The sequence below is a fragment of the Streptomyces sp. NPDC014801 genome, from assembly GCF_043082085.1.
Lineage (GTDB): Bacteria > Actinomycetota > Actinomycetes > Streptomycetales > Streptomycetaceae > Streptomyces.
Window position 1 is genome coordinate 172,667 of sequence record NZ_JBIBXG010000013.1, and the last position, 113,165, is coordinate 285,831.

104 protein-coding genes, 5 tRNA genes, 1 pseudogene and 1 riboswitch (2 of these 111 running past the window's edge) are annotated in these 113,165 nt (G+C 72.0%); of the genes and pseudogenes, 77 read left to right on the forward strand and 33 right to left on the reverse strand.

Annotated elements, in window-relative coordinates:
* Nucleotides 1–444, forward strand: partial view of an acyl-CoA carboxylase subunit beta gene (locus ACF1AL_RS30250; protein ID WP_366837178.1) — the 3' end only. Its footprint begins 1,152 nt before the window's first position; the window shows 444 of its 1,596 coding nt (coding positions 1,153–1,596); its start codon lies off the left edge, out of view; it ends in the stop codon at nt 442–444.
* 57 nt (nt 445–501) lie between these two features.
* The gene (locus ACF1AL_RS30255; protein WP_366837179.1) at nt 502–696 is read left to right on the forward strand and encodes an acyl-CoA carboxylase subunit epsilon; all 195 of its coding nucleotides are present in this window, start codon (nt 502–504) and stop codon (nt 694–696) included.
* A gap of 172 nt (nt 697–868) precedes the next feature.
* Here the strand turns inward: ACF1AL_RS30255 and ACF1AL_RS30260 are convergent, their stop codons facing one another.
* From ACF1AL_RS30260 to ACF1AL_RS30295, 8 genes are all read right to left on the reverse strand, one after another.
* Entirely contained in the window at nt 869–1,450 is a 582-nt protein-coding gene (locus ACF1AL_RS30260) for an ATP/GTP-binding protein (RefSeq protein ID WP_110630992.1), read from the reverse strand.
* Nucleotides 1,431–2,003, reverse strand: coding sequence for a DUF742 domain-containing protein (locus ACF1AL_RS30265; protein WP_366837180.1), 573 nt, complete (start codon nt 2,001–2,003; stop codon nt 1,431–1,433). Before ACF1AL_RS30265 ends, ACF1AL_RS30260 begins: the two co-directional genes overlap by 20 nt.
* 97 nt (nt 2,004–2,100) lie before the next feature.
* Nucleotides 2,101–2,514 (reverse strand): roadblock/LC7 domain-containing protein, encoded by a 414-nt coding sequence (locus ACF1AL_RS30270; RefSeq protein ID WP_004983065.1) that lies wholly within the window; start codon nt 2,512–2,514, stop codon nt 2,101–2,103.
* 10 nt (nt 2,515–2,524) lie between these two features.
* Nucleotides 2,525–5,779: a nitrate- and nitrite sensing domain-containing protein gene (locus ACF1AL_RS30275; RefSeq protein WP_391828215.1), complete on the reverse strand. Its 3,255-nt coding sequence runs from the start codon at nt 5,777–5,779 to the stop codon at nt 2,525–2,527.
* Nucleotides 5,780–6,196: 417 nt separating this feature from the next.
* The gene (locus ACF1AL_RS30280) at nt 6,197–6,787 is read right to left on the reverse strand and encodes an ATP/GTP-binding protein (RefSeq protein ID WP_366837182.1); all 591 of its coding nucleotides are present in this window, start codon (nt 6,785–6,787) and stop codon (nt 6,197–6,199) included.
* Nucleotides 6,768–7,163 carry a DUF742 domain-containing protein gene (locus ACF1AL_RS30285; protein ID WP_366837183.1) on the reverse strand — a complete coding sequence of 132 codons (396 nt, stop codon included), beginning with the start codon at nt 7,161–7,163 and terminating at the stop codon, nt 6,768–6,770. The genes ACF1AL_RS30280 and ACF1AL_RS30285 overlap by 20 nt, the downstream gene beginning before the upstream one ends.
* A 111-nt stretch (nt 7,164–7,274) precedes the next feature.
* Nucleotides 7,275–7,688, reverse strand: coding sequence for a roadblock/LC7 domain-containing protein (locus ACF1AL_RS30290; RefSeq protein WP_037654657.1), 414 nt, complete (start codon nt 7,686–7,688; stop codon nt 7,275–7,277).
* Between the two features lie 9 nt (nt 7,689–7,697).
* Entirely contained in the window at nt 7,698–11,432 is a 3,735-nt protein-coding gene (locus tag ACF1AL_RS30295) for a nitrate- and nitrite sensing domain-containing protein (RefSeq protein ID WP_391828218.1), read from the reverse strand.
* 612 nt (nt 11,433–12,044) lie between these two features.
* On the opposite strand from ACF1AL_RS30295, the gene ACF1AL_RS30300 reads away from it, so the two are divergent.
* The 9 genes from ACF1AL_RS30300 (at nt 12,045) to ACF1AL_RS30340 (ending at nt 16,009) form a co-directional block, all read left to right on the forward strand.
* Entirely contained in the window at nt 12,045–12,230 is a 186-nt protein-coding gene (locus tag ACF1AL_RS30300; protein WP_366837185.1) for a hypothetical protein, read from the forward strand.
* A gap of 142 nt (nt 12,231–12,372) precedes the next feature.
* Nucleotides 12,373–13,158, forward strand: coding sequence for a fumarylacetoacetate hydrolase family protein (locus ACF1AL_RS30305; protein WP_366837186.1), 786 nt, complete (start codon nt 12,373–12,375; stop codon nt 13,156–13,158).
* Complete coding sequence (gltX, locus tag ACF1AL_RS30310; protein WP_391819687.1) at nt 13,151–14,635, forward strand: glutamate--tRNA ligase; 1,485 nt, start codon at nt 13,151–13,153, stop codon at nt 14,633–14,635. The genes ACF1AL_RS30305 and gltX overlap by 8 nt, the downstream gene beginning before the upstream one ends.
* 74 nt (nt 14,636–14,709) lie before the next feature.
* The gene (locus tag ACF1AL_RS30315) at nt 14,710–15,441 is read left to right on the forward strand and encodes an HAD family hydrolase (protein ID WP_391828220.1); all 732 of its coding nucleotides are present in this window, start codon (nt 14,710–14,712) and stop codon (nt 15,439–15,441) included.
* Between the two features lie 91 nt (nt 15,442–15,532).
* A tRNA-Gln gene (locus tag ACF1AL_RS30320) sits at nt 15,533–15,604 on the forward strand.
* Between the two features lie 21 nt (nt 15,605–15,625).
* Nucleotides 15,626–15,698: transfer RNA gene (locus tag ACF1AL_RS30325), tRNA-Glu, on the forward strand.
* 28 nt (nt 15,699–15,726) lie between these two features.
* Nucleotides 15,727–15,799 (forward strand) — tRNA-Glu (locus ACF1AL_RS30330).
* A gap of 21 nt (nt 15,800–15,820) precedes the next feature.
* Nucleotides 15,821–15,892: transfer RNA gene (locus ACF1AL_RS30335), tRNA-Gln, on the forward strand.
* Nucleotides 15,893–15,936: 44 nt separating this feature from the next.
* Nucleotides 15,937–16,009 (forward strand) — tRNA-Glu (locus tag ACF1AL_RS30340).
* Nucleotides 16,010–16,062: 53 nt separating this feature from the next.
* Here the strand turns inward: ACF1AL_RS30340 and ACF1AL_RS30345 are convergent.
* Nucleotides 16,063–16,707, reverse strand: a complete 645-nt coding sequence (locus ACF1AL_RS30345; RefSeq protein WP_384213366.1) for a MerR family transcriptional regulator — start codon at nt 16,705–16,707, stop codon at nt 16,063–16,065.
* Nucleotides 16,708–16,786: 79 nt separating this feature from the next.
* Between ACF1AL_RS30345 and ACF1AL_RS30350 the strand changes: the two genes are divergently transcribed.
* A complete protein-coding gene (locus ACF1AL_RS30350) occupies nt 16,787–17,311 on the forward strand; it encodes a DUF4188 domain-containing protein (RefSeq protein ID WP_391819691.1) in 525 nt (174 codons plus the stop codon).
* A 78-nt stretch (nt 17,312–17,389) separates the two neighbouring features.
* Here ACF1AL_RS30350 and ndgR read toward each other — a convergent pair whose 3' ends face one another.
* The gene (gene ndgR, locus ACF1AL_RS30355; RefSeq protein ID WP_028425251.1) at nt 17,390–18,106 is read right to left on the reverse strand and encodes an IclR family transcriptional regulator NdgR; all 717 of its coding nucleotides are present in this window, start codon (nt 18,104–18,106) and stop codon (nt 17,390–17,392) included.
* 197 nt (nt 18,107–18,303) lie between these two features.
* On the opposite strand from ndgR, the gene leuC reads away from it, so the two are divergent.
* From leuC to ACF1AL_RS30375, 4 genes are all read left to right on the forward strand, one after another.
* Nucleotides 18,304–19,737 carry a 3-isopropylmalate dehydratase large subunit gene (gene leuC, locus ACF1AL_RS30360; protein WP_366837193.1) on the forward strand — a complete coding sequence of 478 codons (1,434 nt, stop codon included), beginning with the start codon at nt 18,304–18,306 and terminating at the stop codon, nt 19,735–19,737.
* A 5-nt stretch (nt 19,738–19,742) separates the two neighbouring features.
* Nucleotides 19,743–20,336 (forward strand): 3-isopropylmalate dehydratase small subunit, encoded by a 594-nt coding sequence (gene leuD, locus ACF1AL_RS30365; RefSeq protein WP_366837194.1) that lies wholly within the window; start codon nt 19,743–19,745, stop codon nt 20,334–20,336.
* 274 nt (nt 20,337–20,610) lie between these two features.
* Nucleotides 20,611–20,841 carry a hypothetical protein gene (locus tag ACF1AL_RS30370; RefSeq protein ID WP_366837195.1) on the forward strand — a complete coding sequence of 77 codons (231 nt, stop codon included), beginning with the start codon at nt 20,611–20,613 and terminating at the stop codon, nt 20,839–20,841.
* Nucleotides 20,842–20,978: 137 nt separating this feature from the next.
* The gene (locus ACF1AL_RS30375; RefSeq protein WP_391828223.1) at nt 20,979–21,653 is read left to right on the forward strand and encodes an HU family DNA-binding protein; all 675 of its coding nucleotides are present in this window, start codon (nt 20,979–20,981) and stop codon (nt 21,651–21,653) included.
* 176 nt (nt 21,654–21,829) lie between these two features.
* Here ACF1AL_RS30375 and ACF1AL_RS30380 read toward each other — a convergent pair whose 3' ends face one another.
* On the reverse strand, nt 21,830–22,033 hold the full coding sequence (locus ACF1AL_RS30380) for a hypothetical protein (protein WP_366837197.1): 204 nt from the start codon (nt 22,031–22,033) through the stop codon (nt 21,830–21,832).
* Between the two features lie 10 nt (nt 22,034–22,043).
* Entirely contained in the window at nt 22,044–22,682 is a 639-nt protein-coding gene (gene cofC / locus ACF1AL_RS30385) for a 2-phospho-L-lactate guanylyltransferase (protein ID WP_391698255.1), read from the reverse strand.
* A gap of 158 nt (nt 22,683–22,840) precedes the next feature.
* On the opposite strand from cofC, the gene ACF1AL_RS30390 reads away from it, so the two are divergent.
* The 3 genes from ACF1AL_RS30390 (at nt 22,841) to ACF1AL_RS30400 (ending at nt 26,047) form a co-directional block, all read left to right on the forward strand.
* Nucleotides 22,841–23,665 (forward strand): lysophospholipid acyltransferase family protein, encoded by an 825-nt coding sequence (locus tag ACF1AL_RS30390; protein WP_391819692.1) that lies wholly within the window; start codon nt 22,841–22,843, stop codon nt 23,663–23,665.
* Nucleotides 23,662–24,681 carry an NAD(P)H-dependent glycerol-3-phosphate dehydrogenase gene (locus tag ACF1AL_RS30395; RefSeq protein ID WP_366837201.1) on the forward strand — a complete coding sequence of 340 codons (1,020 nt, stop codon included), beginning with the start codon at nt 23,662–23,664 and terminating at the stop codon, nt 24,679–24,681. The genes ACF1AL_RS30390 and ACF1AL_RS30395 overlap by 4 nt, the downstream gene beginning before the upstream one ends.
* A gap of 208 nt (nt 24,682–24,889) precedes the next feature.
* Entirely contained in the window at nt 24,890–26,047 is a 1,158-nt protein-coding gene (locus ACF1AL_RS30400; protein WP_391698261.1) for a D-alanine--D-alanine ligase family protein, read from the forward strand.
* A gap of 15 nt (nt 26,048–26,062) precedes the next feature.
* Here ACF1AL_RS30400 and ACF1AL_RS30405 read toward each other — a convergent pair whose 3' ends face one another.
* Both ACF1AL_RS30405 and ACF1AL_RS30410 read right to left on the reverse strand, forming a co-directional pair.
* Complete coding sequence (locus ACF1AL_RS30405; RefSeq protein WP_391828225.1) at nt 26,063–26,545, reverse strand: DUF3515 domain-containing protein; 483 nt, start codon at nt 26,543–26,545, stop codon at nt 26,063–26,065.
* A 20-nt stretch (nt 26,546–26,565) separates the two neighbouring features.
* The gene (locus tag ACF1AL_RS30410) at nt 26,566–26,799 is read right to left on the reverse strand and encodes an Lrp/AsnC family transcriptional regulator (protein WP_029384521.1); all 234 of its coding nucleotides are present in this window, start codon (nt 26,797–26,799) and stop codon (nt 26,566–26,568) included.
* Nucleotides 26,800–27,059: 260 nt separating this feature from the next.
* On the opposite strand from ACF1AL_RS30410, the gene ACF1AL_RS30415 reads away from it, so the two are divergent.
* Nucleotides 27,060–28,025 (forward strand): thiamine-phosphate kinase, encoded by a 966-nt coding sequence (locus tag ACF1AL_RS30415; protein WP_366837205.1) that lies wholly within the window; start codon nt 27,060–27,062, stop codon nt 28,023–28,025.
* Complete coding sequence (gene thiD, locus ACF1AL_RS30420; RefSeq protein ID WP_391828227.1) at nt 28,022–28,849, forward strand: bifunctional hydroxymethylpyrimidine kinase/phosphomethylpyrimidine kinase; 828 nt, start codon at nt 28,022–28,024, stop codon at nt 28,847–28,849. Before ACF1AL_RS30415 ends, thiD begins: the two co-directional genes overlap by 4 nt.
* A 245-nt stretch (nt 28,850–29,094) precedes the next feature.
* Here thiD and ACF1AL_RS30425 read toward each other — a convergent pair whose 3' ends face one another.
* The 3 genes from ACF1AL_RS30425 to rpmB form a co-directional block, all read right to left on the reverse strand.
* Complete coding sequence (locus ACF1AL_RS30425; RefSeq protein WP_391828229.1) at nt 29,095–30,339, reverse strand: FAD-dependent monooxygenase; 1,245 nt, start codon at nt 30,337–30,339, stop codon at nt 29,095–29,097.
* Between the two features lie 89 nt (nt 30,340–30,428).
* A complete protein-coding gene (locus tag ACF1AL_RS30430; protein WP_391828231.1) occupies nt 30,429–33,881 on the reverse strand; it encodes an ATP-binding protein in 3,453 nt (1,150 codons plus the stop codon).
* Nucleotides 33,882–33,995: 114 nt separating this feature from the next.
* Complete coding sequence (gene rpmB / locus ACF1AL_RS30435) at nt 33,996–34,181, reverse strand: 50S ribosomal protein L28 (protein WP_003993230.1); 186 nt, start codon at nt 34,179–34,181, stop codon at nt 33,996–33,998.
* A gap of 267 nt (nt 34,182–34,448) precedes the next feature.
* Here rpmB and ACF1AL_RS30440 point away from each other — a divergent pair, with 267 nt between their 5' ends.
* Nucleotides 34,449–36,140: a DAK2 domain-containing protein gene (locus ACF1AL_RS30440; RefSeq protein WP_391828233.1), complete on the forward strand. Its 1,692-nt coding sequence runs from the start codon at nt 34,449–34,451 to the stop codon at nt 36,138–36,140.
* Nucleotides 36,141–36,704: 564 nt separating this feature from the next.
* Here ACF1AL_RS30440 and ACF1AL_RS30445 read toward each other — a convergent pair.
* Nucleotides 36,705–39,710 carry a tetratricopeptide repeat protein gene (locus tag ACF1AL_RS30445; RefSeq protein ID WP_391828235.1) on the reverse strand — a complete coding sequence of 1,002 codons (3,006 nt, stop codon included), beginning with the start codon at nt 39,708–39,710 and terminating at the stop codon, nt 36,705–36,707.
* Nucleotides 39,707–41,554 (reverse strand): HSP90 family protein, encoded by a 1,848-nt coding sequence (locus tag ACF1AL_RS30450; RefSeq protein ID WP_391828316.1) that lies wholly within the window; start codon nt 41,552–41,554, stop codon nt 39,707–39,709. The genes ACF1AL_RS30445 and ACF1AL_RS30450 overlap by 4 nt, the downstream gene beginning before the upstream one ends.
* A gap of 200 nt (nt 41,555–41,754) precedes the next feature.
* Between ACF1AL_RS30450 and recG the strand changes: the two genes are divergently transcribed.
* The 8 genes from recG (at nt 41,755) to mutM (ending at nt 48,991) form a co-directional block, all read left to right on the forward strand.
* Entirely contained in the window at nt 41,755–43,956 is a 2,202-nt protein-coding gene (gene recG, locus ACF1AL_RS30455; protein WP_391828237.1) for an ATP-dependent DNA helicase RecG, read from the forward strand.
* A gap of 49 nt (nt 43,957–44,005) precedes the next feature.
* The gene (gene rsmD / locus ACF1AL_RS30460; RefSeq protein ID WP_366837215.1) at nt 44,006–44,593 is read left to right on the forward strand and encodes a 16S rRNA (guanine(966)-N(2))-methyltransferase RsmD; all 588 of its coding nucleotides are present in this window, start codon (nt 44,006–44,008) and stop codon (nt 44,591–44,593) included.
* A gap of 26 nt (nt 44,594–44,619) precedes the next feature.
* Nucleotides 44,620–45,099, forward strand: coding sequence for a pantetheine-phosphate adenylyltransferase (coaD, locus tag ACF1AL_RS30465; protein ID WP_366837334.1), 480 nt, complete (start codon nt 44,620–44,622; stop codon nt 45,097–45,099).
* Nucleotides 45,100–45,157: 58 nt separating this feature from the next.
* Nucleotides 45,158–46,231 (forward strand): ATP synthase F0 subunit B, encoded by a 1,074-nt coding sequence (locus tag ACF1AL_RS30470; protein WP_391698285.1) that lies wholly within the window; start codon nt 45,158–45,160, stop codon nt 46,229–46,231.
* A gap of 152 nt (nt 46,232–46,383) precedes the next feature.
* Nucleotides 46,384–47,031, forward strand: coding sequence for a YceD family protein (locus ACF1AL_RS30475; protein ID WP_366837217.1), 648 nt, complete (start codon nt 46,384–46,386; stop codon nt 47,029–47,031).
* 2 nt (nt 47,032–47,033) lie between these two features.
* Entirely contained in the window at nt 47,034–47,207 is a 174-nt protein-coding gene (gene rpmF, locus ACF1AL_RS30480) for a 50S ribosomal protein L32 (RefSeq protein WP_003951102.1), read from the forward strand.
* A 19-nt stretch (nt 47,208–47,226) separates the two neighbouring features.
* Nucleotides 47,227–48,024 (forward strand): ribonuclease III, encoded by a 798-nt coding sequence (rnc, locus tag ACF1AL_RS30485; RefSeq protein ID WP_391819822.1) that lies wholly within the window; start codon nt 47,227–47,229, stop codon nt 48,022–48,024.
* A gap of 106 nt (nt 48,025–48,130) precedes the next feature.
* Complete coding sequence (mutM, locus tag ACF1AL_RS30490) at nt 48,131–48,991, forward strand: bifunctional DNA-formamidopyrimidine glycosylase/DNA-(apurinic or apyrimidinic site) lyase (protein ID WP_391828239.1); 861 nt, start codon at nt 48,131–48,133, stop codon at nt 48,989–48,991.
* Between the two features lie 129 nt (nt 48,992–49,120).
* Here mutM and ACF1AL_RS30495 read toward each other — a convergent pair whose 3' ends face one another.
* Entirely contained in the window at nt 49,121–49,522 is a 402-nt protein-coding gene (locus ACF1AL_RS30495) for a helix-turn-helix domain-containing protein (RefSeq protein ID WP_366837220.1), read from the reverse strand.
* Nucleotides 49,523–49,628: 106 nt separating this feature from the next.
* Here ACF1AL_RS30495 and ACF1AL_RS30500 point away from each other — a divergent pair, with 106 nt between their 5' ends.
* Nucleotides 49,629–50,213 carry a flavodoxin family protein gene (locus ACF1AL_RS30500; RefSeq protein WP_366837221.1) on the forward strand — a complete coding sequence of 195 codons (585 nt, stop codon included), beginning with the start codon at nt 49,629–49,631 and terminating at the stop codon, nt 50,211–50,213.
* Between the two features lie 176 nt (nt 50,214–50,389).
* Here the strand turns inward: ACF1AL_RS30500 and ACF1AL_RS30505 are convergent, their stop codons facing one another.
* Nucleotides 50,390–51,637, reverse strand: a complete 1,248-nt coding sequence (locus tag ACF1AL_RS30505) for a CAP domain-containing protein (protein ID WP_391828241.1) — start codon at nt 51,635–51,637, stop codon at nt 50,390–50,392.
* A gap of 185 nt (nt 51,638–51,822) precedes the next feature.
* On the opposite strand from ACF1AL_RS30505, the gene ACF1AL_RS30510 reads away from it, so the two are divergent.
* From ACF1AL_RS30510 to ACF1AL_RS30525, 4 genes are all read left to right on the forward strand, one after another.
* Nucleotides 51,823–52,104, forward strand: coding sequence for an acylphosphatase (locus tag ACF1AL_RS30510; RefSeq protein ID WP_366837223.1), 282 nt, complete (start codon nt 51,823–51,825; stop codon nt 52,102–52,104).
* A 378-nt stretch (nt 52,105–52,482) separates the two neighbouring features.
* Entirely contained in the window at nt 52,483–52,686 is a 204-nt protein-coding gene (locus ACF1AL_RS30515; protein WP_361627640.1) for a hypothetical protein, read from the forward strand.
* 221 nt (nt 52,687–52,907) lie between these two features.
* Entirely contained in the window at nt 52,908–56,513 is a 3,606-nt protein-coding gene (gene smc / locus ACF1AL_RS30520) for a chromosome segregation protein SMC (protein ID WP_391828243.1), read from the forward strand.
* 216 nt (nt 56,514–56,729) lie between these two features.
* Complete coding sequence (locus tag ACF1AL_RS30525; protein ID WP_391698296.1) at nt 56,730–58,148, forward strand: sugar porter family MFS transporter; 1,419 nt, start codon at nt 56,730–56,732, stop codon at nt 58,146–58,148.
* Between the two features lie 510 nt (nt 58,149–58,658).
* Here ACF1AL_RS30525 and ACF1AL_RS30530 read toward each other — a convergent pair.
* Nucleotides 58,659–60,107, reverse strand: coding sequence for a cytosine permease (locus ACF1AL_RS30530; protein ID WP_391828245.1), 1,449 nt, complete (start codon nt 60,105–60,107; stop codon nt 58,659–58,661).
* Nucleotides 60,108–60,278: 171 nt separating this feature from the next.
* Between ACF1AL_RS30530 and ftsY the strand changes: the two genes are divergently transcribed.
* Nucleotides 60,279–61,487, forward strand: a complete 1,209-nt coding sequence (ftsY, locus tag ACF1AL_RS30535) for a signal recognition particle-docking protein FtsY (protein WP_391828247.1) — start codon at nt 60,279–60,281, stop codon at nt 61,485–61,487.
* A gap of 600 nt (nt 61,488–62,087) precedes the next feature.
* Here ftsY and ACF1AL_RS30540 read toward each other — a convergent pair.
* A complete protein-coding gene (locus ACF1AL_RS30540; protein ID WP_386418253.1) occupies nt 62,088–62,759 on the reverse strand; it encodes a bifunctional DNA primase/polymerase in 672 nt (223 codons plus the stop codon).
* Between the two features lie 436 nt (nt 62,760–63,195).
* On the opposite strand from ACF1AL_RS30540, the gene ACF1AL_RS30545 reads away from it, so the two are divergent.
* From ACF1AL_RS30545 to ftsH, 6 genes are all read left to right on the forward strand, one after another.
* Nucleotides 63,196–64,683: a hypothetical protein gene (locus ACF1AL_RS30545; RefSeq protein WP_391779486.1), complete on the forward strand. Its 1,488-nt coding sequence runs from the start codon at nt 63,196–63,198 to the stop codon at nt 64,681–64,683.
* Between the two features lie 417 nt (nt 64,684–65,100).
* On the forward strand, nt 65,101–66,465 hold the full coding sequence (locus ACF1AL_RS30550) for an ammonium transporter (protein ID WP_384214437.1): 1,365 nt from the start codon (nt 65,101–65,103) through the stop codon (nt 66,463–66,465).
* Nucleotides 66,462–66,800 (forward strand): P-II family nitrogen regulator, encoded by a 339-nt coding sequence (locus tag ACF1AL_RS30555; RefSeq protein ID WP_103781692.1) that lies wholly within the window; start codon nt 66,462–66,464, stop codon nt 66,798–66,800. The genes ACF1AL_RS30550 and ACF1AL_RS30555 overlap by 4 nt, the downstream gene beginning before the upstream one ends.
* A 25-nt stretch (nt 66,801–66,825) precedes the next feature.
* Entirely contained in the window at nt 66,826–69,294 is a 2,469-nt protein-coding gene (locus tag ACF1AL_RS30560) for a [protein-PII] uridylyltransferase (RefSeq protein WP_391657044.1), read from the forward strand.
* Nucleotides 69,295–69,511: 217 nt separating this feature from the next.
* Entirely contained in the window at nt 69,512–71,065 is a 1,554-nt protein-coding gene (ffh, locus tag ACF1AL_RS30565; RefSeq protein WP_391698471.1) for a signal recognition particle protein, read from the forward strand.
* A gap of 132 nt (nt 71,066–71,197) precedes the next feature.
* Nucleotides 71,198–73,132: an ATP-dependent zinc metalloprotease FtsH gene (ftsH, locus tag ACF1AL_RS30570; protein ID WP_391828249.1), complete on the forward strand. Its 1,935-nt coding sequence runs from the start codon at nt 71,198–71,200 to the stop codon at nt 73,130–73,132.
* Between the two features lie 36 nt (nt 73,133–73,168).
* On the opposite strand, the gene ACF1AL_RS30575 is transcribed toward ftsH, so the two are convergent.
* Nucleotides 73,169–74,014, reverse strand: coding sequence for an SAM-dependent methyltransferase (locus ACF1AL_RS30575; protein WP_391657043.1), 846 nt, complete (start codon nt 74,012–74,014; stop codon nt 73,169–73,171).
* 566 nt (nt 74,015–74,580) lie between these two features.
* On the opposite strand from ACF1AL_RS30575, the gene ACF1AL_RS30580 reads away from it, so the two are divergent.
* From ACF1AL_RS30580 to ACF1AL_RS30660, 17 genes are all read left to right on the forward strand, one after another.
* Nucleotides 74,581–75,177 (forward strand): hypothetical protein, encoded by a 597-nt coding sequence (locus tag ACF1AL_RS30580; protein ID WP_366837237.1) that lies wholly within the window; start codon nt 74,581–74,583, stop codon nt 75,175–75,177.
* Nucleotides 75,178–75,592: 415 nt separating this feature from the next.
* Complete coding sequence (gene rpsP / locus ACF1AL_RS30585; protein WP_391657042.1) at nt 75,593–76,012, forward strand: 30S ribosomal protein S16; 420 nt, start codon at nt 75,593–75,595, stop codon at nt 76,010–76,012.
* Between the two features lie 2 nt (nt 76,013–76,014).
* Entirely contained in the window at nt 76,015–76,254 is a 240-nt protein-coding gene (locus tag ACF1AL_RS30590) for an RNA-binding protein (protein WP_003973401.1), read from the forward strand.
* An 80-nt stretch (nt 76,255–76,334) separates the two neighbouring features.
* Complete coding sequence (gene rimM / locus ACF1AL_RS30595) at nt 76,335–76,922, forward strand: ribosome maturation factor RimM (RefSeq protein ID WP_391698302.1); 588 nt, start codon at nt 76,335–76,337, stop codon at nt 76,920–76,922.
* A complete protein-coding gene (gene trmD, locus ACF1AL_RS30600; RefSeq protein ID WP_391819714.1) occupies nt 76,919–77,752 on the forward strand; it encodes a tRNA (guanosine(37)-N1)-methyltransferase TrmD in 834 nt (277 codons plus the stop codon). Before rimM ends, trmD begins: the two co-directional genes overlap by 4 nt.
* A gap of 134 nt (nt 77,753–77,886) precedes the next feature.
* Nucleotides 77,887–78,237 (forward strand): 50S ribosomal protein L19, encoded by a 351-nt coding sequence (gene rplS / locus ACF1AL_RS30605; protein ID WP_030168262.1) that lies wholly within the window; start codon nt 77,887–77,889, stop codon nt 78,235–78,237.
* A 45-nt stretch (nt 78,238–78,282) separates the two neighbouring features.
* Nucleotides 78,283–79,029 carry a signal peptidase I gene (lepB, locus tag ACF1AL_RS30610; protein ID WP_391828251.1) on the forward strand — a complete coding sequence of 249 codons (747 nt, stop codon included), beginning with the start codon at nt 78,283–78,285 and terminating at the stop codon, nt 79,027–79,029.
* Nucleotides 79,022–80,137: a signal peptidase I gene (lepB, locus tag ACF1AL_RS30615; protein WP_391828253.1), complete on the forward strand. Its 1,116-nt coding sequence runs from the start codon at nt 79,022–79,024 to the stop codon at nt 80,135–80,137. Before lepB (ACF1AL_RS30610) ends, lepB (ACF1AL_RS30615) begins: the two co-directional genes overlap by 8 nt.
* On the forward strand, nt 80,025–81,008 hold the full coding sequence (lepB, locus tag ACF1AL_RS30620; protein ID WP_391779487.1) for a signal peptidase I: 984 nt from the start codon (nt 80,025–80,027) through the stop codon (nt 81,006–81,008). The genes lepB (ACF1AL_RS30615) and lepB (ACF1AL_RS30620) overlap by 113 nt, the downstream gene beginning before the upstream one ends.
* A gap of 189 nt (nt 81,009–81,197) precedes the next feature.
* Nucleotides 81,198–81,947: a signal peptidase I gene (gene lepB / locus ACF1AL_RS30625; protein ID WP_391828255.1), complete on the forward strand. Its 750-nt coding sequence runs from the start codon at nt 81,198–81,200 to the stop codon at nt 81,945–81,947.
* Nucleotides 81,937–82,440, forward strand: a complete 504-nt coding sequence (locus ACF1AL_RS30630; RefSeq protein WP_366837245.1) for an NUDIX hydrolase — start codon at nt 81,937–81,939, stop codon at nt 82,438–82,440. The genes lepB (ACF1AL_RS30625) and ACF1AL_RS30630 overlap by 11 nt, the downstream gene beginning before the upstream one ends.
* Nucleotides 82,441–82,496: 56 nt before the next feature.
* A complete protein-coding gene (locus tag ACF1AL_RS30635; protein ID WP_003965949.1) occupies nt 82,497–82,805 on the forward strand; it encodes a DUF2469 domain-containing protein in 309 nt (102 codons plus the stop codon).
* Nucleotides 82,806–82,954: 149 nt separating this feature from the next.
* A complete protein-coding gene (locus ACF1AL_RS30640) occupies nt 82,955–83,317 on the forward strand; it encodes a YraN family protein (RefSeq protein ID WP_384214428.1) in 363 nt (120 codons plus the stop codon).
* 1 nt (nt 83,318) lies between these two features.
* Entirely contained in the window at nt 83,319–84,944 is a 1,626-nt protein-coding gene (locus ACF1AL_RS30645) for a YifB family Mg chelatase-like AAA ATPase (protein WP_391828257.1), read from the forward strand.
* Entirely contained in the window at nt 84,941–86,101 is a 1,161-nt protein-coding gene (gene dprA, locus ACF1AL_RS30650) for a DNA-processing protein DprA (RefSeq protein WP_391819725.1), read from the forward strand. Before ACF1AL_RS30645 ends, dprA begins: the two co-directional genes overlap by 4 nt.
* A gap of 246 nt (nt 86,102–86,347) precedes the next feature.
* Nucleotides 86,348–87,190, forward strand: a complete 843-nt coding sequence (gene whiG, locus ACF1AL_RS30655) for an RNA polymerase sigma factor WhiG (RefSeq protein WP_366837256.1) — start codon at nt 86,348–86,350, stop codon at nt 87,188–87,190.
* A 132-nt stretch (nt 87,191–87,322) separates the two neighbouring features.
* Nucleotides 87,323–87,880 carry a TetR/AcrR family transcriptional regulator gene (locus tag ACF1AL_RS30660; RefSeq protein WP_391828318.1) on the forward strand — a complete coding sequence of 186 codons (558 nt, stop codon included), beginning with the start codon at nt 87,323–87,325 and terminating at the stop codon, nt 87,878–87,880.
* 126 nt (nt 87,881–88,006) lie between these two features.
* Here ACF1AL_RS30660 and ACF1AL_RS30665 read toward each other — a convergent pair whose 3' ends face one another.
* Nucleotides 88,007–88,594, reverse strand: coding sequence for a murein hydrolase activator EnvC family protein (locus tag ACF1AL_RS30665; RefSeq protein ID WP_391828259.1), 588 nt, complete (start codon nt 88,592–88,594; stop codon nt 88,007–88,009).
* 273 nt (nt 88,595–88,867) lie between these two features.
* Here ACF1AL_RS30665 and rpsB point away from each other — a divergent pair, with 273 nt between their 5' ends.
* The 8 genes from rpsB (at nt 88,868) to ACF1AL_RS30705 (ending at nt 96,724) form a co-directional block, all read left to right on the forward strand.
* Nucleotides 88,868–89,761, forward strand: a complete 894-nt coding sequence (gene rpsB / locus ACF1AL_RS30670; RefSeq protein WP_366837258.1) for a 30S ribosomal protein S2 — start codon at nt 88,868–88,870, stop codon at nt 89,759–89,761.
* Nucleotides 89,762–89,941: 180 nt separating this feature from the next.
* A complete protein-coding gene (tsf, locus tag ACF1AL_RS30675) occupies nt 89,942–90,778 on the forward strand; it encodes a translation elongation factor Ts (RefSeq protein ID WP_366837259.1) in 837 nt (278 codons plus the stop codon).
* A 199-nt stretch (nt 90,779–90,977) separates the two neighbouring features.
* Nucleotides 90,978–91,736 carry a UMP kinase gene (gene pyrH / locus ACF1AL_RS30680; RefSeq protein WP_391819729.1) on the forward strand — a complete coding sequence of 253 codons (759 nt, stop codon included), beginning with the start codon at nt 90,978–90,980 and terminating at the stop codon, nt 91,734–91,736.
* A 187-nt stretch (nt 91,737–91,923) separates the two neighbouring features.
* On the forward strand, nt 91,924–92,481 hold the full coding sequence (gene frr / locus ACF1AL_RS30685; RefSeq protein ID WP_366837262.1) for a ribosome recycling factor: 558 nt from the start codon (nt 91,924–91,926) through the stop codon (nt 92,479–92,481).
* Nucleotides 92,481–93,608, forward strand: coding sequence for a phosphatidate cytidylyltransferase (locus ACF1AL_RS30690; RefSeq protein ID WP_384214421.1), 1,128 nt, complete (start codon nt 92,481–92,483; stop codon nt 93,606–93,608). The genes frr and ACF1AL_RS30690 overlap by 1 nt, the downstream gene beginning before the upstream one ends.
* A 160-nt stretch (nt 93,609–93,768) precedes the next feature.
* Entirely contained in the window at nt 93,769–94,218 is a 450-nt protein-coding gene (locus tag ACF1AL_RS30695) for an SRPBCC family protein (RefSeq protein WP_391698323.1), read from the forward strand.
* Between the two features lie 175 nt (nt 94,219–94,393).
* Nucleotides 94,394–95,335, forward strand: a complete 942-nt coding sequence (locus tag ACF1AL_RS30700; protein WP_384214417.1) for an RNA polymerase sigma-70 factor — start codon at nt 94,394–94,396, stop codon at nt 95,333–95,335.
* 192 nt (nt 95,336–95,527) lie between these two features.
* The gene (locus tag ACF1AL_RS30705; protein WP_391828261.1) at nt 95,528–96,724 is read left to right on the forward strand and encodes an NAD(P)/FAD-dependent oxidoreductase; all 1,197 of its coding nucleotides are present in this window, start codon (nt 95,528–95,530) and stop codon (nt 96,722–96,724) included.
* 26 nt (nt 96,725–96,750) lie between these two features.
* On the opposite strand, the gene ACF1AL_RS30710 is transcribed toward ACF1AL_RS30705, so the two are convergent.
* Nucleotides 96,751–97,680 carry a helix-turn-helix transcriptional regulator gene (locus ACF1AL_RS30710; protein WP_391819733.1) on the reverse strand — a complete coding sequence of 310 codons (930 nt, stop codon included), beginning with the start codon at nt 97,678–97,680 and terminating at the stop codon, nt 96,751–96,753.
* Between the two features lie 138 nt (nt 97,681–97,818).
* Between ACF1AL_RS30710 and ACF1AL_RS30715 the strand changes: the two genes are divergently transcribed.
* The gene (locus ACF1AL_RS30715; protein ID WP_391819735.1) at nt 97,819–98,598 is read left to right on the forward strand and encodes an NAD(P)H-dependent oxidoreductase; all 780 of its coding nucleotides are present in this window, start codon (nt 97,819–97,821) and stop codon (nt 98,596–98,598) included.
* A 353-nt stretch (nt 98,599–98,951) separates the two neighbouring features.
* Here the strand turns inward: ACF1AL_RS30715 and ACF1AL_RS30720 are convergent, their stop codons facing one another.
* On the reverse strand, nt 98,952–100,166 hold the full coding sequence (locus ACF1AL_RS30720; RefSeq protein WP_391698334.1) for a PP2C family protein-serine/threonine phosphatase: 1,215 nt from the start codon (nt 100,164–100,166) through the stop codon (nt 98,952–98,954).
* Nucleotides 100,167–100,517: 351 nt separating this feature from the next.
* On the reverse strand, nt 100,518–100,826 hold the full coding sequence (locus tag ACF1AL_RS30725; RefSeq protein WP_391828263.1) for a hypothetical protein: 309 nt from the start codon (nt 100,824–100,826) through the stop codon (nt 100,518–100,520).
* Nucleotides 100,827–101,218: 392 nt separating this feature from the next.
* Here ACF1AL_RS30725 and ACF1AL_RS30730 point away from each other — a divergent pair, with 392 nt between their 5' ends.
* The gene (locus ACF1AL_RS30730) at nt 101,219–101,449 is read left to right on the forward strand and encodes a hypothetical protein (RefSeq protein ID WP_391828265.1); all 231 of its coding nucleotides are present in this window, start codon (nt 101,219–101,221) and stop codon (nt 101,447–101,449) included.
* A 99-nt stretch (nt 101,450–101,548) separates the two neighbouring features.
* Here the strand turns inward: ACF1AL_RS30730 and ACF1AL_RS30735 are convergent.
* Nucleotides 101,549–101,968 (reverse strand): annotated as a pseudogene (locus ACF1AL_RS30735) (tyrosine-type recombinase/integrase); the annotation flags it as partial.
* 62 nt (nt 101,969–102,030) lie between these two features.
* Here ACF1AL_RS30735 and ACF1AL_RS30740 point away from each other — a divergent pair.
* From ACF1AL_RS30740 to ACF1AL_RS30775, 8 genes are all read left to right on the forward strand, one after another.
* Nucleotides 102,031–102,375: a hypothetical protein gene (locus tag ACF1AL_RS30740; protein WP_391828267.1), complete on the forward strand. Its 345-nt coding sequence runs from the start codon at nt 102,031–102,033 to the stop codon at nt 102,373–102,375.
* A gap of 19 nt (nt 102,376–102,394) precedes the next feature.
* A complete protein-coding gene (locus ACF1AL_RS30745) occupies nt 102,395–102,880 on the forward strand; it encodes an NUDIX domain-containing protein (RefSeq protein ID WP_391828269.1) in 486 nt (161 codons plus the stop codon).
* Between the two features lie 576 nt (nt 102,881–103,456).
* Nucleotides 103,457–103,861: a hypothetical protein gene (locus tag ACF1AL_RS30750; RefSeq protein WP_391828271.1), complete on the forward strand. Its 405-nt coding sequence runs from the start codon at nt 103,457–103,459 to the stop codon at nt 103,859–103,861.
* A gap of 314 nt (nt 103,862–104,175) precedes the next feature.
* Nucleotides 104,176–105,282: a 23S rRNA (adenine(2503)-C(2))-methyltransferase RlmN gene (gene rlmN, locus ACF1AL_RS30755; protein WP_366837270.1), complete on the forward strand. Its 1,107-nt coding sequence runs from the start codon at nt 104,176–104,178 to the stop codon at nt 105,280–105,282.
* Nucleotides 105,283–105,306: 24 nt separating this feature from the next.
* Nucleotides 105,307–105,415, forward strand: a riboswitch (TPP riboswitch).
* Nucleotides 105,416–105,489: 74 nt separating this feature from the next.
* Nucleotides 105,490–106,581 (forward strand): thiamine ABC transporter substrate binding subunit, encoded by a 1,092-nt coding sequence (locus ACF1AL_RS30760; protein ID WP_391698338.1) that lies wholly within the window; start codon nt 105,490–105,492, stop codon nt 106,579–106,581.
* Nucleotides 106,582–106,625: 44 nt separating this feature from the next.
* Nucleotides 106,626–108,227: an ABC transporter permease gene (locus ACF1AL_RS30765; RefSeq protein ID WP_391828273.1), complete on the forward strand. Its 1,602-nt coding sequence runs from the start codon at nt 106,626–106,628 to the stop codon at nt 108,225–108,227.
* The gene (locus tag ACF1AL_RS30770; RefSeq protein ID WP_391819737.1) at nt 108,228–109,247 is read left to right on the forward strand and encodes an ABC transporter ATP-binding protein; all 1,020 of its coding nucleotides are present in this window, start codon (nt 108,228–108,230) and stop codon (nt 109,245–109,247) included.
* 24 nt (nt 109,248–109,271) lie between these two features.
* Nucleotides 109,272–110,069 carry a maleylpyruvate isomerase family mycothiol-dependent enzyme gene (locus tag ACF1AL_RS30775; RefSeq protein ID WP_386584706.1) on the forward strand — a complete coding sequence of 266 codons (798 nt, stop codon included), beginning with the start codon at nt 109,272–109,274 and terminating at the stop codon, nt 110,067–110,069.
* A gap of 165 nt (nt 110,070–110,234) precedes the next feature.
* Here ACF1AL_RS30775 and ACF1AL_RS30780 read toward each other — a convergent pair whose 3' ends face one another.
* The 4 genes from ACF1AL_RS30780 to ACF1AL_RS30795 all read right to left on the reverse strand — a co-directional run.
* Complete coding sequence (locus ACF1AL_RS30780; protein WP_391698349.1) at nt 110,235–110,933, reverse strand: LAETG motif-containing sortase-dependent surface protein; 699 nt, start codon at nt 110,931–110,933, stop codon at nt 110,235–110,237.
* A 172-nt stretch (nt 110,934–111,105) separates the two neighbouring features.
* Nucleotides 111,106–112,230 (reverse strand): LOG family protein, encoded by a 1,125-nt coding sequence (locus tag ACF1AL_RS30785; protein ID WP_391819739.1) that lies wholly within the window; start codon nt 112,228–112,230, stop codon nt 111,106–111,108.
* A gap of 35 nt (nt 112,231–112,265) precedes the next feature.
* Nucleotides 112,266–112,673: a VOC family protein gene (locus ACF1AL_RS30790; protein WP_366837279.1), complete on the reverse strand. Its 408-nt coding sequence runs from the start codon at nt 112,671–112,673 to the stop codon at nt 112,266–112,268.
* 207 nt (nt 112,674–112,880) lie between these two features.
* Nucleotides 112,881–113,165 carry the 3' end of a hypothetical protein gene (locus ACF1AL_RS30795; RefSeq protein WP_391828274.1) on the reverse strand. The gene runs 1,182 nt beyond the window's last position, so the window shows 285 of its 1,467 coding nt (coding positions 1,183–1,467); the start codon falls outside the window, past its right edge; it ends in the stop codon at nt 112,881–112,883.

The window sequence follows — 113,165 nt, forward strand, 5'->3', positions numbered from 1 at the left end:
GTCGACCAGGAGCACGGCGGCATCATCCGGCACGGCGCGAAGCTGCTGTACGCCTACTGCAACGCGACCGTCCCGCGGATCTCGCTCATCCTGCGCAAGGCGTACGGCGGTGCTTACATCGTCATGGACAGCCAGTCCATCGGCGCCGACCTGACCTACGCCTGGCCGACCAACGAGATCGCCGTGATGGGCGCCGAGGGCGCCGCCAACGTCATCTTCCGCCGTCAGATCGCCGACGCCGAGGACCCCGAGGCCATGCGGCAGAAGATGGTCAAGGAGTACAAGGCGGAGCTGATGCACCCCTACTACGCCGCCGAGCGCGGCCTGGTCGACGACGTCATCGACCCCGCCGAGACCCGCGAGGTGCTCGTCCGCTCGCTGGCGATGCTGCAGACCAAGCACGCCGACCTGCCCTCCCGCAAGCACGGCAACCCCCCGCAGTAACCCAGCGGACCCACCGCGGCAACCCCGCGGACCTCTGACTCACGGAGACTGAGACCCATGAGCACTGCCGACATCCGCGTCGAGAAGGGCCACGCCGAGCCCGAGGAGGTCGCCGCCATCACGGCCGTCCTCCTGGCCCGCGCGGCCGCCCGCCCCACCGACACCGCCCCGGCCCACCGCGGCCGCGCCCGCGCCGGCTGGCGCCGCCTGGAGCGCGAGAGCGGCTTCCGCGCCCCGCACAGCTGGCGCTGACGCACACACCGGCAAGAAGGGCCCCTCTCCCGAGAGAGGGGCCCTTCTGCGCGCCCGGAAGGGGCGCGGGCGGTGTGGAGGTGTGGCTCCGCCGCGGGGTGCGGGCAGCAAAAAAGGCTGCCCGCTCGCGGCGTACCACCGCGGGCGGGCAGCCCGGCAACCGAGGACCCGACTAGCGCAGGCGCGCCATGAGCGCGTGCTCCACCAGCGTGATCAGCGTCGACTTGGCGTCGGCGCGGTGGCGGGCGTCGGTGGTGATGATCGGGGTGTCGGGGCCGATCTGCAGTGCCTCGCGCACCTCCTCCGGCGCGTACGGCTGCTGGCCGTCGAAGCCGTTCAGCGCGATGACGAAGGGCAGGCCGCTGTTCTCGAAGTAGTCCACGGCGGGGAAGCAGTCGGCCAGGCGCCGGGTGTCCACGAGCACCACCGCGCCGATGGCGCCGCGCACCAGGTCGTCCCACATGAACCAGAAGCGGTCCTGTCCGGGGGTGCCGAACAGGTAGAGGATCAGGTCCTGGTCCAGGGTGATTCGGCCGAAGTCCATGGCCACCGTGGTGGTGGTCTTGTCTCCGGTGTGGGTGAGGTCGTCGATGCCCGCGGATGCGGACGTCATGACGGCCTCCGTGCGCAGCGGGTTGATCTCCGAGACGGCGCCGACGAACGTGGTCTTGCCCACGCCGAAGCCGCCCGCCACCACGATCTTCGCGGAGGTGGTGGAGCGGGAAGGACCGCCGCTAGAGCTTGCGAAGTCCACTGAGCACCCTTTCGAGCAGTGTCACGTCTGGCTGGCCGCCGGCGTTCTCGTCGCCGCCGGGCTGATGGATGGCGACCAGTCCCGCCTCCGCCAAGTCGGCGACGAGGATCCTGGCCACGCCGAGCGGGATCGTCAGCAGGGCCGAGATCTCGGCCACCGACTTGATCTCGCGGCACAGGTTGCAGATCCGCTGATGCTCGGGCAGCTGGCCCTGCATCTGATGCGGAGCAGCGGTGGTGTGCACCAGCGCCTCGATGGCGAGCTGGTAGCGGGGGCGCGTCCGGCCGCCGGTCATGGCGTACGGACGCACCAACGGATTGTTGGACGCCCCGGCGGGCGCCGGCTCGGGGGTGCGACGCTGCGGCTGCACGGGCTGGATGCGCGGGGCCGGCGGCTGGTCGTACGGCGACGGGCCGGGGCCCTGTGGCATGTACGGCTGCCGGTGGCTCGGGGCGGAGGGGTAGGCGTACGGGTTCGAGGAACCGTCGCCGGGGCCCTGGGCAGGGCCGTACGACCAGTTGCCCGAGGACGAACCGCCTGGGGGTGTTGCCACTTTCTCTCCTCCTCCGAGCGTGTCTGGCATCCCACACCGTGGAAGCCGCGTCCCGAAACCTTACGGCCCCGGGACGCCAAAACGCACCGCCCCCCTGTCAGTTGAGCAGGCTGCCCTGGAGCTCAGCCCGCAGATCCGGGGTCAGGACAGTACCGGCTCGGTCCACCAGAAGGGCCATTTCGTACCCGATGAGACCGATGTCCGCCTCCGGGTGCGCGAGCACCGCGAGCGAGGAACCGTCGGAAATGGACATGATGAAGAGGAATCCCCGCTCCATCTCCACAACCGTCTGGTTCACGCTGCCGCCCTCGAAGATCCGGGAGGCACCGGCGGTCAGCGAGGTCAGACCGGAGGCGACGGCCGCGAGCTGGTCGGCTCGGTCGCGGGGGAAGCCTTCGGACATCGCCAGAAGGAGTCCGTCGGCGGAGACCACCACCGTGTGGGACACCCCCGGGGTGTTGTCCACGAAGTTGGTGATCAACCAGTTCAGGTTCTGTGCCGCCTGGCTCATCGGGCTCACACTAACGCTCCTGGTTGTAGGTGCTGTCAGGACCGAAGCCCTGGCCGTTCGTTTCACTGCCTGCGCCCGCGTTGCGTCCACGCTGGACGCCCCGGCGCAGGTTGCTCAGCCTGCCCCGGACGTCCTCCGGGGCGCGGGAGACCTGTGGGCCCCCCTGGGGGGTGGTTTCGGCGGCGCCTTCGACCAGGTTGGCCTTGGGAATCCGCCGCGGCAGGCCGGAGGCTGTGACTCCGCCCGCCTTGGGCTTCCGGAGTTGCGCGGCCTGCTGCCAGCGCTCGTCGTTCGCCGATCGCCAGCCATTGTCGCCGTTGCCGTCCGGAGCGGGCGCCGGCGTCTCCTGCTGCACGCGCTGCGCGGCACCGTTCGAACCGCTCGCGTGGGATCCGCGGCGGGGCAGCCCGGCGTCGGTCAGCTCGTGGGCGGCGGAAGTGGCCGGTCCCGGACGGTCGAAGCCTACGCGGTCCCGCTCACTTGCGTCAGCGGCCCGCTCGGATTCCGCTTCCGGTGCGTCCGCAGCGTACTGGGACGCGTAGCCGTTCTGGTAGCCGCTGTGCTGGGGCCAGTCGTCCTGGTAGGACGTCTGGTCGAAGCCCGAGTGGTTTTCCGGCGCGACGGCGTGGGCCGGCGCGGACTCCTCCTGCTCGGGCTCCGCATACGAGGGCTCGGGGTAACCGCCGGAGGGCGCGTAACCGTTGCCCTGCGGCTGGTGGCCGTTCTGCCCGAAGTAGGGCTCCTCGTACGACGGCTGCTGCCGGGTGTCGTAGCCCCCGCCGTGCTCCTCGTACGCCGTGCGCTGGTCGTACCCGGTGCCCTGGTCGGGGTATCCGCCCTGGTGGCCGTCGTAGACGGGCTGTGTCCCCGTCCCGGGGCCGAAGTCGTCGGCGTACCCGGCCTGCTCGTGGCCCTGCTGCTGCGGCTGCGGGCCGTTCTGGGCCTCCAGGGCCGCCCGGCGCTCCTCGCGCATCAGCGAGCGGCCGACCGGGTCCAGGTCCCGTATGTCGTCGGGGACGTCGGAGTAGCGGCTGTCGTCGAAGCCCAGCTCGGCGGCCGTGCGCATCGGCTGCTGCTGGTTGAAGTCCTCGCCCCGGTAGTTCTGCTCCGGGATGATCTGCGAGACGGTGAACTCGTCGCGCTCGACGTGCGGTTCGCCGCCACCGCCGTGCGTGATGGCGTCCGGCAGCATGACCAGCGAGGTGGTGCCGGCCTGCTCGCCCGAGGGGCGCAGCTGGACCCGGATGCCGTGCCGGTCGGACAGCCGGCCGACCACGAACAGGCCCATGCGCTGCGAGATCGCGGCGTCCACGGTCGGCGGGTTGGCCAGCTTGTGGTTGATGTCGGCGAAGTCCTCGGCGGTCAGGCCGATGCCCTTGTCGTGGATCTCGATCATCACGCGGCCGTCGGGGAGACGGGTCGCGGTGACGCGGACCTTGGTCTGCGGGGAGGAGAACGTGGTGGCGTTCTCCAGCAGCTCGGCCAGCAGGTGCACGAGGTCGGTCACGGCACGGCCGTGGATCTCGGCCTCCGGGACGCCCTGCAGCTCGATGCGCTCGTACTGCTCCACCTCGGAGGAGGCGGCGCGCAGCACGTCGACCAGCGGCACCGGCTGGTCCCAGCGGCGGCCGGGCTCCTCGCCGGCGAGGACCAGGAGGTTCTCGCCGTTGCGGCGCATACGGGTGGCCAGGTGGTCCAGCTTGAAGAGGTTCTCCAGCTGGTCCGGGTCGGCCTCGTTGTTCTCCAGGTCGGTGATGAGGGTCAGCTGGCCCTCGATCAGCGACTGGTTGCGGCGCGACAGGTTGGTGAAGATCGCGTTGATGTTGCCCCGCAGCAGGGCCTGCTCGGAGGCGAGCCGGACCGCCTCGCGGTGGACCTGGTCGAAGGCGCGGGCGACCTCGCCGATCTCGTCGGTGGTGCTGATCGGGATCGGGGCGACCCGGGTGTCGACGCGGCCGGGGTCGGTGCGCGAGAGCTGGTCGACCAGCATCGGCAGGCGCTGCTCGGCGATGCCGAAGGCGGCGTTGCGCAGCTGGCGCATCGAGCGGCTCATCTGGCGGGCCACGGCACCGGCCAGGATGAAGGCGAGCAGCAGGGCGATCACCACGATGGCGCCGGTGACGATGGCGTCCTGCTTGGCGTTGTCGGCGATGTCCTGGGCGTCGGCCACGGCCTTGTCGACCAGTTCGGTCTCGACCTGGCGGTAGCCGTCGAACTTCGCGGTGTAGGCGCCCAGCCAGGTCTGCGGCGTCACGCCCTTGGCGGCCAGCTCCTGGGAGCTGAAGAGGCCGGAGGCGAGGCCCTTGAGCATGTCGTCGGCGACCGGCATGGCCGTGTAGGCGCCGCCCTGCGTGGAGCTGTTGTCGCCGGCGTTGACGGGGGTGCCCTTGTCGCCGACCTTCTGGCGCTGCTGCGCCATGACCTGGTCGAGGCGGTTGACGTCGGCCTGGGTGGCGCCGGAGACGAACTCGTTGACGGCGATGCCCTCGAGGTAGCGGTACGTGGACAGCGAGACGCGCTGCTGCGCCACCACGGTCTTCTTCTCGGCGGGCCGGACCAGCAGGTGCACGCCGATGGCGCGCTGCAGCGACGCGGCGGCCTTGGCGAGGGAGACGGCGTAGACGGTACGGCCGTAGGAGGTGACGTTGCCGCTGCCGAGGCTCAGCTCGTTCGCGAACTCCATCAGGGAGTGCTGGACGACGACGTAGCCCTCTTCGGTCCGGACCGGGTCCATGGGCGCGGTGTAGGCGGCCTGGCGCAGCGCGGGAAGCCGGGTCTCGTTGGAACGGAACAGCTGCATACGGCGGTCGAGGGCGGCCGTGTGCGGGAGGTCCTTGGCGGCTTCGTCGAACTTCTGCTTGGCGTCGTCGGTGGCCGCGCGCAGCTTCTTGACCTCGTCCGTCTCGCCCTTGCCCTGGAGCAGGTCGGGGGCGGTGAGGTCGCGCTCGTCGAGGAGGGCCTGGCCGTAGTCCTCGGCGGCGCGCACCAGCAGGGCGACGTGCTCGGCGTCCTCGGCGTTCTGCCAGGTGTCGATCGAGCTCTTGACCTGGAAGCCGCCCATGACGAGGCCGACCAGCACGGGTATGAGCAGGATCGCGTTCAGCCGGGTGGGCACCCGCCAGTTCTTGGGGGAGAAGCGGCTGCCGCTCGGGGCCGGCGGCGCCGACGGTTCCGAACCGGGCACAGGGGCGGGCGCCGCTGTGCGCGGCGGCGGGGTGAAGTTGCCCCGCGCCGCCGGCTCGGGACTGTTCTTGCTTCGCCTCACTCGACCAACAACCTCTCGGCGGTCGGCACCTACGTCGTGCCGCAGTGTCTCAGAGCCCGGTCGGCCAAACGACTCCCGGTACGCCTACCAGTACGTCTTTGACTATTGGGCAGTTCAGGCATTCCAGCACGACGACCAGCGCTCTTCCAAACAGTGGAATGAGTGGCCTGCGGGGGATGTAAGCACCAGATAAAACGGTCATAAAGAGCGAGCCCCGCCAAAAGACGGGGCGTTTGTGCGCACAGCGACACCGGTCGACCGCGACGCGTGGTGGTCCTCCACGATTCCTCTGCCGAACTGTTATGAACACCGGAGCCGGCCGTGTCAAAGGCCACAGCCGGCTCCGAAGGGCCCTACGGCAACTGCCGTATCGCCGTTCCGACTTGAGTACCAGCGCCGTTGTGCACGGCGCTCCCGCTAGCGCAGGCGGGCCATCAGCGCGTGCTCGACCAGGGTGATGAGCGCCGACTTGGCGTCGGCGCGGTGGCGGGCGTCGGTGGTGATGATCGGGGTGTCGGGGCCGATCTGCAGTGCCTCGCGCACCTCCTCCGGCTGGTACGGCTGCTGGCCGTCGAAGCCGTTGAGCGCGACCACGAAGGGCAGGCCGCTGTTCTCGAAGTAGTCGACCGCGGGGAAGCAGTCGGCCAGGCGCCGGGTGTCGACCAGCACGACCGCGCCGATGGCGCCGCGCACCAGGTCGTCCCACATGAACCAGAAGCGGTCCTGTCCGGGGGTGCCGAACAGGTAGAGGATCAGGTCCTGGTCCAGGGTGATTCGGCCGAAGTCCATGGCCACCGTGGTGGTGGTCTTGTCTCCGGTGTGGGTGAGGTCGTCGATGCCCGCGGATGCGGACGTCATGACGGCCTCCGTGCGCAGCGGGTTGATCTCCGAGACGGCGCCGACGAACGTGGTCTTGCCCACGCCGAAACCGCCCGCCACCACGATCTTGGCCGAGGTGGTCGAGCGGCCGGCGGCCGTCGCCCCGCCGCTAGAGCTTGCGAAGTCCACTGAGCACCCTTTCGAGCAGCGTCACGTCCGGAGCACCGGTGGCCTCGTCGCCGCCCGGCTGGTGAATCGCGACGAGACCGGCCTCGGCGAGGTCCGCGACGAGGATGCGGGCCACGCCCAGCGGCATGTTGAGCAGCGCGGAGACCTCCGCGACCGACTTCACCTCACGGCACAGATGGCAGATGCGCTGGTGCTCCGGGAGCAGCCCCATGAGCGCAGCCGGGTCGGCCGTGGTGCTGATCAGCGCCTCGATGGCGAGCTGGTAGCGCGGCCGGGTCCGGCCGCCGGTCATGGCGTACGGCCTGACCAGCGGCTGGTCGCCCTCTTCCTCGTACGACTCGGCGTACGGATCATGATGGGCGGTGGGCGGGGTCATGAATCCTCCGGGCGGGACAGCAAGTCGGTCAGGCTGGCCGTCTGACGGGGCCGGTGGGGGGATTGTGGCGGCCGGACGGTTTTTTGGTGACGCGTATGGATCACTAGCCGGTCAGTGGAGCAGACTTCCCTGGAGCTCGGCGCGCAGGTCGGGCGTGAGCACCGCACCCGCGCGGTCCACCAGGAGCGCCATCTCGTAGCCGACGAGGCCGATGTCGCACTCCGGGTGCGCGAGCACGGCCAGCGACGAGCCGTCCGAGATGGACATCAGGAACAGAAAGCCGCGCTCCATCTCCACGACCGTCTGTGCCACGGTGCCGCCCTCGAAGATCCGGGAGGCCCCGGCCGTCAGCGAGGTGAGCCCGGAGGCGACGGCCGCCAGCTGGTCGGCGCGGTCGCGCGGAAAGCCCTCCGACATCGCCAGCAGCAGGCCGTCCGCGGACACGACGACGGTGTGGGACACCCCGGGGGTGTTGTCCACGAAGTTGGTGATCAACCAGTTGAGATTCTGTGCCGCCTGGCTCATCTGGCTCAACTAACGCTCCTGCTGGTGAGTGGGGCTCGGGAAGCTGCCGGTCTGGCCGCTGCCGGCCTGACGGCCCTGAGCGATGCCCCGACGGAGATTGGTCAGCCGTCCGCGTACGTCCTGCGGCGCACGCGAGACCTGCGGACCGGACTGGTGCTGCTGTTGCTGAGCCGTGCCCGGCACGAGGTTCGCCCGGGGCACGCGGCGCGGCAGACCGGAGGTGGTGACACCACCCGAGGCGGGCTGGCGCACCCGCTCCGCCTGCCGGACGAGTTCGTCGTTCGGGGAGCTGCGCCAGCCGCTCTGGGCCGGGCGCTGCTGCGGGGCCGCCGGAGCGGGGGCCTGCTGCTGCGGTTGCTGCGGCTGCTGCTGCGGAGCCTGGGCACCGCCCTGCTGCTGCTCGTCCTCGCCACGACCGCCGCGGAACCAGTTGGTCTCCAGCGTGTCGTACAGCGGGGTACGGCCGTCACCGGGACCGCTGGCCGGCGGCAGCGCCTCCGGCTCGCGCCGCACCGGCCGCTGCCGCGGGGGCTGCTGGTCGGGGTGCGCGGGACGCTGCTGCGGGGCCTGCGGCTGCGGGTAGCCGTAACCGCCCGCCTGCGGCTGGTCGAACCCGCCGCCGGCCGCCGGCTCCTGGCGCGCCGGCAGCGCGTGCCGGCCCGTGGTGGAACCGTCCTGCTGCGGCGCCGGGAACTGCCCGGTGGACCCGTCGTGCTGCGGCGCCGGGAACTGACCCGTCGAGCCGTTGTCGTACGCCTGCGGGGCCGGGAAGCGGCCCGTGGCGGGACCGGAGTCGCGGCCGCCCGGCGTACCGAAGACGTCGGAGCGGACGAACTGGTCGCCCGACTGCGGGGCGTTCGGACGCGGCGCGCCGAACTCCGGGCGGCCGAAGTCGGAGGCACCGCCGGGGCCCTGCGCGTCGTCGCGGCCGACCACCGGCATCTCGGCGGTCGCACCGGGACCCTGCCGGTCGTCCACCCGCGGCAGGTGCGAGGTCTGCGCGCCCTCCGGCTCCTCGTGACCGCGCGGCGTGTCCAGCGAGGCACGCGGCACCGGCGGCTCGGCACCGCGGTCGCTCCAGCTGGGCGTGCGCGGCTGCTGCGCGGCACCGCCGGGCAGCTCGGCCCGGGGACCGCCGCGCGGCGGCAGCTGCGGCCGGCGACCGCGCCGCCCGCTCTGCTCGCCCGCCTCGTCGGCGGGGCGCTGCGACGGCACCGGGCCGCGCGGAGCGCCGAAGGCGTCCTGGTTCTGCGCGCCCGCGCCGGTGGACTGCAGGCCCTGCGGCGCGGCCGGCTGACCGAAGGGGGCACCCGTGCCGGACGGGGCCGGACGGCCCTGCTGCGGTCCGCGCGCGCCGGCCGGCGCACCCGGGCGGGAGCCGTCCCGGTCGGGCAGCGCGGCACGCGGGCCCGGACCGGCGCCCAGCGGACCGCCGTTGCCGGCGCCGGACGGGGAGGCGCCGAAGGCACCGCCGCCGAGCGCACCGCCGTTGCCGGCGGCGGCCTGACGGCGCGCGGCGGCCGCACCCGCGGCGGCGGCCGCGGCGGCCGGGCCACCGGTGCCGCCCTGGCCGGGCTTCGGCGGCTGCGGCTTCTTGCCGCCCTGCGCGACGTCGACCGGCAGCATGACCAGCGCGGTCGTACCGCCGGAATCGGACGGGCGCAGCTGGATGCGGATGCCGTGGCGCTGCGAGAGGCGGCCGACCACGAACAGACCCATGCGGCGGGAGACGGAGACGTCCACGGTGGGCGGCGAGGCGAGCCGCTCGTTGATCGCGGCGAGGTCCTCGGGGGAGAGGCCGATGCCGGTGTCGTGGATCTCGATCAGCACGCGGCCGTCGGGCAGCGCGTGACCGGTGACCTTGACCTTGGTCTGCGGCGAGGAGAACGAGGTCGCGTTCTCCAGCAGCTCGGCGAGCAGGTGCACGAGGTCGTTGACCACGCGGCCGGCCACTTCGGTGGTCGGCACGGCGGCCAGCTCGATGCGCTCGTACTGCTCCACCTCGGACGCGGCGGCGCGCAGCACGTCGACCAGCGGGACCGGGCGGGTCCAGCGCCGGCCGGGCTCCTCACCGGCGAGGACGAGGAGGTTCTCACCGTTACGGCGCATACGCGTCGCGAGGTGGTCGAGCTTGAACAGCGAGGACAGCTGGTCCGGGTCGGCCTCGCGGGACTCCAGCTCGGAGATGAGCGAGAGCTGACGCTGGATGAGGCCCTGGGAGCGACGCGAGAGGTTGGTGAACATCGCGTTGACGTTGCCCCGCAGCAGGGCCTGCTCGGCGGCGAGGCGGACCGCCTCGCGGTGCACGTCGTCGAAGGCCGCGGCCACCTGGCCGATCTCGTCCCGGGAGTGCACACCGACGGACTCGACGGAGGTGTCGACGTCCTGCGGGTCGGACTCGGAGAGCTGCTTGACCAGCTCGGGCAGGCGTTCCTGGGCGACCTTGGTCGCGGTCTCCTGCAGGCGGCGCAGCGAGCGGATCATGGAGCGGGCCACGACGAAGGCGCCGACCAGGGAGACACCGAGGACGAGCAGGATCAGCGCACCCGAGATGATCGCCTCGCGCTCGGAGTCGTTGCGCAGCTCGCGGGCCTTCTGCTCCATCTCGCTGAGCAGCGTCAGCTCGATGTTCGACATCTGCTGGATCTTGGTGCCGCTGTCGTCCAGCCAGTCCTTGTAGGACCGCTTGTCCAGCTTCTTCAGTCCGCCGATGTCCTGGACCGCGCGGTTGGCGTAGAGGTCGGCCTCCTGGATGATCGGGTTGCCCTCTTCGATGGGCTTGAGCAGTTCCTCGGCGTTCTTGTCGCCGTAGATGCTGCGGAAGGTGCTCAGTTCCGACTTCTGGCCGTCCAGCGCCGACTCGGCGTAGTTGCGGTCGTTCGGCGAGAGGTCGCCGTAGGTGGTGTTGCTGGCGGGCAGGGCGGCCGCGATGACCGCGCGCTGCATGGAGGCGTACTCCTTGGCGGAGGAGAACGCGGCCAGCGCGCGGGTGCGCTGGATCATCTCCGGGTTGCTGGTGGCCTCGGCCATGTCCTGGGAGAGGCCCAGCAGGTGGGTGATCAGACGGTGGTAGGCCTCGACCGTCTGCGAGGAGTTGTCGGTGGCCGTGTAGGCCTCCTGGCGGATCCTGCTCAGGGTGTTCAGGTCGCGGGCGATGGCGACGACGCTCTCGCGGACGCCCTGCAGGTCACCGTCCTCGACCTGCTCCGAGGCGTCGATGAAGTTCGCCTTGGCCCGGTCGGTCTTGTCCCGCAGCCCCTTGACGGTGGGGTCCTCGGCCTTGGAGCCGTGGGCCAGCGGGCCGGCGGACTCGTCGCGCTCCTCCTGGAGCGCCGCGGCCAGCTCGGTGGCCTGCTTGGTCATCTCGGTCAGCAGCTTCATGTTCTCGAGCTGCTGGATGCTGTCCATGGAGTCGCTGATGCGCAGGGCACCCAGGGTGGTCGCGGCGACCACGGGGAGCGCGAGCAGGGACACCAGACGCGTCGAGATGCGCCAGTTGCGCAGGGCTATTCGCGTGCCGGGGCCGGAGGGGCCCTGCGGCGGCTTGATCTTGGGGGTGGCCGGGGTGGGGGCGGACACGGTCACACCCGGACGCCCGGGGCGCTCGCCGCCGTCGCCGGACGGGGCGGCCTGGCCCTGGTTCTGGGCGTGCTGGGGCGAGGAGCTGACGGCCATGGGGCCAGTCCCGCCGTGCGGCTCCGGCTCCGCCGAAGCGCTGCCATCCCTCTTGAAACGTCCCTGCACTAGCGTCGCAACCTCTGGACCAGGCGCCCTCCGCAGTAACGGAAGGGCGGTGTCGGCGTCTTGGGAGGCGCCCTGAATACGTCTCCCGGGTGGTCGTGAGTGACCGGCGCTGGACTCCCCCTTCTCGCCGCTCACCTTGTCGGGAGCGACGCTGCTTCGCGCCCCCTGTGCGCCGGCTCGATCCTGCGGCGGTCCGTGGCATTCCAGCACAGTGCAGGATCTCCAACAAGGTTCGTGGGTCAGTGTGTGACCTCCGTGACAGCTTGTGAGGGCCGGGTTACCAGGCGTGGAAGGAGTTCCCGTACGAATCGGGCGTATCCGAGCGAGTCGCTGGAGCGGGGCTGGTGTCCCAGTCGCCATGATCAGGAGCGGAATGATGGCTTCAGGGGTCCAATGTCCGTTTCGCTGGGTTGAGGAGCGGGTCGGAATTGACCGATTTGAGCGTCAATTCGTGAGCAAACTCACACGGGACTCATGTGGTCTTCACGTCTTCGACGGGAATGCGCACGTTTGGCCTGGCGCTTGACAACAGGTGACGTTCTGACAATCCGCGCGTGCGTGGGGTAGGTTTGCCCCCGACCAGCGCCCCGAGACGAACAGGTCTTGTTAACCGTGAAGACGACGATGATGTTCCGCCCGCTCGCCAACCCGCGACGCACGACGCTGGCCCACCTGAAGGACACCGACGACCTCCAGGTCCCCCAGCAGCCGGACCACTCCGTCGAGCTCCCGGCGCAGACGGCGAACCCCCGGCGCACGGTCCTCATGGACGCCCCGGTGGCCTCCGCCGCCCAGTGAGTGCACCGCCGCACACGGTACGAAGGGCGCCCGCACCGAGCGGGCGCCCTTCGTCGTGCGCGGCCCGGGCCTGCCCACCGCGTTAGCCTGGAGCGTCAGACTCCAGCCAGCTCAGTGACAAGTTAAGGGGCGCAAGGATCCCGTGCGCATCGCCAGGTTCTCCATCGACGGGAACGTCGCCTTCGGCGCGGTCGAAGGCGACAAGCCGGACGAGCTCGTCCTCGACATCATCAAGGGCATCCCGTTCGCGGACTTCGAGCTCTCCGGCACCAAGGTGCCGCTGAGCAAGGTGCGGCTGCTGCCCCCCGTCCTGCCCAACAAGGTCGTCGCCTTCGGCCGCAACTACGCCGAGCACGCCCGCGAGCTGGGCAACGAGGTGCCGGACGCGCCGTTCGCCTTCTTCAAGCCGTCCACCTCGGTGATCGGCCCCGGCGACGCCATCCAGTACCCGCCCTTCACCGAGGACCTGCAGCACGAGGCCGAGCTGGCCGTCGTCATCGGCCGCATGTGCCGCGAGGTCCCCCGCGAGCGCGTGGCCGACGTGATCTTCGGCTACACCTGCGCGATCGACGTCACCGCCCGTGACGTGCAGAAGCGGGAGAAGCAGTGGGCCCGGGCCAAGGGCTTCGACACCGCCTGCCCGCTCGGCCCGTGGGTCGAGACGGACCTGGACCTCGCGACCGCGTCCGACCTGACGATCCAGCTCACGGTCAACGGCGAGCAGCGGCAGCTGGGCCGTACCAGCGAGATGATCCACTCGATCGCCGACCTGATCGTCAACATCTCCGAGGCCATGACGCTGCTGCCCGGCGACGTCATCCTCACCGGCACCCCGGCAGGGGTCGGCCCCCTGAACGTCGGCGACGAGGTCGCCGTCACCATCGAAGGCATCGGCACTCTCACCAACAAGGTTGTCAAGCGTGGCTAGCGCACCCGGCTCCCCCGTACGCGTCCGTTTCTGCCCCTCGCCCACCGGTAACCCCCACGTGGGCCTGGTCCGCACCGCCCTGTTCAACTGGGCGTTCGCCCGGCACCACCAGGGCACCCTGGTCTTCCGTATCGAGGACACCGACGCGGCCCGCGACTCCGAGGAGTCGTACCACCAGCTGCTCGACGCGATGCGCTGGCTGGGCTTCGACTGGGACGAGGGCCCCGAGGTCGGCGGCCCGCACGCGCCGTACCGCCAGTCGCAGCGCATGGACCTCTACAAGGACGTCGCGCGGAAGCTGCTGGACGCCGGCCACGCCTACCACTGCTACTGCTCCCAGGAGGAGCTGGACACCCGCCGCGAGGCGGCCCGCGCCGCCGGCAAGCCCTCCGGCTACGACGGCCACTGCCGCGACCTGAGCGCCGAGCAGGTGGAGCAGTACCAGGCGCAGGGCCGCGAGCCGATCGTGCGCTTCCGCATGCCGGACGAGACGATCACCTTCACCGACCTGGTCCGCGGCGAGCTGACCTTCACCCCGGAGAACGTGCCGGACTACGGCATCGTCCGCGCCAACGGCGCCCCGCTGTACACGCTGGTCAACCCGGTCGACGACGCCCTGATGGAGATCACCCACGTCCTGCGCGGCGAGGACCTGCTCTCCTCCACCCCGCGCCAGATCGCGCTGTACAAGGCGCTGATCGAGCTGGGCGTCGCCAAGGAGATCCCCTCCTTCGGGCACCTGCCGTACGTGATGGGCGAGGGCAACAAGAAGCTCTCCAAGCGCGACCCGCAGTCGAGCCTGAACCTCTACCGCGAGCAGGGCTTCCTGCCCGAGGGCCTGCTCAACTACCTGTCCCTGCTGGGCTGGTCGCTCTCCGCCGACCAGGACATCTTCTCCGTCGAGGAGATGGTCGCCGCCTTCGACATCGCCGACGTCAACCCCAACCCGGCGCGCTTCGACCTGAAGAAGTGCGAGGCGATCAACGCCGACCACATCCGCATGCTGGACGTGAAGGACTTCACCGAGCGCTGCCGCCCGTGGCTGAAGGCCCCGTTCGCCCCCTGGGCGCCGGAGGACTTCGACGAGGCCAAGTGGCAGGAGATCGCCCCGCACGCGCAGACCCGTGTGAAGGTCCTGTCCGAGATCACCGACAACGTCGACTTCCTGTTCCTGCCCGAACCGGTCTTCGACGAGGCGTCCTGGACCAAGGCGATGAAGGAGGGCTCGGACGCCCTGCTGCGCACGGCCCGCGAGAAGCTGGAAGGCGCGGACTGGACCTCCCCGGAGGCGCTGAAGGAGGCCGTCCTGGCCGCCGGTGAGGCCCACGGCCTCAAGCTCGGCAAGGCCCAGGCCCCGGTCCGTGTGGCGGTCACCGGCCGCACGGTCGGCCTGCCGCTGTTCGAGTCCCTTCAGGTGCTGGGCAAGGAGAAGTCCCTCGCCCGCGTCGACGCGGCCCTGGCCAAGCTCACGGCGTAAGCGCCGAGTGCCCCGAGGGGCGGCATCCGGGAAGTCCCGGATGCCGCCCCTTCGCGTTGGCTACCGTCGGTTCCATGAGGATCCGAGCCGTGGTCTGGGACGTCGACGACACGCTCTTCGACTACACGAGCGCCGACCGGGCGGGGATGCGGGCGCATCTGCTGGCCGAGGGGCTGCTCGGCGCCTTCGGCACGGCCGAGCGGGCGCTCGCCCGCTGGAAGGAGGCCACCGAGCTGCACTGGGGGCGGTTCGCGGCGGGGGAGACGACCTTCGAGGGCCAGCGCCGCGACCGCGTCCGCACGTTCCTGGCGGCCGAGCTGAGCGACGCCGAGGCCGACGAGTGGTTCCGGCGCTACGTCGGGCACTACGAGGCCGCCTGGGCCCTCTTCCCGGACGTCCTGCCCGCCCTGGACGCCCTTACCGCCGGCTACCGGCACGCGGTGCTGTCGAACTCCAGCCTCACCGTCCAGGACCGCAAGCTGCGCGTCCTCGGCGTGCACGACCGCTTCGAGACCATCCTGTGCGCGGCCGAGCTGGGCGTCTCCAAGCCCGAGGCGGCCGCGTTCCACGCCGCCTGCACGGCGCTCGGCCTGCCTCCGGGCGAGGTGGCCTACGTCGGCGACCACCCGGAGATCGACGGCCGGGGCGCCGCCGAGGCGGGCCTGCTGTCGGTGTGGATCGACCGTGCCGGGGTGTGCACCGTCCGTGACGCGCCCCGGGGCCCGCGCCGGATCGCGAGCCTCGCCGAACTCCCGGCGGTGCTCGGCGCGGATACCCGTTTTGGAGCCCGGTCGACCTTCAGGTAATGTTCTTCCTGCGCCGCCGGGGAGCGGGCCGAAAGGCCGGGACCCGGAGGAGCAGACTAGAACGAGATCCCCGCAGGGGCTTGAGTTCCAGTGGCCTATGGTGTAATTGGCAGCACGACTGATTCTGGTTCAGTTAGTCTTGGTTCGAGTCCAGGTAGGCCAGCTCGCAGAGCTTATCTGCAAAGCCCCCGTTGTGTAGCGGCCTAGCACGCTGCCCTCTCAAGGCAGTAGCGCCGGTTCGAATCCGGTCGGGGGTACTGATCCTGATCCGTCGGGATCGCTAGGGCCCCCGTTGTGTAGCGGCCTAGCACGCCGCCCTCTCAAGGCGGTAGCGCCGGTTCGAATCCGGTCGGGGGTACTGACTGGTCTAAACCATCATTGGTCTATGGTGTAATTGGCAGCACGACTGATTCTGGTTCAGTTAGTCTTGGTTCGAGTCCAGGTAGACCAGCTCGGACCTGCGGCGGTGCAGTATTGAACGCCTGCAGTGTCCACGCCCCCGTTGTGTAGCGGCCTAGCACGCCGCCCTCTCAAGGCGGTAGCGCCGGTTCGAATCCGGTCGGGGGTACGCACAGGGAAGGCCCTCCACCTCGGTGGGGGGGCCTTCGCCGTACCCGGGGGCTACTCGAAGCCGTAGCGGCGCCCCGACTCCTCCTCCTGGGCCAGCCGGCGCAGCGCCTGCAGCATCGGCTCGGTCAGCACCGAGCCCAGCACGGCCGTCTCCACCTTCTCCGCCTCCGAGGGGTGCGTCTCCACGAAGTCGAGGTCGAGCCGGGCCACCTCGTGCATCAACCGCGCGTACGACAGCAGCAGTTCGAACCCCCAGTCGTAGCCGAGCCGGCGGAACGCGGCCACCGCCACCACCAGGGAGCGGTACGCGGGGGAGATCGTGGTCAGCAGCTTCGCGTTCGTCCAGCCCAGCCGGTCCAGCAGCTCGTCCACCTCCCGGTGCGCCGCCTGCACGAACGCGTCGTCCTCGTCCGGCTCCGGCACCTGCGGCAGCGCCCACAGGGCCGCGCCCAGGCGGATCGTGCGGCCCAGGGCGTAGTCGTCGACGTGACCCAGCACCTCGCGGACCGTGGCCACCGGGATCTTGCCCACCTGGATCATCGCGCGCACCAGCCGCAGCCGGCGCAGGTGCTCCTCGCCGTACTCGGCCGTCGTGGCGTTGATCTGCCGGCCCGGCGGCAGCAGACCTTCCCGCAGGTAGTACTTGATCGTCGCGGTGGACACCCCGCTGCGCTCGCTCAGTTCCGCCAGCCGCATCCCTTGCGCCCTCCCTTGGACAACGGCACTATCCAAGCATGGCGCTCTTGGATAGCGCCGCTCACCGACAGGGGGATGCATGTTCGCAAAGCGGATCACCGCCGGTCGTACCACCGCGGGTGCCGAGGGGGACGTCGTCGTCCTGCTGATCGGCATGCGCATCAACCACTTCTGGGCGGTGCACCAGTGGCTGCCGGTGTTCCTGGCGATGCCGCGCATGCTGCGCGAGCTGGGCAAGGACCGTGAGAAGGGGCTGCTGGGGCACGTGCTGCTGACGGCGTCCCCGCGGTCGTACTACGTCGTCCAGTACTGGGAGTCCAAGGAGAAGCTCTACGCCTACGCGCACGACCCGGCGGCGCAGCACCAGCCGATGTGGGCCCTGATCAACCGCGCGGAGAAGGCCGGCAAGGTGCGCGGGCACGTGGGGCTGTGGCACGAGGCGTACATCGTGCCCGAGGGGTCGTACGAGTCCATCTACGCCGACATGCCCGCCTTCGGGCTCGCGGCCGCGCACGGGCAGCTGCCGCTCGAGCGGCGCGGACGGCGCGCGTCGGACCGGTTCGCGCACCGGTCGGGAAAGTCTCCGGCGGCCCGGGCCGACTGAGCGCCCGGGCGCGAGAAAAGGGACAGGGTCCGCCGCGGCGTTGAGGCGGTCCCTGTCCCGTCGGCGTTCGAGCGCCGCTCAGCCGGAGCGGCGCAGGGCCTCCGAGAGGCGGGCGGCGGCGTCGATGACCGCCTGGGCGTGCATACGGCCCGGGTGGCGCGTGAGGCGCTCGATGGGGCCGGAGACGGACACCGCGGCCACGACACGGTTGGAGGGGCCGCGCACGGGCGCGGAGACGGACGCGACGCCCGGCTCGCGCTCACCGATGGACTGGGCCCAGCCGCGGCGCCGTACGCCGGAGAGGGCCGTCGCCGTGAAGCGGGCGCCCTGCAGGCCGCGGTGCAGGCGCTCGGGCTCCTCCCAGGCCATCAGGACCTGTGCGGACGAGCCCGCCTTCATGGTGAGCGTGGAACCCACCGGGACCGTGTCCCGCAGTCCGGACAGGCGCTCCGCCGCGGCGACGCAGATGCGCATGTCGCCCTGGCGGCGGTAGAGCTGCGCGCTCTCGCCCGTGACGTCCCGCAGGTGCGTGAGCACCGGGCCGGCGGTGGCGAGGAGACGGTCCTCACCCGCGGCGGCGGCCAGTTCCGCCAGCCGAGGGCCGAGAATGAAACGTCCCTGCATGTCACGCGCCACCATGCGGTGGTGTTCCAGTGCCACGGCCAGGCGGTGAGCCGTGGGTCGAGCCAGTCCGGTGGCCGCGACCAGACCCGCGAGGGTGGCCGGACCGGACTCCAGAGCGCTCAGGACGAGGGCCGCCTTGTCCAGAACGCCGACGCCGCTACTGTTGTCCATGCAACGATACTCGCGTCTCACTCTGTGAAACGCAAGTTCAATTTTCTCCGGAACCCGCCACTCTGGATGTCACGAAGGCGAAAGCGGCCCGCGGATCAACGGGCCTGGTGGCCGTTGTCCGGACGCAGGGGCGCGGGCAACGCCTCCTCAAGATCTCTAGTTGGGCCGGTGGACGCTTGCCGGCCGGAGGGAAAGCGATGGGTAGGACACTCGCGGAGAAGGTCTGGGACGACCACGTCGTCCGGCGCGCCGAGGGCGAGCCCGACCTCCTCTTCATCGATCTGCACCTGCTGCACGAGGTGACCAGCCCGCAGGCCTTCGACGGCCTCCGCAAGAGCGGCCGCCAGGTGCGCCGGCTCGACCTGACCATCGCCACCGAGGACCACAACACCCCCACCCTCGACATCGACAAGCCCATCGCGGACCCGGTCTCCCGCGCCCAGCTGGAGACCCTGCGCAAGAACTGCGCCGAGTTCGGCGTGCGCCTGCACCCGCTGGGCGACGTCGAGCAGGGCGTCGTGCACGTCGTCGGCCCCCAGCTCGGCCTGACCCAGCCGGGCACCACCGTGGTCTGCGGTGACTCCCACACCTCCACGCACGGTGCCTTCGGCGCGCTGGCGTTCGGCATCGGCACCTCCCAGGTCGAGCACGTGCTGGCCACCCAGACGCTGCCCCTGGCCCGCCCCAAGACGATGGCGATCACCGTCGACGGCGAGCTGCCCGAGGGCGTCACCGCCAAGGACCTCATCCTGGCGATCATCGCGAAGATCGGCACCGGCGGCGGCCAGGGCTACATCCTGGAGTACCGCGGCTCCGCCATCGAGAAGCTCTCGATGGAGGCCCGGATGACCATCTGCAACATGTCGATCGAGGCCGGTGCCCGCGCGGGCATGATCGCCCCCGACGAGACCACCTTCGCCTACCTCAAGGGCCGTCCGCACGCCCCCGAGGGCGCCGACTGGGACGCCGCGGTGGAGTACTGGAAGACGCTCCGGACCGACGACGACGCCGTCTTCGACGCCGAGGTCGTCATCGACGCCGCCGAGCTGTCCCCGTTCGTCACCTGGGGCACCAACCCCGGCCAGGGTGCGCCGCTTTCGTCGTCCGTCCCCGACCCGGCTTCGTACGAAGACCCTTCGGAGCGCCTCGCCGCCGAAAAGGCCCTGGAGTACATGGGGTTGGAGGCCGGCCAGCCGCTGCGCTCCATCAAGGTGGACACCGTCTTCGTAGGCTCCTGCACCAACGGCCGCATCGAGGACCTGCGCGCCGCCGCCGACCTGCTGCGCGGCCGCAAAGTCGCCGACGGCGTACGGATGCTGGTCGTCCCGGGCTCGGCGCGGGTGGGTCTGCAGGCCGTCTCCGAGGGCCTGGACGTGGTCTTCAAGGAGGCCGGCGCCGAATGGCGGCACGCGGGCTGCTCCATGTGCCTCGGCATGAACCCGGACCAGCTGGCCCCGGGCGAGCGCTCCGCCTCCACCTCCAACCGCAACTTCGAGGGCCGGCAGGGCAAGGGCGGCCGTACCCACCTGGTGTCGCCGCAGGTCGCGGCCGCGACCGCCGTCCTGGGTCACCTGGCCTCGCCCGCCGACCTGACCGACGCCGCCGAGACCCGTACGCCCGCTGGAGTCTGAGGATCATGGAAGCTTTCACCACGCACACCGGCCGGGCCGTCCCGCTGCGCCGCAGCAACGTCGACACCGACCAGATCATCCCGGCCCACTGGCTGAAGAAGGTCACCCGCGACGGGTTCGAGGACGGGCTGTTCGAGGCCTGGCGCAAGGACCCCGAGTTCGTGCTCAACCGGCCCGAGCGGCAGGGCGCCACCGTCCTGGTCGCCGGCCCCGACTTCGGCACCGGCTCGTCCCGCGAGCACGCGGTGTGGGCGCTGCAGAACTACGGCTTCAAGACCGTGATCTCCTCCCGCTTCGCCGACATCTTCCGCGGCAACTCGCTGAAGAACGGCCTGCTCACGGTGGTCCTGGACCAGAAGGTCGTGGACGCGCTGTGGGAGCTGGTGGAGAAGGACCCCACCGCTGAGGTCACCGTGGACCTTGAGGCGCGTGAGGTGCGCGCCGAGGGCATCACCGCCTCCTTCGAGCTGGACGAGAACTCCCGCTGGCGGCTGCTGAACGGCCTGGACGACATCTCCATCACGCTGCAGAACGAGGCGGACATCGCCGCGTACGAGGCGAAGCGGCCGTCGTTCAAGCCGCGCACCCTCCAGGTCTGAACCAACGGACCGGCCCGGCCCGCCAGGGTCGGGTTTCGGCCACCGAACCACCCCTCCTGTACCCCCGATCAGCCCGATCGGGGGTACAGGCGTGTCCGGGCCCGTGCGACCCCTTCCGCCGGTACTGGACGGTTCAACTTCCCACGTTACGGGGGTGGTTGGCGGGGTACGCGAGAGGACGGGACGCGGCTTCGCGGTGCGCCGGAAGGGCCTTCGGAGGCGGCAGTTGCCCCCTGGGCGGGCGACAACTCGCCCCAGATGGCACAATCTGTGCATGGAACACGACGGCCAACTCGAGCTCTATGCGGCGGTCGCGGACCAACTCAAACAAGCGCACGCCAGGGTGCGCGCACTGCAAGTCCCGGAGGGCGTACGGATGGCGCTGACCCGGAAGCTGCTGGTCATTACGGCCGCGGCCAAGCACGATCTTGCCGGTGCGACAAGGCGTCTGGAGCGGTTCATGACGGACCTCGACGCGGGGCGCATCCCCGAAGAGGACCGCTGAACACATCCGCGATCGCCGAGTTCGTTGCGGCACAAGGGTGATAAGCCCGTTTCGTGTTTGATTTGCGGTATATATCTGCCTAACGTGCGAAAAAGCTTGAACACTTTCGTTCTGGCGATGTCTCCGAAGGGGAAGACGTGAACAAGGCGCAGCTCGTAGAAGCGATTGCCGACAAGATGGGTGGCCGCCAGCAGGCCGCCGATGCTGTCGACGCGGTCCTGGACGCCATCGTCCGCGCGGTCGTCGGGGGCGACCGGGTCTCGGTCACCGGGTTCGGTTCCTTCGAGAAGGTCGACCGGCCGGCCCGCTACGCCCGCAACCCCCAGACGGGCGAGCGGGTTCGGGTCAAGAAGACCTCCGTTCCGCGCTTCCGCGCGGGCCAGGGCTTCAAGGACCTGGTCAGCGGGTCGAAGAAGCTCCCGAAGAACGACATCGCGGTCAAGAAGGCGCCCAAGGGCAGCCTGTCCGGCCCGCCGCCCACCATCGCCAAGTCCGCGGGCAAGAAGGCCGCGGCCAAGAAGACGACGGCGGCGGCCGCGAAGAAGACGACCGCGGCGGCGAAGAAGGCGACCCCGGCGAAGAAGACCACCGCCGCCGCCGCCAAGAAGACCACGGCGAAGAAGGCGCCCGCCAAGAAGACCACCACGGCGGCCACCAAGAAGGCGACCCCGGCGAAGAAGACCACCACCGCCGCCGCCAAGAAGACCACGGCGAAGAAGGCCCCGGCGAAGAAGGCGACCGCCAAGAAGGCCCCCGCCAAGAAGTCGACCGCGCGCAAGACGGCCGCGAAGAAGACCACCTCCTCCCGCTAGGAGGCGAGGCGTACGGGTTACTCACGCGCCGGGCCGGACTCCCTCACGGAAGTCCGGCCCGCGGCGCGTTCCGGACCGGATCCGCTCACCGGGGTGGACCGCGTGTCCTGGTCGGGGGACCGATGTGGGACGCGGCGGCCTGTCCGGGCCCGCCCCGCCCGCGTGTTCGGCGCCTTTCAGAAGGTCTGCAGCGTGACCAGCGTGATCCGGCGGGCCTCGCCCTCGCCCTCCGTCTCGATGCGGACCCGCTGACCGGGGCGCAGCAGGCGCAGGCCGCCCGCGTCGAAGGCCGGGGCGTCGAAGGGCACGGGGGTGCCGTCGTCGAGGAGGACCTGACCGGAGCGGGTCTGCGGGTCGTACGTGTATGCGGTCGCCTGCATGGCCGCCAGCCTACTGCCCGGGGATCAGCAGGCGCGCGGCCGCGGCGGCCGTCCGGGGGCCCACGCCCAGCGCGAGCGCGGCGCGCAGATCGTCACCGGTGTCGACGTCCTGGCGTACCGAGTCGACCGACGTGAGCGGCAGCTCCACCGCGCCGGAGGCCCGGTGACGGGCGCGGGAGTCGGGGCCGAAGGCCGGACGCAGCGCCTGGCCCGGGGCGGCCGAAAGCAGCGTCGTGCCGATTCCCGCGGCATCCGGAAGAAATGCGCGCGGAAATGCCGAGGCCGTTTCCAGAGTGCGGGTCAATTCCACCGGACGCAGTGCGGGAAGATCGGCATTCAGCGCCGCCACCGGGCTTTTCGGGCGCATCGAGCGCACCACCGCCGCGGCATGGACCAGGGCCGCGTTCAGGCCGTCACCCGGTTCGTCCGGGACGATCCGCGCGCCGAGTGCCGCCAGCTCCCGCCCGGCCAGCGCGTCGTCCGTGACGACCGCCACATCGCGCACCGCGGGCGAGGCCAGCGCCGCGGCCACCGTGTCCTGGGCGAACGCCAGCGCGAGACCCGGACGCAGTCCGTCCCCGGCCGCGTCCGCGAGCCTGCTCTTGGCCAGCGCCAGGGGCTTCAGGGGGATGACCAAGGTCCACTGCACCGGCGTACCGTCCCTCTCTCGTCGCGGACATTGTCCCCCGGGCCATCTCGTGGCGCGGACGGCGGGGCGTACGGTGTTCTCGACAGACCGGCGGCCTGGGGCGACACTTGTGCGGCCCCCACGGACCCCCGGTGGCAGCCCTAGAGGAAGGTGTCCGCGTGCCCCGCCGCAGAATCGGCTTCTGGTACCGCTTCGCCGCGGTGATCTGCAAACCGCCGCTGGTGTTTCTGCTCAAGCGGGACTGGCGCGGAATGGAGCACATCCCGGCCGACGGCGGCTTTATCACCGTGGTGAACCACAATTCGCACGTCGACCCCTTCGCGTACGCCCACTACCAGTACAACACCGGCCGGGTCCCGCGATTCCTGGCCAAGAGCGGGCTGTTCAAGAAGGGCTTCGTCGGCGCCGCCATGCGCGGCACCGGGCAGATCCCCGTCTACCGCGAGTCCACCGACGCGCTGAGCGCCTTCCGCGCCGCGATCGACGCCGTGGAGCGCGGCGAGTGCGTCGCCTTCTACCCCGAGGGCACCCTCACCCGCGACCCCAACGGCTGGCCCATGACCGGCAAGACGGGCGCCGCGCGCGTGGCACTGCAGACCAAGTGCCCGGTGATCCCGATCGCCCAGTGGGGCTGCAACGAGCTGCTGCCCCCGTACGCGAAGAAGCCGAACCTCTTCCCGCGCAAGACGCACCACGTGCTGGCCGGCCCGCCCGTCGACCTCTCCCCGTACTACGGCAAGGAGATGACCGCGGACGTGCTGAAGGAGGCCACCGAGACCATCATGGCCGCCATCACCCGCCAGCTGGAGGAGATCCGCGGCGAGAAGGCGCCCGCCACGCCCTACGACCCGCGCCGGGAGCGCATCGAGCAGCGCCGCCGCACCCAGGCACAGGCACAGGCAAAGGCCCAGGCCCAGACACAGGCCCAGGCCCAGGCCGAGGCGGGGGCACAGGGGAAGCAGGCAGAAGGGCAGGGCAAGTGAGCAAGCCGGTCACGCCGGTCAAGGCGGCCGTCCTCAGCGCCGGTTCGTGGGGCACCGCCTTCGCGATGGTGCTCGCCGACGCCGGGTGCGAGGTCGTGCTGTGGGCGCGCCGGCCCGAGGTCGCCGAGGCGATCAACTCCACCCGCACCAACCCGGACTACCTGCCCGGCGTGGAGCTGCCCGCGAACGTCCGCGCCACCACCGACCCCGCCGAGGCCGCCGCCGGAGCCGACTTCACCGTCCTGTCGGTGCCCTCCCAGACGCTGCGCGCCAACCTCGCCGAGTGGACCCCGCTGCTCGCCCCGCACACCGTCCTGGTGTCCCTGATGAAGGGCGTCGAGCTCGGGACCACCATGCGGATGAGCGAAGTCATCGAGGACGTCGCCAAGGTGGGCCCCGAGCGGGTCGCCGTGGTCACCGGGCCCAACCTGGCCCGTGAGATCGCCGCCCGCATGCCGGCCGCGGCCGTCGTCGCCTGCACCGACGAGGGGGTCGCCCAGCGCCTCCAGGCCGTCTGCCACACGCCGTACTTCCGGCCGTACACCAACACCGACGTCGTCGGCTGCGAACTCGGCGGGGCGGTCAAGAACGTCATCGGGCTCGCCGTCGGCATCGCGGACGGCATGGGGCTGGGCGACAACGCCAAGGGCTCCCTCATCACGCGCGGCCTTGCCGAGACCACCCGGCTGGGCCTGGCGATGGGCGCCGACCCCATGACCTTCTCCGGACTCGCCGGGCTCGGCGACCTGGTGGCCACCTGCTCCTCGCCGCTGTCCCGCAACCACACCTTCGGCACCAACCTCGGCAAGGGCATGACCCTGCAGGAGACCATCGCGGTCACCAAGCAGACCGCCGAGGGCGTCAAGTCCTGCGAGTCGGTGCTCGATCTGGCCCGGCGGCACGGCGTCGACATGCCGATCACCGAGACGGTCGTCTCCATCGTGCACGAGGGCAAGTCGCCGGTGGTCGCCCTCAAGGAACTGATGTCCCGCAGCGCCAAGCCGGAGCGGCGCTGAGCCACCGGGCCGCCGGTGCCCTGAGCCGCCGGTGCCCTGAGCCGCCGGCGCCGTGAGCCGTCGAGCCGCCGAACGGTGGGGATGCCCGGCCGCCGGCCCCCGCGTGCCCCGCTCGGCACGACACTGAGCGACCGTCCGTGCGACGCTGAGCGACGCCGCGGCCCGGGCGCTGTCTCCCCGCTCTACCAACGGGTACTCTCATCGCGATATGAGCACCGAGAACCTCCCCCAGAGCCCTGAGCAGCCGCCTCGCAAGCCGCGCGTGGCCGTCGTGTTCGGCGGGCGCAGCTCCGAACACGGGATCTCCGTGGTCACCGCCGGCGCCGTCCTCAAGGCCGTCGACCGGACGAAGTACGACGTCCTGCCGATCGGCATCACCCAGGACGGACGGTGGGCGCTCACGGCCGACGAGCCGGAGCGCATGGCGATCACCGACCGCCGTACGCCCAGCGTCGAGGAGCTGGCCGAGTCCAACGAGGGCGGCGTGGTGCTCCCCGTCGACCCCGCCAGCCGCGAGGTCGTCTACAGCGAGCCCGGCTCGGTGCCCAAGGCGCTCGGCGAGGTCGACGTGGTCTTCCCGGTGCTGCACGGCCCGTACGGCGAGGACGGCACCCTGCAGGGTCTGCTGGAGCTGTCCGGGGTGCCGTACGTGGGCTCGGGCGTGCTCGCCTCGGCCGTCGGCCAGGACAAGGAGTACATGAAGCGGGTGTTCACCTCCTTCGGGCTCGCGGTCGGCCCGTACGTGGTGATCCGGCCCCGCGAGTGGGAGCGGGACACCTCCGCCGCCCGCAAGAAGATCGTCGACTTCGCCGGCGAGCACGGCTGGCCGCTGTTCGTGAAGCCGGCCCGCGCCGGTTCCTCGATCGGCATCACCAAGGTGGACGACCTGTCCGGCCTGGACGAGGCCATCGCCGAGGCCCAGCGCCACGACCCGAAGATCCTGGTCGAGGCGGCGGTGCGCGGCCGTGAGATCGAGTGCGGCGTACTGGAGTTCGAGGACGGGCCGCGCGCGTCGGTGCCGGCCGAGATCCCGCCGCCGGACGCGCACGCGTACTACGACTTCGAGGCCAAGTACATCGACTCCACGCCCGGCATCGTCCCGGCGCCGCTGACCGAGGAGCAGACCGCCGAGGTGCGCCGGCTCGCCGTGGACGCCTTCGAGGCGGCGTCCTGCGAGGGGCTGGTCCGCGCGGACTTCTTCCTCACCGAGGACGGCGAGTTCGTCATCAACGAGATCAACACGATGCCCGGCTTCACGCCCATCTCGATGTACCCGCAGATGTGGCAGGCGACCGGCATCTCCTACCCGGAGCTGGTGGACCGCCTCATCCAGGCGGCCCTGCGCCGGTCCACGGGCCTGCGCTGACCCACCGGTGCCCCGCTAGTCGGCGATCCCCTCGGGGATCGCCTTCTTGATGCCCGGGGCCAGGTCGACCAGGGGTGCCAGGCCGTCCCCGGTGCGCCCGGCGGGGATCATCACCTCGACGTACGCCCTGCGCAGGGTCGTGGTGAAGCGGAACGAGCCGTCCTGCTGCTTCTCCAGCAGCCAGCCCACCCCGTCCACGTCGACCCCGTCGGCCTCGTCGTCGTTCATCGCCGCGGGCCGCTCGACACCGCACCGCAGTATGATCGCCGGGTCCCCCCAGGCCGCGGTCAGCGGTGACGCGGGGCTGGGGTCCCGGCGGTCGAGGCCGTCGACCTCGGCCGGCAGCGCCCGGTCCAGCTCCCGGCACAGCGCCGCCGTCTTCGCCCCCGGCGAGGGAACCGCCACCGACGCGCTGTCGTCTGCGAAGGAGCAGCCGGCGACGGCGATCAGCAGGGCGAGGACGGGCAGGCCGAGGGGCCGGCGACGCAAGAAGTTCACCGGCCAAGGGTAGACGGGGGCTACAGATGCACGACCGGGCAGGTCAGGGTGCGGGTGATGCCGTCCACTTGCTGGACCTTGGCGACCACCATGCGGCCCAGGTCGTCGACAGTGTCGGCCTGCGCGCGGACGATGACGTCGTAGGGACCCGTCACGTCCTCGGCCTGGATCACTCCAGGGATCTTGCCGATCGTCTCGGCGACGGTCGACGCCTTGCCGACCTCCGTCTGGATCAGGATGTACGCCTGTACCACGGAACCTCCAGGGCGGCCACGAGGATCATGTGGGGAAAAGGAACGCCACGGTATCGCGTCGCGGCTCCCCGCGGGGAGACCTGCGGGAACCGGGCCGTGCGTGCCGGGGTGCGGACAGGGCGGAGCGGGGTGGCTGCGGGGACCGTTCACCGGGGGCCGGTCGCCTCGGCGGGGGACCTGCGGCCGGTCACTTCGACGGTATCGAGGACACTGGTGCCGCGCGACCGGGCACGCACAGAGACAGAAGGGGAGCAAGGGCAATGAAGGGCACTGTTGGTGAGCTCGGGGAGTTCGGGCTCATCAGGGAGCTCACCTCCCGTCTCACCACCACCCCGGCCGTCCGGGTCGGCCCCGGCGACGACGCCGCCGTGGTGGCCGCGCCGGACCGGCGGGTCGTGGCCAGCACCGACATCCTGCTGGAGGGCCGGCACTTCCGCCGCGACTGGTCCACGGCCTACGACGTGGGCCGCAAGGCCGCCGCGCAGAACCTGGCCGACATCGCCGCGATGGGCGCCGTCCCCACGGCGCTGCTGCTCGGCCTGGTCGTGCCCGCCGAACTGCCGGTGACCTGGCCGACCGAGCTGATGGACGGCCTGCGCGACGAGTGCCAGGTCGCGGGCGCCTCCGTGGTCGGCGGGGACGTGGTGCGCGGCGACACCATCATGGTGTCGATCACCGCGCTCGGCGACCTGCGCAACCAGGAGCCCGTCACCCGGGCCGGCGCCCAGCCCGGCGACCTCGTCGCCGTCACCGGCTGGCTCGGCTGGTCCGCCGCCGGCTACGCGGTGCTCTCCCGGGGCTTCCGCTCGCCGCGCGCCTTCGTCGAGGCCCACCGCCGCCCCGAGCCGCCGTACCACGCCGGTCCCGCGGCCGCCGCGCTCGGCGCCACCGCCATGTGCGACGTCAGCGACGGCCTGATCGCCGACCTCGGGCACATCGCCGAGGCCAGCAAGGTGCGCATCGACATCCGCTCCGGCGCCATCGACATCCCCACCCAGATGCACGACATCGGGCAGGCGGTCGGCGTCGACCCGCTGCAGTGGGTGCTCAGCGGGGGAGAGGACCACGCGATCGTGGCGACCTTCCCGCCGGACACCAAGCTGCCCGCCCGCTGGAAGGTGATCGGCGAGGTGCTCAACCCCTCCGCGCTGCCCCAGGTGACCGTCGACGGCGCCCCCTGGACCAGCAAGGGCGGCTGGGACCACTTCGGGGACATCGAGTCGTGACCGCCGCGCCCCCTCGTGTGCTCACCGTCGCCGGCTCCGACTCCGGCGGCGGCGCCGGGATCCAGGCCGACCTGAAGACGATGCTGGCGCTCGGCGTCCACGGCATGAGCGTGCTCACCGCCGTCACCGCGCAGAACTCCCTGGGCGTGCAGGGGGCTTGGGAACTGCCGGTGGAGGCGGTGCGGGCCCAGTACCGCAGCGTCGTCGACGACATCGGCGTGCAGGCCGTGAAGACCGGGATGCTGTCCTCCGCCGAACTCGTCGAGACCGTAGCCGAGTTGCTCACCGGCACCGACGCGCCCGCGGTCGTCGACCCGGTGGGCGTGTCCAAGCACGGCGACCCGCTGCTCGCCGCCTCCGCGCTGGACTCCGTGCGCACCAAGCTGCTGCCGGCGGCCACCCTCGCCACGCCCAACCTCGACGAGGTCGCCCAACTCACCGGCGTCCGCGTCGAGTCCGAGCAGGACATGCGGCGCGCCGCGGAGGCCGTCCTCGCGTACGGCCCGCGCTGGGTGCTGATCAAGGGCGGGCATCTGGCCGGGGGGACCGGGCGGGCGGGCGCGCACGAGGCGGTGGACTTTCTGACGGACGGTCAGGAGGAGCACTGGCTGCGCGCCCCGCGCCACGACAACCGGCACACCCACGGCACGGGCTGCACCCTCGCCTCGGCGATCGCCTGCGGCCTCGCCACGGGACGGTCCGTGCCGGAGGCCGTCGCAGCGGCCAAGGAGTACGTCACCGGGGCGATCGCCGCCGGGTTCGCGCTCGGCGGCGGCATCGGGCCCGTGGACCACGGGTGGGCGCTGCGGAGGACGACTCCCTGAGCCCGACCCCCTCGGGGTACGTGCGAGGCGGCGCCCGGGGGGGGCGGGCGGGTGCCGCCGGGCCGGGCGCGTTCGGACCGCGCGCTCACGCCGGGCCCGCTCACTTCGGGCGGCGCCCGGCGGCTTCGGGTGGGTGCCGCCGGGCCGGGCGCGTTCGGTCCGCGCGGTCACGCCGGGCGGGGTGCCGCCGGGCCGGGCGCGTTCGGACCGCGCGCTCACGCCGGACGCGGTCACGCCGGGCGCGCTCACGCCGGATAGTCCCGCAGCTCGATGGCCGTCGCCGCCTTCTCCGTCAGCCGCTTGAAGAAGCCGGCCAGCAGCCGTGAGCCGAGCAGCCGGTACATGCGGTCCCGGCTGCGGATGCGGCGCTCGGTGGCCGGGGCGAAGAACGGGCCCGCGTTGCCGGAGATCTTCTGGCAGCCCCGGGCGAAGTCCCGGATCCGCGTCTCGTACTCGGCGAACGCGGTGCGGTGGTCGCCGCCCGCCAGCGCCAGCTCCCCGGCGAGGACATGGGCGGCGACGATCGCCACGCCGGTGCCCATCCCGCCCATCGTCGCCCCGTACCCGGCGTCGCCGATCAGCGCCACCCGGCCCCGGGTGAGGCGGTCGATGTGGATCTGCGCGATGGCGTCGAAGTACAGGTCGTCGGTCTCCTCCAGTGCCTTCAGCACCGCCGGCGTCTCCCAGCCCATCCCGGCGAACCGCTCGGCGAGGATGCGCTTGTGCGCCGCCACGTCCCGGCGGTCGTACGCCAGCCGCTCCGAGCGGAACACCAGCAGGGCACCCGCCCGCTCCGGATCGCCGTCGGAGTTGCCGATGACCACGCAGCGGCCGGGCTCGCTGTAGAGCCGGCCGGTGCGGTCGAGGCCCAGGTGGTTGGGCATCGGGAAGCCGGCCACGTAGTGGTCGAAGAACCGCAGGTAGCGGGACTCGTCGCCGAACACCAGACGGCGGGTGTTCGAGTGCAGCCCGTCCGCGCCGAAGACGAGGTCGAAGCGGCGCGGCGCCCCCCGCTCGAAGGAGACCTCGACCCCGTCGGGGGTGTCGGTGAGCGCGGCGATCGAGTCGCCGAAGACGTACTCCACGCGGTCCTTCGTGCGCTCGTACATGATCCGCGCCAGGTCGCCGCGGGAGATCTCCACGTCGCCGCTCATCATCTCGGCGGGCAGGTCCACGCGCGGAGTGCCGTCGGCGTCGACGACACACTGCCGGCCCATGTGCGTCTGGTGCGCGTGCACGTCGTCCCAGATGCCCATCGCGGTGAGCACCCGGCGGTGGACGTGCCCGCGGAAGTCGACGGCGAAGCCGCCGTCGCGCAGCGCGGGCGCCTTCTCGACGACGGTGACCCGCGCGCCGTACCGGGCGAGGCCGAGGGCGAGGGCCGGTCCGGCGACGCTGGCGCCGGAGATCAGGACGGTCAGGTGGCTCAGGTGGCGCGAACGGCTCAGGTGGCGCGAACGGCTCGGGTGTGCGGTCGTGTTCTCGGTCATGGGAGGAGCTTCGCGGGGGGCGCTGACCGTTCCCCTACCGTTCGCTGACCGCCGCTGACCGTCGTGGACCGCCTGCGGTTGCCTGCCGCTCACGGTTCGCCGAGCGCCGTCGACCGCAGGGTCCTGCCCCGGGTGAAGGCCTCGTCGTACGCCTCGGGTGACAGGCCGGCACGCGTGCGTGCGGTCGTGCGGACGACGTCGGGGTCGCCGTCCAGCGGCATGCCGCGCAGGCCCACGGCCGCGCCCAGGAGTTCGGCCGCCTGCTCCGGCCGTGCGGCGAGGCCGGCCAGGGCGTCGGCGACATCGGCCTGCAGCAGCCTGTCGTGCGACTCCAGGACCTGGGCGCGGGCCTGGGCGAGCCAGTCACGGGCGGCGTCGGCGTCACCCCCGGCGGCGGCCGTACGGCCCAGGCCGATCAGGATGCGGACCGTCTCGCCGACGCTGAACCAGGTCGCCGCGCACGTGTGCAGGGCGCTCTCGTAGTGGGCGCGGGCGCCTGCCGGGTCGCCGCGGTGGCGGGCCACGTCGCCCAGGCCGCGCAGCGCGCCCGCCACCTTGTCGGCGGCGCCGGCGGTGCGGGCCAGGTCGCGGCAGCGGGCGAAGTGCGCGGCGGCCTCCTCGTGCGCGCCCTGGGCGAGCAGCACGTAGCCGCGCCGGTGCAGCAGGTCCGCGGTCTCCTCGGGCGCCTCCAGTTCCCGCACATGGGCCAGGCCCTCGTCGAGGAGGGCGAGGGCCCGCGGATACGCGCCGCGGGCGTAGGCGAAACCGCCGAGCGGGTCGAGGCAGTTGGCCATGCCCCAGCGGTCCCCGGTCGCCGAGAAGCCCTTCCACGCGCGCGTGAAGGCCTCCTCGGCCTGTGCCGAGCGCCCCGAGAACCACTCCTGGTAGGCGAGACCGAGCTCCAGCAGCGCCAGGCCCCACGGCTCGTCACCGACCTGCACGCGTACGTGCGCGTCGGTGCTGAGCCGGGGGCCGCCGGTGAGGGACCACAGGATCACCGTGAACGGCAGCCGCAGCGGCCGGTCGAGGCCGGCCATCACGACGGCCGCGCGCGCGACGAGACCGGCGTCGGCCGGGTCGTCGCCCTGCCCGGAGACCGCGTTCATCAGGCACAGGGCGTACTCCTCGGTCAGCCCCCGGGGCGGCTCGTCACCGACCGCCGCGAGCAGTGCCCTCGCCTGCGGCACGCGCTCGCCGTGCAGGCCGCGCAGCCGCCGGAACCAGGTCGAGACCGCCATCAGACGCAGGCCGTCGCGCGGGGCGGTGCGGGTCAGATGGCGCAGGGCGGCGTCCAGGTTGGCCTGCTCGGCGGCCAGCCGGTCCAGCCAGGGCAGCTGCCCGCCACCGCGCAGGTACGGCTCGGCCCGCTCCGCGAGCCGCAGGAAGTACGCGGCGTGCGCCTCTTGCAGGTCGCGTACGGCGGGGGACAGCGGGGCGTCGGGGAGCGATGGGGCGGCGGCGGGCGACAGGGTGCCGGCGGACCGGCCGGCTGCGGGCCGCCGTTCCACGGCCGGTGCCGCGGCTTCCGGCTGCGGAGACGGGGCGGCCGGCTGCGGGTACGAGGCGGCCGACGCCTCCTGGGCGGTCGGTCTCTCCCCGGCCTCCCGCTCCTGCCCAAGCGGCTGCGCCCGGCCGGTCCCCTTCTCCTGCCCGGGCGGCTGAGCCAGGCCGGTCGCCTTCTCCTGCCCGGGCGGCTGAGTCAGGCCGGTCGCCCGCTCCTTTCCGGTCCCCCGCTCCTGCCCGGGCGACCGCTCCTTGCCCGTCCGCTCCTCCCGTCCGGGCGGGGCGCCGCGGGTCAGTTCCCCGGCGGCGTACGCGCGGATCGTCTCCAGCATCCGGTAGCGGCCGCCGGACACCTCCAGGAACGACTTCTCCACCAGGGACGCCAGGACGTCCTCCGGGTGCGGCACCCCGCACACCGCCGCGACCGCGTCCAGGGTGGCGCCCCCGCGGAACACGGTCAGCCGGCTCGCCAGCTCGCGTTCCTCCTCGTCCAGCAACTCCCAACTCCACTCCACGACCGCGCGCAGCGTGCGGTGCCGGGGCGCCTTGGCGCGGTCCCCGCGGGCCAGCAGCCGGAACCGGTCGTGCAGCCGGTCGGCCAGTTCCCCCGGTGAGAGGGTGCGCAGCCGGGCCGCGGCCAGCTCGATCGCCAGCGGCAGGCCGTCCAGCGCCCGGCAGATCTCCGCCACGCGCGCGTCCCCGCCGTCGAGCTCGGGCCGTACGGCCCGCGCCCGGTCCAGCAGCAGCCGTACGGCGGGCTCCTCGGGCAGGGGCGGCACCGGGACCAGCACCTCGCCGGTGATGCCGAGCGACTCGCGGCTGGTGGCCAGGACGCGGACGCCGGGGCAGGCGGCCAGCAGTAGCGCCGTGGTCCGCGCGGCGGGTTCGACGAGGTGCTCGCAGTTGTCGAGCACCAGCAGCACCTCGCGGTCCTCCAGCGCGGCCAGCAGCCGGTCGGTGGCGTCCGTGGCGGGGGCGCGCAAGCCCTCGCGCACGCCGAGCGCGGCCAGCACGGCGTACGGGATGCGCTCGCCGTCGGTGAGGGCCGCGAGTTCCACCAGGCACACGTCGGCGCCGGCCCGCTGGCCAGCACGTGGCACGGACCCGGCCCCGGCCCCGGTCGGGGTGGCCGGCCCGGGCTCCTGGGCCTGCGCGGCGGCCTCCAGTGCGAGCCGGGTCTTGCCGACGCCGCCCGGGCCGGTGAGCGTCACGAGCCGGGACGCGGCCAGCGACGCGGCGATCCCGGCCAGCTCGGTCTCCCGGCCGACAAACCGGGTGAGCTGCGCGGGCAGCCGCCTCCGCGCCGGGGCGTCGGGCCGCGCCCGCAGCAGGTCCGCGTGCAGGGCGGCCAGCTCGGGGGAGGGGTCGGCGCCCAGCTCCTCGGCGAGCGTCCGGCGGGCCTCCTCGAACACGGTGAGCGCCTCGGCGGGCCGTCCGCCCGCGTGCAGGGCCCGCATCAGCTGCCCGTACAGCCGCTCGCTCAGCGGATGCTCCGCGAGCAGCGCCCGCAGCTCCGGCACCAGCTCCGCGCCGCCCCCGAGCGCCAGATCGGCCTCGATCCGGTCCTGTACGGCGGTCAGCCGCAGCTCCTGGAGCCGGGAGCGCTCGGCGTGCGCGCCGGGCAGGTCGGGCAGCGCGGGGCCGCGCCACAGGGCGAGGGCGTCCCGCAGCAGGGCGGCCGCCCGGGTGTGATCACCGGCGCCGAGGGCCGCGCGCCCCTCGGCGGCCAGGCGGGAGAAGCGGTGGGCGTCGACGGTGTCGGGGCCGGCGGTGAGCCGGTAGCCGGCTGGCGCGGCCTCGATCCCGGCGTGCGGGGCCAGGCGCCGGCGGAGCCGGGAGATCTGGGACTGGAGCGCGTTGGCGGCCTCGGCGGGCGGCTCGGCGCCGTACAGGCCGTCCAGGAGCAGGTCGGCGGGCACCGCGCGGCCGGCGTCGAGCAGCAGCAGCGTGAGAAGGGCGCGGGGGCGCGGACCGCCCGGGTCGAGGGGCGAGCCGTCGCCGGTGCGGATCTCCAGTGGGCCCAGGATGCCGAAGCGCATTCCCCGGATTCTGGCAGGTGGCAGCGGGCCGTGGGCATGGCAAAAAGCCGGCCCACCCGGAGGTGGACCGGCTCAGTGCAGCGAACCGACAGTGGCCGCGCGCTTAGCGTTGCGTCAGCGCGAGACCTTGCCGGCCTTGATGCACGAGGTGCAGGCGTTCACGCGCTTCGGCGTCCCGCCGACCACGGTACGCACACGCTGGATGTTCGGGTTCCAGCGGCGGGACGTACGGCGGTGCGAGTGCGAGATGTTGTTGCCGAAGCCCGGCCCCTTGCCGCAGACGTCGCAGTTGGCAGCCACGGGTCACTCCAAAGACTTCAGATGCACTTACGGTTGATCCCGGCATGCCGGGATCCAGATCCTATGATCTGTGAACGATCTGAGATCTGAGTGGCGTTGCCAGGGGAACAGCCCGATCGGATCGGGCAACCGGAGCAGCATACAACGGCTGCGTCGGTACAACGAAATTACCATGGCGTCCCGGCCCCTCGCCCACGGCCCTCTTCCGGTGGGCACCACCCCGGGGTCTACGCTGCGTCCCACGTCCAGCAGCTCAGGGAGGCGCAGGTGGCGCAGGTGCCGCAGACATTCTTCGATGCTCTCGCGGTACGCACCTGGTGCGGTCTCGCGCTGGACGCCCTCGGGCGCGCGCGCGAGGAGATCGACGCGATCAACGTGTACCCGGTGGCCGACGGGGACACCGGCACCAACCTGTATCTGACCCTGGAGTCCGCGGCCGGCGCCGTCGAGGCGGTCTTCGCCGGGTACGAGACCGGCGGCGGGCGGCCGTCCCTCGGCGACGCGGTGCACGCGATGGCGCACGGCGCGCTCATCGGGGCACGCGGGAACTCCGGGACCATCCTCGCCCAGCTGCTGCGCGGCATGGCGCAGGTGCTCGGTGCCGAAGGTGACCATGCTCACACCGACGGGCCGGGGCTGCGGCGCGCGCTGCGGTGCGCGGCCGACTCCGCCCGGCAGGCCGTCGCCCACCCCGTCGAGGGCACGGTGCTGACGGTCGCCGCGGCCGCCGCCGACGCCGCGGAGGGCGCGGACGGACCGCAGGGCGACGCGTCGGCCGACTGCGGGACCGTCGCCCGGGCCGCCTACGAGGGGGCGCGCGCCGCCCTCGCCGCGACCCCCGGCCAGCTGGCCGCCCTGGAACGCGCCGGGGTGGTGGACGCCGGCGGGCGCGGCCTGGTCGCCGTGCTCGGGGCGCTCGTGGCGACCTTCACGGGGGAGACCCCGGCGGCGCCGGACCACGTCCACGCGCGCGTGGACGTGATGGAAGCCCTCGGCGCTCTCGGCGCGTGCCCGGACGCGGCCGCCGAGGACGGCGGGCCGGCCTTCGAGGTCATCTATCTCCTGGAGGCCGACGACGACGCCGTCGCCCGGCTGCGCCGCCGCCTGGACACCCTCGGCGACTCCCTGGTCGTGGTCGGCGGCGACGGGCTGTGGAACGTCCATGTGCACGTCGACGACGCCGGCGCCGCCGTGGAGGCCGGCGTCGAGGCCGGGCGGCCGTACCGGATCCGGATCACCCACTTCGGCGCCGGTGACGCGCACACCGCGCGCGGGGAGCGCCCGCCCCGGGAGCGCGCCCAGCGCGCCGTCGTGGCCGTCGTCCCCGGCGAGGGCCTGGCCGGGCTGTACACGGAGGCCGGCGCCACCACGGTGCTCGCCCGCCCCGGGGAGCCGCCCGCCAGCGGGGAGCTGGTGGAGGCCGTACGCCGTGCCCACGCGCGCGAGGTCGTCCTGCTGCCCAACGACCCCGAGCTGCGCCACACCGCCGCGGCGGCCGCCGAACAGGCCCGCACGGAGGGCATCCGGGTGGCGCTCATCCCCACCCGGTCCGCGGTCCAGGGGATCGCCGCGCTCGCCGTGCACGAACCGGACCGCCGCTTCGACGAGGACGTGGTCTCCATGACCTCGGCGGCGGGCGCCACCCGCTACGCCGAGGTCACCGTCGCCGAGCGGGAGTCCTGGACCACCGCGGGCATCTGCCAGGCCGGCGACGTGCTCGGCCTCATCGACGGCGACGTGGCCGTGATCGGCGCGGACGTCGCCACGACCGCCGAGACCGTCCTCGACCGCATGCTCGCCGCCGGCGGCGAACTCGTCACCCTCGTCCTCGGCGACGACGCCCCCGAGGGGGTCACCGACCGCCTGGAGTCCCGGGTCCGGGAGACCTACCTGGCGGTCGACACGGTGATCTACCGAGGCGGCCGCCAGGGCACCCTGCTGCTCATCGGCGTGGAGTAGAAGCCGGACGGCCCCACCTCTGAGGAGCGCGCGCGTCCGCGGCCGCAACCGGCTCCCCACCGGCCCGCCGACTCTGCGCCGCCGCTTCTCATCCGTCGACCGAACTCGGGGGGGCGGGCCCGCCGCCGGGCTCCCGCCCCCTGTTCCGGTTCGCTGTCCGCGGGCCGCCGTGTCCCGGCCGCCGGGCCGTGCCCTGCCACCCGCCGCCGGTGTCCGGGTGGCCGGCTCTGCTGTGCGCGGGCTGTGAGCGCCTGGTGGTCTGGCCGCCGGCGGGGCGTCGGCGTACGGGCGGCGGACCGGCCCGCCGCTCCCGCCGGGCGCCCCTCTCCGGCGGCTGGGCGGCCGCCTGCGAGCCACTCGCGTGCCCCGCCTGCCGGCCTCAGCCCGTCGCCCTGCGAGCCACTGGCGTGCCCCTGGCCTCAGCCCGTCGCCCTGCGAGCCACTCGCGTGCCCCGCCTGCCGGCCTCTCAGCCCGCCGCCTCCCGCCGTACCCCGACGCCCCCGCCGTACCCCGACGCCCCCGCCGTACCCCGACGCCCCCGCCGTACCCCGACGCCTCCGCCGTTACCCCGTCGCCTCCCGTACGTCCCGGGCCAGCTGTTCCGCCTCCGCGCGGCGGGTGGTGGCCGGCTCGTCGGATTCCGGGGCGTGCTCGTAGGCCGACAGGACCGCACGCGCGCGTGCCCGGGCGGCGTCGGAGCGGCCCAGTTCGGCCTCCAGCCGGCCCGCGGCGAGTTCCGCGCCGGTGCGGGCGTGGACGGCGTCCGCGCCGAGCGTCGAGAAGACGGCGATCGCCTTCTCCAGCTCCACGAGTGCCTCCTCGAACCGGTCCGCGCCGGACCGCGCCAGCAGGTCGCCGAACTGGCGGTGGGTGTGGCCCAGTTCCGCGGTGAGCCGCTCCCGCGCCTCGTCGTCACCGGGCGCCGGGTCCCCGCCCGGCGCCGAGGCCGCACCGTGCGCCGAGTCCACGCCGGGCGCCGCCGGCTCTTCGTCCGCCGCCCCCGCCGTACCGCAAGCCCCGCCCGCCGCCGTCAGCGCCGTACCGCATTCCTCCACCGCTGCCGTCATCAGCTCGCGGGCCCGGGGCAGGTCATCGTCCGTGCGCAGGGCCAGCCAGGCGCGGGCGCGCAGGGAGCGGACCAGGCCGTGGACGTCGCCGACCGTGCGCCACAGCTCACCGGCGCGCGCGTAGGCCTGCGCGGCCTCCTGGGGCAGGTCGGCGAACTCCAGGCTCGTCGCCGCGAGGTGTGCCAGCGTGGCGTGGTCCTGCTGCTCCGGCCAGTGCCGGGCGATGTCGGCCGCCTGCAGCCGCCGTTCCGCCGCCGCGCGATGCTCGCCGAGCTCGCCCAGGCAGTCGCCGAGCCACCACAGGGTCTGGACGACCGCGCCGTCGCCGTGCGTCTCGGCGCTCAGGTCGGGCAGCGCGGACTCCAGGACTTCCGCGGCCTCGGCCCACCGGCCCTGCCGGACCAGCAGCCCGCCGAGCTGCTGCCGCGCCCAGGCGCCCAGCGCTGGCCCGTCACCGGCCTCGTCGGCCCAGTGCGCGGCCTCCGCGGCGTGCTCGGACGCCTCCGCGACGGCGCCGCGGCCGCCGACCAGCTCGGCGAGCTGCAGATGCAGCTGGGCCCGCCCGGCCGGCGCCAGCTGCGCCCCGCCGTGCTCCAGGGCGGCCCGCAGCGCCCGCTCGGCCTCGGCCGGGTCACCGAGGTGGTGGGCGAGCTGCGCCAGCCGCGCCTCGTACTCGACGGCGAACCAGGGCACCCCGGCGTCGGTGAACTCCCGCGCGGCCCGGGCGAACAGCTCGGCGGCCGCGCGCGGGTCCCCGCCGCGCCCGGCGAGTTCGCCGAGCATCGCCCAGGCCTCCGCCTGCCGCACCGCGAGCCGCACGTCCTCCCCGGTGCGGCCCTCCACGAGGGCCAGCACCTCCCGGACGGCCTCCTCGGCCCGCTCGGCGGCCTCGCCGTCCACCGGGCCGTCGGCCTCGTGCACGGGCCGCATCCAGATCCTCGCCCTGCTCATCAGCACCGACGCGGTCTGCCGCAGCCCGGTGCCGTCCTCGGCGTACAGGGCGAGGATCCGCTCGTACGGCTCGGCGACGGCCGCGCACGCGGCGTCCACGTCACCGGCGAGCGCCCGCACGTACGCCCCACGCGCGCGTGCCGCGAGCGCCTCGCCCTCGTCGCCCGCCTCCGCGTACAGCTCGGCGGCCCGCTCGAACAGCTCCGCGCCCTCCTCGCCCCGGGCCATGGCCTCGTGGTCGAGCAGCTCCGCCCGGTCGTACGGTGCCAGCTCCACACCCTGCGCGGCCCGGGCGACCGCCGCCCACGCCTGGAGGGCGTCCGGCTGGAGCGTCTCGGACATCCGCCGGGCCTCGGCGAGCAGCGCCGGCAGGTCGCGTTCCCCGGACGGCTCCGGCTCCGGCGAGGGCGCGGCCACCGGGACGGCCGGAGCGGTCCGCACCGAGCGCACGCCCAGCGGCAGCCGCTCCAGCACGGGCCGCTGGTCCATCCGTTCGCGGGTCCGGTCGCTGATGAACGACGTGCCGTTGCGCCGGTCGAAGGCGTCGGCCAGCGCCAGCGCCTCGGCACGCGCGTGTGCCGCGAGCGTGGCCGCCGTCCAGGACCGGCCCGCCGGGCCCGGCACCGTCCGCCCGCCCAGGCCCAGCTCCACCAGCCGGTCCATGAGCAGCGCGACCACGGCCATGAAGCTCAGCCTGCTGCGCGGCTGCCCGTCGTCGGTGAAGTACGCCGGCCGCTCGGCGAGCAGCTCCAGCGCGCGGGCCTCGTTGCCGGTGAGGGCGCAGAACTCCACGTGGTCCGCGTAGGCGCCGCGCATGCTCTCCATGGCCCGCACCAGCCGCAGCCCCCGCAGATGGTGGGCGCGCGCCTCGTCCACCCGGCCCAGCCGCAGCAGCGGCAGCAGCGAGGAGGCGAGCGCGGCGTGCGGCTCGTGCGCGCACGTGAACTCGCCGTCCAGGACCGGACGCCACAGCTCGACGGCCTCCGCGTCCCGGCCCTGCCGCGCCTGCCACGAGCCCTGCTGGTGCAGTTCGCACGCGTGGCAGTCGGCCATGTCGTCCCGGTCGGCGGCCAGCCACGCGGCGTACGCCCGCCCGGCCCGCGCCACGTCCCCCACATGGGCGGCGACGGAGAACTCCGCGCTGCGCACCGCCCGTTCGGAGTACCCGGCGAGCCGGTAGCGGTGCTCCATCTCGCCGAGCCACTTCTCTATGGACGCGAGCGGGATGTGCGGCTGGTCCAGCATGCCCGCGGACATCCACTTGAACACCCAGTGCAACGAGTGCGCCTCGTAGGCGTCGAAGTCCTCGGGCCGTTCGTCCCACATGCGCAGCAACCGCGCGAACGGGACGAACATCTTCGCTTTCTCGGAGCTGTAGTTGTAGACCTTCAGCTGGTGCCCGAGCGCCTCGATCACGGCGAGCGGGATGCCCAGCTTCTCCGCCTCGGCGAGCAGCTGCTCCGCGCGGGCGTTGCGGGCGGGTCCCTCGGGCTGCTCGGAGTTCTCCGCCATCGCACGGCGCAGGGAGTCGAAGTCGGTGATCTCGCTCATCGGCCCTCGTCCTCCCCGTGCGTCGCCCACTCCAGCAGGGTGATGAAGGCGCGGTTGAGCAGTGCCGAGTCGGCGGGCCGCAGCGGCCGCTGGGCCATCAGCAGCGCCTGCCCGTACAGCGATTCCGTGGCGGTGCCGATCAGCTCGGGATCGCTCAGCGCGCTGATCCGGCGCACCAGCGGATTGAGGTGGTTGAGCACCAGGCGCGCGCGGGGAGCGCTGCCGCGCAGCGAGCCCAGGATGCCCGCCCACAGCTCGTCCGCCTGTTCCTCGGCCTCGGCGCGGGCCTGCTCGTGCCGGGTGGTCCGGTCGTCCAGGTGCAGCGCCGGCACCGACAGCGGGTGGAAGGCGCGCAGCACCACGTCGCAGCCCAGCGGGTCCAGCTTGGCCCGCGCCGCCGCGAGGAAGCCCGACAGGGCCAGTTCCACGGACGCGTCCACGGAGTCCAGGTGCGCGGTCACGGTGTCCGCGTCCAGTTCGGCGACCACCGTGCCCGGCCGCACCGACGGCAGTGCCACGACCAGTTCGCTGTCGTAGGTGTAGCCGCCGTTGATCACCCCCACGCCCTGCGCGGATGCGATCGGCGCGACCTGCCGGTACTCCTCGACCGTGCGCGTGAAGTGCACCACCGGGTGCCGCTGCGCGAACTCCTCCAGCGACAGCCGGCCGTCCGTCGTCTCGAACGGCAGCCACGGCAGCATCGTGCGCAGCATCTCCCGGTCGTGCCGCGCGAGGGACTTCACGCCCAGGTGGTGCACCGACAGGAAGGCCGCGAGCCGCTCCGGGTCACCGGCGGCCAGCGAGGTCAGCCAGGACCGGATCCGCTCGCCCAGCGCCTCGCGCACGGCGGCCAGCGTCTCGTCCTCGTACAGCGCCTCGCGCGAGGCGGTGGGCCGCAGGCTGTCGGTGTCCAGCACGCAACGCACGAAGAACGCCCAGTCGGGCAGCAGCTGTTCGGCGCGCTCGGTGAGCAGCATGCCCTTCAGATGCACCCGGTGCCCGGCGCGCTGCGCGGGGCTCACCGCCGACGGCAGCACGTACGCCACGCCGCGGATGCCGGCCAGCGGCACGCTCAGGTCGATCGTGTCCAGCGGGGTGAAGCCGAACAGCTCGTGGCAGTGCCGGGCCAGCGCCACCCGGCGCGTGGCGGGGGAGGGGTAGGCGCGGTCCCAGGGCGCGGGCAGGTCGGTGACCTGCTCCTCGCCCACCCGCACGTCGTAGGGCAGCAGCGAGCCGAAGTCCCGTGCCAGCGTCAGGACCCGCTCGGGCGCGAGCCACTCGGCGGCCCCGGGGCGGGCGGTGAGGTACACCGTCGTCCCCGGATCGGGCCGCTCCGCCTGCGGCAGCGTCCGCACGGTGTACGAACCGTCGTCGCGCGCCGTCCACTCCACCGGCGGCGCGTCGGGGGTGCGGGCGCTGCGGCTGACGACCCGGATCCGCTCGGCGACGACGAAGCAGGCCAGCAGTCCGATGCCGAACTGCCCGAGGAACTGCGAGCGCGCCTCCCGCAGCCCGTCCGCCCGCTTGGAACTGCGGCCGATGGTCGCCAGCAGGGCGTGCACGTCCGCCTCGGTGAGCCCGATCCCGGAGTCCTCCACGCGCAGGGTGCCGTCCGCGGCGGACAGCAGCACCCGGGCGGGCGCGTCCGGTTCCCCGGCGCGGCGCGCGGTGATGGCGTCGACCGCGTTCTGCAGCAGCTCGCGCAGGTAGACCTTCGGGCTGGAGTACAGGTGGTGGGAGAGCAGGTCGACCAGTCCGCGCAGGTCGACCTGGAACGTATGCGGTGTCTGAGGTGTGTGAGGTGACTGGGATGCCTGGGATGACTGCGAGGTCTGGGAGTCCATCGTCACTGCGCCGCTGGTGGGGGAGGTCCGAGGGCGCGGGGTCGGGCGGTCCCGGTGGGGCGGGAATCCGCGGGATGGCCGGAGCGCGTCATCCTACGGCTCGAACGAACGTCCTGACCAGGGATTTCCCCAGACATGCCCGAGGCTTGAACGGCCCCGCCGTCCACAGGTCTACGGCATTGTCAGTGCCGTGGTGTGCAATGGATCTCGTGCCCGCACTGCAAGAACCCCTGAAGAAGGTGCTCGGCCCCGCCACCGCGAAGGTGATGGCCGAGCACCTCGGCCTGCACACCGTCGGCGACCTCCTCCACCACTACCCGCGCAGATACGAGGAGCGCGGCCAGCTCACCCACCTCGCCGACCTGCCCATGGACGAGCACATCACGGTGGTCGCCCAGGTCGCCGACGCCCGTCTGCACACCTTCGCCTCCTCCCGGGCCCCGCGCGGCAAGGGCCAGCGGCTGGAGGTGACCATCACCGACGGCAGCGGCCGGCTCCAGCTGGTGTTCTTCAACGCCGGCGTGCACAAGCCGCACAAGGAACTGCTGCCGGGCACCCGCGCGATGTTCGCCGGCAAGGTCTCCGTCTTCAACCGCCGCCTCCAGCTCAACCACCCCGCCTACGAGTTGCTGCGCGGCGACAGCGAGGAGACCGTCGAGGCCTGGGCGGGCGCGCTCATCCCCATCTACCCGGCCACCGCCAAACTGGAGTCCTGGAAGATCGGCAAGGCCGTCCAGACGGTCCTGCCCAGCGCCCAGGAGGCCGTCGACCCGCTCCCGGACAGCCTGCGCGAGGGCCGCGGCCTGGTCTCCCTCCCGGAGGCCCTGCTCAAGATCCACCGCCCGCAGACCAAGGCCGACATCGCCGACGCCCGCTCCCGCCTCAAGTGGGACGAGGCCTTCGTCCTCCAGGTCGCCCTCGCCCGCCGCCGCCACGCCGACGCCCAACTCCCGGCCGTGGCCCGCCGCCCGAGGCCCGACGGCATCCTCGCCGCCTTCGACGACCGGCTGCCCTTCACCCTCACCGAGGGCCAGCAGAAGGTCTCCAAGGAGATCTTCGCCGACCTGGCGACGGAACACCCCATGCACCGCCTCCTCCAGGGCGAGGTCGGCTCCGGCAAGACCCTGGTCGCCCTGCGCGCCATGCTCGCCGTCGTCGACGCCGGCGGGCAGGCCGCGATGCTCGCCCCCACCGAGGTGCTCGCCCAGCAGCACCACCGGTCGGTCACCGAGATGATGGGCGAGCTGGCCGAGGGAGGCATGCTGGGCGGCGCCGAGGACGCCACCAAGGTCGTCCTGCTCACCGGCTCCATGGGCGCCGCCGCCCGCCGCAAGGCGCTGCTCGACCTGGCCACCGGTGAGGCCGGCATCGTCATCGGCACCCATGCGCTCATCGAGGACAAGGTCCAGTTCCACGACCTCGGACTGGTCGTCGTCGACGAACAGCACCGCTTCGGCGTGGAGCAGCGCGACGCCCTGCGCGGCAAGGGCAAACAACCGCCCCACCTGCTCGTCATGACCGCCACCCCCATTCCGCGCACGGTCGCCATGACCGTCTTCGGCGACCTGGAGACCTCCGTCCTGGACCAGCTCCCGGCCGGCCGCTCGCCGATCGCCAGCCATGTCGTCCCCGCCGCCGACAAGCCGCACTTCCTGGCCCGCGCCTGGGAGCGGGTGCGCGAGGAGGTCGCGAACGGCCATCAGGCGTACGTCGTCTGCCCCCGGATCGGGGACGAGGAGCTGGACCCCAAGAAGGCCGGGAAGTCCGCCGAGGACGACGCCGAGAAGCGCCCGCCGCTCGCCGTCCTCGACGTCGCCGAGCAACTCGCCCGCGGCCCGCTCGAGGGCCTGAAGGTCGAGGTGCTGCACGGCCGGATGCACCCCGACGACAAGGACGCGGTCATGCGCCGCTTCGCCGCCGGGGAGACGGACGTCCTGGTCGCCACGACCGTCATCGAGGTCGGCGTCAACGTCCCCAACGCCACCGCGATGGTCATCATGGACGCCGACCGCTTCGGCGTCTCCCAGCTGCACCAGCTGCGCGGCCGGGTCGGCCGTGGCTCGGCCCCCGGACTGTGCCTGCTGGTCACCGAGATGCCCGAGGCGAGCGCCGCCCGCCAGCGGCTGAACGCGGTCGCCTCCACGCTCGACGGCTTCGAGCTGTCCCGGATCGACCTCGAACAGCGGCGCGAGGGCGACGTCCTCGGCCAGGCCCAGTCCGGCGCCCGGTCCTCGCTGCGCGTCCTCGCGGTCATCGAGGACGAGGAGATCATCGCCGAGGCCAGGGAGGAGGCGGCCAAGGTGGTCGCGGCCGACCCGGAGCTGGACCGGCTCCCGGGCCTGCGCACGGCTCTGGACGCCTTGCTGGACGAGGAGAGGGAGCAGTACCTGGAAAAGGGCTGACAGACTGGGAGCAGTCACCTTCTGCGTACACCAGCGACAAGGACCCGAGATGACCCGCGTGATCGCCGGCGCAGCCGGTGGCCGTCGCCTGGCCGTCCCCCCAGGCACCGGAACCCGCCCCACCTCCGACCGCGCACGCGAGGGTCTCTTCTCCACCTGGCAGTCCCTGCTCGGTGGCCCCCTGGACGGCGAGCGGGTCCTCGACCTGTACGCGGGGTCCGGCGCCGTGGGCCTGGAGGCCCTCTCCCGCGGGGCCGGCCACACCCTGCTGGTCGAGGCCGACGCGCGGGCGGCCCGCGTCGTGCGCGACAACGTGAAAAACCTAGGCCTGCCCGGCGCCGAGGTCAGACACGGCAAAGCGGAACAGATCATCCGCACCGCACCCCCGCAGGACCCCTACGACCTGGTCTTTCTCGACCCGCCCTACGCCGTCGCGGACGACGATCTTCGCGAGATTCTGCTCACACTCCGCTCGGAAGGCTGGCTCGCTGAGCAAGCGCTCGTCACCGTGGAGCGCAGCACCAGAGGCGGGGAGTTCCGGTGGCCCGACGGCTTCGAGGCCCTCCGGGCCCGTCGCTACGGCGAGGGAACGTTTTGGTACGGTCGCGCCGCCTCTACGTGCGAAGACGCACGATGACCGGACCGGAGAGCGAGGGATCACAAGTGCGCCGCGCCGTATGTCCCGGGTCGTTCGACCCGATCACCAACGGACATCTCGACATCATCGCCCGAGCCTCCCGTCTGTACGACGAGGTCTACGTCGCCGTGATGATCAACAAGGCCAAGAAGGGCCTGTTCGAGATCGAGGAGCGGATCGACCTGATCCACCAGGTCACCGCCGAGTACTCCAACGTCCGCGTCGAGGCCTTCCACGGCCTCCTCGTCGACTTCTGCAAGCAGCGTGACATCCCCGCCATCGTCAAGGGCCTGCGCGCCGTCAGCGACTTCGACTACGAGCTGCAGATGGCCCAGATGAACAACGGCCTCACCGGCGTCGAGACCCTCTTCGTGCCCACCAACCCCACCTACAGCTTCCTGTCGTCCTCCTTGGTCAAGGAGGTCGCGCAGTGGGGCGGCGACGTCTCCCACCTCGTCCCGCCCGCCGTCCTGGAGGCGCTCAACACGCGGCTGCGCCACAGCTGAACGGGCTACAGTCGTCCCGTCCGTCTCCATCACATCCGTAGAGAGTGGCGAGCACACGGTGGACGTGCAGAAAAAGCTCGACGAGATCGTCACCGCCGTCTCCGGCGCCCGGTCGATGCCCATGTCGGCCTCGTGCGTGATCAACCGCGCCGAACTGCTGTCGATGCTGGAGGACCTGCGCGCGGCCCTGCCCGACTCCCTCGCCCAGGCCCAGGAGCTGATCGGCGACCGGGAGCAGATGGTCGAGCAGGCCCGCCAGGAGGCCGAGCGGATCATCCAGAGCGCGCACGCCGAGCGCGGCTCGCTGATCTCCGACACCGAGGTCGCCCGCCGCTCCCAGGCCGAGGCCGACCGGATCCTCGCCGAGGCCCGCAAGGAGGCCGAGGAGATCCGCGCCGAGGCGGACGACTACGTCGACTCCAAGCTCGCCAACTTCGAGGTGGTCCTCACCAAGACCCTCGGCTCGGTCGGCCGCGGCCGCGAGAAGCTGCTCGGCACCGGACCCGGCCTCGACGAGGACGGCTACGAGGACGCGGACGCCCCCGAGCGCAGCCACGACCCGGAGACCCTGCGCCGCGACGCCGACGCCTACGTGGACGCCAAGCTCGGCGCCTTCGAGGCGGTCCTCGCCAAGACCCTGGAGGCGGTCGGCCGGGGCCGGCAGAAGCTGCACGGCCGGATCGCCACCGACGACCTCGGCGCGCTCGCCGGCGACACCACCACCGTCCAGCACTCCAGCGACGCCGACTACCTCGCCGACCTCGCCGCGCTCGCCGAACAGGACACCGCGGCCCAGGCCGCGCACCAGCCCCAGCAGCCGCCGGAGCCCCAGTACGCCGCGTACGCGCAGCAGCAGGGCGACCCCTACGCCGGCTATCCGCAGCAGTACGCCCAGCAGGACCAGCACTACGCCCAGCAGGACGCCTACGGCTACCAGCAGGCCGACCCGTACGCCTACCAGGGCTACGACACCGGCGCCCACCCCGCCTACGACCCGCAGCAGGCCGCCCCGCAGGCGCCGCAGCAGGCGGCGTCCCCGCAGTCGTACGCCCTCGACGAGACCAGTCTCTTCGACACGAGCATGATCAGCGCGGAGCAGCTGCGCGCCTACGAGCAGGGCCGCGGCCTGTAGGGCCTGGCTGACAGGCCCTGTCGTCCGGCCCGGATTGGGCCGAGAGCGAAAGGTCCAGTATCCTGGCTCTTCGGTCGCGAGTACGTCCGCGATCAGCGCTGCCCGGAGCTTCCGCGGCGGCGTCCCCCTGAGCTGGAAGACCGAAAGCAGGAATGGCTCACAACGCCCGCCTCGACCACCGCAACCCTCTCGTGTTCGACACGCACGAGCTGGGCCGGCGGCCAGGCGCGCTGCAGCGCCTGACCCGTACGGTCCCCACCCCCAAGGACTTCGGTCTGGTCGGGGTCGTCGGAGTGCCGGAAGGCGCCCCGATGGAGCTCGAACTCCGCCTGGAGTCGGTCATGGAAGGGGTGCTTGTCACAGGCACCGCCCGTGCCACGGCGAAGGGGGAGTGCGTAAGGTGTCTGGAGCCGCTTCAGCTCGACGTCGAAGCGGACTTCCAGGAGATGTTCTCGTACCCTGACGCCGACGACCGGGGCCGCGTCCAGCACGCGGAACCGGGCGACGACGCCGAGGACGACGAGGACAGGCTCTTCCTCGAGGACGGACTCTTCGACCTCGAACCTCTGCTGCGTGATGCGGTGGTGCTCGCACTGCCGATGCAGCCGGTGTGCCAGGAAGACTGCCCCGGCCTGTGCCCCGAGTGCGGGGTACGGCTCGCGGACGACCCGGACCACCACCACGACGCCGTCGACATCCGTTGGGCGGCTTTGCAGGGACTCGCCGGCTCACTTCGGGACGGCGACAAGGACGACACGAGCGGCGCCGAAGCGGGCGTCGACGAGAAGCAGGAGAAGTAGCCGTGGCTGTTCCGAAGCGGAAGATGTCGCGCAGCAACACGCGCCACCGCCGGTCGCAGTGGAAGGCTGCGGTCCCCACCCTGGTCGCGTGCGAGCGCTGCCACGAGCCCAAGCAGCAGCACATCGCGTGCCCGTCGTGCGGCACCTACAACAAGCGCCAGGTCCTCGAGGTCTGAGCGGCTGGTGAGAGGCACTGTGTCCACGCCCAAGAAGCAGTCGGCGGACAACCAGGCCTCGTCCCACACGCTTCTGGAAGGGCGGCTCGGCTACCGGCTCGAGTCCGCCCTTCTGGTGCGAGCACTGACGCACCGCTCCTACGCGTACGAGAACGGCGGACTGCCGACGAACGAGCGACTGGAGTTCCTCGGGGACTCCGTGCTCGGTCTCGTCGTCACCGACACGCTGTACCGCACCCACCCCGACCTGCCCGAAGGCCAGCTGGCCAAGCTGCGGGCCGCGGTGGTCAACTCGCGTGCGCTGGCGGAGGTGGGGCGCTCGCTCGACCTGGGTTCCTTCATCCGGCTCGGCCGCGGTGAAGAGGGCACGGGCGGCCGGGACAAGGCATCCATCCTCGCCGACACCCTGGAAGCGGTGATCGGCGCGGTCTATCTCGACCAGGGCCTCGACGCGGCCTCCGAACTGGTGCACCGCCTGTTCGACCCGCTGATCGAGAAGTCCTCCAACCTCGGAGCCGGCCTGGACTGGAAGACCTCCCTCCAGGAGCTCACCGCGACCGAGGGGCTCGGCGTCCCCGAGTACCTGGTCACGGAGACCGGCCCCGACCACGAGAAGACCTTCACTGCTGCCGCCCGCGTCGGAGGCGTCTCGTACGGCACCGGCACCGGCCGCAGCAAGAAGGAGGCGGAGCAGCAGGCCGCCGAGTCCGCGTGGCGCGCCATCCGCGCCGCCGCGGACGAGCGCGCCAAGGCGGCCGAGGCGGCACAGTCCGCCGAGACCGCCGAGAACGCCGACGAGGCGTCGGCCTCCGCCTGATCCGGCAGCCACCGGATCCGACGAGCGATCGAGCGTCCGTCCCGCTACCGGGGCGGGCGCTCGCTTGCGTACCGTGAACGCCGAACCCTGTGACGGGGGGAGCCCCATGCCCGAGTTGCCCGAGGTCGAGGTCGTACGGCGCGGTCTCGCGCGGTGGGTCGCCCATCGCACCGTCGCCGACGCCGAGGTGCTGCACCCGCGCGCCGTGCGCCGCCACACGGCCGGTGCCGACGACTTCGCGCACCGTCTCAAGGGGCACCGCATCGGCGTGCCCAGCCGGCGCGGCAAGTACCTGTGGCTGCCGCTGGAGGACACCGGGCAGGCGGTCCTCGCGCACCTCGGCATGAGCGGCCAGCTGCTGGTGCAGCAGCACTCCGCGCCCGACGAGAAGCACCTGCGGATCCGGGTGCGCTTCGCCGACGTCCAGGGCACCGAGCTGCGCTTCGTCGACCAGCGCACCTTCGGCGGGCTGTCGCTGCACGAGACCACCGAGGACGGGCTGCCGGACGTCATCGGGCACATCGCCCGCGACCCGCTGGACCCGCTCTTCGACGACGAGGCGTTCCACCGGGCGCTGCGCCGCAAGCGGACCACGATCAAGCGGGCGCTGCTCGACCAGTCGCTGATCAGCGGCGTCGGCAACATCTACGCCGACGAGGCGCTGTGGCGCTCCCGCGTCCACTACGAGCGCCCGACGGCCGGCTTCACCCGGCCCCGCACCGCCGAACTCCTCGGCCACATCCGGGACGTCATGAACGCGGCCCTCGAGGTCGGCGGCACCAGCTTCGACAGCCTGTACGTCAACGTCAACGGCGAGTCGGGCTACTTCGACCGGTCGCTGGACGCGTACGGTCGTGAGGGCCTGCCGTGCAAGCGCTGCGGCACGCCGATGCGCCGCCGCCCCTGGATGAACCGCTCCAGCTACTTCTGCCCGAAGTGCCAGCGCGCGCCGCGCGTCACGGCGTAGCGGCCCTCATGCCCTAGTGGCCCTCACGGTGTAGTGGCCCTCATGCCGTAGTGGCCCTCACGCCGTAGCGGTCTTCGCGCCGCAGCGCGCACCGCGCCCTCGGGCCGGTCCCGCCGCTGGGCGCGCTCGTCACGCCGTGGCGCGGCTCTCGTCGTAGCGCTCGCGGGCGGCGAGGACGTCGTCCATGCTGCCCTCGACGAAGTGGATGAGGCTCAGCAGTCGCTCGGCGACCTCGCGGCCGAGCGGGGTGAGCTCGTAGTCCACCCGGGGCGGGTTCGTCGGCTGTGCCTCGCGATGCACCAGACCGTCGCGTTCCAGCGCGTGCAGCGTCTGGGACAGCATCTTCTCGCTCACCCCGTCCACGCGGCGGCGCAGCTCGTTGAAGCGCAGCGAGCCCTCGTGCAGCGCGCCGAGCGTGAGTGCGCCCCAGCGCCCGGTGACGTGCTCCAGCGTGCCGCGTGAGGGGCAGGCCTTGGCGAACACGTTGTAGGGCAGGTCCTGGTCGGGAGTGCGCCGCTCAGTCGTGGTCATGACTCCAGCGTACTCCAGGGCAGCGCTGCGCATCAGTTTGCGCTTACGAAAAGTTAGTGCTTTCCTGTGGTCACTGTTTTCGAGCTGCCCTTTTCAAGGAGTACGCATGACCACGCCTGTCGTCGCCCTCGCCTACCACTCCGGCTTCGGCCACACCGCCGTCCTCGCGGAGGCCGTGCGCGCGGGCGCCGCCGACGCCGGCGCCGAGGTGCACCTGATCAAGGTCGACGAGATCACCGACGCGCAGTGGGAGCTGCTGGACCGCGCCGACGCGATCGTCTTCGGCTCCCCGACCTACATGGGCACCGCGTCCGGCGCCTTCCACGCCTTCGCCGAAGCCACCTCCAAGCGCTGGGCGACCCAGGCGTGGACGGACAAGCTGGCGGCGGGCTTCACCAACTCCGCTTCCAAGAGCGGCGACAAGCTGCACACCCTGCAGTTCTTCCAGACCCTCGCCGCACAGCTCGGCATGCACTGGGTCAACCTCGGCCTGCTGCCCGGCTGGAACAGCAGCACGGCCTCCGAGAACGACCTCAACCGCCTCGGCTTCTTCTCCGGCGCCGCCGCCCAGACCAACGCCGACGAGGGCCCGGAGGCCGTCCACAAGGCCGACATCGCGACGGCGGAACACCTCGGCCGCCGCGTCGCCGAAACCGCGGCCACCTTCCTCCGCGGCCGAGCGGCGGCCTGACCTCGAACTCGGCTACGCCGGTTGCCTGCCGGGTGCGCCCCCGGCAGGCCGGCGGGGTCACCGTGGGCGACTCCGCTGATGCCGACACAAGCACCCCCCGTGTTTGAACGCGTTCAACTGTAGCGGCGCGCTCGCCTCACGGGGGGTGTTGTCGTCGAACTCGTGCGGGGGTCGGGTCAGTAGCCGAAGTCCTGGGTCCACCAGGGGCCGCCGGGGCCGAAGTGGACGCCCACGCCGAGGGTCTTGAAGTCCGGGTTGAGGATGTTGGCGCGGTGGCCGGGGCTGTTCATCCAGGCCTCGACCACGGCCGCCGGATCGGCCTGGCCGCGCGCTATGTTCTCGCCGCCGAGACCCGTGACGCCCGCCTTCGCGGCCCGGTCCCAGGGGCTGAGCCCGTCGGGGTCGGTGTGGTCGAAGAAGCCCCGCGCGGCCATGTCGTCGCTGAACTTCTCGGCCAGCTCGGTCAGCGCGCTGTTCGCGGCCAGCGGGGACACGCCCGCCTTCGCCCGCTCCGCGTTGACCAGCGCCAGCACCTGCGCCTCGGCCTGCGCCTGCGCGGACACGGTCACCGGCGCCTCGGTGGGCGCCGCCTTCCGGGTGGGGGCCGCCTTGCGGGCCGGCGCGGTCGTGCGGTGCGTGCTCGGCGTCGCCGACGGCTCCTTCGACGCCGTCTTCGACGGCGTGGGGGAGGGCGACGCCGTGGACGGCGAGGCGGACGGCGACGGGGACGCGGACGCCGAGGCCGGCGCGGAGGCCGAGGCCGACGCCGAACGGCCGGTGTGTCCACCGGTCACCGGGCCCCGGCCGCGCGACTCCGCGCTGCCGGACGTACCGCCCTGCTCGCTGGCGGAGTTCGTCGGTGTGTCCGCGGCCTGCACCCCGCCCTCGGGACCGGAACTGCCGCCCAGCCGGTAGTTGTGCAGCCCCGGCACCACGCCGGAGGCGACGGCGACCGTACCGATGGCGACCGCGCCCGCGACCCCCAGCAGTCCGGTGCGCACCGGCGTCACGGCCCGCCTGCGGCGCCGGCGACCGTTGTCGCGCGGCGAGCCGGCGTCCGGGGTGAAGCCGCCCCCGGCCCGGCCGCCCGTGGATCCGCCGCCCGGGGTTCCGCGTCCCGGCGTGAAGCCGCCGCCCGCGGATCCGGCGCCTGCGGTGCGGGCGCTCGGCGTGAAGCCCGCCCCGGCGCCGCCGGCGGCCGGCGCGCGGCCGTCGTCCGTGGCGTAGAGGTAGGCCTGGCTCTTCGCCACGGCCTCCGCGTACGCCTCGGGGTTCAGGTACGGCGCGATGCCCAGCGAGGCGGTGTCGTATCCGGTCGAGTCACCCGGGGTGCGCTGCCGCGCGCGGGAGCCCTCCGGCTGCGCGGTCCCCGTGACGCGGCCCCTGGCGGCGCGGCCGGCGGCGGTGCGTCGGTGGCGTCCCATGTCCTGGCCTTCCTCGTCCTCGCGGCCGGCCCGCCGTGCGGATCACGGGGTCCCCTCGCCCCGGGCGGCCGACCGGACTCACTCGATCGAGTGAGTTTCATATGAGATGCATTGGGTCGGGACGGTACCCCATGGCGCAAGGGGAGGAAGTGTCCCGAGAGACATTGGCCGGTTAGGTTGCACCCATGAGCGAGGATGTACGACTGGTCGCCTGGGTGCGTGGACACGTGCAGGGCGTGGGTTTTCGCTGGTTCACGCGGGCCAAGGCGCTCGAGATCGGCGGCCTGAGTGGTTTTGCTCTCAATTTGGCCGACGGCCGCGTCCAGGTGGTCGCGGAAGGCTCCCGTCCGGGCTGCGAGGGCCTCCTCGACTGGCTCCGCGGCGGCGACACGCCCGGGCGCGTGGACGGCGTCACCGAGATCTGGGACACACCCCGCGGCGGCTACGACGGCTTCGCCATCCGCTGACCCCCGGCTCCCGGCCCGCCCCGGGGCGCGCCGGTGGGTGCCCTACGCCCCCTCGCTCCCCGGAAACCGGCAGGTCGTTGCGGAGAAGGGCTTGCGATGGCGGGCTCCGCACGCAAGGATGATCGCCACGCCCCGAGGGGCCCGCAGGAGCCGCAGCGCAGGCTTTTCAGCCGCGCGCCCCCGGGTCGCCCTCCCATACGGGGCGTGATCGTGTTGACCGTCAAACTTTTTGGTGAGACGCTGAAAGCCCGCGCACCTTAGCTGTTTGGCATGGCTGAACGGCAGCACAACTCCAGGCCCGCCAAGCAGCCGCGGGTGCGAATCCCTCACGACCCACCACCGCTTCGGTCGGTCACTCAGTGTGGAGGACCATCCATCATGGCAAAGGCGCTTCTCGGTTACGTCGGCGGCTCCGACCCTCGACTCCTCGCCGAGATGCGACGGCTCCAGCAGCGCGTCCAGGACCTCGAATCCGAGCTCGTGCGGATCCAGGCCGAGAAGGACGCCCTGCAGGCTGCCGCTTCTCACGACAGGATCATGGAGAGCGTTGACGCACACCAGGCGGAGCCTGCGCTCACCTGATCACTGCACGCTCCACAACAGCACAGCAGTGGTTGGGCTGTCCGTCACAACCGCTTCAGTGTCAGAAGTGCAAGGGACGCCTCGGCGTCCCTTCTTTCTTTCCCCCGCGCATCCTTTCACTCTCTTCAACGTCTGGTGTGCCCTCCGCGTTCACCGGTGAAACCGCGGGTAGCCCCGTGGTTCATAGAGTGAGACAACCCCGGAAGGTAGAGTCCGACGGCGTGCACCTCAAGGCCCTGACGCTCCGCGGGTTCAAGTCGTTCGCCTCGGCGACCACGCTCCGTTTCGAACCGGGCATCACCTGTGTCGTCGGCCCCAACGGCTCCGGCAAGTCCAACGTCGTGGACGCGCTCAGCTGGGTCATGGGCGAACAGGGCGCCAAGTCCCTGCGCGGCGGCAAGATGGAGGACGTCATCTTCGCCGGCACCACCGGCCGCCCGCCGCTCGGCCGCGCCGAGGTGTCGCTGACCATCGACAACTCCGACGGCGCGCTGCCCATCGAGTACGCCGAGGTCACCATCACGCGGATCATGTTCCGCAACGGCGGCAGCGAGTACCAGATCAACGGCGACACCTGCCGCCTGCTGGACATCCAGGAACTGCTCTCCGACTCCGGCATCGGCCGCGAGATGCACGTCATCGTCGGCCAGGGCCAGCTCGACTCCGTGCTGCACGCCGACCCGATGGGCCGCCGCGCCTTCATCGAGGAGGCCGCCGGCGTCCTCAAGCACCGCAAGCGCAAGGAGAAGGCGCTGCGCAAACTGGACGCGATGCAGGCCAACCTCGCCCGCGTCCAGGACCTCACCGACGAACTGCGCCGCCAGCTCAAACCCCTCGGCCGGCAGGCCGCGGTCGCCCGCCGGGCCGCCGTCATCCAGGCCGACCTGCGCGACGCCCGCCTGCGCCTCCTCGCCGACGACCTCGTACGGCTGCGGCAGGCACTGCAGGCCGAGATCGCCGACGAGGCCGCGCTCAAGGCCCGCAAGGACGCCGCCGAGCAGGAGCTGAAGAAGGCCCAGCAGCGCGAGGCCCTGCTGGAGGACGAGGTGCGCCGGCTCACCCCGCGCCTGCAGCGCGCCCAGCAGACCTGGGTCGACCTGTCCCGGCTCGCCGAACGCGTCCGCGGCACGATCTCCCTCGCCGACGCCCGCGTCAAGAGCGCCACCTCCGCCCCGCCCGAGGAGCGGCGCGGCCGCGACCCCGAGGACATGGAACGCGAGGCGGCCCGCATCCGCGAGCAGGAGGCCGAGCTGACGGCCGCCCTCGAAGCCGCCGAGCGGGCCCTGGAGGACACCGTCGCCCACCGCGCCGAGCTGGAACAGTCCCTCGCCGAGGAGGACCGGCGGCTCAGGGACGCCGCCCGCGCCCTCGCCGACCGCCGCGAGGGCCTCGCCCGGCTGCGCGCCCAAGTCGGCGCCGCCCGCTCCCGCGCCGCCTCCGCCCAGGCCGAGATCGACCGCCTGGCCGCCGCCCGCGACGAGGCCCAGGAACGCGCCGTCACCGCGCAGGAGGAGTACGAGGCGCTCAAGGCCGAGGTCGACGGCCTGGACGCCGGCGACGAGGAACTGGCCGAGCGCCACGAGACGGCCAGGCGGCAGCTCGCCGAGGCGGAAGCGGCGCTGAGCGCGGCCCGCGAGGCGCTCACCGCGGCCGAACGCAGCCGCGCCGCGACCCAGGCCCGCCACGAGGCGCTGGCGCTGGGCCTGCGCCGCAAGGACGGCACCGGCATACTGCTCGGCGCCCGCGACCGGCTGACCGGTCTCCTCGGTCCGGCGGCGGAACTGCTGACGGTGGAGCCGGGCCACGAGGTGGCTCTCGCGGCGGCCTTCGGAGCGGCCGCGGACGCGATCGCCGTCGAGACCCCGGCCGCGGCGGCCGAGGCGATCCGCCTGCTGCGCAAGCAGGACGGAGGACGGGCCGCACTGCTCCTGGCGGGGACACCGGAAGTGCCGTCCCCCACAGGCGCGGGGAACGGCGCTCGCGACCCCGGCGCAGCCGTGGAAGTGCAGATGCCCGCCCACCCCGCGGCGCGCCCGGCCGTGGACCTCGTCAGGGGCCCGGCCGAGCTCATGCCCGCCGTCCGCCGCCTGCTGCGGGGCATCGTGGTCGTCGGAACCCTGGAGGACGCCGAGGACGTGGTCTACGCCCACCCCGAGCTGACCGCCGTCACCGCCGACGGTGATCTCCTCGGCGCGCACTTCGCCCACGGCGGCTCCGCCGGCGCGCCCAGCCTGCTGGAGGTGCAGGCCTCCGTCGACGAGGCCGCGGCCGAGCTGGCCGAGCTGGCGGTGCGCTGCGAGGAGCTGGCCTCGGCGCAGCGGGCGGCCGCCGACCGCCGTAGCGAGGCCGCCGCCCTCGTCGAGGAACTCGCCGAGCGGCGCCGGGCCGCCGACCGCGAGAAGTCGGGGGTGGCGCAGCAGCTGGGCCGGCTCGCCGGCCAGGCCCGCGCGGCCGCCGGGGAGGCGGAGCGCTCCGTCGCGGCGGCGGCCCGCGCCCAGGAGGCACTGGAGACGGCCGTGCAGGAGGCCGAGGAACTTGCCGAACGGCTCGCGGTCGCCGAGGAGACGCCCCTCGACGACGAGCCCGACACCTCCGTGCGCGACCGCCTCGCCGCCGACGGCGCCAACGCCCGGCAGACCGAGATGGAGGCCCGCCTCCAGGTCCGTACGCACGAGGAACGCGTGAAGGGCCTGGCCGGCCGAGCGGACGGGCTGGACCGGGCCGCCCGCGCGGAACGCGAGGCACGCGCGCGTGCCGAGCAGCGCCGGGCCAGGCTGCGCCACGAGGCGTCGGTCGCCCAGGCCGTCGCCGCCGGCGCCCGCCAGCTGCTCGCGCACGTCGAGGTCTCCCTGACCCGCGCCGAGCAGGAACGCGCCGCCGCCGAGGCCGCGAAGGCCGCCCGCGAGCAGGAGCTGACCAACGCCCGGAACACCGGACGCGAACTGAAGTCCGAGCTGGACAAGCTGACGGATTCAGTCCACCGAGGCGAGGTACTCGGCGCCGAGAAGCGGCTGCGCATGGAGCAGCTGGAGACGAAGGCGCTGGAGGAACTGGGTGTCGAACCGGAGGCGCTGGTCGCCGAGTACGGGCCGGACCAGCCCGTGCCGCCCTCGCCCCCCGCCGAGGGCGAGGAATTGCCGGACGACCCCGCCCACCCGCGCAACCAGCCGCGTCCCTTCGTCCGCGCCGAGCAGGAGAAGCGCCTGAAGGCGGCCGAGCGCGCCTACCAGCAGCTCGGCAAGGTCAATCCGCTCGCGCTGGAGGAGTTCGCCGCGCTGGAGGCCCGCCACCAGTTCCTGAGCGAGCAGCTGGAGGACCTGAAGAAGACCCGCGCCGACCTGCTGCAGGTCGTCAGGGAAGTGGACGAGCGGGTCGAGCAGGTGTTCACGGAGGCCTACCGGGACACGGCCCGCGAGTTCGAGGGCGTCTTCAGCCGTCTCTTCCCGGGCGGTGAGGGCCGCCTCGTCCTGACGGACCCCGACAACATGCTCACCACGGGCGTGGACGTCGAGGCCCGCCCGCCGGGCAAGAAGGTCAAGCGGCTGTCCCTGCTGTCGGGCGGTGAGCGGTCGCTGACCGCGGTGGCGCTGCTGGTGTCGATCTTCAAGGCCCGCCCCAGCCCCTTCTACGTCATGGACGAGGTCGAGGCGGCGCTGGACGACACCAACCTGCAGCGGCTGATCCGGATCATGCAGGAGCTGCAGGAGACCTCGCAGCTGATCGTCATCACGCACCAGAAGCGGACGATGGAGGTCGCCGACGCGCTGTACGGCGTGTCGATGCAGGGCGACGGCGTCTCGAAGGTCATCTCGCAGCGTCTGCGCTGAGCGCGGCGGGTACGGCTTCCCCCGTTCAAGATCAACTAACGCATCGTTCATTTCTTGAACAAGAGACACGTCTGTCTATCGAGAAACTCACAGCCGCTGAACTATTGACTTCGAAACTTGAAGGCATAGTCTCTGCAACGTTGCTTTTACCTTCAGGTCTCACCTGCAAGGGCAGACCCCCACCCGGCAGCGTTGCCGGTGGCCCGAGGAGTACACGTGACCAGCACAGCGCAGGCACCCCAGTCAGGAGCCGGGACGGCTCACCCCGATCATCTCGGGCATGTCATCTTCATCGCGGCCGCGGCCGCGATGGGCGGTTTCCTCTTCGGCTACGACAGTTCCGTCATCAACGGCGCCGTCGAGGCCATCCGAGACCGCTACGACATCGGCTCCGCCGCGCTGGCCCAGGTCATCGCCATCGCCCTGATCGGCTGCGCCATCGGCGCCGCCACCGCCGGCCGGATCGCGGACCGCATCGGCCGCATCCGCTGCATGCAGATCGCCGCGGCCCTCTTCACGATCAGCGCCGTCGGCTCGGCGCTGCCCTTCGCGCTCTGGGACCTCGCCTTCTGGCGCATCGTCGGCGGTTTCGCCATCGGCATGGCCTCCGTGATCGGCCCGGCCTACATCGCCGAGGTCGCCCCGCCTGCCTACCGCGGCCGGCTCGGCTCCTTCCAGCAGGCCGCGATCGTCATCGGCATCGCCGTCTCCCAGCTGGTCAACTGGGGCCTGCTCAACGCCGCCGGCGGCGATCAGCGCGGCAAGCTGATGGGCCTGGAGGCCTGGCAGGTCATGCTCGGCGTCATGGTCGTCCCGGCCGCCCTCTACGGCCTGCTCTCCTTCGCGATCCCCGAGTCCCCCCGCTTCCTGCTCTCCGTCGGCAAGCGCGAGCGCGCCAAGACCATCCTCGCCGAGGTCGAGGGCAAGGACGTCGACCTCGACGCGCGCGTGGCCGAGATCGAGCACGCGATGAAGAGCGAGCACCGGTCCACGTTCAAGGACCTGCTCGGCGGTGGCTTCTTCTTCAAGCCGATCGTCTGGGTCGGTATCGGCCTGTCGGTCTTCCAGCAGTTCGTCGGCATCAACGTCGCGTTCTACTACTCGTCGACGCTGTGGCAGTCGGTCGGCGTCGACCCGACGGACTCGTTCTTCTACTCCTTCACGACGTCGATCATCAACATCATCGGCACCGTGATCGCGATGATCTTCGTGGACCGCGTCGGCCGCAAGCCGCTCGCGATCATCGGCTCGGTCGGCATGGTGATCGGCCTGGCCCTGGAGGCCTGGGCCTTCTCCTACGACCTGGTCGGCGGCAAGCTGCCCACCACGCAGGGCTGGGTCGCCCTGGTCGCCGCCCACATCTTCGTCCTCTTCTTCGCCCTGTCCTGGGGTGTCGTCGTCTGGGTCTTCCTCGGCGAGATGTTCCCGAACCGGATCCGCGCCGCCGCGCTGGGCGTCGCCGCCGCCGCGCAGTGGATCGCGAACTGGGCCATCACCGCGAGCTTCCCGTCGCTGGCCGACTGGAACCTGTCCGGGACGTACGTGATCTACACGGTCTTCGCCGCGCTCTCCATTCCGTTCGTGCTCAAGTTCGTCAAGGAGACGAAGGGCAAGACGTTGGAGGAGATGGGCTGACGGCTCCGCCGGAGAGCGCCCGAAAAGCGCCCCGAGGGCGCCCGAGAGCTCGAGGAGCAGGGCCAAGTCCCCGCTGCCCTCTCCTCGAATCTTCCGCCGCCTCCGCCCTGCCGGGCGGGGGCGGTGGTGTTTTCGGTGGCTGTGGGGGTGAGTGCGGATCGCCTGCGGCGGCTGTGCGGGTGGGTGCGGATCGTTGCCGGGTGCGGGTCTCGTCGTGGTTGCTCGCGCAGTTCCCCGCGCCCCTTGAATGCCTGCGGCGGCCCGTTCCTGTCCGGTGGGCGGTTGCGGTATCGCCTTCTGCCGGTGGGTGGGTCGGGGCCGTGGTGGGGGGTGTCCGTCCTCGGTACGGCCTTACGTCAGTTCAAGACGGCACCCGAAGGCAATGCCGTCCGCTGCGGGCGGACACCCCCCACCGCGGCCCCTTGCCGCCGTCGGCGGCTACAGGGCCGTCGTGGTGGGAGAAGAAAAGCCCCCTCCGGCGTGGTCGCTGGAGGGGGCTTCGAGGTGGGGTCAGACGGTCAGGGGTTCGCGGTCGTCCGTCGTCTTCTGAGCCGTCGGCTGGGTGACCGGGGGCTTGGGGAGGGCCAGGTAGAGGAGGCCGGAGATGACGATGGTGGCGACCCAGCCGAGACCGTATTCGCCGATGATGTTGTTCTTGGCCAGGGGGCCGGTGAACCAGTCGGACGTGGTGAACAGCAGGCCGCCGACGAGGCCGGCCGCCCAGGCGGTGACCGCCGCGGGGGAGAAGCCGGCCCGGTACCAGTAGGCGCTGGTGCGGGTCGTGTCGGCCATGGCCGCGCCGTCGTACTCCGTGCGGCGCAGCATGTCCGCGCCGAAGACGCCGACCCAGGCCGAGAAGGCGACGGCGAGCAGGGACAGGAAGGCGATGAAGGAGCCCATGAAGCTGGTCGCGACCAGCATCAGGACGCCGCCGAAGACCAGGGAGATGACGGCGTTCACGGACACCGCCCAGTGGCGCGGGACCTTGAAGCCGAGGGTCTGGGCGGTGAAGCCGGCCGAGTACATGGACATGGAGTTGATCAGCAGCATGCCGATCAGCGCGATGAGCAGGTACGGGACGGCGATCCAGGTGGGCAGGATCTCGCCGAGGAAGGACACCGGGTCGGAGGCGGAGGCCAGGTCCGGCGTGGACACCGCCATGACGGCACCCATCAGGACCATCGGCAGGACGACGATGCCGGCGCCGCCGACGGACGTCCCGACGATCGCCTTCGAGGACGCCGTACGGGGGAGGTAGCGGGTGAAGTCCGGGGCGGACGGGATCCAGCTGACGCCGCCGGCGGCGATCATGCCGATGCCGGTGATCACGGCGGCCGTCGAACCGGCCGAGTGCTCCATCACCTTCGACCAGTCGGTGTTGACGGCGAGATAGACGAGCACCAGCACGGAGAAGGCGCCGAAGAGGTAGGTCGCGTACTTGTTGCACTTCTGGACGGCGTTGATGCCGAGCCCGGAGATCGCGAACGTGGCGACGACGAACAGCAGCAGCATGACCATGTCGAGCACGCTGTTGGCGTGGACGCCGAGGACGATGTCCAGGATGGTGAGCATGGCGTAGGCGCCGGTCACCGCGTTGATCGTCTCCCAGCCCCAGCGGGCCACCCAGATCAAGGAACCGGGCAGCAGGTTGCCGCGCTGCCCGAACACCGCGCGCGACAGGGCCATGCCGGGCGCGCCGCCCCGCTTGCCGGCGATGCCGATGAGCCCGACCAGGCCGTACGACACGACGGGGGCGACGGCCGCGACGACCAGCGCCTGCCAGATGTTCAGGTGATACGCCGCGACGAGGCTCGCGCCCATGGTCAGCAGCAGCACGCTGATGTTCGCGCCCACCCAGGTGGGGAACAGTTCGCGTGGCTTCGCGGTGCGCTCGTCGTCCGGCACCTGCTCGATGCCGCGGGTTTCGAGAGCGCCTTCGGTCTCGGCGGTCTTGCTCATGAAAGAGGGAGCCTCGGAGTGGGGGACAGGGTGACGTCGGGACTCTACGCGCGTTGATGTAGGCACCACCATCGTACTTTGGTCCGACTCCTGCCTTCCAGTGGCGTTTGTCTCTCGGAGGAAGCCACAAGACGGCTTCGGCGGACCCCCATGGCTGATACTGGACGGGTTATGGAAACCGTCATCCTTGCTGTAGTCATCGCCGTGGTCGCGATCGTCGCGCTCGGCGGGCTCGTGGTCGGCAGCCGACGGAAGAAGTCGCTGCCCCCGCCGCCCCCCGCCGCGCCCGACATCACCGCCCCTCCGGCCGAGCCGCACGTCGGCGACGAGGCCGAGACGCCGCGGGAGGAACCGCGGCGCACCATCGAGGAGGTGGATCTTCCAGGCCCGGCTCCCGTCCTCGTAGAGGAGCCGCCCGCCGAGGCTCCCGTCGCGGCTCCGGAGATCGAGATCCCGGAGCCCACCGCAGGCCGCCTGGTGCGGCTGCGCGCCCGTCTGTCCCGCTCGCAGAACGCCCTGGGCAAGGGCCTGCTGAACCTCCTGTCCCGGGAGCACCTCGACGAGGACACCTGGGAGGAGATCGAGGACACCCTGCTCACCGCCGACGTCGGCGTGCAGCCCACGCAGGAACTGGTCGAACGGCTCCGGGAGCGCGTGAAGGTGCTCGGCACCCGCACTCCGGCCGAGCTGCGCGGCCTGCTGCGGGAGGAGCTGCTCACGCTGGTCGGCCCCGACATGGACCGCGAGGTCAAGACCGAGCCCGCCACCAGCAAGCCGGGCATCGTGATGGTCGTCGGCGTCAACGGCACCGGCAAGACCACCACGACCGGCAAGCTCGCGCGGGTCCTGGTGGCCGACGGCCGCTCCGTCGTCCTGGGCGCCGCGGACACGTTCCGCGCGGCCGCCGCCGACCAGCTCCAGACCTGGGGCGAGCGGGTCGGCGCCTACACCGTGCGCGGGCCCGAGGGCGGCGACCCGGCCTCCGTCGCGTTCGACGCGGTGAAGGAGGGCAAGGAGATGGGCGCGGACGTCGTGCTCATCGACACGGCCGGCCGTCTGCACACCAAGACCGGGCTCATGGACGAGCTGGGCAAGGTCAAGCGGGTCGTGGAGAAGCACGCGCCGCTGGACGAGGTGCTGCTCGTCCTCGACGCGACGACCGGGCAGAACGGGCTCGTGCAGGCCCGCGTCTTCGCGGAGGTCGTCGACATCACGGGCATCGTGCTGACGAAGCTCGACGGTACGGCGAAGGGGGGCATCGTGATCGCGGTCCAGCGGGAGCTGGGCGTGCCGGTCAAGCTGGTCGGGCTCGGTGAGGGGGCGGACGATCTGGCCCCCTTCGAACCGGGCGCCTTCGTCGACGCCCTCCTGGGCGACTAGCGGACTCCGTCCCGCACAGAAAACCCACCCTCGGCTCCAACGCCGGGGGTGGGTTTTTCACTGACGTCGGGTGCCTGCCGTGGGGCGAGTTGCCCGGCGGTGCGCTGACCGCCGTGGGGTGCGCGGCCCGGCGGTGCGGGGCGCCGCTGCGCCCACCCGTGCCGCCCCAGCGGCACGACTGCCCGCAGCTACGAAGGCAGGTAGCGGCGACGGCCTGCAGTCGCCGGCGGCGGGGAGGGGACGTGGTGGGGGGTGTCCGCCCGCAGCGGACGGCATTGCCTTTCGTCAGCTTCTGGAGAGACGTAGGGCCGTACCGAGGACGGACACCCCCCACCGCGGCCCCGACTCACCCACCCACAGAAGGCGCTACCGCAACCGGCCACCGGACAGAAACGGGCCGCCGCAGGCATTCAGGGGCGCGGGGAACTGCGCGACAAGCCACGACGGACCCGCACCCGGCAACACCACCGCACCCACCCGCACAGCCGCCGCAGGCACACCGCGGGGAACTGCGCGACCAGCCACGACGAACCCCGCACCCGGCAACGACCCGCACCCACCCGCACAGCCGCCGCGCCCGAAACGCAGCGCCCCGGACCACTACCCCCGCGACCGATGCGCCGCATAGGCCAACGTCCCCAGCAGCAACCGCGCCGCAGGCGGCCGCGTCGCCGCGTCCAGGGCCGGCGGCCGCAGCCACCGCACCGGCCCCAGCCCACCCCGCTCCGACGGCGGAGCCGTGACGTAGGCCCCCACTCCCAGCGCCCGCAGATCGAGCTGCGGATCGTCCCACCCCATCCGGTACAGAAGCCGCGGCAGCTCCGCCGCGGCCCCCGGCGCGACGAAGAACTGCGCCCGCCCCTGAGGCGTCACCGTCACCGGCCCCAGCGGCACCCCCATCCGCTCCAGCCGCACCAGCGCCCGCCGCCCCGCCGCCTCCGCGACCTCCAGCACGTCGAACGCGCGCCCCACCGGCAGCATCACCGACGCCCCGGGCACCTCGCCCCACGCGGCGGTCACCTCGTCCAGCGTCGCCCCGGCCCGCACCTCCGGCGCGAAGTCCAGCGGATGTGCCCCCGGCGCCGGGCAGTCGGAGCGGCCGCACGAGCACACGCCCGCCGCCGCCCGCGTGCCCGGGACGACGTCCCATCCCCACAGGCCGGTGTACTCGGCCACGGCGGTGCACTCCGACGAGCGGCCGCGGCGGCGCGAGACGGACCGGATGTCACGGAAGTCGCGGATGCCCCGACTGCTGCCGATCGTGAAGCCCATGCCCCCTCCAACGGGTCCGACCCACCGGTGGTTACGAAGGACACTCAACCCGCTACGGAGCGTGTCCTCGACCCTGCCGCGGACGGCGGCCGGGAGCGTCCGCGGTGGTGCATCCGGCGACGCGCGCCCCCGAGTGCATCCGTTCGCTCACTCCCCGCTGTCCTATGTCAAGTGAATCGCGGGAAGGCCACCGTGAGTTCATTCGAAGGGGTGGCGAATGGTGGCGATTCAGGGATCGCCATGGCCGGACGGGTGATCGTAGGATTACTTTGAGTGCACGGTACCTCCGGGCACATGCGCTCGTGGGTATGCCGGAGGCAACTCGGCTTTCCGTTCGAAGGGTGAGAACCGGCGGACGGAAGCCCCGAGGACCGGCATTCTGATAGGGCTTGGCGCAGCGGCGCGGCAGGCGGTCTTGAGGGATGGGGGCGTTCCAGTGGGCGGCAACGGCGGTGGCGGGACGAACGCTGAGAAGCGCCCCAACGAACTGCTGGGAAACTGGTTCGTGCGCAGCGGCTGGTCCAAGGGCGAGCTCGCCCGTCAGGTGAACCGCCGCGCCCGTCAGCTGGGCGCCAACCACATCTCCACCGACACCTCGCGCGTGCGCCGCTGGCTGGACGGGGAGAACCCGCGCGAGCCCATCCCCAGGATCCTGTCGGAGCTGTTCTCCGAGCGTTTCGGCTGCGTCGTCTCCATCGAGGACCTCGGCCTGCGCACCGCGCGCCCCGCACCCTCCGCGACCGGCGTCGACCTGCCCTGGACGGGCCCGCAGACCGTCGCCCTGCTCGGCGAGTTCTCGCGCAGCGACCTGATGCTGGCCAGGCGCGGCTTCCTCGGCAGCTCGCTGGCCCTGGCCGCCGGCCCGGCCCTGATCGAGCCGATGCAGCGCTGGCTGGTGCCCACGCCCACCGTGCCCGGCCCGCGCCACGAGGCCGACCCGCAGCCCGTCCCCACCAGCCGCGCCCGCGGCCGGCTGTCCAGGCCGGAGCTGGACCTGCTGGAGTCCACCACGGTGATGTTCCGCCAGTGGGACGCCCAGTGCGGCGGCGGCCTGCGCCGCAAGGCGGTCGTCGGCCAGCTGCACGAGGTCACCGACCTCCTCCAGGAGCCCCAGCCGGAGGCCACCACCCGCCGCCTGTTCAAGGTCGCCGCCGAGCTGGCGGAGCTCGCGGGCTGGATGTCGTACGACGTGGGGCTGCAGCCCACCGCGCAGAAGTACTTCGTGCTCGCCCTGCACGCCGCCAAGGAGGCCGGCGACAAGCCGCTCGGCTCCTACATCCTGTCCAGCATGAGCCGCCAGATGATCCACCTGGGCCGGCCCGAGGACGCCCTGGAGCTCATCCACCTCGCCCAGTACGGCAGCCGTGACTGCGCCAGTCCCCGCACCCAGGCGATGCTGTATGCGATGGAGGCCCGCGCCTACGCCAACATGGGCCAGCCCGGCAAGTGCAAGCGGGCGGTGCGCATGGCCGAGGACACCTTCGCCGACGCCGACGACTGGGACGAGCCGGACCCCGACTGGATCCGCTTCTTCTCCGAGGCCGAACTGCACGGCGAGAACAGCCACTCCTTCCGCGACCTCGCCTATGTCGCCGGCCGCAGCCCGGCCTACGCCTCGCTGGCCGAGCCGCTGATGCAGCGGGCCGTGGAGCTGTTCGCGCAGGACAGCGAGCACCAGCGGTCGTATGCGCTGAACCTCATCGGCATGGCCACCGTCCACCTGCTGCGCCGCGAGCCCGAGCAGAGCACGGTGTACGCGGCGCAGGCCATGCGGGTCGCGAAGAAGGTGCGCTCCGAGCGGGTCAACACCCGGATCCGCAAGACCGTCGACACCGCCGCCCGCGACTTCGGCGACCTCGCCGAGATCGTCGACCTCACCGACAAGCTCGCCGCCGAGCTGCCGGAGGCAGCCGAGGCGGTCTGACCCCGCACAAGCCGCGAGAATCCCGCAGGACCGCGCACAGCCCGCACACCCGCACCACCCGCTGAACCCCGGCCGCGGCCGGCCTCCCCGAACCGCCCGACTCGGCTCCCCCATGCCAGGTCATCGGAAGGCCGACCGCGGCCGGCCCCGTCTCCCCGGGCCCCCGCCGGAGGCCCCCCGCGCGGCCCGCGCCGCACAAGACGGCGCCGCGACAGCGATCGCCCGGCCGCCCATCCGGCAATTCATCGGCGCGTAACACGCACGGCGCCTTCGTCACCCCGGCGAAACAACGAGGGGCTTCCACCGAAACGGCGCTGCGCCAATCTCGTGGCTCATAACCGGCCCACCCCTCATTCCGCTCAGGCATACCGCTCAGGCATCGCCCGCACGGGGCCGCACAACGACGAGGAGACGCCGATGGCACCAGCAGCCATCATGCTTGCGGCGGACGCACCCAAACTGTCGTCCGCCAACACAGGCTTCATGCTCATCTGTTCCGCCCTGGTGATGCTCATGACCCCGGGCCTGGCCTTCTTCTACGGCGGCATGGTCCGCGTCAAAAGCACCCTGAACATGCTGATGATGAGCTTCATCAGCCTCGGGATCGTCACCATCCTGTGGGTGCTCTACGGCTTCTCCCTCGCCTTCGGCACGGACCACGGCAGCCTCATCGGCTGGAACTCCGACTGGCTCGGCTTGAGCAACATAGGGCTGACGCAGCTGTGGGACGGCTACACGATCCCCGTCTTCGTGTTCTGCGTCTTCCAGCTGATGTTCGCGATCATCACGCCCGCCCTGATCAGCGGTGCGCTCGCCGACCGCGTCAAATTCAGCGCCTGGGCGCTGTTCGTCGCGCTGTGGGTCTCGATCGTCTACTTCCCGGTCGCCCACTGGGTGTGGGGCACGGGCGGCTGGGCCTTCGACCTGGGCGTCATCGACTTCGCCGGCGGTACGGCCGTGCACATCAACGCCGGTGCCGCGGCGCTCGGCGTGATCCTCGTCATCGGCAAGCGCGTCGGCTTCAAGAAGGACCCGATGCGCCCGCACAGCCTGCCGCTGGTCATGCTCGGCGCCGGTCTGCTGTGGTTCGGCTGGTTCGGCTTCAACGCCGGCTCCTGGCTCGGCAACGACGACGGCGTCGGCGCGCTGATGTTCATCAACACGCAGGTCGCCACCGGTGCCGCCATGCTCGCCTGGCTGATCTACGAGAAGATCCGCCACGGTGCCTTCACCACGCTGGGCGCCGCCTCCGGCGCGGTCGCGGGCCTCGTCGCCATCACCCCGGCAGGCGGCGCGGTCTCCCCGCTCGGCGCGATCGCCGTCGGCGCCATCGCCGGTGTGCTGTGCGCCATGGCCGTCGGCCTGAAGTACCGGTTCAACTACGACGACTCCCTCGACGTCGTCGGCGTGCACCTGGTCGGCGGTATCGCCGGCTCGCTGCTGATCGGCTTCTTCGCCACCGGCAAGGGCCAGTCCACCGCGACCGGCGTCTTCTACGGCGACCACTCCTTCACCCAGCTGTGGAAGCAGTGCGCGGGTGTCGGCGCCGTCCTCGCCTACTCGCTGATCGTCTCCGCGGTCCTCGCCTTCCTCCTCGACAAGACGATCGGCATGCGCGTCACCGAGGACGAGGAGGTCGCCGGCATCGACCAGGCCGAGCACGCCGAGACCGCATACGACTTCAGCGGCGCCGGCGGCGGGGCCGTCCGCACCGGGGGCGTTCCGGTCCCCGTGGCCGCCGCGGCCGACAGCAAGCCCGAGGGGAAGAAGGTCGACGCATGAAGCTGATCACCGCCGTCGTCAAGCCGCACCGGCTCGACGAGATCAAGGAGGCCCTGCAGGCCTTCGGCGTCCAGGGACTGACGGTCACCGAGGCCAGCGGCTACGGTCGGCAGCGGGGCCACACCGAGGTCTACCGCGGCGCCGAGTACACGGTCGACCTGGTCCCCAAGATCCGCATCGAGGTGCTGGTCGAGGACGACGACGCCGAGCAGCTCATCGAGGTCGTCGTCAAGGCCGCCCGTACCGGCAAGATCGGTGACGGCAAGGTCTGGTCGATCCCGGTCGACACGGCGGTCCGGGTCCGCACCGGCGAGCGCGGCCCCGACGCACTCTGACCGTCACGAGAACAGGAGTCGCTGGGTGACGAGCACGGACGAGCACGGCAAGGCACAGGACTCCGGCCCCGGCGGCTACGCGGCGGCCCGGCTGCACCTCCTCACCGAGGGGGAGCGGTCCGGGCCGCCGCGCCGTGCGGCCCTGTCGCAGCTCACCGACGACTGGCTCGGCGAGCTGTTCGGCGCGGCGGCCGGCGAGCTGTCCGGTGCGGCGCCGGGCGAGCCGCGGGGCGTGTCGCTGGTCGCCGTCGGCGGCTACGGGCGCGGCGAGCTGTCCCCGCGCAGCGACCTGGACCTGCTCCTGCTGCACGACGACGCCGACGCGAAGGACGTCGCCGCTCTCGCCGACCGGCTCTGGTACCCGGTGTGGGACCTCGGCCTCGCCCTCGACCACTCCGTGCGCACCCCGGCCGAGGCCCGCCGTACCGCCGGCGAGGACCTCAAGGTCCAGCTGGGCCTGCTCGACGCCCGCCACCTCGCCGGCGACCGCGGCCTGACCGCCGCCCTGCGCACCGCCGTCCTCGCCGACTGGCGCAACCAGGCCCCCAGGCGCCTGCCCGAACTCCAGGAGCTGTGCGCCGAACGCGCCGAGCGGCAGGGCGAGTTGCAGTACCTGCTGGAGCCGGACCTGAAGGAGGCCCGCGGCGGTCTGCGGGACGCCACCGCCCTGCGCGCCGTCGCCGCCTCCTGGCTCGCCGACGCCCCCCGCGAGGGCCTCGACGCCGCCCGCCGCCGCCTCCTCGACGTCCGCGACGCCCTGCACCTGACCACCGGACGCGCCACCGACCGCCTCTCCCTGCAGGAACAGGACCAGGTCGCTGCCGAACTCGGCCTCCTCGACGCCGACACCCTGCTGCGGCAGGTCTACGAGGCCGCCCGCGTCATCGCGTACGCCAGTGACGTCACCTGGCGCGAGGTGGGCCGTGTGCTGCGCTCCCGCGCGGTGCGGCCCCGGCTGCGCGCCCTCCTGGGCGGCGGGAAACCGGTCGCCGAGCGGTCGCCGCTGGCCGAGGGCGTCGTCGAGCAGGACGGCGAGGTGGTCCTCGCCCGCGCCGCCCGCCCCGAACGCGACCCCGTGCTCCCGCTGCGCGCCGCGGCCGCCGCCGCCCAGGCCGGCCTGCCGCTCTCCCTGCACGCCGTGCGCCGGATGGCCGCCGTCGCGCGGCCGCTGCCGGCGCCCTGGCCCGCCGAGGCCCGCGAACAGCTGGTCACCCTGCTCGGCTCCGGCCGCCCCACCGTCGAGGTGTGGGAGGCGCTGGAGGCCGAGGGCCTGATCACCCGGCTGCTGCCCGACTGGGAGCGGGTGCGCTGCCGGCCGCAGCGCAACGCCGTCCACGTGTGGACCGTCGACCGGCATCTGATCGAGACGGCCGTGCGCGCCTCGGAGTTCACCCGCCGGGTCAGCCGGCCCGACCTGCTGCTGGTCGCCGCGCTGCTGCACGACATCGGCAAGGGCTGGCCCGGCGACCACTCCGTGGCCGGCGAGATCATCGCGAGGGACGTCGCCGCCCGGATCGGCTTCGACCGCGCCGACGCCGCCGTCCTCGCCACCCTCGTACGCCATCATCTACTGCTGATCGAGACCGCGACCCGGCGCGACCTGGAGGACCCGGCGACCGTGCGCGCGGTCGCCGAGGCCGTGGGCACGCCGTCCACGCTGGAGCTGCTGCACGCCCTGACCGAGGCGGACGCCCTGGCCACCGGCCCGGCCGCCTGGTCGTCCTGGCGCGGCTCGCTCGTCGCCGACCTGGTGCGGAGGGTGTCGGCCGTACTCGCCGGCGACGCGCCCGAGGACCCCGAGACGGCCGCGCCGACCGCCGAGCAGGAACGGCTCGCCCTGGAGGCGGCCGCCACCGGCGGCCCGGTGCTGGCGCTGCGCGCGCAGACCGAGCCGCCCGCCGGCGAGACCTCCGCCGACCCCGAGCCGCTCGGCGTGGAGCTGCTCATCGCCGTACCCGACCAGCCGGGGGTGCTGCCCGCGGTGGCCGGTGTCCTCGCGCTGCACCGGCTGACCGTCCGCACGGCCGAGCTGCGCGCGCTGGACCTGCCCGAGGGGGTGGACGGCTCGGTGCTGCTGCTGAACTGGCGGGTCGCCGCCGAGTACGGCTCCCTGCCGCAGGCCACCCGGCTGCGCGCCGACCTGGTGCGGGCGCTGGACGGCTCCCTGGACATCGCCGCCCGGCTCGCCGAACGCGACGCGGCCTATCCGCGCCGCCGCGGCGTGGTCCCACCGCCGCCCCGCGTCACCGTGCACCCGGCGGCCTCCCGCCTGGCCACGGTGATCGAGGTCCGCGCCCAGGACGCCCCGGGCCTGCTGTTCCGCATCGGCCGCGCCCTGGAGGACGCGGCCGTCCGGGTCCGCAGCGCCCACGTGAGCACGCTTGGCTCCAACGCGGTGGATGCCTTCTACGTGACGGGCGAGAAGGGGGCACCCTTGCCTGAGGACGCAGCGTCGTCGGTGGCGCGGAAGCTGGAAGAGGCCTTGAAGGAGTGACCCGCACGGCGCCGCTGCGTTGATCGCGGTGTGGTCCCTGCCGATGCGGGGATGGTCCGGCGTAGACGGCGTACGCGCCCAGCGTCGACACATGCTCCCCGCCGACGCTGGGGTGTCGTCCCCGTCCGTGATGCAGCGGCCGGGGACGATCGGCTTGCAGAGCCGGATACCCTGGAAGACGCTCATCCTGCCCCCGACTCCGAGGACCGACGCCGCCGTGTTCGATACTCTCTCCGATCGCCTCTCAGCGACCTTCAAGAATCTGCGCGGCAAGGGGCGTCTGAGCGAGGCGGACATCGACGCCACCGCGCGTGAGATCCGCATCGCCCTCCTCGAGGCGGACGTGGCCCTGCCCGTCGTGCGCTCCTTCATCAAGAACGTCAAGGAGCGCGCCCTCGGCGCCGAGGTCTCCAAGGCCCTGAACCCGGCCCAGCAGGTCCTCAAGATCGTCAACGACGAGCTCGTGACGATCCTGGGCGGCGAGACCCGGCGGCTGCGGTTCGCCAAGCAGCCGCCCACCGTGATCATGCTGGCCGGTCTCCAGGGTGCCGGTAAGACCACTCTGGCGGGCAAGCTCGGCCGCTGGCTCAAGGAGCAGGGCCACTCCCCGCTGCTGGTCGCCTGTGACCTGCAGCGCCCCAACGCCGTCAACCAGCTGAGCGTCGTCGCCGAGCGCGCCGGCGTCGGCGTGTACGCGCCCGAGCCGGGCAACGGCGTCGGCGACCCGGTCAAGGTCGCCAAGGACTCCATCGAGTACGCCAAGTCCAAGGTCCACGACATCGTGATCGTGGACACCGCCGGCCGCCTGGGCATCGACCAGGAGATGATGCAGCAGGCCGCGGACATCCGGGACGCGGTCCGGCCCGACGAGATCCTGTTCGTCGTCGACGCGATGATCGGTCAGGACGCCGTCAACACCGCCGAGGCCTTCCGCGACGGCGTCGGCTTCGACGGCGTGGTGCTCTCCAAGCTCGACGGTGACGCCCGCGGTGGTGCCGCCCTGTCGATCCGGCAGATCACCGGCAAGCCGATCATGTTCGCCTCCAACGGCGAGAAGCTCGACGAGTTCGACGCCTTCCACCCCGACCGGATGGCCTCCCGCATCCTCGACATGGGTGACCTGCTCACCCTGATCGAGCAGGCGGAGAAGACGTTCAGCCAGGAAGAGGCCGCCAAGATGGCCTCCAAGCTGGCGTCGAAGAAGGGCCAGGACTTCACCCTGGACGACTTCCTGGCCCAGATGGAGCAGGTCAGGAAGATGGGCTCCATCTCCAAGCTGCTCGGCATGCTGCCCGGCATGGGCCAGATCAAGGACCAGATCAACAACATCGACGAGCGCGACGTGGACCGCACCGCCGCGATCATCAAGTCGATGACCCCGGCCGAGCGCCAGGACCCCACGATCATCAACGGCTCCCGCCGCGCCCGTATCGCCAAGGGTTCCGGTGTCGAGGTCAGCGCCGTGAAGAACCTCGTCGAGCGGTTCTTCGAGGCCCGCAAGATGATGTCCCGCATGGCGCAGGGCGGCGGGATGCCCGGCATGCCGGGGCTCCCGGGCATGGGCGGTGGCCCCGGCCGGCAGAAGAAGCAGCAGAAGAAGGCCAAGGGCAAGCAGCGCTCCGGCAACCCGATGAAGCGCAAGCAGCAGGAGCAGGAGGAGGCCGCCCGCCGCGCGGCCGCCGCCCAGAACGGCGGCGCCTTCGGCCTGCCCGGCCAGCAGGGCGCCCAGGACTTCGAGCTGCCGGACGAGTTCAAGAAGTTCATGGGCTGACCGGCCACCGGCCGGACCGGTCCGCGGCCGACGGCCGCTCGCGCACGACGCCGGGGGCGCCCCTCACCAGGGGTCGCCCCCGGCGTCGTACACGCACATGCCTGTACGACTCTTCTGGCGTACCGTCCCGATATGACCAACCCTGCGCCGCCGCGGAAGTCTCCCGACCAGCCCTGGCGTACCGAGGGCACCCCCGAGGAACCGCCGAAACCGCCCTCCGGCGGGCGGCGGATGCGGGGCTGGTGGCGGCTGATCGTCGCCGCCCTGGTCGTGTTCCTGATCGCCAACCTCATCCTGTCCTTCCAGGACGAGGCGACCGAGCCGACGATCTCGTACACCGAGTTCAGCAAGCAGGTCGACACCGGCAACGTCAGCAAGATCTACGCCAAGGGCAACGCGATCCAGGGCGAGCTGAAGAAGGCCCAGGACAATCCGCAGGGCTCCGGCACCTACAAGAAGTTCAAGACGGAGCGGCCGACCTTCGCGGACGACAAGATCTGGGCGTCCCTGACCAAGCACGACGTCACGGTCACCGCGGAACCGGTCGTCCAGCACCGCAGCTTTCTCGCCAACCTGCTCATCTCGCTGGCGCCGATGGTGGTGCTGATCGCGGTGTGGGTGTTCATCGCCCGGCGGATGCGCGCGGGGCTCGGCGGCGCCGGCGGCATGCTGGGCCGCAAGGCGCCGCCCAAGCCGGTGGAGCTGGAGCCGGGGCAGCAGCGCACCACCTTCGCCGACGTGGCCGGTATCGACGAGGTCGAGGGGGAGCTCAACGACGTCGTCGACTTCCTGAAGAATCCCGACGCCTACCGCCGAATGGGTGCCAAGATGCCCCGCGGTGTGCTGCTGGCGGGGCCGCCGGGCACCGGCAAGACGCTGCTCGCGCGGGCCGTCGCCGGCGAGGCGGGGGTTCCGTTCTTCTCGGCGTCCGCCTCCGAGTTCATCGAGATGATCGTCGGCGTCGGCGCCTCCCGGGTGCGCGAGCTGTTCGCGGAGGCCCGCAAGGTCGCTCCGTCGATCATCTTCATCGACGAGATCGACACCATCGGACGGGCCCGCGGCGGCGGCGCGAGCGTCGGCGGACACGACGAGCGGGAGCAGACCCTCAACCAGATCCTGACCGAAATGGATGGGTTCTCCGGCTCCGAGGGCGTCATCGTCATCGCCGCCACCAACCGTGCGGACATCCTCGACCCGGCGCTCACCCGGCCCGGCCGCTTCGACCGCGTCGTGCAGGTCTCGCCCCCGGACCGCGGCGGGCGCGAGGCCATCCTGCGCATCCACACCCGCGAGATCCCGCTCGCCGGCGACGTCGACCTCGCCCAGGTCGCCAAGACCACCCCCGGCATGACCGGTGCGGAACTCGCCAACCTCGCCAACGAGGCGGCCCTGCTCGCCGTCAAGCGCGGCCGGCAGCGCGTCACCCACTCCGATCTCTCGGAAGCCCTGGAGAAGGTGCAGCTCGGCGCGGAACGCGCCCTCGTCATGCCGTACGAGGAGCGGCGGCGCACCGCCTACCACGAGAGCGGGCACGCGCTGCTCGGCATGCTGCAGCCGGGCGCCGACCCGGTCCGCAAGATCACCATCGTGCCGCGCGGCCGCGCCCTCGGCGTCACCCTGTCCACGCCGGACGCGGACAAGTACGCGTACACCGAGGAGTATCTGCGCGGCCGGATCATCGGCGCGCTCGGCGGCATGGCGGCCGAGCACGTCGTCTACGACGTGATCACCACCGGCTCCGAGAGCGACCTGGAACAGGTCACCAACATCGCCCGCGGGATGGTCTCGCGCTGGGGGATGAGCGAGCGCGTGGGCCGGCTCTCCGCGCTGCCGAACGACGCCCAGCAGGCGTACGGCCTGGCCGCCGCCCCGCAGACCCTCGACGCGATCGACGAGGAGATGCGCCGCGTCGTCGACGAGTGCTACGAGGAGGCGTGCCGCAAGCTGCGCGAGCACCGCGGGCAGCTGGACGCCCTCGCCGAGGCGCTGCTGGACCGCGAGACGCTGGAGGAGGCCGACGCCTACCGCATCGCGGGCATCGCCCGGCTGACCAAGGAGGAGGCGTAGCCGCGCCGGCCGCACGGGGCGCGGCAGGCCGGCGGTCTACGGCACGGTGGCTATGAGGTAGCGGAAGACGTTCGGCATCCACACCGTGCCGTCGGCGCGGCGGTGCGGGTGCAGCGCCTCGGCCAGCTCCTTGTCGACCTGCTCCTGGTCGGTGGCCTCGATCGCCGCGTCGAACAGCCCCGTCGACAGCAGCCCGCGCCGCGCGCTCGCCACGTCGGCGTACCCGAACGGGCAGGACACCCGCCCGGAGCCGTCGGGGCGCAGCCCGGCCCGCTGGGCGACCTCCTCCAGGTCGTCGCGCAGGGCGGGGCGCCAGCTGCCGGGGCTGCGCAGCGGATCGGCCAGCTTGCCCGCCACCCGCAGCACGGACGAGGTCGCGCACCGCTCCGGCGGGCCCCAGCCGGCCAGCACCACGGGTGTGCCGCGCTCGGCGACCGGTACCGCCCCGGCGAGCAGCTCGGCGAGTCCCTCGGAGTCGCCGGCCAGGCATCCGATGGGCTCGAACGCCGTCACCAGGTTGTACGCCGCGGCCGCCCGCTCCGGGGTGCGGCGCACCAGCCGCGCACCGCCCCGCGCGTGGCTCTCGGGAGCCGCCGGCTGGAGCCGCTCGCGGGCGAGGGCCAGCCGTTCCGGCGAGTGGCACTCGACGCCGGTGACCTCCGCGCCGCGCACCGCCGCCATCAGCAGGGCCAGGCCGGAGCCGCAGCCCAGGCCCAGCAGGCGGGTGCCGGACCCCACTTCCAGTCGCTCGTAGACGGCCTCGTAGAGCGGGACCAGCATCCGCTCCTGGATCTCCGACCAGTCACGCGCGCGTGCACCCTGGTCCACGCGAGGGGCCGAGCCCGCCTGGGGGAGGTGCTGCCGCACGAGCGTAGGTGTCATAGGTACGCGCCCCAATCCGCCGAGTGAAAAGCCGTGTGCCCGTATCGCCTGGAGGTGCCCGGTTGTGCGTGGCCCCCGTGCAGTGCGTTCGCACTGACCCCCGTATGCCAGGAAACTCCGGCCTCGGCGGTGCGTCCAGTGGAAAGCGACCGGGGATTGAGAGTTGGCTGCCAGGGTGGCGGAATTTCATCTGCGCGCAACACGCCGTGGAGATGCCCCGCGGCCGGCCGCGGGGGTGGTGCCGGGCACGCGGGAGACACCGGGTAACGTCACGGTCGTCGTGGGCGCTGAGCGAGGTGGGGCCCGCTCGCCCCGCGTGTGACCGAAAGGTCTCTTGCGCGGTCGCGGACCCCGTGTGGTCCGCCGCGTCGACACGATCTACGCGCCGGGACGTACGTACGCCTACGTCGGGCTACGCACCAGCTTGGTACGAGCTGAGTGACATCTCCGCAGATCAGCGCACCCGTCCTCGTCAGGACGCATCAGCGGCAACTGACGGGTACGTGCAAATTATTTGGGATGCCCCGGAATCGGAACACAGCGGCACCCCGGCTCGTTGTCATTACGTGAGCACGACACAGACACCACCTGTTCTCGCCGCGGAGCTGGCGCAGGCGTGGGCCGACATTCAGCGGCACCACCCCGAGCTGCCGGACCTCGCCGCGCCGGAGTCCCTGATCGGAGAGTCGTCGTCCGCGTGCGGGCACGAGCTCTCCTTCGAGCGGCTGCTGCACGAGGCAGTCCATGGCATCGCCGCCGCGCGCGGCGTGCGTGACACGTCCCGGGCCGGCCGCTACCACAACCGCAGATTCCTCGCGATCGCCGAGGAGCTGGGCCTCGACCACCCCGACGAGCCGCACCCGAGCAGCGGCTTCTCCCTGGTCACGCTCAGCCCCGAGGCCAAGCGGCGCTACCGGCCGACCATCGAGCGCCTCCAGCGGGCCCTCAAGGCCCACTCGGCGGCGACCTCCTCCGACACCTCCCGCACCTTCCGGGGCCCGGCCGCACGGCACGGCTCCTCGGGCGGCGGCGTGCGCGTCAAGGCGGTGTGCGACTGCGGCCGCAACGTCCGCGTCGTCCCGTCGGTCCTGGCCCAGGCGCCGATCGTCTGCGGCGGCTGCGGCAAGCCGTTCCGCATCCCTGAGGTGGTCGGCGCGGCCTGACCCCGGCCGCACACACCGGCATCTCGTGGCTGCCGGAGCGGTCGACCGGGGTGGGGTGCCGCTGCGCGACGGACCGTCGCCGCGGCTGCGGACCAGGTCGTGCCTCCCCAGGGCCACCCAGGGCCTCACGGGCCCGGCAGGGACCGAGGGGCGGCACGGCGGCGCAGCGGCACCTTCGCGCACCGGCGTGCGCGTCCGACGGCGCGACGCCCGGTGCTTCTCAAGCGTGCCCACGTCAAGTCACCCTCGGCCCGGAGCGCCCTGCCGCGTATGGCACAATGGCTAGCTGTACTCGACAGCCGCACAGGACCCCTCTCTCCTCCGGCTGACGCGTCCATCGGGCACTCGGGTACCGCAACCCCACGCGGCATTTCCGCCGTGCCCAACCACGTCAATTCCAGGAGAACCCACTCCCGTGGCAGTCAAGATCAAGCTGAAGCGTCTGGGCAAGATCCGTTCGCCTCACTACCGCATCGTCGTTGCCGACTCCCGTACCCGCCGTGACGGCCGGGCCATCGAGGAGATCGGCAAGTACCACCCGACCTACCACCCGTCGGTCATCGAGGTGGACGCCGAGCGCGTGGCGTACTGGCTCTCCGTCGGCGCCCAGCCGACCGAGCCCGTGCTCGCCATCCTGAAGAAGACCGGCGACTGGCAGAAGTTCAAGGGCGAGCCCGCCCCGGCGCCGCTGCTGCAGCCGGAGCCCAAGGCCGCGCGCCCGTCGTTCGAGGCCCTCGCCGGCGACGACGACAGCAAGGGTGAGGCGATCACCCAGAAGAAGAAGGCTGAGAAGAAGGACGAGGCCGCTGCCGAGTCCGAGTCGACCGAGGCCTGAGCATGCTCGAGGAGGCTCTCGAGCACCTCGTGAAGGGCATCGTCGACAACCCTGACGATGTGCAGGTGGCCTCGCGCAACCTGCGCCGTGGACGTGTGCTCGAGGTCCGGGTCCACCCGGACGACCTCGGCAAGGTCATCGGCCGCAACGGCCGTACCGCACGCGCTCTGCGCACCGTCGTGGGCGCCATCGGCGGCCGCGGTGTCCGCGTCGACCTCGTCGACGTGGACCACGTCCGCTGACGCTTCGCAGCACCGGCTCGGGCCGGGGAAGGCCACAGGGCCGTCCCCGGCCCGCAGTCGTATGACAGGAGAAGGAACACGTGCAGTTGGTAGTCGCACGGATCGGCCGTGCCCACGGGATCAAGGGCGAGGTCACCGTCGAGGTACGGACCGACGAACCGGAACTGAGGCTCGCGCCCGGCGCCGTGCTCGCCACGGACCCCGCCTCCGCCGGCCCGCTGACCATCGAGACGGGCCGCGTCCACAGCGGCCGGCTCCTGCTGCGGTTCGAGGGCGTGTCCGACCGCACCGCCGCCGAGGCCCTGCGCAACACCCTCCTGATCGCCGACGTCGACCCGGACGAGCTGCCCGAGGAGGAGGACGAGTACTACGACCACCAGCTGATCGACCTGGACGTGGTCACCGAGGACGGCACCGAGGTCGGCCGGATCACCGAGATCTCGCACCTGCCCTCCCAGGACCTGTTCATCGTCGAGCGGCCCGACGGCAGCGAGGTGATGATCCCCTTCGTGGGCGAGATCGTCACCGAGATCGACCTCGCCGAGCAGAAGGCCGTCATCGCGCCCCCGCCCGGCCTCATCGACGACCGCGCCGTGATCGCCTCCGCCCGGGACGCGGACGAGGAGTCCGCGCAGACGCCCGCCGAGCCGGGGGACGCCGGCGCATGAGGCTCGACGTCGTCACGATCTTCCCCGAGTACCTCGACCCGCTGAACGTCTCCCTGGTCGGCAAGGCACGCGCGCGTGGACAGCTGAACGTGCACGTCCACGACCTGCGGGAGTGGACCTACGACCGGCACAACACCGTCGACGACACCCCGTACGGCGGCGGCCCCGGCATGGTCATGAAGACCGACCCCTGGGGCGAGGCGCTCGACTCCGTCCTCGCCGACGGCTACGAGACCGGCGCCGGTGAGCCCGCGCTCATCGTGCCCACGCCCAGCGGCCGGCCCTTCACCCAGGAACTCGCCGTGGAGCTCTCCGAGCGCCCCTGGCTGATCTTCACCCCGGCCCGCTACGAGGGCATCGACCGCCGCGTCGTCGACGAGTACGCCACCCGCATGCCCGTCCACGAGGTGTCCATCGGCGACTACGTCCTCGCCGGCGGGGAGGCGGCCGTCCTCGTCATCACCGAGGCCGTGGCCCGGCTGCTGCCCGGCGTCCTCGGCAACGCCGAGTCCCACCGCGACGACTCCTTCGCCCCCGGCGCCATGGCCGGCCTGCTGGAAGGCCCCGTCTACACCAAGCCGCCCGCCTGGCGCGGCCGGGAGATCCCCGACGTGCTGCTCAGCGGCCACCACGGCAGGATCGCCCGCTGGCGCCGCGACGAGGCCCTGCGGCGGACCACCCTGAACCGGCCCGACCTCATCGAGCGCTGCGACCCCCAGGCCTTCGACAAGAAGGACCGCGAGATGCTCTCCATCCTGGGCTGGGAACCCGACCCGGCCGGTGAGCCCTACGGCCGATTTTGGCGCCGGGCGAAGGACATGGAAGAATAGGCCGCTGCTGTCCGCCCGTCCGGCTCGCGCCCCTGCCACAGGGGGAGACGACGCGGGCTCCGACCGGGCAGCGTTCCCCTGGAAGATCTAGATTCCGTTGATGACCTGTGGCATCAGCGAAGAAAGCAGACGAAATGTCGCACCTGCTCGACTCCGTCGACGCCGCGTCGCTGCGCAGCGACGTCCCGGCCTTCCGCCCGGGTGACACCGTCAACGTCCACGTGCGCGTCATCGAGGGCAACCGCTCCCGTGTGCAGCAGTTCAAGGGCGTGGTGATCCGTCGCCAGGGTTCCGGCGTGCGCGAGACCTTCACGGTCCGCAAGGTCTCCTTCTCCGTCGGCGTCGAGCGCACCTTCCCGGTGCACACCCCGATCGTGGAGAAGATCGAGCTCGTCACCCGCGGTGACGTGCGTCGCGCCAAGCTGTACTACCTGCGCGAGCTGCGCGGCAAGGCGGCGAAGATCAAGGAGAAGCGCGAGAGCTGAGCGCTTTCCCGGGGTCACAGCGGGGCCGGATAGCATTCCGCCCCGATGGACACCGAAGCACAGCCCACGGAGCGCGACCGCTCCTCCCCACCCGCGACGCCGGGTGCGGAGGGACGGTCGCGTTTCGCGTTGGCGAGCCGGATCGCCGAGTGGCTCCCCGGCGGCCGCCTCACCCTGACCCTGCTGATCTGCCTGGTCTTCCTGCTGCTCCTCAACGTCTTCGTGGTGCGGCCCTTCCAGATTCCTTCCGGTTCCATGGAATCGGGATTGAGGATCGGGGACAGGGTTCTCGTAAATGAGTTGGCGTACCGTTTCGGAGCCGAGCCGCGCCGTGGCGACATCGTCGTCTTCGACGGCAGCGGCTCCTTCGGGGACGGTGACTACATCAAGCGCGTTGTCGGTGTGGGGGGAGACCACGTGGTCTGCTGCGACCAGCAGGGGAGGATCCGGGTGAACGGCCGGTCGGTCGACGAGTCCGCCTTCCTGTACCCCGGGGACAGCCCCTCCACCGTGTCCTTCGACGTCGTGGTGCCCGACGGCCGGCTGTTCGTCCTCGGCGACCACCGCGGCGACTCCAGCGACTCACGCGACCACCTCGGCTCGCCCGGCGGCGGCATGGTGCCGGTCGGCGACGTCATCGGCCGCGCCGACTGGATCGTATGGCCGCTCGGGCACGCCACCCGCCTGCACCGCCCGGACGCCTACGCGCGCGTGCCGCGGGCGGCGGCCCCGGGGCAGGGCACGCCGGCCGCGCCGGTCCCGTCCGCAACCGCGGAGGGCGCACATGGGTAATCGCGGCAAGCCGCGCGGTGCCTCCGTCGGCGGCGCGGACGATCCCCTGCCCACCGGGACCCGGCGGACCTCGGCTCCCTCCGGTGGCGGCCGTACCCGTGCCGAGCGGCGCAGGCTCCAGCGCAAGGTCAAACGCAAACGCCGGCGCAGCGCCGTGAAGGAGATCCCGCTCCTGGTGGGGGTCGCGGTGCTGATCGCGCTGGTGCTGAAGACGTTCCTGGTCCAGGCGTTCGTGATCCCGTCCGGGTCCATGGAACAGACGATCCGCATCGGCGACCGGGTCCTGGTCGACAAGTTCACCCCGTGGTTCGGGTCACACCCGGAACGCGGGGACGTCGTGGTGTTCAAGGACCCCGGCGGCTGGCTGCAGGACGAGCAGACCACGGTCAAGAAGGACGACCCGGTCGTGGTCAAGCAGGTCAAGGAAGCGCTGACGTTCATCGGCCTGCTGCCGTCGGACAACGAGAAGGACCTCATCAAACGCGTCGTCGGCGTCGGCGGGGACCACGTCAAGTGCTGTGACGCGGGCGGGCACATCACCGTCAACGGCGCTCCCCTGAACGAGGACTATCTGAACCCCGGCGACGTGCCCTCGCAGACACCCTTCGACGTGACCGTTCCGCGGGGCCGGCTGTGGGTGATGGGCGACCACCGCTCCAACTCCGCGGACTCCCGCTCGCACCAGGACACCGACTACGGGGGTACGGTCTCCGAGGACGAGGTGGTCGGACGGGCCATGGTCATCGCCTGGCCACTCGGCCACTGGAGCACCCTGAAGGAACCGCCGGCGTTCGCGTCCGTACCCGGCGCGGCGGCGTCCGGGTCGGCCACGGCCGCCGTGCCGTCGCATAGGGTTGCACCCGGTGATCCGGTGGATCCCAAGGAAATGTCCCAGCTCCCGACCCCTGCGGAACTCCCGCTCGTTATGGGAGTGGTGGGCCTGCGTCGCGCGCGGGGCAGGCAGCGACACGGAGTAAGGAGTTGGCGTGGGGGATGTGGCGGTTGGCGCTCGGTCCGGACACGACGGCGAGGAACACCGCGGACGCCCCGTGCAGTCCGCGGCCTCGACCGCGGACGGCGCCGTGACTTCGGGGACCTCAGGGAGTGACTCCGCGGTGATGGACGACGGCGAGGCCGGACGGACGGACCGGACGGCGGCAGGGGCCGCGGGGCCGAAGAAGCCGCGCTCCTTCTGGAAGGAGCTGCCGATCCTCGTCGGGATCGCGCTCGTCCTGGCCCTGCTGATCAAGACGTTCCTGGTGCAGGCGTTCTCCATCCCGTCGGCGTCGATGCAGAACACGCTGCAGGAGGGCGACCGGGTCCTCGTCGACAAGCTCACCCCGTGGTTCGGCTCCGAACCCGAGCGGGGCGAGGTCGTCGTCTTCCACGACCCGGACAACTGGCTGGCCGGCGAGCCGACCGTCAACCCCAACGCCGTGCAGAAGGTCCTCAGCTGGATCGGCCTGATGCCGTCGGCGGAGGAGAAGGACCTGATCAAGCGGGTCATCGGGGTCGGCGGCGACACCATCGAGTGCAACGGCACCGGGCCGCTGAAGGTCAACGGCCATGCCCTCGACGAGCGGGACTACGTGTACGCCGGGAACACGCCGTGCTCCGACGACGACACCGGCGGGCGCTTCAAGGTCACGGTGCCCAAGGGCTACATCTGGGTCATGGGCGACCACCGGCAGGACTCCAAGGACTCGCGCTACAACCAGAACGACAGGCACCACGGCATGGTGCCGGTGAAGGACGTCGTGGGCCGCGCGATCGTCAAGGCCTGGCCGATCAACCGGTGGGGCACGCTGCCGGTGCCGGACACCTTCGACCAGCCCGGGCTGGACTCGCCCGCCTCCGCCGCCTCCTCCGCTCCGGCGTCGCCGACGGTGGCCGTCGCCCCGGCCGTGCCGGACGTGGTGGCGCTGGCGGGGGTCGTGCCGGTGGCCGTGTGGCGGCTGCGGGTGCGGCGCCGCCGCTGACCTTCGGCCGAAACGGTGTGAGGGAGCGTCCACAGGAGTGGGCGCTCCCTTTTCGTCGCTCCGATTTCGTTGCTCCGTTTTCGTTGCTCCCTTTTCGTCCCCGCGTGGGCCGGTCGGTGAGCCCCGGCGGGGTCCGGGGCGGAGCGCAAGGGTGGGATTGGGGCCTACCCCCGGGTAGGGTGCGGGGCCATGGGTGAGCGCATACGTACGGAAGGCGGTGGCAGCAGCGTGGGGCAACGGCTCTCCGGCATCGCCGTCGCACTGGGCCTGGTGCTGTTCCTCGGCGGTTTCGCCTGGGGCGCCGTCGTCTACCGGCCGTACACCGTGCCGACCCCCTCGATGACGCCGACGATCGACGTCGGCGACCGCGTGCTGGCCCAGCGGGTCGACGGCAGCGAGGTGCGCCGCGGCGACGTGGTCGTGTTCACCGACAAGACCTGGGTGCAGAACGCCCCCGTGGTCAAGCGCGTCGTCGCCGTCGGCGGCGACACCGTCGCCTGCTGCAAGGACGGCAAGCTGACCGTCAACGGCAAGGAGATCGACGAGCCGTACCTGGCCCAGGGCAGCCCCGCCGAGATCACGAACTTTCCCGAGGTGACCGTCCCCAAGGGCCGGCTGTTCCTGCTCGGCGACGAACGCCAGGGCTCCCTGGACTCCACCGCGCACCTCACCGACGCGGCCCGCGGCACGGTCGACGTCAGCGCCGTGACCGCGCGGGTCGACGCCGTCGTCTGGCCCATGAAGGGGATGCTGGAGCGTCCCACGGGCTTCGAGGCGCTCGGTGCGCTGTCGCAGCCCGGGCCCCTGCGCACCGTCGTCGGGCTGATCGTCGCCGGCGCGGTGCTGGTGTTCGCGGGCGGCGCTTACGGGCCGATCGCCAAGCGGGCGGCGGGCCGCTCGCGCGCCGGAGCACGGACGGAGCCCGCGGGTGTCCGCTGAGACGGTGGAGGGCGGCCTGCGCAAGGTGGCGCGGGTGGTGCTGCTCGACCCCGCGGACCGCATCCTGCTGCTGCACGGCCACGAGCCGGGCGATCCGGCCGACGACTGGTGGTTCACGCCCGGCGGCGGTCTGGAGGGCGACGAGACCCGTGAAGAGGCCGCGCTGAGGGAACTCGCCGAGGAGACGGGCATCACCGAGGTCGACCTGGGCCCGGTGCTGTGGCGGCGGACGTGCTCGTTCCCGTTCGCGGGCCGCCGCTGGGACCAGGACGAGTGGTACTACCTGGCCCGTACGACGACGACGGCGATCCGGGCCGCGGCGCTCACCGAGCTGGAACGGCGCAGCGTCGCGGGAGCGAGGTGGTGGTCCTGTGCGGAACTGACCGGGACACGTGAGACGGTGTATCCGACCAGACTCGCCGAACTGCTGCGCACTCTGCTCGAAGAAGGTCCCCCGGGCCGACCCGTGACCCTGGAGACGGAAATCGTCTAGGGGCGCGCGGGACTGGCGCACAATGGTGGGATCGCACGGCTGAAGGGGAACATGCCATGAGCGCCGAGGACCTCGAGAAGTACGAGACCGAGATGGAGCTCAAGCTCTACCGGGAGTACCGCGATGTCGTCGGTCTGTTCAAATACGTGATCGAGACCGAGCGGCGCTTCTACCTGACCAACGACTACGAGATGCAGGTGCACTCGGTCCAGGGTGAGGTGTTCTTCGAGGTGAGCATGGCGGATGCATGGGTCTGGGACATGTACCGGCCGGCCCGCTTCGTCAAGCAGGTCCGCGTCCTCACATTCAAGGACGTGAACATCGAGGAGCTGAACAAGAGCGACCTGGAGCTGCCGGGCGGCTGATCCCGCCCGCCGGAGTCCGTCCCCGCACGGGGCCGCCGAAGTCCGTCACCCACACGGGTGGCGGACTTTTCCACATCCGGGCGGCCGTCCACCAAGATCCACTTCTTGGGCGCGGCTGCGTGATCGTGGGCGCCGGAGGTGGTGCCGACATGAACGCACGCAGTGCCCTCGGCAAGTACGGAGAGACCCTGGCCGCACGCCGGCTGGCCGAAGCCGGACTCGCGGTCCTGGAACGCAACTGGCGGGCCGGACGGTCCGGAGAGATCGACATCGTGGCCCGGGACGGTGACGTCCTGGTCGTCTGCGAGGTGAAGACCCGCAGGGACGGCTCCTTCGAGCATCCGATGGCCGCCGTCACCCCCGAGAAGGCCGAGCGGCTGCGGGCGCTGGCCGAGCGGTGGATCCAGACGCACGGCGGGGCGCCACCGGGCGGCGTCCGCATCGACCTCGTCGGCGTGGTCCTGCCGCGCCGCGGCGCGCCGCTCGTCGAGCATGTGCGGGGGGTGGCCTGACATGGGCTTCGCGCGGACGTGTTCCGTGGCCCTGGTCGGCGTGGAGGGCGTGGTCGTGGAGGTCCAGGCCGACCTCGAACCGGGCGTCGCCGCGTTCACCCTGGTCGGCCTGCCGGACAAGAGCCTGACCGAGAGCCGTGACCGGGTCCGGGCGGCGGTGGTGAACTCGGGCGCCGAGTGGCCGCAGAAGAAACTCACCGTCGGGCTCTCGCCCGCCTCGGTGCCCAAGGCCGGCAGCGGGTTCGACCTGGCCGTGGCCTGCGCGGTGCTGGGCGCGGCCGAGCGCATCGATCCCCGGGTGCTCGCGGACATCGTGATGATCGGCGAGCTGGGGCTGGACGGGCGGGTGCGGCCCGTGCGCGGCATCCTGCCGGCCGTCCTCGCCGCCGCCGACGCGGGCTACGAGCAGGTGGTCGTGCCGGAGTGCGCGGCCGCCGAGGCCTCGCTGGTGCCGGGCGTCTCGGTGCTCGGGGTGCGCAGCCTGCGGCAGCTGATCGCCGTCCTGACCGACGAGCCCGTCCCCGAGGAGGAACCCGACGAGCCGGGCCGCCCCGACCCGCTGCTGGCCGGACTGCGCGTGCCCGGCACCGGTGCGGCCACCGGCATGCACAGCACGGGCGCCGCCCAGCAGGACCCCGGGCACGACCTGGCCGACGTCGTCGGTCAGATCTCGGCGCGCACGGCGGTGGAGGTGGCCGCGGCCGGCGGGCACCACCTCTTCCTGGAGGGACCGCCGGGCGCGGGCAAGACGATGCTCGCCGAGCGGCTGCCGGCCGTGCTGCCGCCGCTCACCAGGGAGGAGTCCCTGGAGGTCACTGCCGTGCACTCGGTGGCCGGGCTGCTGCCGCCGGGCAAGCCGCTGATCGACGTCCCGCCCTACTGCGCCCCGCACCACTCGGCCACCATGCAGTCCCTTGTCGGCGGCGGCCCCCACATCGCGCGCCCCGGCGCGGTCTCCCTGGCTCACCGAGGCGTGTTGTTCCTGGACGAGACGCCGGAGTTCACCAGCCACGCGCTCGACGCCCTGCGGCAGCCCCTGGAGTCCGGGCACGTCGTGATCGCGCGCAGCGCCGGCGTGGTGCGCTTCCCGGCGAAGTTCCTGATGGTGCTCGCGGCCAACCCCTGCCCCTGCGGCCGCTTCTCGCTCAAGGACAGCCTGTGCGACTGCCCGCCCTCGGCGATCCGCCGCTACCAGGCCAGGATCTCCGGACCGCTGCTCGACCGGGTCGACCTGCGCGTGGAGGTGGACGCGGTGGGCCGGGCGGAACTCGCCCGGCGCGGCCCCGGCGGCGAGTCGACGGCGACGGTCGCCGCCCGCGTCCGGGCGGCCCGTGAGCGCGCCGCGGCCCGGCTGGCGGGCACCCCCTGGCGTACCAACAGCGAGGTCCCCGGCCGGGAGCTGCGCACCCGCTGGCACGCCGCCTCCGGCGCCATGGACGAGGCCGAGCGGAGCCTGGAGCGCGGGGTCCTCACCGCCCGAGGCCTCGACCGGGTCCTGCGGGTCGCCTGGACCGTCGCCGACCTCGTGGGCCACGACCGGCCCGACGCCGCCGACGTCGCCCTGGCCCTGCAGCTGCGCACGGGCGTCCCGCGCGGTGTCCCCATGGCCATCGGAGCGCTCGCATGACCGGCGCCCCGGCAGCGGCCGGGGAACTGCTCGGCCGGGTCTTCCTCACCCGGGTCGTCGAGCCCGGGGACGAGGCCGGCGGGCGGTGGGTGCGGGAACTGGGCGTGCGGGAGGTCGTCCGGCGGCTGCGGGCCGGCGGGCCCGCCCTGCCGGGCGTGAGCGCGCGGCGGTGGGCCGGCCTGCTGGCGCGGGCCGCGCGGGCCGAGCCCGAGGCGGACCTGGCCGCCGCGCGGGCCGCCGGTGTGCGGTTCGTGGCGCCCGGGAGCCCCGAGTGGCCCGGCCAGCTCGACGACCTCGGTGACGCCCGCCCGCTGGGGCTGTGGGTGCGCGGCGGGCCCAGCCTGCGGATGTGGGCGCTGCGGTCCGTCGCGGTCGTCGGGGCCCGCGCCTGCACCGAGTACGGCGCCCACATGGCGGCCACCCTCGCCGCCGGCCTCGCCGAGCGCGGCTGGGTCGTCGTCTCCGGCGGCGCCTACGGCATCGACGGCGCCGCCCACCGCGGCGCCCTCGGCGCGGGCGGCGCCACCGTCGCCGTGCTGGCCTGCGGCGTCGACCGGCCCTACCCGCGCGGGCACGCCGGGCTGATCGGCCGGATCGCGGAGCAGGGGCTGGTCGTCGGGGAGCTGCCGCCCGGGGACCACCCGACGCCGAGCCGGTTCATCCTGCGCAACCGGGTCATCGCCGCCCTCACCCGGGGCAGCGTCGTGGTGGAGGCGGCCCACCGCAGCGGCTCCCTGGTCACCGCGCGGGCCGCGCAGCGCCTCGGCCGTCACACGATAGGAGTACCCGGACCGGCCACCAGCGGCCTGTCCGCCGGGGTGCACGAACTGCTGCGCGGCGGCGCCACCCTGGTCACCGACGCCGCCGAAGTCGTCGAACTGGTCGGCGACATCGGCGAACTGGCCCCGGAGCGGCGCGGACCGGTCCTCCCGCGCGACCTGCTGCCCGCCGGCGCCCGCCGGGTCCTGGCCGCGCTGCCCGGACGGCGCGCCGCGCCCGTCGCCGAGATCGCGCGTGACGCGCAGACCACCCGGGACGACGCGATCGCGAGACTGTACGAACTGAGAGCACTCGGTTACGTCGAACGACACGGCGACGACTGGAAGTTGACACGCCAGGCCGTGCTGGCGGCCAGAAGCGGTCGCGGGCCGGGCTGACGGCAGACGTTCGCCCGTCCGGGGGAAGCGTGAAGCCCAGGAAAACGGCGGCGAGTTGGCGCCCCGCGGCGCGTGCGCGCGGTGTGGGCCGCCCTCCGCGGGGGCGTCCAGCGGAACGTATCTGCGGATCCGCGAGCACCCCTTGTTCGCACACCGCGATCTCTCAGTCACGCTACGCTCACGAGGATCGGCGACGACATCCCACCTTTCACGCGTACGGCACAGCAGAACGGCACAAGGCGACGAATGCCCCAGCACACTTCCGGGTCCGACCGGGCGGCGATCCCCTCAGCCGCCCGTGACGGTGGCAGCGTGCGGCCGCCCGCTCCCTCGACGCTCGACGAGCTCTGGCGGTCGTACAAGGCGACGGGAGACGAACGGCTGCGGGAGCAGCTGATCCTGCACTACTCGCCGCTGGTGAAGTACGTGGCCGGCCGGGTGAGCGTGGGGCTGCCCCCGAACGTGGAGCAGGCCGACTTCGTCTCCTCCGGGGTGTTCGGGCTGATCGACGCGATCGAGAAGTTCGACATCGACCGGGAGATCAAGTTCGAGACGTACGCGATCACCCGGATCCGCGGCGCCATGATCGACGAGCTGCGGGCGCTGGACTGGATCCCGCGCTCGGTCCGGCAGAAGGCGCGCAACGTCGAGCGCGCCTACGCCACGCTGGAGGCGCGGCTGCGGCGCACCCCGAGCGAGCAGGAGGTCGCCGCCGAGCTGGGCATCCCGGTGGAGGAACTGCACGCGGTCTTCAGCCAGTTGTCGCTGGCCAACGTGGTGGCGCTGGAGGAGCTGCTGCACGTCGGCGGCGAGAGCGGCGACCGGCTGAGCCTGATGGACACGCTGGAGGACACCGCCGCCGACAACCCGGTGGAGGTCGCCGAGGACCGGGAGCTGCGACGGTTCCTCGCCCGGGCGATCAACACGCTGCCCGAGCGGGAGAAGACCGTGGTCACGCTGTACTACTACGAGGGCCTCACCCTCGCCGAGATCGGCAACGTGCTCGGCGTCACCGAGAGCCGGGTCAGCCAGATCCACACCAAGTCGGTGCTGCAGCTGCGGGCGAAGCTGGCCAGTTTCGGGCGCTGAGGTGCCGGCGGGCGGCGAGGGCCGGCCCGGGCCGGCCCGGGCGGGCGCGGCGGGCCGTGAACGGTGAGTGACTCCCGTCCCGGGTGGTGCGTCCGTACAGTGGTTGACGTGCCAAGGATTCGAGCGGCCTCCGTGGCCGAGCACCGGTCGATGCAGCGGGCCGCCCTGCTGGACGCGGCCCGTTCCCTGCTGTCCGAGGGCGGCACCGAAGCGCTGACGTTCCCGGCCCTCGCCGAGCGGACGGGCCTCGCGCGGTCGTCCGTCTACGAGTACTTCCGGTCGCGGGCGGCCGTCGTCGAGGAGCTGTGCGCGGTCGACTTCCCCGTGTGGGCGGCGGAGGTCGAGGCGGCGATGGCCGCGGCGGACGGGCCCGGGGCCAGGGTCGAGGCGTATGTGCGAAGCCAGCTGGAGCTGGTGGGGGACCGGCGGCACCGGGCCGTGGTCGCCATCTCCGCGAGCGAGCTGGACGCCGGTGCGCGGGAGAAGATCCGGGCGGCGCACGGCGGCCTCGTCGCGATGATCGTCGAGGCGCTGCGGGAACTGGGGCACGCCGAGCCCCGGCTCGCGGCCATGCTGGTGCAGGGCGTCGTGGACGCGGCGGTGCGCCGGCTGGAGCTCGGCGCGGCGGAGGAACCCGCGGTGATCGCCGAGGCAGCGGTCGCGATGGTGCTGCGGGGCGTATCGGGCTGACCGCCCACGTCGCGGGTGCCCGGGGCGGACCGCCGCGCCCCGCGCCCCCGCGTCCCGGATGTCCGGGCGGACCGCCCGTCAGGCGCGACCAAGGGGGCGCGGCTGCGAGCGCCAGCCCGCCCGCCCCTACGGCGGCAGCGGGACTCCCCGTACCGGCAGCAGTCGTGAGAGCCCCCCGTTGCGCAGGCGTGGCGGGAGCAGCTGCAGTGGGTCCAGGTAGGTGCCGGCTCTGCGCAGGCCCCAGTGCAGGCAGGGGAACGTGGTGCAGTGGGAGCCCGTCGGTTCCACCGTGCCGATCACGGCCCCCGCCGGGACCTGGTCGCCCGCCCGCACCGACGCCCGTACGGGCTCGTAGGTGGTGCGCAACGGGGGCGTGCCCGTGCCCCGCAGTTCCACCGACACCACCCCCTTGCCCGCCACCCGCCCCGCGAACGACACCCGGCCCGCCGCCACCGTGCGCACAGGTGTACCCGGGGCGGCCGCCAGGTCGACCCCGCGATGCCCCGGACCGTACGGGGAGGCGGGAGGCGACCACCCGCGCAGGACGCGCGGGCGCACCCCGACCGGCCAGACCGTCGCCACCGCCGGCACCGCCGCCCCCGGGCCGGGCGGCCCCGGCGCCGGCCCCCGCGCCCACGCCAGCGGCGCCAGGCCCCCCGTCGCGAGCCCCAGCAGCACCACCCACATCACCCGTGCGTATCGCTGTGTCCCCATGGGTCAGACGGTCCCGCATCCCGCCCGCCGCGGCCGGAAGCTGTGGACCACTCCCTGGTTGTGGACAGCGGCGTCACCCGGGGCCCCGCCGGTCCCGTACACTTCTTCTGGCGATCCGGGCCACCGGGTCGACTTCGCACGCCCCGGTACGGCCACCGGAAACGGTCCGTATCAGCGCCCCTCGGTCCTTCGTGGCACGGCGCACCGCGGGCGTCAGGCGCGACCGCCGTCCGGCGGACGCGGCACAACCGAGAAACTCAAGGAGATACGGCCATGGCCGTCGTCACGATGCGGGAGCTGCTGGAGAGCGGCGTCCACTTCGGTCACCAGACCCGTCGCTGGAACCCGAAGATGAAGCGCTTCATCTTCACCGAGCGCAACGGCATCTACATCATCGACCTGCTCCAGTCGCTGTCGTACATCGACCGCGCCTACGAGTTCGTCAAGGAGACCGTCGCCCACGGCGGCACGGTCATGTTCGTCGGCACGAAGAAGCAGGCGCAGGAGGCCATCGCCGAGCAGGCCACCCGCGTCGGCATGCCCTACGTCAACCAGCGCTGGCTGGGCGGCATGCTCACCAACTTCTCGACGGTCTACAAGCGCCTGCAGCGCCTGAAGGAGCTCGAGCAGATCGACTTCGAGGACGTCGCGTCCTCCGGTCTGACCAAGAAGGAGCTCCTGGTCCTCTCCCGCGAGAAGGCCAAGCTGGAGAAGACCCTCGGCGGTATCCGCGAGATGCAGAAGGTGCCCAGCGCCGTCTGGATCGTGGACACCAAGAAGGAGCACATCGCCGTCGGTGAGGCCCGGAAGCTGAACATCCCGGTCGTCGCGATCCTCGACACCAACTGCGACCCCGACGAGGTCGACTACAAGATCCCGGGCAACGACGACGCGATCCGCTCCGTCACCCTGCTCACCCGCGTGATCGCCGACGCCGTGGCCGAGGGCCTCATCGCCCGCTCCGGCGGTGGCGAGGGCAAGGGCGAGAAGGCCGAGGGCGAGCCGCTCGCCGAGTGGGAGCGCGACCTGCTCGAGGGTGAGAAGAAGGCCGACGAGGCCCCCGCCGCCGAGGCTCCGGCCGCCGAGGCTCCGGCTGCCGAGGCCCCCGCCGCCGAGGCCGCTCCGGCCGCCGAGGGCGAGAAGGCCGCCGAGGGCGAGCAGGCCTGACCCGCCGGCGTCAGCGTTGACGGCGGGAGCGGTACGCCATCCCACGCCCCCGGGCGCGGTGTGAAGTCCGCTCCCGCCGTTCACCCGTAGGTCAGCGGCAGGACAGCGGCCTCCGCCTGTATGGAGGCCGTACCCCGCAGATCTTCGATCCTCCAGACTTCGAGAAAGACTCACAGACTCATGGCGAACTACACCGCCGCCGACGTCAAGAAGCTCCGCGAGCTCACGGGCGCCGGCATGATGGACTGCAAGAAGGCGCTGGACGAGGCCGAGGGCAACGTCGAGAAGGCCGTCGAGGCGCTCCGCATCAAGGGCCAGAAGGGCGTCGCCAAGCGCGAGGGCCGCTCCGCCGAGAACGGCGCCGTGGTCTCGATCATCGCCGACGACAACTCCTCCGGTGTCCTGGTCGAGCTGAAGTGCGAGACGGACTTCGTCGCCAAGGGTGACAAGTTCCAGGCCGTCGCCAACACGATCGCCGAGCACGTCGCCAAGACCTCCCCGGCCGACATCGAGGCCCTGCTCGCCTCCGAGATCGAGCCCGGCAAGACCGTCCAGGCGTTCGTGGACGAGGCCAACGCCAACCTCGGCGAGAAGATCGTCCTGGACCGCTTCGCGCAGTTCTCCGACGGCTTCGTGCTTGCCTACATGCACCGCACCATGCCCGACCTGCCCCCGCAGATCGGTGTCCTCGTCGAGCTGGACAAGCCGAACGCCGAGGTCGCCAAGGGCATCGCGCAGCACATCGCCGCCTTCGCGCCGAAGTACCTCTCCAAGGACGAGGTCCCGGCCGACGTCGTCGAGTCCGAGCGCCGCATCGCCGAGGAGACCACCCGCGCCGAGGGCAAGCCCGAGGCCGCGATCGCCAAGATCGTCGAGGGTCGCCTCAACGGCTTCTTCAAGGACGCCACCCTGCTGGGCCAGCCCTACGCGCTGGACAACAAGAAGAGCGTCGAGAAGGTCCTCCAGGAGGCCGGTGTCACCCTGAAGCGCTTCGCGCGCATCAAGGTCGGCATCTGAGTCCGTACGGCGATCGACGCGCGACCCCGATAGGGTCGACATCAGTCGTCCCTGCCGCCCGCGTACGGCGTCACACACGCGCGCGTGACGGACGGCAGCAGATCTGACGAGGAGGCCATTGCCGCATGGGATGTGAACCACGCCCCGCCGGCAATGGCCTTCTTCGCATGTGCACCACGTTGAAAAAGGCGGGATTCCCATGACCACCAAGCCCGAGAAGAGCGACGACGGCAAAGTACGCGGCCGGTTTCTGCTGAAGCTGTCCGGAGAGGCCTTCTCCGGCGGCGGTGGGCTGGGCGTCGACCCCGACGTGGTGCACGCGATCGCCCGTGAGATCGCCGCCGTCGTGCGCGACGGCGCGCAGGTCGCGGTCGTCATCGGCGGTGGCAACTTCTTCCGCGGCGCCGAGCTGCAGCAGCGCGGCATGGACCGGGCCCGCTCCGACTACATGGGCATGCTCGGCACCGTGATGAACTGCCTCGCCCTCCAGGACTTCCTGGAGAAGGAGGGCATCGTCTCCCGCGTCCAGACCGCCATCACCATGGGCCAGGTCGCGGAGCCGTACATCCCGCTGCGTGCCGTGCGCCACCTGGAGAAGGGCCGTGTGGTCATCTTCGGCGCCGGTATGGGCATGCCGTACTTCTCCACCGACACCACCGCCGCCCAGCGCGCCCTGGAGATCGACGCCGAGGCGCTCCTCATGGGCAAGAACGGCGTGGACGGGGTCTACGACTCCGACCCGAAGGCCAACCCCGACGCGGTGAAGTTCGACCACCTCAGCTACGGCGAGGTCATCACCCGCGACCTGAAGGTCGCCGACGCCACCGCCATCACGCTCTGCCGCGACAACAAGCTCCCGATCGTGGTCTTCGAGCTTCTGACCGAGGGCAATATCGCCCGCGCCGTCAAGGGTGAGAAGATCGGCACGCTTGTGGGTGACCAGGGCAGCCGGGACTGACCGGGCATCACCGGACCCGACCGGATTTCACCCGGACCCTGACCGGAGAGACACCCGGACCCCGACCCGGGGATGGACAATGTCCTACCGGTCGGGAACCGTGCAGGAAGAAGACGCGACGCAGCCGGCAGCCGACCACAGCCAAGGAACCGCAGCCGGGCCTACTCAAGACACGCAGGAGCAAGTGGTGATCGAAGAGACCCTCCTCGAGGCCGAGGAGAAGATGGAGAAGGCCGTCGTGGTCGCCAAGGAGGACTTCGCCGCGATCCGCACCGGTCGTGCGCACCCGGCGATGTTCAACAAGATCGTGGCCGACTACTACGGCGCGCCGACGCCGATCAACCAGCTGGCCTCGTTCTCCGTGCCGGAGCCGCGCATGGCCGTGGTGACCCCGTTCGACAAGAGCGCGCTGCGCAACATCGAGCAGGCGATCCGCGACTCCGACCTGGGCGTCAACCCCAGCAACGACGGCAACATCATCCGGGTGGTGTTCCCCGAGCTCACCGAGGAGCGCCGCCGCGAGTACATCAAGGTCGCCCGCGGCAAGGGCGAGGACGCCAAGATCTCCATCCGCTCCGTGCGCCGCAAGGCCAAGGACGCCCTGGACAAGCTGATCAAGGACGGCGAGGTCGGCGAGGACGAGGGCCGCCGTGCGGAGAAGGAGCTCGACGACCTCACGGCGAAGTACGTCGCCCAGGTCGACGAGCTGCTCAAGCACAAGGAAGCGGAGCTGCTCGAGGTCTGATGAACGACTCTTCCTGGGGGGCGCCGCCCCACGCCGGGCAGGCCGGGTACTGGGGTGCCGCCGGCCAGGAGCCCGTCCCGGGCACCGGCCCGGCGGGTCCCGCGTACGATGCGCAGGAAGCGCAGCAGACTCGCCCCATGCCCATCGTGCCCGACGGACCCGCTCATGGCGGAGACCAGGATGACGACCGGGGGGCCGCTCGGCTGAGCGGCCCCTTGTTCCGCGACGACAGCGTCCGTACCGACACCTTCCGCGACCAGAATCCGGAGCCCATGCCCGACGCCCCGCAGCCGGCGCCCGCCCCGCAGAAGAAGAGCGCGGGCCGCGACCTGAGCTCCGCCATAGGCGTGGGCGTCGGGCTCGGTGCGGTCATCATCGCCTCCCTGTTCATCGTCAAGGCCGTCTTCGTCGGCGTGGTCGCCGTCGCCGTCGTCGTCGGCCTGTGGGAGCTGACCAGCAGGCTGCAGGAGCGCAAGGAGATCCGCGCGCCCCTCGTCCCGCTGGCCGTCGGCGGCGCCGCGATGGTGGTCGCCGGGTATGTGCGCGGCGCCGAGGGCGCGTGGGTGGCGATGGCGCTCACCGCGCTGGCGGTGCTGGTCTGGCGGATGACCGAGCCGCCGGAGGGCTACCTCAAGGACGTCACGGCGGGTGTCTTCGCCGCCTTCTACGTCCCGTTCCTGGCGACGTTCGTCGCGATGATGCTGACCGCGGACGACGGCCCGTGGCGCGTGCTGACCTTCCTGCTCCTCACCGTCGTCAGCGACACCGGCGCGTACGCCGTCGGCTGGCGCTTCGGCAAGCACAAGCTGGCCCCCCGCATCAGCCCCGGCAAGACCCGCGAGGGCCTGCTGGGCGCGGTGACGTTCGCGATGGTGGCCGGCGCGCTGTGCCTGCAGTTCCTGATCGACGACGGCACGTGGTGGCAGGGTCTGGTGCTGGGCCTCGCGGTCGCGGCCAGCGCCACGCTGGGCGACCTGGGCGAGTCGATGATCAAACGCGACCTGGGCATCAAGGACATGGGCACGCTGCTTCCGGGCCACGGGGGCATCATGGACCGCCTGGACTCGCTGCTGCCGACGGCGCCGGTGGTCTGGCTGCTGCTGGTGCTGTTCGTCGGCGCCGGCTGACCGGCGGCCCGCAGACCGTGGAGCCCCGTCCTCCCGTACGTTCCGTACGAGGGCGGGGCTTCGTCGTACGGCCTTCAATCCTGGATGGCCGGCCGGCGGGCGCGGTGGGACGATTTCGGGTATAAGCCCCGAACCGGCTCGCCCTGGAAAGGGGGCCACCATGTCCGGTTTCCATGATGAGATCGTTCTCGACTGCCGCCCCGACGAGGTGTGGACCTACGTCACCGACCCCGCCCATCTGCCCGAGTGGCAGGCGAGCGCGGTGTCCGCCGAGCAACTCGACGACGGCCCGTTCGGACTCGGCTCCCGGGTCCGGGTCACCCGGCACCTCGGCCGCCGCGAGGTCCCGATGACGATGCAGTGCACCCAGTACGAGCCCGGGCGCTCCTGGACCGTCCACGGGATCGACGGCGCCGTGCGCGGCACCTTCCACGGCGAGGTCACCCCCCTCGACGAGGGCCGGCGCACCCGCCTGACCATGGACCTCGACTTCGAGGGCCACGGCCTCGGCAAGGTCATGATCCCGCTCGTCGTACGTCCCCAGGTGCGCAAGGAGTTCCCGCGCAACGAGCAACTGCTCAAGGAGCACCTGGAGCGGACGGCCGCGTAGACCCGGCGGCCCTGCGTTCCTTCCCGGACGCGGACCCGGCCGTTCCCCTTCGAACCCACCCGACGTTTCCCCTTCGGACCCGGACCCGGCCGTTTCCCCGGCGGACCAGCCCCGCCGGGGCGACGGCCGGGTCTCGGCGGCGGACCGCCGGAAACGGCGGCCTAGGATGGCGCGCATGGCGCGTATCGCGAGTGACGTCGACCGGTTCCAGGCGGCCCGGCCCCGGCTGGAGGCCATCGCCTACCGGTTGCTCGGCTCGGCGAGCGAGGCCGAGGACGCCGTGCAGGAGACGTACCTGCGCTGGCAGGCCGCCGACGTCGAGCGGATCGAGGTGCCCGAGGCCTGGCTGACCAAGGTCCTCACCAATCTCTGCCTCAACCAGCTCACCTCGGCCCGCGCCCGCCGCGAGACCTACGTGGGCAGGTGGCTCCCCGAGCCGCTGCTCGACGGCGACCCGATGCTCGGCCCGGCCGACACGGTCGAGCAGCGCGAGTCGGTGTCGTACGCCGTCCTCGTCCTGCTGGAGCGCCTGTCGCCCAACGAGCGGGCGGTGTACGTGCTGCGCGAGGCCTTCGCCTACCCGCACCGGGAGATCGCCGAGATCCTCGACATCAACGAGGCCGCCAGTCAGCAGATTTACCACCGGGCCCGCAAGCACGTCGCTCAGGGCAAGGCGCGCACCGAGATCGACGAGGCCGCCGCCCGGAAGATCGTCGAGGAGTTCCTGGCCGCCGCGACGAGCGGCCGGACCGAACCCCTCGTGCGCCTGCTCACCCAGGACGCCGTGTCGGTCGGCGACGGCGGCGGGAAGGTCCCGGCCCGCGCGAAGGGCTTCGAGGGCGCGCTCGCGGTCGCCAAGTTCCTGCGGGGCCTGTTCAAGCCCAGCGATGCCAAGCGGGCCTACGTCGGTGGCGCGCCCGAGATCTACGCCGCGACGGCCAACGGCGAACCCGCCGTCGTCGCGGTCGTGGACGGCCGGGTCGTCGGGATCACCTGCCTGGAGGTCACCGAGCAGGGCATCGTCGCGCTGCGCAGCCAGGTCAACCCGGACAAGCTCGTCCGCGCCAGCGAGCAGTGGGCGGCGACGGACCACGGGGAACCGCTGTACACGCTCTGACGGATCCGCTGCACAGGCCCTGAGAGACCCGCTGCACGGTCTCCGAGGGACCCGCTGTGCACGCGGTGAGGCACCCGCCGATGCGATGTGACCCACATCACAAGCCAACCCTGTCAGGGAACGCCGGGCTGCCCGGTTCAAGGGGCGACACCGCGCAGACAGCGGCGGAACCTCGCAGACAGGAGCAGGCCCATGCAGCACCGCATCGTCGTCCTCGGAGCCGGCTACACCGGAGCCGTCGTCGCCGGCCGCCTCGCCAAGCGACTGCGCCGGGAGGACGTCACCATCACCCTGGTCAACCCCGAGTCCGACTTCGTCGAGCGCGTCCGGCTGCACCAGCTGGCGACCGGCCAGGACCTCAGGCCCCGGCCCTTCGACGAGATGTTCGCGGGCACGGGGGTGCGGCTGAAGCGTGCGAAGGTCACCGCGGTGGACGTGGACCGCAAGGCGGTGACGGTCGCCACCGCCGACGGGAGCGAGGAACTGGAGTACGACAGCCTGGTCTACGCCCTCGGCAGCGCCTGGAACGACGGCGGGGTGCCCGGTGCCGCCACCCACGCCCACGAGCTGGCGAGCCGCCCCGGTGCGCTGCGCCTGCGCGACCGCCTGGCCGCGCTGGAGGCCGGCCGGCCCGTGGTCGTCGTCGGCGGCGGCCTGACCGGAGTGGAGGCCGCGACGGAGATCGCCGGGGCCCGCCCGGACCTCGACGTCGCCCTGACCGTCCGCGAGGGCCTCGGCGACTGGCTCTCCGAGAAGGGCCGCGCCCACCTGCGCCAGGTGGTGGACCGGCTCGGCATCACGGTGCACGAACACGCCGAGGTCACCGCCGTGGAGGCGGACGCCGTGACGACAGCCGACGGCCGCACCCTCCCCGCCGACGTCACGGTCTGGACGACCGGTTTCGCCGTCCACCCCCTGGCCCGGGCCACCACGCTGGAGGTCACCGACCGCGGCCAGATCGTCGTGGACGCCACCATGCGCTCGGTCTCGCACGAGGACGTGTACGCCGTGGGCGACGCGGCGATGGCGATGGGCCCGGGCGACAAGCCGCTGCGGATGTCCTGCGCCTCGGGCATCCCCATGGCCTGGCAGGCCGCAGACGCCCTCGCCGCCCGCCTCACCGGCACCAAGATCCCCAGCGTTCCCATCCGCTACGCCCAGCAGTGCATCTCCCTGGGCCGCAAGAACGGCCTGATCCAGTTCGTCACCGCCGACGACCGGGCGGTCGACCGCGCCCTGACGGGCCGCGTGGCCGCGCTGTACAAGGAGCTGATCTGCAAGGGCGCGGCCTGGTCGGTGGCCCACCCGACCCTGGGCACGCCCACCCGCCGCCGGCCCGTCGTACGCCAGGAGGTCCGGCCCGAGACCCCGGCCCGGGCGGCGGCCTGACCCTGCGCGGGCCGGTGGCCGCCGGGCTACTCGCGGGCCCTGGCCCGCACCGCCGGACGCGCCTCGTGGCCCTTCGCCACCGGACGCGCCTGGCTGCCCTTCGCCGCCTGATGGGCCTGGCTGCCCTTCGTCACCGGATGGGCCTCGTCGCTGTCCGCGCCCAGGCCCGCGAGCAGGCGCAGCCCGTCCTCGGTGGTGCTGCCGGGGGCGGGGGACAGCACCAGCATCTCCATGCCCGAGGCGTCGGGCAGCGCGAAGTTCTCCTGGTGTAGTTCCAGCAGTCCCACCAGCGGGTGCCGGTACGCCTTGCGCCCGTGGGTGCGGGCGCGCACGTCCGCGCGGGCCCACAGGCGGCGGAAGCGCTCGCTGCCCATCGCGAGTTCCCCGATGAGCGAGGCCAGTTGCGGGTCGTCGGGGTACTTGCCGGCGGCCAGGCGCAGGTGCCCGACCACGTCGAGGGTGCAGGTCTCCCAGTCGGCGTAGAAACCCCGCTCGGCCTCCTCCAGGAAGAGGTGCCGGGCGGTGTTCAGGCCGGGGATCGGCCGGCCGTACAGGAGGTGGGCGAGACGGTTCCCGGCGAGCACGTCCAGGCGGTGGTTCATGATCACCGCGGGAGCGCCGGGGACCAGGTCGAGGACGCGCAGCAGCTCCGGCCGGACCCGGGCGGCCGGCGCCTTCGCGCGGCGGCGGGGCTGGCGGGCGAGCCGGTGCAGATGCCCGCGTTCGGTCTCGTCGAGACCGAGGACCCGGGCGAGCGCGTCGAGGACCTGCTCGGAGGGCTGGGTCGCGCGGCCCTGCTCCAGACGTACGTAGTAGTCGACGCTGACGCCGGACAGGTGCGCCACCTCCTCGCGGCGCAGCCCCTGCACCCGGCGGCGGCTGTCGGTGGGGATGCCGACGGCCGCAGGGTCGATCCGGGCACGCCGGGTCCGAAGGAATCCCGCGAGATCGTCCATGTCCCCAGTATCGCGGCGCCGGAGCCGGCGAAGGTGGCCCTGCCGATACCAGGAAGTCCCGTCCGACGGACGACGCGTCCCTGAACATCCGGCCCCTCGGCGCCCAGGATCGAAGGCATCCGATCCCGAGGAGTACGCATGAAGACGCTGATCGTCTACGCCCACCCGGAGCCGAAGTCACTCAACGGCGCGCTGAAGGATCTCGCGGTCTCCACGCTGGAGAGCGCCGGGCACGAGGTCCGGGTGAGCGATCTGTACGCGATGAACTGGAAGGCGGTCGTGGACGCTTCGGACTACGGCCCGTACGCCTCCAGCCCGCTCAGGGTGGCCCGGGACTCGGGCCGTGCCTTCGACGCGGGGGCGCTCACCGCGGACGTCCGCGCCGAGCAGGAGAAGCTGCTGTGGGCCGACATGGTCATCTTCCAGTTCCCGCTGTGGTGGTACACGATGCCCGCGATCCTCAAGGGCTGGGTGGACCGGGTGTTCACCTACCACTTCGCGTACGGCGTCGGCGAGCACAGCGACACCAAGTACGGCGAACGCTTCGGCGAGGGCACCCTCGCGGGCCGCAGGGCACTGCTGTCGGTGACCGTCGGCGGCCCGCAGTCGCACTACTCGGCGCGCGGGATCAACGGCCCCATCGACGACCTGCTGTTCCCCATCCACCACGGCATCCTGTACTACCCGGGCATCGAGGTCCTGCCCCCGTTCGTCCTCCATGGCACCGACCGCCTGACCGACGAGGACTACCCGGACATCGCCAAGGCCTGGACCGAGCGCCTGCTCACCCTGGAGTCGACCACCCCGATCGCGTTCCGCCCCCAGAACTTCGGCGACTACGAGATCCCGTCACTGCGACTGAAGGAGGGCCTGGAGCCCGAGGGCCGCACAGGCTTCGCCCTGCACGTGCGCGACTGACCACGGCCCCGGACCTCGGAGGACGCCCACCGACCGCGCCCCCGGACCTCCGAGGACGCCCACCGGCGACGGCCCCGGCGAAACCCACCGGCGACGGCCTCGACGACGCCCGCCGGCGATCACCGGCGGCAGCCGTCGCCGGCGGCCGCCCGGGCCACCCCAGTCGACCTGCGCCACTGGTCGCACCGTGCCCAAGCCTGGAGAACCGGCACGCTCAGCAGGCGACGGAAGTTCTGGGCCGCCTGACAGGTGGAGTCGCAGCCGCGGGGGAGGGACCGCGTCATCTCTTCGGGTGGTGCGGGTCCTGTGCCGCATCGCGGGCGGGGACACGCAGTGAGAGCACTGAAGACACCTCACAGACTGACGACGACCAGGGCGGTGTCGTCCGTGACGCCTTCGGCGGGGATCAGGTCGTTCATGACGGCATCGGCGAGTGCTTCCGGGGTGGTGAGTGCCTTGTGGCGGATCAGGGCGTCGGTGAGTTGGCCGAGTCCGGTGTCGATGTCCTGGTGGCGGCGTTCGATGAGGCCGTCGGTGTAGAGCAGGAGGGTGCCGCCGTCGGTGAAGGCGGTGGTGGCTTCCGGCCGAGGGCTGGACTCGAAGACGGCATCCAGCGGCGGATCGGTCGCCTGGTCCAACAACTCCACAGTGCCGTCGCCGCGAAGAAGGACCGGAGGGGGGTGGCCGGCGCTGGAGTAGGTGATGAGGCGGCGGCTGAAGTCGATGAAGGCGGTCACCGCCGTGGTCGACTCGGCGCCGGTCACGCAATGCGCGTACCTGCCGAGGACCTCCAGGGCCTGTGCGGGGCCGGTGGCGACCAGAGAGGTGGCGGACAGGGCGCTGCGGAGCTGGCCCATGATGCCTGCGGCCTCCAGACCGTGGCCGACGACATCGCCCACGGCCACGGCGATCTTGTCGCCGTCCTGGAGCTGGACCAGGTCGTACCAGTCGCCACAGACATTGAGGGAGCCGACCGCGGGCCGGTAGCGGACGGCGAACCGGTGATCGCCGAGCGAGGGCGGCACGGGGAGCATGGCGCGCTGCAGGGCGAGGGCGACCTCACGCTCGCGGGCGTGGGCGCGACGCAGGCGCTCGTTGACTTCGTGCAGCTGCCGCATCCGGCTGAAGAGCTCGGCCTCGAGCTGGCGTGAGCCGTCCGGCCGGCCGGCGGCGCGCAGGAGTTCGGTGACTTCCTCGACGCGGTGGATCACCAGGGCGATGTGGCCGTCGGGCGCGAAGAGGGGCGCGTTGACCGAGCTCCAGTAGCGTTCCTCCCAATGGCCGGGCCGCTGCGCGGATTCCACGTCGTAGCGCTGCAGGTCCATGTCGATCTCGCGGTTGGCCAGGACCGCGCGCAGGGATGCCTCCAGGTGGCGGGCGCCGGAGGCCGCCGGGTCCTGCGGGTTGCCGGGGAAGGCGTCGAAGAGGTAGCGGCCCACCACCTGGTCGCGGCTGCGTCCGGCCTGGCGCAGCCACGCGAGGTTGGCGTCGGCGAAGACCAGATCGGGAGTCAGCAGAGCGACCGCGCCCGGCAATGCTTGGAACACTGCCGCGTAGTCGATAACCATGGATGCAGAATATGGATAAAAGGGAGCGATTCACGCTTACCGGCATCCTCCTGGTGGAGACCCGGGCCTTCCTCCGCCGGCGGCGACCCGATCAGGAAGCCAAGGTCCTGGTTGGTGGGGCCCCGGCGCACCACCGACGGTCATAGCAGCCGACAGCCCAGGCCACCCCAGTCGATCTGCGACACTGGATGCATCATGCCCAAGCCCGGAGAACTTACTGTTTCGGCGGCTTAGTGGCGCTCTGGCCAGGGGTTTTGCGGGATGGGGCTATCGCCCAGCAGCCTGTGGGGCCGTCATTGGGCCGTGAGAACGTGACTGAGCCCGCCTCGTGTGACGGGGCGGGCTCAAGCGCTAGGCCCGGCGGCGCGTGGCCACCGTGTAGCACGCCAGAGGCAAGATGGCTGCCAGGGAGAGAAGCGCAGCAGCGACCTGCCACGGCATCCCGGTGCCGGACAGGGCCAAACCCTTCGCCATTACCGGAGGGCCGATAACGGTCCCGCAGATACCGAATGCGAGCTGACTCGTCTCGAGCATGCGGCTCGCCTCCTGGCCAGGGACGGATGCAGCGAAGGTCGGACCAGTGCGAGTCGTAGTGATCTTCACGTAGGCGGAGCCGCTCGGCTGTTCGCTGCTGAACGGGATCACATCGTTAGTGCTCATGTGGGCTACTTTCAGGCCCGGCTCACAGGGGTTCTAAGCACCTTGCTTAGGCAGTAGCCGGTCCTCGGCCCGGATCGCGATGAAGGCCCTTTGCCTAGATCGGAACCGGTCGCAGCCAGTCGCTGGTCATGGCTTCCTCCTTCCTTCAGACCGTGCAGACGCTCACATCTGCACTAGGTATGAAGCGGTAGTTGTAAGTGGTCGTTCAACAGTCCCTTCCTCTCTCGTGTTCGACCTCCCGGAATGAGGTCGAGTGCTTACCGTAGCACTGGTAGGTGCGTATTTGCACCCAACAGTGGCATGCTGGGTGCAACCATGCAGGTCTAGGTATGCGGACTGGGTGCAAAGAAGCACTAGGATTCGCTTGGGATGAGGCCCGAAAGGAGGTGTGTATGGCATCGACGAAGAGCCGTCTGCCAGCGAATGAGCGGTACTCCGTCACGCTGGTCCCTCCGGCTGTGGAGGCGATCAGCAAGCTGGTGGAGGCAACCGGGCTAACCAAGACAGACGTGATCAACAGAGCGGTACAGGTCTACGCGTTTCTTGAAGAGCGCATGAAGGAAGGTGACGATGTGCTCCTGCGTAGCCCCAGCGGCGAGCTCGAGCGCGTCCACATCGTGTAGTGATGGACGGCTGGCTAGTAGCAGTGTGAGGACACCGTTAGTTGTGAACGGGCGGCACCCACCAGGTGCCGCCCGTTCGACAATGTGTGCTGAGTTCAGTCAGTTGCGGAGGATGTCGTCGATAGCGTTCCTCGTACGCTCCTGACTCGACGGCAAAAGGTGTGCGTACACCCGCAGCGTCAGCCCAGGTTCAGAGTGCCCCAGGTACTCACTCACGGCTTTGATGCCCTTACCCGCATCCAACAGCACCGAGGCGTAGAAGTGCCTCAAGGCGTGCATGCCGTGCTCGCGGGCGGACTGGTACTTGCCGTTCTCCCCGGCCTCCGCGATCAGACCAGCCGACGCGAGGGCAGGCTTCCACTCCTGGATGTTGAAGTTGCTGCGCCAGACGAGCCCCCCCGCGGTGTTCGTGAACAGGAGACGGGCCGATACCTTAGGGCCGTCCGGCTTGCGCCAGGGCAAGGTGATTTCGACCGGCTTGAAGGCGTCCATGTGGGCTCGGAGAGCCTCAGCCACCGACCCGCGCTTTCCTCGCCGAAGCTGATCATGCAGCACAGCAGCTCGGGCACGATGCGAATCACATGTGGACCGCGTTCGGCCCGACCAACGTCGCCATTCACAGGGTGGCCACGGCGGCTGAGCTGGGGGACATGCAGGTCGCCGTAGACCTCGGCCCGCAGATCGACACCCAGAATCTGCCCACTGAGCGGCGGACGCGGCACAACCTCGAAGTGGCCCGCGCCCTCAGTGCTCACAACCGGATGGACGACGCTCTGTCCTTGATCCTCGAAGCCGAGCAATGGGCACCGGAGCAGGTACGAAGCCACTACATGGCTCGCGAGCTGGTGCTGACGTGGGTGCGCAACCAGCGCGGCCGGCCGAGCCGGACTCTTGCGGAGCTGGCCGACCGCCTGCACGTCGTGTGAGCTGGGTACGCTCGGCCCCATGGCACCGAGCGAGCATGAAGCGAAGATGGCGCATCCGCGTATGGCCGCGGGTGCGCTTTTCTTTGACCCCCACGGCCGAGTGCTGATGGTCGAGCCCACCTACAAGGACTACTGGGACGTGCCGGGCGGCTACGTAGAAGTAGGGGAATCACCGTTGCAGGCCGCCGTGCGGGAGGTGTGGGAGGAACTGGGGATCTCCGTTTCGCTGGGGCGGCTACTGGCCGTCGACTGGGCGCCCAACGACGCGGAGGGCGACAAGGTCCTGTACCTGTTCGACGGCGGACAGCTTGCACCGGAACTGATCGACCAGGTCAAGCTGGGGGCCGACGAGCTTCGGGCCTTCCACTTCGTATCTCTGGCGGACATCGAGAAGCGGACGATTCCCCGACTGGCCCGCCGCATCAGGAGCGCCGCTCAAGCTCGCGAAGAGGCTGCACCCATCTACCTCGAGCACGGCGAAGTCCCCGCGACGCCGGCGGCCTAGCCGTTTCCGGACTCCGGGCCAGCAAGCTGTTACAGGTTTCTCTACCTCATCAAGCCCCGGCTGCGCTCCGCTCCGCCGGGCGCGCTTCCCGGCTCCGCTGCGGGCGACGCTCCTGCCTTCGGCCCGCTCCGCCCGCGCTGCGCCGACGCGCGCCCACGTGTGGATAGGGCCGACGGCCATGGGTCGATCACCGCATGCGCGGTCCAGGTCAGAACAATGCCTCCGGCGGGGGATCGGCCGGCACCGGGATGGAGGGGGCGCCGTCGCCGACTGCGGCTCCGTGGGTGGCGTGCGCGGGGAGCTCCCATCCCGTCCGCCGTCGACCCAGGCAAAGCCGAGCAGACGCGGCCCATGGCGTCCAGGTCGTTCGTACAGTGGCGCGCTCCACCTGGACGCCATGGACCACGCCCGCTCCACGGTGTGTGGGTCGACGGCGGACGGGATGGGAGCTGGAGAGAGTGGTGGGCTGAGGTGGCTTCCATCGCGGGGCACAGGTCACAACACGAGCACAGCGCCCGGACGGCGCATCCAGCCAGCGCATGATGGTCATCAGCACCACAGATCCTGGGGGGGACCATGCGTCGCTTTACCATCGTGCTGGCCGTCGTTTTGCTTGCCAGCGTCACCGCCTGTGGAAGCAGAGACACAGGTCGCTACGTCGCTGCCGATCCGAAGGCTACGCCGACGGGCAGCAAGGAGGGCCGCTACCTCAAGTCGGCCGCCAGTCTGCCGTATACCGAGCGGCATCCGGCGGATGAGGAACTCCTTGCTTTCCCGCCGAAGTGGTGCGACGAACTAGCCCTGGGGCACAGCGTTGGGTACATGTTCAGCCTCAGCGGCCCGGACCTGTATCCAGCGGGGCGGGACTGGGGGATGATGCAAGAGGACGCAAACGAGCTGCTGACCATAGGCGTGACGGTCTACTGCCCGGAGTATCGGGAGCAGGTGTTGAAGGACTTGCGAGCCACCGGAGGCTTCTGAACACCACGCCGCTACCGGTACTCGCATCGGGCTTAATCAGCACTGTCCAGTGGTCGCCTGGTGAATTTGGGTGAACGGTGTCTCTGGGCAGACCAAAGGTGGCAGCCTGCCCGGCCGGCGGAAGCGCGATGCGCGGTCCAGCAGGTCTGCTTTGTCGCTGGCTGGGCCCGCTATGCCAGGTGGCAACGCTCGACTTTGGGCCGTCCCTGGGCCGTCCGAGGCCGCTCAGCGGCGACCGGTGACGACCACTACCGACAGTCGTAGCAGCCGACAGCCCCAGGCCACGCCAGTCGATCTGCGACACTGGATGCATCATGCCCAAGCCCGGAGAACTCACTTTTGTCGTGCCGCGCGGTGCCAAGACGCCGCCGCGGCATCTTGCCGATCTTTCGCCTGCCGAGCGCAAGGCGGTCGTGGCCGAGATCGGGGAGAAGCCGTTTCGCGCCAAGCAGCTGTCGCAGCACTACTTCGCGCGGTACGCGCACGAGCCGGAGCAGTGGACCGACATCCCCGCCGGTGCGCGGGACAAGCTGCGCGAGGCGCTGTTTCCCGAGCTGATGACCGTCGTACGGCATCTGTCGACGGACGAGGGGACGACCCGCAAGACGCTGTGGCGGCTGTTCGACGGGACGCTCGTCGAGTCCGTGCTGATGCGGTACCCGGACCGGGTCACCATGTGCATCAGCTCGCAGGCCGGATGCGGCATGAACTGCCCGTTCTGTGCCACGGGGCAGGCGGGGCTGGACCGGAACCTGTCCACCGCCGAGATCGTGCACCAGATCGTGGAGGGCATGCGGGCGCTGCGCGACGGGGAGATCCCCGGCGGCCCGTCGCGGCTGTCCAACATCGTCTTCATGGGCATGGGTGAGCCGCTCGCCAACTACAAGCGGGTCGTCGGCGCCATTCGCGCGCTCACCGACCCGGCGCCGGACGGGCTCGGGCTGTCGCAGCGCGGCATCACCGTGTCGACCGTGGGGCTCGTGCCCGCGATCCACCGGTTCGCGGACGAGGGCTTCAAGTGCCGGCTGGCGATCTCGCTGCACGCCCCCGACGACGAGCTGCGCGACACCCTCGTCCCCGTGAACACGCGGTGGAAGGTGCGCGAGGTGCTCGACGCCGGGTTCGAGTACACCGAGAAGAGCGGGCGGCGGCTGTCCATCGAGTACGCCCTCATCCGGGACATCAACGATCAGGCCTGGCGCGGGGACCGGCTGGGCCGGCTGCTCAAGGGCAAGCCCGTGCACGTCAACCTCATCCCGCTGAACCCGACGCCCGGGTCCAAGTGGACGGCTTCCCGGCCCGAGGACGAGAAGGCGTTCGTCGAGGCGATCGCCGCGCATGGTGTACCGGTGACCATCCGGGACACCCGGGGTCAGGAGATCGACGGGGCGTGTGGTCAGCTCGCCGCCACCGAGCGGTAATCTGACTGGCGTCAGTACATCTACATATTCCGACAGGGGAGCGCCACAGCGCTGAGAGTGCGGCGGACAGGGCCGCAGACCCTCCGAACCTCGCCCAGGTCATTCTGGGTAGGGAGATCGGTCATCACTCGAGCTGTTGCGCCCTGCCCGGGACACCGTGAGGAGTCCCGGGCAGGGCCGCGTCTCTTCCTGGTCCCTCCAGGAGGAATGTCAGTGAGCATCACCAAGAAGGCCACGGTCGTCGCGGTCGGCCTCGGGCTCGTCACGCTGTCCGCGTGCGGGTCGTCGGGCGGCGGCAGCGAGAAGACGTCCGCCGAGTCCAAGACCGTCACGCTGGTCAGCCACGACTCGTGGGCCGTGTCCAAGAACGTCCTCGCGGACTTCGAGAAGCAGTCGGGATACAAGGTCCACGTCCTCACCAGCGGTGACGCCGGGCAGGCCGTCAACAAGGCCATCCTGACCAAGGACAACCCGCAGGGCGACGTCTTCTTCGGCGTCGACAACACCCTGCTCTCCCGCGCCCTGGACAACGGCCTCTTCCAGCCGTACCAGGCCAAGGGGCTCGGCTCCATAGGGGCGCAGTACCAGCTGGACCAGGCCAAGCACCGGGTCACCCCGATCGACTACGGCGACATCTGCGTCAACTACGACAAGCAGTACTTCGCCGACCACAAGCTGGCCCCGCCCGCGACCTTCGACGACCTGGTCAAGCCCGAGTACAAGAACCTGCTGGTCACCGAGAACGCCGCGACCTCCTCGCCCGGCCTCGGCTTCCTGCTGGGCAGCGCCGCCAAGTACGGCGACGACGGCTGGCAGGACTACTGGAAGAAGCTCAAGGCCAACGGCGTGAAGGTGGTCGACGGCTGGGAGCAGGCCTACGACCAGGAGTTCTCCGGCTCGGCCGGCGGCAAGAAGGCCAAGGGCGACCGGCCGCTCGTCGTGTCGTACGCCTCCTCCCCGCCCGCCGAGGTCGTCTTCGCCAAGCCGCAGCCGAAGACCGCGCCCACGGGTGTGGCGGCCGGCACCTGCTTCCGGCAGATCGAGTTCGCGGGTCTGCTGAGCAACGCCAAGAACACCAAGGGCGGCAAGGCGCTGATCGACTTCCTGGTCTCCAAGGAGTTCCAGGAGGACATGCCGCTGAACATGTTCGTCTACCCGGTCCTCGACGGCGCCAAGGTGCCTGCCGAGTTCACCCAGTACGGCCCCGCGGCCAAGGACCCCGAGACCATGGCCCCCGGCGCCATCGCCGACCACCGTGACCAGTGGGTCAAGCAGTGGACCTCGCTCGTACTGAAGTAGTCCGCCGGACGAACCGCGCGGGGAGCGCGGCGCGGCTGGGGCTGATGGCCCTGCCCGTCGCGTTCTTCGCCGTGTTCTTCGCCTACCCCGTGGCCGCGATCGTCGCCCGCGGGCTCAAGGTCGACGGGGCCTGGCAGTTCGGCCGGCTCACCGACGTGCTCGGCCAGTCCGACATCCGGCACGTGCTGTGGTTCACCACCTGGCAGGCGCTGGTCTCCGCCGGGCTCACCCTGCTCCTCGCGCTGCCCGGCGCCTATGTCTTCGCCCGCTTCGACTTCCCCGGCAAACGGCTGCTGCGGGCCGTGGTGACCGTGCCGTTCGTGCTGCCGACCGTCGTCGTCGGCACCGCCTTCCTGGCCCTGGTCGGCCGCGGCGGGCTGCTCGACGACCTGTGGGGCGTACGGCTGGACACCACCGTGTGGGCGATCCTGCTCGCCCACGTCTTCTTCAACTACGCCGTCGTCGTACGCACCGTCGGCGGCCTGTGGGCGCAGCTCGACCCGCGGCAGGAGGAGGCGGCCCGGATGCTCGGCGCGTCCCGCTTCACCGCCTGGCGCAAGGTCACCCTGCCCGCGCTGGCGCCCGCCGTCGCGGCGGCCGCGCTGATGGTGTTCCTGTTCTGCTTCACCTCCTTCGGCATCGTCCAGATCCTCGGCGGGCCCGCCTACTCCACCCTGGAGGTGGAGATCTACCGGCAGACCGCCGACGTCTTCGACCTGTCCACCGCCGCCGTCCTGACGATCGTCCAGTTCGCCGCGGTGGGCGCGATCCTCGCCGTGCACGCCTGGACGGTACGGCGCCGGGAGAGCGCGCTGAAGCTGGTGGACGCGGCGACCACGGCCCGCCGGCCGCGCGGCGCGGGGCAGTGGGCGCTCCTCGCCGGGGTGCTGCTGACCATCGCCGCGCTGCTCGTGCTGCCGCCTGCGGTGCTGGTGCAGCGCTCCCTGGACGGCGGCCTCGGCTACTACCGGGCGCTGACCGGCCAGGACGGCAACACCTTCCTCGTCCCGCCCATCGAGGCCATCGGCAATTCCCTCGAGTACGCCGTCGCCGCCACCGGCATCGCCCTGCTGATCGGCGCGCTCGCCGCCGCCGCGCTGACCCGCCGGGACGCCGGACGGCTGGTGCGGGGCTTCGACGCGCTGCTGATGCTGCCGCTCGGCGTGTCCGCGGTGACCGTCGGCTTCGGCTTCCTGATCACCCTGGACACTCCGCCGCTGGACCTGCGCAGCTCCTGGATCCTGGTGCCGCTCGCCCAGGCCCTCGTCGGCGTCCCCTTCGTCGTACGGACCATGCTGCCGGTGCTGCGCGCGGTGGACGGACGGCTGCGGGAGGCGGCCGCCGTGCTCGGGGCGTCGCCGTGGCGGGTGTGGCGGGAGGTGGACCTGCCGATGGTGCGGCGGGCGCTGCTGATCGCCGCCGGGTTCGCGTTCGCCGTGTCGCTGGGCGAGTTCGGCGCGACCGTGTTCATCGCGCGGCCCGACAACCCGACCCTGCCGGTGGCCGTGGCCCGGCTGCTGTCGCGGCCCGGGGATCTCAACTACGGGCAGGCGATGGCCCTGTCGACGATTCTGATGGTGGTGTGTGCCGTGGCGCTGCTGGTCCTGGAGAGCCTGCGCGTGCCCGACCGGACGGGGGAGTTCTAGATGCTGCTCAGCCTCGACGCCGCGACCGTCCGCTTCGGCGAGCGGGTCGTGCTCGACGCCGTGGACCTGGAGGTAGCCGAGCACGAGGTGGTGTGCGTGCTCGGGCCCAGCGGCAGCGGCAAGTCGACGCTGCTGCGGGCGGTCGCCGGGCTCCAGCCGCTGGACGCCGGGCGGATCCTGCTCGACGGCCGCGACCAGGCGAAGGTGCCGGCCCACAAGCGGGGCGTGGGCCTGATGTTCCAGGACCACCAGCTCTTCCCCCAGCGGGACGTGGCCGCGAACGTCGCCTTCGGGCTGCGCATGCACGGTACGGCGAAGAGTGAACAGAGCGAGCGGGTACGGCAGTTGCTGGACCTGGTCGGTCTGCCGGGCGCGGGGCGGCGGGCCGTCGGCGCGCTCTCCGGCGGTGAGCAGCAGCGCGTCGCGCTCGCCCGGGCCCTCGCGCCCCGGCCCCGGCTGCTGATGCTCGACGAACCGCTCGGCCAGCTGGACCGCTCGCTGCGCGAACGCCTCGTCGTCGAACTGCGCGAGCTGTTCGGCCGGCTGGGCACCACCGTGCTCGCCGTCACCCACGACCAGGGCGAGGCGTTCGCCCTCGCCGACCGGGTCGTGGTGATGCGCGACGGGCGGATCGCCCAGTCCGGTACGCCGCTGGAGGTCTGGCAGCACCCGGCGGACGCGTTCGTCGCCCGCTTCCTCGGCTTCGACAACGTCGTGGAGGCGAACGTCGCCGGCGAGGCCGCCGACACGCCCTGGGGCAAGCTGCCGGTGCCCGACGGCTCCCCGCAGGGGCCGCGCGACCTGCTGGTCCGCCCGTCCGGCGTCCGGCTGGCCGACGCGGCGGACGGCCTGCGCTGCACGGTCACCGCCCGCACCTTCCGGGGCACGCACGTGGCCGTCCACCTCCAGCCCGAGGACGCCCCCCGCCTGGAGGCGGCCTGCGCGCTCCGCGAGGCGCCCGAGGTCGGCGACACGGTGGGCGTCACCTTCGACGTGGCCGAAATCGTGGTGCTCGGGTGATCATGAGCCACCTAGGGTGGCCGCATGAGCCGACTCGCGTATGAGCGCTACTGCGACGAAATCACCGTCCAGACCGAGCAGTTGACGGCGGTGCTGGCCTCCGGCGCCGATCCGGCCGCCACGGTGGCGACCTGCCCGGACTGGTCGCTGGAGGAGCTCGTACGGCATGTGGGACGCGCCCTGCGCTGGACCGACCAGCTGGTGCGCACCCGCGCCACGGAGAACATCCCCTGGGAGAAGGTGCCCGACACCGCCGGACCGGACGCCACGGGTGACGCGGCCGCGCTGGGCGCCTGGCTCACCGAGGCCGCCGCCCTGGTGACCGAGGCGCTGCGCGAGGCCGGACCGGACGCCCCGGTGTGGGCGTGGAACGGCGAGTCCACCGCCGGGTTCTGGGCCCGCCGGATGACGCACGAGGTCGCGGTCCACCGCGCCGACGCGACCCTGACGGCCGGCCTGTCCTACGCACTGGCCCCCGAGGTGGCCGCCGACGCGATCGACGAATGGCTGCAGATCGTGCAGTTCATCCAGCGGGCGGGCGTGCACGAGGCGGCGGCCGACCTGCGCGGCGACGGGCGCAGCATCCATCTGCACGCCACCGACGCCCCGGCCGGGCTGAACGCCGAGTGGCTGGTGGAGCTCGCCGAGGAGGGCGTGCGCTGGCGGCGCGGGCACGAGAAGGCGACGGTGGCGCTGCGCGGCCCGCTCACCGACGTCCTGCTCGCCTTCTACCGCCGGATCCCCCTGGACACGCCCGGCCTGGAGATCCTCGGCGAGCGTGAGCTGCTGGAGTTCTGGCTGCGCCGCGCCAGCTTCGGCTGACCGGCGCCCTCCCCGCCGGCCCGCGGGGCGGGCGCGCCGCGCCTGCCGCCCCCGGCCCCCTGACACACGAACGGCCCGCCCCCTGACACACGAACGGCCCGCCCCTGACACACGAACGGCCCGCCCCCGCAAGGGGACGGGCCGTGGTGCGGGTGGGCGCTGAGCTCAGCTGCCGCTCTTGGCCCCGCGGCGGCGCATGCCGAAGAACACGGCACCGCCACCGAGGACGACCAGGGCGCCCGCGACGCCGGCGATCAGGCCGGTGTTGGAGTTCGCACCGGTCTCGGCGAGGTTGGAGTCACCGGCCGCCGGGGACGGCGCGTTGCTCACGGTGCCCGCCGGGGCGGTGCTGGCGGGGGCCGACGGGGCCGGGGTGTCCGTCGCCGGAGTGGAGGCGGACGGGGTCGGCGCCGGCTTGGTCGGCGTCGCCGGCGGGGTCGTCGGGGTGTCCTTCTTGCAGCCCTGCGACGGGGTGGTGAGGAACGGCGTGATGTCCTTGTCCACGATCGGGTTCTTCTTGTCGCCGGCCAGGACGTGGACGCGGTAGGTGGCGCCCGGCTTCCAGTCCTCGGCGAAGGTGATGGTCACACCCTCGCGCGAGCCGGTGACCGTCTGCTCGCCAACCTCGTGGTCGTCGCTGCCGTTGTTCTCCAGGTAGACGGAGACGAGGGCCGGGGTGCCGGAGGCGTCGACGTCGGTGACGGTGATGACACCCTTGTCACCCTCGCACGAGGCCTTGGCGGAGAATTCGCTGATGTTGCAGGCGAGCGCGTTGCCGGCGACACCGAGCGCGAGCGCCGCCGCGGCGGAGGCGACACCGAGGGCACGCGCGGAACGGGCGGCAGTACGGCGGGATGGGGACACGTTTGTCCTTTACGGGATGCAACTGCGGGGGGTTGGAGGGGAGATGAGACGCCGAAGGGATGCATGGGCAACCACCCGGCAACACCGCCCCCATGAGGCTCACAGGTTTATAAGTGGCCCGTAAGGAGTGTCAATGCATATGCCCGCCAAGGACGTTGGCTTTGCCCTCTTATTAACCGGCGAGACGTTTCAACGCCTCCGGCGCCTCCTCGATCCGGTCGACCAGAGCGATCCGCGCCTCCATCGCCCGGTCCCGCGCGAGCGCCCGCAGGAGCGGCCAGGCCGGCAGCCGCTCGGTCCAGTGCGCGCGGTCCACGAGCACCATCGGTGTCGGCTCGCCCCGTGAGGCGTAGTAGTTGGGCGTCGCGTTGTCGAATATCTCCTGGACGGTGCCGGCGGCGCCCGGCAGGAAGACCACCCCGGCGGTGGAGCGGGCCAGCAGGCCGTCCTCGCGGGTGGCGTTGGCGAAGTACTTGGCGATGTGCGTGGCGAACGGGTTCGGCGGCTCATGGCCGTAGAACCACGTGGGGATGCCGATCGAGGTGCCGCCGCGCGGCCAGGTGCGGCGCACCGCGAACGCGGTCCGCGCCCAGTCGGTGATCGACGGCGTGAACGACGGTGCCCCGGCGAGGAGTTGAAGCGCGCCGGTCAGCATCTCGTCGTCGAAGGGCGCGGCGTACGCGCCCAGGTTCGCCGCCTCCATCGCGCCGGGGCCGCCGCCGGTCGCCACGGTGTACCCGGCCCGGGCCAGCTCGCGGCCCAGGCGCGCGGCACCGGCGTACTCCCGCGTCCCGCGCGCCATCGCGTGGCCGCCCATGACGCCCACCACCCGGGCGCCGACGAGGACTTCGTCGAGGGCGTCGGAGACGGCGTCGTCGTGCAGGGAGCGGAGCATGGAGGCGAAGATGTCGCCGTCGGCCTTGGTCTGCTGGAACCAGGCGTAGGCGAGCGCGTCCGGCGTGGCCTCGTAGCCGCCGTCGAGGCCGGCGAACAGCTCCTCGGGGGAGTAGACGAACCCCCGGTACGGGTCGAAGGGCAGGCCCGGCACGGGCGGGAAGACCAGGGCGTCGGCCGCGCGGACGCGGGCGGCGGCCTCGGGTGCCATGGGGCAGCCGAGGAAGACGGCGCCGGCGGTGTCCACGGACAGCAGCACGTCCGTACGGCCCGTCAGGTCCACGGCCTGGACGCGGGAACCGGCGAGGGTGCCGTGGAGGGCGACCACCTCGTCGAACTCGGCGAGGGACTCGATCTCACGGGCGCGGGAGCCGTCGAACGGCTGGGCGGGTGTCGGATGCACCCGCCCATGCTAGGCACGGCCGCCGGACGGGCGGCTCAGCCCTGGACGGCCGCCGGGTCCATCCACACGACCTCCCAGGTGTGGCCGTCGAGGTCGTCGAAGGCGCGGCCGTACATGAAGCCCATGTCCTGCGTCTTGCCGGTGGCCGTGCCGCCGAGCGAGAGCGCGCGGTCGACCAGCTCGTCGACCTTCGCGCGGCTCTCGGCGCTCAGACAGACCAGCACCTCGCTGGTCTTCGTCGCGTCCGCGATCTCCTTGTCGGTGAAGGTCGCGTAGAACGGCTTGGTGAGCAGCATCACGACGATGGTGTCGCTGATCACGACGGAGGCCGCGTTGTCGTCGCTGAACTGCGGGTTGATCGTGTAGCCGAGGTCGGTGAAGAACTTCTTCGACGCCTCCAGGTCGTTCACGGGCAGGTTCACGAAGATCATCTGCTGGTACATGCGGGCCTCTCCCGTTCCGTGGTGCGTGGTGCGGTGTTGTCGAGGGGGTAGACCGGGGGGCCGCGCGGAACTCATCGGTGGGCACTGATCTTTTTTTCGGCCGCGGCCCAGCGGGGCAACGGCCCAAGGCCGGCGGGTCGTTCGGCCCGGGCCGAGCGGGTCGTTCCGCCCGGGGCCGAGCGGGTCGTTCGGCCGCGGCTCAGCGGCTCAGCGGGTCAGGGGCAGCGCCGCCAACTCCGCGACCAGCAGCGTGAGGGGGCCGAACACGGCCAGCAGCGCGGCCGCGCGCAGTGCCGCCGCCGAGCGCAGCATGGTCGCCGGGGCGCCGAGGCGGAGCAGGGCGGCGACGGTGTCGGCGCGGTCCTGGCGCGCCTCCACCGCGGCGGTGAGCAGCGTGCCCACCGTGCAGCCGGCGACGACGGATGCGCCCAGGGTGGTCAGCGGGCCGAGGGCGGGGGAGCCGGGGTCGCGCAGCACGGTGACGGCGAACGC

Bases quoted from the DNA above. Each gene is read 5' to 3' on its own strand.
- ACF1AL_RS30425 (WP_391828229.1), bottom strand. From the start codon at position 30,339: ATGACCGAGAACACGACCGCACACCCGAGCCGTTCGCGCCACCTGAGC.
- ACF1AL_RS30530 (WP_391828245.1), bottom strand. From the start codon at position 60,107: ATGAGCAAGACCGCCGAGACCGAAGGCGCTCTCGAAACCCGCGGCATC.
- trmD (WP_391819714.1), top strand. From the start codon at position 76,919: ATGAGGCTCGACGTCGTCACGATCTTCCCCGAGTACCTCGACCCGCTG.
- ACF1AL_RS30765 (WP_391828273.1), top strand. From the start codon at position 106,626: ATGGCCCTGCCCGTCGCGTTCTTCGCCGTGTTCTTCGCCTACCCCGTG.
- whiG (WP_366837256.1), top strand. From the start codon at position 86,348: ATGCCCCAGCACACTTCCGGGTCCGACCGGGCGGCGATCCCCTCAGCC.
- ACF1AL_RS30515 (WP_361627640.1), top strand. From the start codon at position 52,483: ATGGCAAAGGCGCTTCTCGGTTACGTCGGCGGCTCCGACCCTCGACTC.
- ACF1AL_RS30475 (WP_366837217.1), top strand. From the start codon at position 46,384: ATGGCTCACAACGCCCGCCTCGACCACCGCAACCCTCTCGTGTTCGAC.
- ACF1AL_RS30700 (WP_384214417.1), top strand. From the start codon at position 94,394: ATGGCGCGTATCGCGAGTGACGTCGACCGGTTCCAGGCGGCCCGGCCC.
- ACF1AL_RS30730 (WP_391828265.1), top strand. From the start codon at position 101,219: ATGGCATCGACGAAGAGCCGTCTGCCAGCGAATGAGCGGTACTCCGTC.
- ACF1AL_RS30350 (WP_391819691.1), top strand. From the start codon at position 16,787: ATGTTCGCAAAGCGGATCACCGCCGGTCGTACCACCGCGGGTGCCGAG.
- ACF1AL_RS30710 (WP_391819733.1), bottom strand. From the start codon at position 97,680: ATGGACGATCTCGCGGGATTCCTTCGGACCCGGCGTGCCCGGATCGAC.
- ACF1AL_RS30575 (WP_391657043.1), bottom strand. From the start codon at position 74,014: ATGACACCTACGCTCGTGCGGCAGCACCTCCCCCAGGCGGGCTCGGCC.
- ACF1AL_RS30745 (WP_391828269.1), top strand. From the start codon at position 102,395: ATGGCACCGAGCGAGCATGAAGCGAAGATGGCGCATCCGCGTATGGCC.
- ACF1AL_RS30720 (WP_391698334.1), bottom strand. From the start codon at position 100,166: ATGGTTATCGACTACGCGGCAGTGTTCCAAGCATTGCCGGGCGCGGTC.
- pyrH (WP_391819729.1), top strand. From the start codon at position 90,978: ATGACCACCAAGCCCGAGAAGAGCGACGACGGCAAAGTACGCGGCCGG.
- ACF1AL_RS30345 (WP_384213366.1), bottom strand. From the start codon at position 16,707: ATGCGGCTGGCGGAACTGAGCGAGCGCAGCGGGGTGTCCACCGCGACG.
- rpsB (WP_366837258.1), top strand. From the start codon at position 88,868: ATGGCCGTCGTCACGATGCGGGAGCTGCTGGAGAGCGGCGTCCACTTC.
- ACF1AL_RS30430 (WP_391828231.1), bottom strand. From the start codon at position 33,881: ATGCGCTTCGGCATCCTGGGCCCACTGGAGATCCGCACCGGCGACGGC.
- ACF1AL_RS30645 (WP_391828257.1), top strand. From the start codon at position 83,319: ATGGGCTTCGCGCGGACGTGTTCCGTGGCCCTGGTCGGCGTGGAGGGC.
- leuC (WP_366837193.1), top strand. From the start codon at position 18,304: ATGGGTAGGACACTCGCGGAGAAGGTCTGGGACGACCACGTCGTCCGG.
- ACF1AL_RS30750 (WP_391828271.1), top strand. From the start codon at position 103,457: ATGCGTCGCTTTACCATCGTGCTGGCCGTCGTTTTGCTTGCCAGCGTC.
- ACF1AL_RS30510 (WP_366837223.1), top strand. From the start codon at position 51,823: ATGAGCGAGGATGTACGACTGGTCGCCTGGGTGCGTGGACACGTGCAG.
- lepB (WP_391828255.1), top strand. From the start codon at position 81,198: ATGGGTGAGCGCATACGTACGGAAGGCGGTGGCAGCAGCGTGGGGCAA.
- ACF1AL_RS30255 (WP_366837179.1), top strand. From the start codon at position 502: ATGAGCACTGCCGACATCCGCGTCGAGAAGGGCCACGCCGAGCCCGAG.
- ACF1AL_RS30760 (WP_391698338.1), top strand. From the start codon at position 105,490: ATGTCAGTGAGCATCACCAAGAAGGCCACGGTCGTCGCGGTCGGCCTC.
- ACF1AL_RS30370 (WP_366837195.1), top strand. From the start codon at position 20,611: ATGGAACACGACGGCCAACTCGAGCTCTATGCGGCGGTCGCGGACCAA.
- dprA (WP_391819725.1), top strand. From the start codon at position 84,941: ATGACCGGCGCCCCGGCAGCGGCCGGGGAACTGCTCGGCCGGGTCTTC.
- ACF1AL_RS30380 (WP_366837197.1), bottom strand. From the start codon at position 22,033: ATGCAGGCGACCGCATACACGTACGACCCGCAGACCCGCTCCGGTCAG.
- ACF1AL_RS30505 (WP_391828241.1), bottom strand. From the start codon at position 51,637: ATGGGACGCCACCGACGCACCGCCGCCGGCCGCGCCGCCAGGGGCCGC.
- ACF1AL_RS30790 (WP_366837279.1), bottom strand. From the start codon at position 112,673: ATGTACCAGCAGATGATCTTCGTGAACCTGCCCGTGAACGACCTGGAG.
- ACF1AL_RS30540 (WP_386418253.1), bottom strand. From the start codon at position 62,759: ATGGGCTTCACGATCGGCAGCAGTCGGGGCATCCGCGACTTCCGTGAC.
- lepB (WP_391828251.1), top strand. From the start codon at position 78,283: ATGGACACCGAAGCACAGCCCACGGAGCGCGACCGCTCCTCCCCACCC.
- ACF1AL_RS30705 (WP_391828261.1), top strand. From the start codon at position 95,528: ATGCAGCACCGCATCGTCGTCCTCGGAGCCGGCTACACCGGAGCCGTC.
- ACF1AL_RS30590 (WP_003973401.1), top strand. From the start codon at position 76,015: ATGCTCGAGGAGGCTCTCGAGCACCTCGTGAAGGGCATCGTCGACAAC.
- leuD (WP_366837194.1), top strand. From the start codon at position 19,743: ATGGAAGCTTTCACCACGCACACCGGCCGGGCCGTCCCGCTGCGCCGC.
- ACF1AL_RS30770 (WP_391819737.1), top strand. From the start codon at position 108,228: ATGCTGCTCAGCCTCGACGCCGCGACCGTCCGCTTCGGCGAGCGGGTC.
- ACF1AL_RS30285 (WP_366837183.1), bottom strand. From the start codon at position 7,163: ATGACCCCGCCCACCGCCCATCATGATCCGTACGCCGAGTCGTACGAG.
- ftsY (WP_391828247.1), top strand. From the start codon at position 60,279: ATGGAAACCGTCATCCTTGCTGTAGTCATCGCCGTGGTCGCGATCGTC.
- ACF1AL_RS30290 (WP_037654657.1), bottom strand. From the start codon at position 7,688: ATGAGCCAGGCGGCACAGAATCTCAACTGGTTGATCACCAACTTCGTG.
- ACF1AL_RS30715 (WP_391819735.1), top strand. From the start codon at position 97,819: ATGAAGACGCTGATCGTCTACGCCCACCCGGAGCCGAAGTCACTCAAC.
- mutM (WP_391828239.1), top strand. From the start codon at position 48,131: ATGCCCGAGTTGCCCGAGGTCGAGGTCGTACGGCGCGGTCTCGCGCGG.
- ftsH (WP_391828249.1), top strand. From the start codon at position 71,198: ATGACCAACCCTGCGCCGCCGCGGAAGTCTCCCGACCAGCCCTGGCGT.
- ACF1AL_RS30775 (WP_386584706.1), top strand. From the start codon at position 109,272: ATGAGCCGACTCGCGTATGAGCGCTACTGCGACGAAATCACCGTCCAG.
- rsmD (WP_366837215.1), top strand. From the start codon at position 44,006: ATGACCCGCGTGATCGCCGGCGCAGCCGGTGGCCGTCGCCTGGCCGTC.
- ndgR (WP_028425251.1), bottom strand. From the start codon at position 18,106: ATGGACAACAGTAGCGGCGTCGGCGTTCTGGACAAGGCGGCCCTCGTC.
- tsf (WP_366837259.1), top strand. From the start codon at position 89,942: ATGGCGAACTACACCGCCGCCGACGTCAAGAAGCTCCGCGAGCTCACG.
- ACF1AL_RS30315 (WP_391828220.1), top strand. From the start codon at position 14,710: ATGAGGATCCGAGCCGTGGTCTGGGACGTCGACGACACGCTCTTCGAC.
- ACF1AL_RS30550 (WP_384214437.1), top strand. From the start codon at position 65,101: ATGGCACCAGCAGCCATCATGCTTGCGGCGGACGCACCCAAACTGTCG.
- ACF1AL_RS30725 (WP_391828263.1), bottom strand. From the start codon at position 100,826: ATGAGCACTAACGATGTGATCCCGTTCAGCAGCGAACAGCCGAGCGGC.
- ACF1AL_RS30635 (WP_003965949.1), top strand. From the start codon at position 82,497: ATGAGCGCCGAGGACCTCGAGAAGTACGAGACCGAGATGGAGCTCAAG.
- ACF1AL_RS30495 (WP_366837220.1), bottom strand. From the start codon at position 49,522: ATGACCACGACTGAGCGGCGCACTCCCGACCAGGACCTGCCCTACAAC.
- ACF1AL_RS30695 (WP_391698323.1), top strand. From the start codon at position 93,769: ATGTCCGGTTTCCATGATGAGATCGTTCTCGACTGCCGCCCCGACGAG.
- recG (WP_391828237.1), top strand. From the start codon at position 41,755: ATGGATCTCGTGCCCGCACTGCAAGAACCCCTGAAGAAGGTGCTCGGC.
- ACF1AL_RS30270 (WP_004983065.1), bottom strand. From the start codon at position 2,514: ATGAGCCAGGCGGCACAGAACCTGAACTGGTTGATCACCAACTTCGTG.
- ACF1AL_RS30640 (WP_384214428.1), top strand. From the start codon at position 82,955: ATGAACGCACGCAGTGCCCTCGGCAAGTACGGAGAGACCCTGGCCGCA.
- ACF1AL_RS30400 (WP_391698261.1), top strand. From the start codon at position 24,890: ATGAGCACCGAGAACCTCCCCCAGAGCCCTGAGCAGCCGCCTCGCAAG.
- rplS (WP_030168262.1), top strand. From the start codon at position 77,887: ATGTCGCACCTGCTCGACTCCGTCGACGCCGCGTCGCTGCGCAGCGAC.
- ACF1AL_RS30665 (WP_391828259.1), bottom strand. From the start codon at position 88,594: ATGGGGACACAGCGATACGCACGGGTGATGTGGGTGGTGCTGCTGGGG.
- ACF1AL_RS30450 (WP_391828316.1), bottom strand. From the start codon at position 41,554: ATGGACTCCCAGACCTCGCAGTCATCCCAGGCATCCCAGTCACCTCAC.
- ACF1AL_RS30445 (WP_391828235.1), bottom strand. From the start codon at position 39,710: ATGAGCGAGATCACCGACTTCGACTCCCTGCGCCGTGCGATGGCGGAG.
- rlmN (WP_366837270.1), top strand. From the start codon at position 104,176: ATGCCCAAGCCCGGAGAACTCACTTTTGTCGTGCCGCGCGGTGCCAAG.
- ACF1AL_RS30555 (WP_103781692.1), top strand. From the start codon at position 66,462: ATGAAGCTGATCACCGCCGTCGTCAAGCCGCACCGGCTCGACGAGATC.
- ACF1AL_RS30740 (WP_391828267.1), top strand. From the start codon at position 102,031: ATGTGGACCGCGTTCGGCCCGACCAACGTCGCCATTCACAGGGTGGCC.
- lepB (WP_391828253.1), top strand. From the start codon at position 79,022: ATGGGTAATCGCGGCAAGCCGCGCGGTGCCTCCGTCGGCGGCGCGGAC.
- ACF1AL_RS30415 (WP_366837205.1), top strand. From the start codon at position 27,060: ATGAAGGGCACTGTTGGTGAGCTCGGGGAGTTCGGGCTCATCAGGGAG.
- ACF1AL_RS30500 (WP_366837221.1), top strand. From the start codon at position 49,629: ATGACCACGCCTGTCGTCGCCCTCGCCTACCACTCCGGCTTCGGCCAC.
- ACF1AL_RS30690 (WP_384214421.1), top strand. From the start codon at position 92,481: ATGAACGACTCTTCCTGGGGGGCGCCGCCCCACGCCGGGCAGGCCGGG.